A 114168-nucleotide genomic window follows, 5' to 3' on the forward strand; every position below is an offset into this window, starting at 1 on the left:
CGTCGCCACGGCAGCATCTGCTTTTCATTGAGCGTCGTGATGTCCTGCCCGTCGAACACGATGCGTCCGGCGGTGGGGGCGAACAGGCGCAGCAGGGCGCGGCCGGTCGTGGTCTTGCCCGAACCGGATTCGCCGACCAGACCGACGATGGTGTTGCGCGGCACGTCGAAGCTCACGCCGTCCACGGCGCGCACGACCGGGGCGTTGCGCGCCTGCGAGGTCGGGAAGTGGACCTTCAGGTCGTCGATGCGCACCAGCGGCGCGGCGGCGCGGGGAGTAGATGGGCTCGTCATAGCGGATTTACCTTGATGCAGCGCGCGCGGTGTTCAGGCCGCACCGCCACCAGATCGGGGACGCCGGCGCGGCAGTCGTCCGCCGCCAGCGGGCAGCGGGGCGCGAAGGTGCAGCCGGGCGGCAGCGCCAGCACGCTGGGCACGTTGCCGGGAATGGCGCGAAGGCGCTCGCCGGATGCGAGCAGCGCGGAGGTCGGCAGGCAGGACAGCAGGCCGCGCGTGTAGGGATGCGTGGGCTTTTCGAACAGGTCGTAGACGCCGGCGTCCTCGACCACGCGGCCGGCATACATGACGGCCACGCGATGCGCGATCTCGGCGACCACGCCCAGGTTGTGCGTGATGAACAGGATGCTCATGTTCATCTCGGCCTGCAGGCGGCGTAGCAGGTCCAGGATCTGCGCCTGCACGGTCACGTCCAGCGCCGTGGTGGGCTCGTCGGCGATCAGCACGGCGGGATTGCAGGCCAGGGCCAGCGCAATCATCACGCGCTGGCGCATGCCGCCCGACATCTGGTGCGGATACTCGTTCACGCGCCGGTCGGCGGCCGGGATCTCCACACGCTCCAGCATCTCGCGGGCGCGCTTGAGCGCCGCGGCGCGCGAGCCGCCTTCGTGCTGCAGCACCGCCTCGGCGATCTGGTCGCCCACGGTGTACAGCGGGTTCAGGCTGGTCATGGGCTCCTGGAAGATCATCGCGATCTCGGCGCCGCGGATGCGTTGCAGCGTGGCGGGCGTGGCGTGCGCCAGGTCATGCTGCACACCCTGGCGGTCGCGGAACAGGATCTTGCCGGCCTCGATGCGGCCAGCCGGCTTGGGCAAGAGGCCCATGATGGACAGGCTGGTCACGGACTTGCCGGAGCCGGATTCACCGACGATGGCCAGCGTCTCGCCGCGGGCCAGGTCGAAGGTGACGCCGTCCACCGACTTGGCGATGCCGTCGCGGCTGTGGAACCAGGTCTTCAGGCCTTGCACCGACAGCACGATGTCTCGGGTGCTTGCGGTCATGTTTACAGCTCCTTGCGCAGGCGCGGATCGAGGACGTCGCGCAGGCCGTCGCCCACCAGTTGCAGCGACAGCACGGACAGCACGATGGCGATGCCGGGAAAGATCATGATCCAGTCGGCCGACCCCATGTACTGCTGGCCCGCGTTGATCATGGTGCCCCAGGTCGGAATGTCGGGCGACACGCCCACGCCCAGGAACGACAGGCCGGCCTCGGCCAGAATGGCGTACGCGAAGATGAAGGTGCCCTGCACCAGGATGGGCGACACCAGGTTGCGCAGCACGTGCACGGTGACGATGCGCCAGGTGGGCACGCCCAGCGCGCGGGCGGCTTCCACGAAGGGCAGTTCGCGGATCACCAGCGTCGAGGCCCGCACGATGCGCGCCAGCCGCGGCGTGTACACGATGCCCAGCGCGATCACCACGTTGACCAGCGACGGGCCCAGCGCGGCCACCAGCGAAATGGCCAGCAAAATATCGGGGAACGCCATCATCGCGTCGATCAGCCGCGACACGAACTTGTCGGCCGTGCGGAAGAACCCCGCGATCAGCCCCAGCGCAATGCCCAGCACGCTGGACAGGATGACGACGGAAAAGCCCACCATCAGCGACAGCCGTCCGCCGTGGATGACGCGGCTGAAAACGTCGCGGCCGAAGTCGTCGGTGCCGAACCAGTGCGCGGCGCCCGGCGCCTTCAGGCGGTTCATGATGGACAGCTTGAAGGGGTCGTAGGGGCTGATCCACGGCGCCAGCAGCGCGGCGGCCGCCAGCACCACGATCACGATAAGGCTGATCAGCACCGTCTTGCGCGCCACCAGCAGGCGCAGGACCTGCCAGCGGTCCGCGCCGGGATTCATGGAAGTTGCAGTCGTCATGTCGATGGCTCAGTAACGCACGCGGGGGTCGACCACGAGGTACAGCAGGTCGATCAGCAGATTGATCAGCACGTAGATCGCCGCGATGATCAGCAGCGCGCCCTGGATGACCGGATAGTCGCGGCGCAGCACCGCCGACACCACCAGGCTGCCGACACCAGGCAGCCCGAACACGGTCTCGGTCACAACCGCGCCGCTGATGAGCAACGCCGTGGTCAATCCCAGCACCGTCAGAATCGGGATCAACGCGTTGCGCACCGCGTGCTTCAGGATGACCTTGCGTTCCGGCAGGCCCTTGGCCCGCGCCGTGCGCACATAGTCGTCGCGCAGCACGTCCAGCATGCTGGCGCGGATGAAGCGGGTAATCAGAGCCGAATTCACCAGGCCCAGCACAACCGCAGGCAGGATCAGGTGCGACAGGCGCGTGGCCAGCGAGGCGTCCGGGCCGCCATAACCGGCCACCGGCAGCCAGCCCAGCTTCACGGAGAACACCTGCATCAGCAGCAGCCCCAACCAGAAGCTCGGCACGCTGGACGTGAACATCGAGAACGACAGCACCGACTGGTCCAGCGTGGTGCCCCGTTTGACCGCGGAAAGAATGCCGACCGGCAGCGCGATGGCGCTGGCGATCAACAGCGACATCAGCGTCAGCAGGATCGTCGGCTCGGCGCGGTCGGCCAGCGCCGCCAGCACCGGCTTGTTCATGAAGATGGACTGGCCCAGGTCGCCCTGCAGCAGCTTGCCCAGCCACGACACGTACTGCACCGCCACAGGCTGGTCCAGCCCGAGTTGCGCGCGCAGGGCGGCGATGTCCTGCTGGCTGGCCTGCGGACCGAGCATTACGGCGGCCGGGTCGCCGGGCGTCAGGCGGATGATCACGAACACGATCGTCGCGACGATGAACATCACGGCCACCAGCCCGACCAGCCGATTCAAGAGATAACGCAACACGGTGAAATCCTAGAGGTCATTGCGCGGGTGCGAGCGGGTCGCGCGCGGGTGCCTGCGGCGTCGGGCGGCAGCGGCCGCCCGACGGACGTGCGCTTACTTGGACGCCTTCCAGGCGTTCCAGAAGTACGGCCACGGCACGGCCTGCGTGCCTTGCAGCGCGGGCGAGCGCGCGGCCTGGGCGTTGAAGTCGCCAACCTTGATGAACGGCACTTCGTCGTACACGGCCTGCTGCACGTCGGCCCAGCGCTTGACGCGTTCTTCCTGCGAGCCGGCCTGGTTGAAGGCGTCCAGCACCTGGTTGCGGCGCGGCGTGTCCCACCAGCCCGGCGCGTCCTTGGACGGGAAGTCGATCAGCGCCGGTTCAGGCAGGAAGGGGCTGTGCGTGATGAAGATGTCCCACACGGCCGGATCCTGGCGGCGCTGCGTCAGCGTGGCCCAATCGACCACCTGCATGTCCACCGTGAAGCCCGCGGCCTTCAGGTATTCGGCGGCCACCAGCGCCATCTTGTAATGGAACTCGTACTGCTGGCTGGTCAGGATGCGGATCTTGCGGTCCTGCACGTTGGCCCCGTCCACCAGCTTTTTGGCTGCCGCGGCGTCGCCCTTGTTGTAGACCTTGCCGCCCAGCGACGTGGCCCACGGATAGCCTTCCGGGTACAGGTCGCCATTGAGCTTGTAGAAGTTCTTGTCACCGAACGCCGCGAACAGCATGTCTTCTTCGTTCAGGGCAAGCTGCACCGCCTGGCGCACGGCCTGGTTCGACATGATGCCCTGCTTGGTGTTGAGCACCAGGCGCGGCCAGCCGAAGGGCTTAAGCATGACCGGGTCGGAGCGGCCGTTCTTCAGCTTGGGCAGCGATTCCACGGGCAGCGAGTCCACGTAGTCGAACTGGCCGGCCACGGCGCTTTCGACGCGGGTGTTGGCATTGCTGACCGGCACGAAGCGGATTTCGTCCAGATACTGCTTGCGTGCGCCGCCATAGCCGTTGGGCTCGCCTTCGCGCTGCTTGTAGCCCTCGAAGCGGACGAGCTGCACGTATTGGTCGGGCACGCGGGCCTTCAACTGATACGGGCCGGTGCCGATGAATTCGGTCAGAGACGGCGCAATCTTGCCCTTGGGCATGATGACCGCGGCGCTGTTGTTCATGGCCAGCAGCGCGGTCAGCGGCGCATACGGCTGCTTGAGCGTGATGCGGATCGTGTTGGCGTCCGGGGCCTCGATGCCGCTGATGATCTTGGCGGCCATCTTGCCGCGCGTGGCGGTCTCGGTCCAGCGCTTCAGGGACGCCAGCACGTCGGACGAATCCATCTTCGAGCCGTCATGGAACGTGATGCCCTGGCGCAGCGCAATCGTGTAGACCAGCCCGTCCGCCGACACTTCCGGCATCTTGTCGGCCAGGAGCGGCGTCAGGTTCCACTTCGCGTCAAAGGTGTACAGCGTCTCGAAGAAGTGCTGGGTCAGGATGCCCACCAGGTCGGCGGTGCTGGTCATCGGATCCAGCGTCGGCGGCTCGCCGATGGTGGCGACAGAGATCGTGCCTCCCTTGACCGGCGTGGCACAGAGGGCGGGGGTCGACAAAGCGGTCAAGCCAATTGCGCCGGCCGCGAGCAGGCTCTTCAGCCCACCGCCTCGCCGGGAGGTACGGAAGTTCATGATTCTCTCTCCAGAGGGTCAGAAACAGGTTGTCGCGTGATATCGGATGAGCGCCGGGTGCCCGGATGCTGCGGTCCCCTGTGGGCCTGGCGCGGTGCCGCGGGCAGGGGGACTAGAAAAAGGTTTCGGCCACGCCGGTGACGCCGTAGTGCTCGTTCACCAGCAGCACCTGACGCCATTTGTCGAACGTCAGGCAGGGATGCGAAATGTCGAAGGCGATCATGTCGCCCACCTGGATGTCGTCGCCGTCGCCCACCTGCATGAAGGCGTGCTGGTCCATCATGGCCGACAGCTTCCAGTGGGACGGCGCCGCGCCGGGCTGCACCGAACCGGGCCGGTACAGGAGGGCAGGGGTGGGCAGGCCCGCGTCAAAGGCCGCGTCGCGCTTGCCCATCGCGATGATGGCGCGCCCGGGTTCGGGCAGCGACTGCACGTAGGCCCAGACCTGCAAGGCAGGTTGCAGGCCGGGCTCCATCTGGCGGGCGACGGGGTTCTGCGCGTTGATGCGCTCGGCGGCGCTGCGATAGATGCCCACGTCGTGCGACAGGTAGCAACCCGGGCGCAACACCACTTCCAGCGGGCTGCCGATATCCAGTTGCGAGAATTCCTCGGCCACGACGTCGAACCAGGCCGACCCGGCGCCGGAGATGAGGGCGGGCCCGCTCTTGCGCAGCCGGCCCGCGGCGGCCAGGCCCCGCAAGGCGTCGGTGGCACGGCGCAGGAAGGCGCGGATGGCGCCTTCTTCCTGCAGCACGCCTTCATAGACTTCGATGCCGGCCAGCGCCAGGCCGGGCCAGCGGGCGATCTCATCGGCCACGGCCTGCAACTGCGCGTCGTCGCGCACGCCGGTGCGCCCGCCCGTCGGACCCAGTTCGATCAGCACGGGCAGCACCTTGCCCTCGTCGCCGAAGAACTTGCCCAGCTGCGCGGCGTTGGCGGCAGAATCCACGATGCAGAAGAAGGTGAAGGCCGGATCCTCCAGCAAACGGGCGATGATGGCCATGTTGGCGCGGCCCACGAGCTGATTGGCCATCAGCACCCGGCGCACGCCGTGCTGGTAGGCCGCCAGGACTTGCGGTGCGGTCGCCAGGGTGATGCCCCAGGCGCCGTTGTCGATCTGGCGCTTGAACAGGGCCGGACTCATCGTCGTCTTGCCGTGCGGCGCCAGCTTGACGTGATAGGCCTCCATGAACTGCTGCATCCACTGCAGGTTGTGGCGCATGCGGGCTTCGTACAGCACGGCCACCGGCAGGCTCACGTCCTCGTTCAGCAGGTTCCAGTTCAGCGCCGCCACGTCGGCCGTGGTACAGGATTCGGGAAACGCGCCCAGGCCCTTGCCGTTCACGTCCAGGGGAGCTGCGGGAGAGGAGGAGTTGGTCATGGTGGCGGCCCGGTATGGAAAATATTTACGTCAAATCCAGTTTTTTTCATTATCGTGAAAGAAATTTACAAGCGGGAGCTAGGAGTTTCCCGTACGCCATGGCGCCCGGACGATGGGAAAATAGGTCCATGCCGCGCGCCCTTCGAGGCGCGCCTGTGCTTTGACAAAGGAAATGCCATGCTGAAAGTCGCCCTGGGCCAGTTCGCCGTCAGCCGCGTCTGGGAAGAAAACGCGCAGGTCTGCATCGATCTGATGGAACGCGCCCGCGCCGGCGGGGCCGGCCTGCTGGTCCTGCCCGAAGGCATCCTGGCGCGCGACATCACCGATCCGCAGATCGTGCTCAAGGCCGCGCAGCCGCTGGACGGTCCGTTCATCACGCGTCTGCTCGATGCCAGCCGCGGGTCGGACCTGGCCACCATGATGTGCGTGCATGTGCCGACGGGCGAGGGCCGGGTGTGGAACACGCTGGTCACGATCCGCGACGGCCAGATCCTGTCGCAGTACCGCAAGCTGCATCTGTACGACGCCTTCACCATGAAGGAATCGACCAATGTCACCCCGGGCACGGAGATCCCGCCGCTGCTGGACATCGCCGGCCTGCGCGTGGGTCTCATGACCTGCTACGACGTGCGCTTTCCCGAACTGGCCCGCCGGCTGGCGCTGGACGGCGCCGACCTGCTGGTCCTGCCGGCCGCCTGGGTGCGCGGCCCGCTCAAGGAAATGCACTGGGAAGTCCTGGTCACGGCGCGGGCGCTGGAGAACACCTGCTACGTCGCGGCCACCGGCGAATGCGGCGAGCGCAACATCGGTTGCAGCATGGTGGTGGATCCGTTGGGCGTCGTCACTGCGCGCGCCGGCGAAGCGCCCGCGCTGGTCTTTGCCGACATCGACCCGGAGCGCCTCGCCCACGCGCGCAAGGTGCTGCCCGTGCTGGCCAACCGCCGCTTCGCCCCGCCCGAACTGGCGTAGGGCGGCCACGCCGCCGGCTGGTGCAACGGCCGGCGGGCGCCAGGGCGCGGGCATGGTGTAATGCAGACTTGAAATCCTTGCTGCACCCCTTCATCTGCTGCCAATGAGCAACGATCTCTTCGCGGCCGATCCCGCGCATCGGCCTTATGTTCCCCTGGCCGAACGCCTGCGTCCCCGCACCCTGTCCGACGTGGTTGGCCAGTCGCATCTGCTGGGACCCGACAAGCCCCTGCGCGTCGCCTTCGACTCTGGCCGTCCGCACTCCATGATCTTCTGGGGGCCGCCCGGCGTGGGCAAGACCACGCTGGCGCGCCTGATGGCCGACGGCTTCGACGCGCAGTTCATCGCCATCTCAGCCGTGCTGGGCGGCGTGAAGGACATCCGCGACGCCGTGACGGTGGCGCAGGTCGCGCAAGGCCAGGGCCGGCGCACCATCCTCTTCGTCGATGAAGTCCACCGCTTCAACAAGGCGCAGCAGGACGCCTTCCTGCCGTATGTCGAAAGCGGTCTGTTCACGTTCATCGGCGCCACCACCGAAAACCCGTCGTTCGAGGTCAACTCGGCCTTGCTGTCGCGGGCGCGCGTGTATGTGCTGCAATCGTTGACGGCAGAAGAACTGCAGCAGCTCGTTGACCGTGCGGTCGCGGCGCTCAATGAAGGACAGGAACCGGGCGACACCATCCGCATCGAGCCCGACGCACGCGAGCAGCTGGCCGCGTGGGCCGATGGCGACGCGCGCCGGCTGATCAGCGCGGTGGAAGTCGTGGCCGAATCGGCGCAGTCCGCCGGACGCGACACGGTCGACGCCGCCTGGCTGGAAATCTCGCTGTCGCAGAACCTGCGGCGCTTCGACAAGGGCGGCGACGCCTTCTACGACCAGATCAGCGCGCTGCACAAGTCGGTGCGCGGCTCGAACCCGGACGCGGCGCTGTACTGGTTCTGCCGCATGATCGACGGCGGCGCCGATCCCAAGTACCTGTCGCGCCGCCTGGTGCGCATGGCGGTGGAAGACATCGGCCTGGCCGACCCCCGCGCGACCGACCTGGCCGTGAACGGCGCCGACATCTACGAGCGTCTCGGTTCCCCCGAAGGCGAGCTCGCGCTGGCGCAGGCGGTGGTGTACATGGCGTGCGCCGCCAAGTCCAACGCGGTCTACAACGCCTACAACCAGGCGCGCAAGTTCGCGGCGGAACACGGCAGCGCGCCGGTGCCCATCCACCTGCGCAATGCGCCGACCAAGCTGATGAAACAGCTGGGTCATGGCAAGGCCTACCGCTACGCGCACGACGAGCCGCACGGCTACGCCGCGGGCGAGCAATATTTCCCTGACGGACTCAAGCCTTCCTTCTACCGGCCGACCGATCGTGGCCTGGAGGCTAAAATCCAGCAGAAGCTGGCATTCCTGCGCGAGCTGGACGCACAGGAACGCGCCAAGAACCGGTGACGGGCAATCCCCCGCCGCCTTTTTTGCAACCTCACCGACCTCACCATGCTAGACCCGATACTGCTGCGCAAAGACCTGCAAACCGTCGTAGACCGCCTGAAGACCCGCGGCGTCGCCTTCGACACGGAACGGTTCAACGACCTGGAGTCTCGCCGCAAGGCCGTCCAGACCGAAACCGAGTCCCTGCAAGCCCGCCGCAACGCGCTGGCCAAGCAGATCGGCCAATTGAAGGCCAAGGGCGAGGACGCCAGCGCCGTCATGGCGGAATCGCAGGCCGTGCCCGTGCGCCTGAAGCAGCTCGAGGAAGAGCTGGCCGCCCTGCAGCAGCCGCTCAATGACCTGCTCATGTCGGTGCCGAACCTGCCGCACGCCAGCGTGCCGCTGGGCGAGTCTGCCGACGACAACGTCGAAGTGCGCCGCTGGCTGCCCGGCCAGGCCGGCGCCCACGGCAACCCGCCCGCGCTGGGCTTTGAGCCGCGCGACCACGTCGCGCTGGGCGAACCGCTGGGCCTGGACTTCGACATGGCCGCCAAGCTGTCGGGCGCGCGCTTTTCGTTCATGCGCGGCCCCATCGCCCGCCTGCACCGTGCGCTGGCCCAGTTCATGCTCGACCTGCAGACTGGCACGCACGGCTATACCGAGTGCTACACCCCGTACATCGTCAACGCCTCGACGCTGTACGGCACCGGCCAGCTGCCCAAGTTCAAGGACGACATGTTTGCGGTCTCCAAGGGCGGCGGCGACGACGATCCCAAGGTCGACGACCAGGGCAAGCCGTATGTGCGCGAAGACCAGTACCTGATTTCCACCTCGGAAATCACGCTGACCAGCGTGGCCAGCGGCGCGATCCAGGCCGCCGCCGACCTGCCGCTCAAGCTCACCGCCCACACGCCGTGCTTCCGCTCGGAAGCCGGCAGTGGCGGCCGCGACACCCGCGGCATGATCCGCCAGCACCAGTTCGACAAGGTCGAAATGGTGCAGATCACGCAGCCGGACCAGTCGTACGAGGCCCTGGAAGAAATGGTCGGGCACGCCGAGCGCGTGCTGCAATTGCTGAATCTGCCGTACCGCGTCGTGCTGCTGTGCACGGGCGACATGGGCTTCGGGTCGTCCAAGACCTATGACCTGGAAGTCTGGCTGCCGGCACAAAATACCTGGCGCGAGATTTCGTCGGTGTCCAACTGCGAAACCTTCCAGGCCCGCCGCATGCAGGCGCGTTTCCGCAATGCCCAGGGCAAGCCGGAATATGTCCACACCCTGAACGGCTCCGGCCTGGCGGTGGGCCGCGCGCTGGTCGCCGTGCTGGAAAACCACCAGCAGGAAGACGGCAGTGTGTTGATTCCGGAAGCGCTGCAGCCCTACATGGGCGGTATTACGGTACTAAAACCCTGATATTCGCGCGGCGTCCATCGGCCATTTGGCTGATAAAAAGACGGAGCCTGCGGGCTCCGTTTTTTTTTATCATTGCCGACATATTGCTGTCTTTTTGGAACGTTATCGTGCTCACGTGAGTGCTTGATTTTTGATGTGAGCAATTGTGTATTTGGCATAAAAGGGCCGGATAGTTACGGCACAATACACCGGCGTTCTACACGCTTCATTCACTTATATAACAAGGAGTTGTCCATGACTTCAAGAATGATTGGAGATTTTCGTGTGAGATGCTCTGTGGCAAAGGAAGACGAGCAGGGTTATCGGGTGCAAATATGGACTCGCCGAATCGGCGGAACCGCACCCGAAAAATGCTGGACGGTGCCGGGTCAGGCGCCGTTCACTGATTTGCACGAAGCAGAACAGGAAAGCCGTCATCTGTTCCAGGGCATTAATGGTGTGCGTTTTAACGGTGAACCGGAGTTTGCTCATGCGTCCGCATAATGGTTGGTGGCGGGCGTCCAGTGCGCCGCGCCGCTGGATCGATCTGGTCCAGGAATCGCCGCGTTGGGCCGATGACAAGGCCAAACCGGTTGCGCAACAACCGGCCTCGGTGGTTGCAAAGCCTGTGCAGGCGCCCGCCGCCTGACAGGTTGTCACGGGGCACCGGACATTGCCTCGACAAAAGAAAGGCCACTCGCAGGAGTGGCCTTTGCTTTTGGCGCGAGCGATTATCAATCGCGGTCGTGGCCGCGGCCCCGGTAATACCCGTGACCGTGTTTCGGGCCGTGATAGTGGCCGCGATCGTAGTAGCGACCGCCGCGGTAATACACCGGCGCCGGGTATACCACCGGCGGCGGGGGCGCGACGTACACCGGCGGCGGGCGGTAATACACCGGAGGCGGCGGCGCCACGTAGACCGGCTGCGGAGCCACGTAGACCGGTGCCGGGTAGACGATGCCAGGAACGCCGATCGAGATGCCAACGTCCACGCGTGCCAAGGCGACACTGGAGATCATCAGCCCCGCGGCGCCAACACCTGCAATAAGCCATTTTTTCATCTTGCACCTGCCCGCTGCGAGACGCAGCAAAGTTGAGTATTCGTTGGCGCTATTTTCGGTGGTTTGCGCCAGCTATACGTAAGCATCCCGGCCGCAATCGCGACAATCCGCAACCGCCCCCGTTTTCATTCGGCGACGGGTGCTGCACTGCGGCAGCGCGGGTCCGCTCTGGCGAAACGTCACTTGAAGTCGATTGAAATAGGATGGAATTAACTGAAGCCGAGGGCTGGTGTTACACCTCGACACCAACTCCGGGCGGCCGGGGCGAGGGGTGTTGCGCCCGCGCGCCAGCGCCTCAGTAATCCGACTTGTCGAAGGGTGTGGTCTGGCGGTATTCGACCACCCACACCCAGGGATTGGCCGCCCACGCGTGCGCGCCATAGCGTTCGCACCACATCAGCGCGAACGCCGTTTGCAGGGGCACGCCGGGTAGTAGCGCCGAGCTTTGATAAAGCGCGTGCGTGCCCTCCGCACGCGCATCGGCCTCGGTCAGGTTCTGCAGCCGCTGGATGCGCACGCCCACGATGACGGCGCTGGCAAACGGCGCGCCGGCTTCGTCGGCCAGGATGATGGTTTCGCCCGATTTTCCGTAGGGGCACCTGACCCAGCTTGAAGTCTTGCGCATCTCGGACGGGTTATCGGGCGACGGCCCCATGGCCACCCATCTGCCGGAATCGGCGGCGTCCGCGTACCAGACCGTGGTGAACTTGGACGGCTGCGGCTTGAGAATGCGCCGGCTCTGCACTTTTGCCCCATCCAGGATGGCCTGCTTGAGCGGTTCGCTGAACTGGAGTAACTGCCGTTTCATGTGCTAGCTGTATCCCTCGCGATGAACGCTTGCGCGCTTATTGCTGTTATGGCCGGGGCCCGCACGTGCCACCTGCTTGAGACGGACTCAATCTCTGCTTCGGGGAGTATGACGTGTCACGACTTACCTGTCAGGTGGGCGCTGCATATGTGTTGTCTTTTTGAAAATGCCGAGGCGTTGTTTGTATACTCGACGCATGACTACCGACACCCACAATCTCAAGCCCGGTTACTACTGGTACACCATGGCCAACGACCCGCTGGCCGTCATCCATATCCATGAAGACGGCGGGGCCACGCTAATGGGCACGGACTATCGCATCGGCGCCGAAGGCGTCGCCGACATGGTCCGCCAGGGCGAGCGCTTTTTCTGGATCGAACCGCCGCAAGTCTGACATGGCGGATCTGCTCCTGACGAACGTCCGCACGCCGCAAGGCGAGGGTGTGGACGTTCTGGTGCGCGGCGGCCGCATCCTGCAAATCGGCCCTGGCCTTGAGGCCGATCCCGCCGTGAACGTCGAAGAGGGCGGCGGCGCCTTGCTGCTGCCCGCCTTCGTCGAAGGCCACACCCATCTGGACAAGACGACCTGGGGTTCCGCCTGGTATGTGAACAAGGTCGGCCCGTCCCTGACCGATCGCATCGACAACGAACGCAACTGGCGTGCCGCCACCGGGCATGACGCCGCCAGCCATTCGCATGCGCTGGCGCTGGCATTCCTGCGCGCGGGCACGACCCGCATCCGCACGCACGTCGATATCGACACGGACGCCGGACTGAAGCACCTGGAAGGCGTGCATGCCACGCGGCAAGCGCTGGCCGGGCGCGTCGAGATACAAACGGTGGCGTTTCCGCAGTCGGGCCTCCTGGCGCGCGCCGGTACTGCCAACCTGCTGGACCAGGCGCTTGCCGATGGCGCCGACGTGCTGGGCGGACTGGACCCGTCCGCCATCGACCGTGATCCCGTGAAATCCCTGGATGTGCTGTTTGGCCTGGCCGACAAGCACGGCAAACCGGTGGATATCCATCTGCATGAGCCCGGCGAACTGGGCGCCTTTACGCTGGAGCTGATTCTGGACCGCGTCCAGGCGCTGGACATGAAAGGCAGGGTGGTCATCAGCCACGCCTTCTGCCTGGGCGCGCTCGACGCCCGCCGTCTGGAGGGCCTGCTGCGGCGGTTGGCGCTGCTGGACGTGGCCCTGCTGACCACCGCGCCGGCGTCTCGTCCGGTGCCCTCGCTGCGCGCCTGCCGCGAGGCGGCCGTGACGCTTTTTGGCGGCAATGACGGCATCCGGGACACCTGGACGCCCTACGGCAGCCCCGACATGCTGGAGCGCGCGGCGCTGATCGGGCTGCGCAACGATCTGCGCCGCGACGACGAGATCGAGTGGGCATTCGACTGCGTGACCCGCGCCGCCGCCCGCGCCTGCGGATTTGCGGACTACGGCCTGGCGCCCGGCGCGCGCGCCGATCTGGTGCTGGCCGATGCGGGCTGTATCGCCCAAGCCGTGGTGCAGCGTTCGCCGCGGCGCCTGGTGGTGTCCAGCGGCGTGGTCGTGGCGCGCAACGGCGAAGACGCCATCGCCTAGCGCGTGCGCTGGGCGGCCGTGGCGCCCAGGCCCAGCTGGGATTCGGCCAGTTCCGCGAAGGCCCGCATCAATTCCGATCGCACGCCTGACCGCAGCCAGATGGCGCCCACCGTCCGTACCGGACAGGGCTCGGGCAGCGGCCAGCGTTTGACGTGCGCCAGCGGCGCGCCCGTGCTGGCCCAGTCTGGCAGCAGCGCCACGCCCAGCCCCTCGGACACCAGCTTGGCAATCGATTCGATCCCATCCAGTTCAAAACGGACCCGGGGGCGCAGGCTGCGCGCCCGCAGGTAGTCGTCCGCCATCTTGCCGCCCACCACGCTGCGGTCATAGCAGATGTACGGTTCGCGGGCGATGACGGCCAGCGGGTCGTCGACCTTCATCTGCGCAGGCGTGACCAGCACCAGCGGTTCGCGGCGCAGGTCGCGCCACGCGCAGGTCTTGGGGATGGGAAACAGCGGATGCACCAGTAGCGCGCCGTCCAGTTCGCCCGACAGCACCTTGCTGTAGAGCAGCGTGGTCGGCGCCGGTTCGATATAGATCTCGATGCCCGGATGCCGCGCCACCCAGGTGCGCAGCACGGGCGGCATGATGCCGGTCAGGGCGGTGGGTGTGGCGCCCAGCCGCAAGGGCCCTGCAGGCAGATCCGTGTCCGACGCGGCCGAGCGCAGGTCGCGCACGTCGCGCAGGATGGCGCGCGCCCGCTCCAGGATGCGCACGCCGGCAGGCGTGGGTTTGACGGTGCGGCCCGAGCGCGCAATCAATGCGCTGCCCACGTCGGCTTCCAGCGCGCGCAGCCGTTGCTGCACCGTCGCTGGCGTCAGCCCCTGGTGGCGGGCGGCCTGGGCAATGGAACCCAGTTCCACCACATGCACATACGTCTGCAAAAAGCGTGAATCCACAGCGGCCTGTCTATCTGGAAGATGGTTTTTCCGTATTCTAAAGATGCGTGAAGATAATTGTTGTTTTCTTTGAGCAGGGGAAGAATACGTCCAGGCGATCAGGCAGCGCGCGGCGCGCCGATCGGTCCAGCCGATTTCACTGTCATCAAGGAGCTTGCCCGTGCCCATCATTGAATCCATAGACGTATGCGCCGCGGCGGTGCCTCTGGATAAAGTCACCTCGTTCTCCAACCGCACCGTGTCCACCCGCCACTATGGCCTGGTCAAGGTGCGCTCTACCGATGGCGTCGAAGGCATCGGCTTTTGCTACGTTGGCAGTGCCGGCGGCGCCATTTTCGAGGCCGCCGTCCAGAGCCTGTTGGGACCCGTGCTGCTGGGCAAGGATTCGCATGCGGTCGAAGGCCTGTGGCAGGCGATGTATCAGGAAGCTCTGTTGCAGGGCCGGCAGGGCACGGTGATGCGCGCATTGAGCGCGCTGGACATCGCGTTGTGGGACCTGAATGCCAAGACCGCGGGCCTGCCGCTGCACAAATTCCTGGGCGCGATGGAATTGGAATCGGTGCCGGCGTATGCCAGCGGCGGTTATTACCTGGATGGCAAGACCCCGCAGCACCTGGGCGAGGAGATGGCCAGCTATGTGGCCAAGGGCTTTGGCGCCGTCAAGATGAAGACCGGCCGCCTCTCGCCCCGCGAGGAAGAAGCGCGCCTGAAGGCCGCGCGCGAAGCCGTGGGGCCGGATGTCGAGTTGATGATGGACTGCAATAACGCCTGGCAGGACGTGACGCAGGCCATGCAGTACATCCGCCGTTTCGAGCAATACGAACCGTACTTCATCGAGGAGCCGTTCGGCCCGGACGACATCGACAGCCATGCCAAGCTGGCGCGGCTGACGCATCTGCCGATCGCCACGGCCGAAATCGGCTACGGCCGCTGGTATCACAAGGAACTGCTGGACAAGGGTGCGGCCGGCATCCTGCAGACGGACGCGGCGGTCTGCGGCGGCATCACCGAATGGAAGCGCATCGCGGCCACGGCGGCCAGCTACGGCGTGGTGGTGTGCCCGCACTGGTTCCACGACGTGCATGCGCCGCTGGTCGCGGCCACGCCCAACGCGCGCTATGTCGAATTCTTCTGGGACGACCAGGTGCTGAACTTCCGCAAGCTGGTCGACCGCCAACTGACCCACAAGCAGGGCCGCGTGATCCTGCATCAGGAGCCGGGGCTGGGATTCGGCTTTGACGAGCGCATGGTCGAACGCTTCGGCAAGTGGACGCGCGTCGGCCGCTAGGCCTTTCGCGAGGCCCCGCGCAAAACGTCACATGCAGTGCGCATGCGGCAGCGGCGCCGGTTCACGCAGGTGTCGTTCCGAAGGTCCGCATCCAGGCCGCGCCAGATGGCCGGATGCCACGGAGGCAGGCAGTGTCCACATAACCAGTTGCCGGCCTTTGGACCGGCGCGCGAGGAGACAACAATGCAACGTAGGCAATTCATGACCGGCGCCGCGGCGCTGGGAGCGGCGCTGGTGCTGCCCGCGGTAGCGCGGGCGCAGGAGATGCCGTCCGGTCCGGTGAAGATCGTGGTCGGATTTCCCGCGGGCGGCGGCACGGATGTACTGGCCCGTCTGCTGGGACAGAAGCTGGGCGTGCTGTGGAACATGCCCGTCATCATCGAGAACCGCGCGGGCGCGGCCGGCATCATCGCGGCCGAACAGGTCGCGCGCCAGCCGGGCGATGGCAACACGCTTTTGATGGCGCACGTGAACAGCCACGGCATCGCGCCGGGCCTGCAGCCCAAGCTTGCGTATTCGGTGGACAAGGACTTCACGCCGATCGCTCTGGTCGGCAAGACGCCCACCATCCTGATCGGGGGCGCCGGGCAACCGGCCAAGACGCTGCCCGACCTCGTCACGCTGTGCCGCGCGCAGCCGGGCAAGATCGTGTTCGGCTCAGCAGGCAGCGGATCGGCCCAGCACCTGGCCCTGGAAATCTTCAAGGCACGCGCCGGCATTGACGTGCTGCACGTGCCCTACAAGGGATCGGCGCCGCTGATGAACGATCTGCTGGGCGGCCACGTGCAGTATTGCTTCGAAGGCATGACGACGGCCACGCCGCTGATCCAGTCCGGCAAGGTCATCGCGCTGGCGCAGACGCTGCAAAAGCGCTCCAAGAGCCAGCCCAATGTGCCGACGGTCGCGGAGCAGGGCTACCCGGGCTTCGAGGCCAGCATCTGGTTCGGCATGGTCGGGCCGGGCGGCATGCCAGCCGCCATGGTCCAGCGCATGAGCCGCGACATCGACCAGGTGCTGGCGATGCCCGACGTGCAGGAAAAGCTGGCGCAGGTGGGTGCGGAAGACGGCGGCGGGGGCGTGCAGCGCTTTGCCGACTTCATGAAGAGCGAGCAGCAGAAGTACGCGAAGACGATCCAGGACGCGAAGATTGTGGCTGAGGGATAAAGCCAGATACGGGCGGTGTCTGACACCCAGGGCGCACATCCGGCATATGAAGATGTCCTCACTCGGGTGTCAGACACCGCGATTCCGATACGGGCGGTGTCTGACACCCAGGGCGCACATCCGGCATATGAAGATGTTCTCACTCGGGTGTCAGACACCACGTAACTCAGATGGCTGCCGCCTCCGGATCCACCCAGCCCGCCGTCGCCGAGATCGAGCGGGCTTTTTCGCTGAGCAGGCGTGCGGTGGCCGATTCCAGGTCGTCATCCACGGCGCCCACCGGCCCCATCAGCGTGATGGCCGCCTTCATTTCGCCCAGCATGTCGAAGATGGGCGCCGACAGCGACGTGAAGTGCGGCAGCAGCGCGTGGCGGCAACGGCTGATGTGGTGCTTGCGGACCTCGTCGCGAATGGCCTGCACGTCCGCCATCGTGTAGGCATTGCCGGCGGTGCCGCCGTGGCTTTCCGGCACGGACGAGGCCATCTCCTGTTCCAGTAGCTCGCGGGTCAGCGCATCCGGCAGGTGCGCCAGGAAATTGCGGCCCAGGGCGGATGACAGCAGCGGCATCACCGTGCCGACGCGTAATTCCAGCAGGGGCCGGCTGCGGCTGCCCTCGACGCGGTACACGATCGTGGGCCCCTTGTTGCCCCACACCCCCAGGAACACGGTATGGCCGGTGGCCGCGGCCACCTCGGCCATGATCGGGCGCGCCGTGGTGAACACGTCGAACTGCTCCAGGGCGGCCAGCCCCAGCCGAAGCGCGTATGGACCGAGCCCATAGTGGCCGGTGTCGGCGTGCTGCTGCACCACGCCCACCTTCTGGAAGCTCACCAGGTAGTAGTGGACGTTGGGAACGGTCAACGCACAGGCGTCCGCGATTTCCTTGAGCGGCATCGGGCGGCCGGTCTTGCGGATGACGTCCAGGATCCGGAATCCCACCTCGATCGACTGGATGCCCCTGCGCGCCGTGGCAGGCGCCTGTTCCGAATTCTTCTCAGCCTTACCGGCGGGCCTTGCCATTGCTGCCTCCACTGTGTGCGTGGCGGCAGTGTAGCAGCGGCCTTTTTTGCCCCTTGGACCGCCGCGCCGGGTTTCCCCTAGCTTTTGCCAGCGACGCCTTAGCTTTGATAATAGTTAATGCATACAGCAGTATCAATCTAAAACATCAGGGGAAAGCAAGCATGGAAGCGAATGTCGCAATGCCCAGGATCGACGCCGGGCCGACGCTGAGCCGCAAGGAAGAACGCCAGGTCGTGGTGGCCTCCACACTGGGAACGTTGTTCGAGTGGTACGACTTTTTCATCTACGGGACGCTGGCCGTCTTCATGAGCCAGGTCCTGTTCCCGCAGGACAACCCGACTGTCGCGCTGCTGGCCGCCCTGGGCGCGCTGGCCGTGGGCTTCATCATCCGGCCGCTGGGCGCGGTGATGTTCGGCTACTTGGGCGACAAGCTGGGCCGCAAGTACACCTTCCTGATCACCGTCGTCATGATGGGCGGCGCGACTGTGCTGATCGGCTGCCTGCCCACCTACGAATCGGCGGGCCACCTGTCCTGGATCCTGCTGCTGACGCTGCGGGTCGTGCAGGGCCTGGCCGTGGGCGGGGAATACGGCGGCGCGGTGATCTACGTTGCGGAACACTGCGAGCCGCGGCGCCGGGGCCTCTTGACCGGCTGGATCCAGATCACCTCGTCGGCGGGGCTGATCCTGTCGCTGGTCGTGATCCTGTGCGTCCAGGCCTCGATGAGCGCCGAGGACTTCCGCCAGTGGGGATGGCGCCTGCCGTTCATCCTGTCGATCGTGATGCTGGCCATCTCGATCTACGTCCGCGCCAAGCTGCACGAATCGCCGGTCTTCACGCGCATGAAGCAGCAGAACCGCCTGTCCAAGAACCCGGTCAAGGAAACGTTCGGCCAATGGCCCAGCCTGCGGCTCGTGCTGCTGGCGCTGATCGGCGTCACGGCGGGGCAGGGCGCCACGTACTTCACCGGCCAGTTCTACGTCATGATCTTCCTGCAGCAGGCCGTGCAGCTTGATCAGACCACCGTCTACAGGCTGATCCTGATCGGCTTCATCATCGGCGCACCGACCTTCGTGCTGTTCGGCTGGCTGTCGGACAAGGTGGGCCGCAAGTGGATCATGATGGCGGGCCTGTTCATCGGCGCGGTGGGCTACCACGCCATGTTCGACGTCCTGCTCAATGCCGGCAATCCGGCGCTGGCGCAGGCGATGCAGACGACGCCCGTCCGCGTGCATGCCGACACCACCGGCGGCGCCTGCGATTTCGGGCTGCAGGCCGCCATGATCGGCAGCCACGCCGACCACAAGAAGGTATGCGTGCAGGCCAAGAAATTCCTGGTCGGCAAGGGCATCAACTTCGAATACGCCGCGCCGATTCCGGGACAGGAGATCGCGATGAGCGTGGGCGGCGCCACCGTCAACGGCTTTGACCGCTCGGCGTACGCCAAGGCGCTGACCGCGGCCGGCTATCCGGAAAAGGCCGATCCGGCGCGGATCGACCGCGCCACCATCATCCTGATCCTGGTGCTCATGACCGCCGTCGTTGCCATGGTCTATGGTCCGGTCGCGTCCTATCTGGTGGAATTGTTCCCCGCGCGCATCCGGTATACGGCGCTGTCCTTTCCGTATCACATCGGCGCCGGCATATTTGGCGGTATCGTGCCCTTTACCGCCACCTACCTGGCGCAGGCCAGCGGCAATATCTTCGGCGGCCTGATGTATCCGGTGACGGTGATGGTGATCGTGGGCGTGATCGGCAGCTTGCTGCTGCCCAACACGCGCGCCCAGGCCATCGACGAAGACCCGGTCCACTAACAACAACGCGACAAGGAAGCGAGCAGAGACATGTCCGTGCAAACCACCTTCAAGGCCGCCGTCATCCAGGCGGCGTCCATTCCCACCGACAGCGTGGCCTGCGCCCAGAAGGCGGCCGGGCTCATCCGGCAGGCAGCCGAGCAGGGCGCCCGCGTGCAGGTGTTTCCCGAGGCCTTCCTGGGCGGATATCCCAAGGGCAACTCCTTCGGCGCGCCCATCGGCATGCGCAAACCCGAGGGCCGCGACGCGTTCGCCCAATACCATCGGCAGGCCATCCGCCTGGACGGCGAAGAGGTCGCGCTGGTGGCGCAGGCCGCGGCCGATACCGACAGCTTCGTGGTCATGGGCTGCATCGAGGCCGACGGCGGCACGCTGTATTGCACCGTGCTGTACTTCAATGGCCAGGCCGGCCTGGCGGGCAAGCACCGCAAGCTGATGCCCACCGCGGGCGAGCGGCTGATCTGGGGCTTTGGCGACGGGTCCACCCTACCCGTCATCGACACGCCCTACGGCAAGATCGGCGCGGTGATCTGCTGGGAGAACTACATGCCCATGCTGCGCATGTACATGTATAGCCAGGGCGTGTCGCTGTACTGCGCACCCACCGCGGACGACCGCGACACCTGGGTGCCCAGCATGCGCCACATTGCGCTGGAAGGCCGCTGCTATGTGCTGACGGCGTGCCAGCACCTGCGCCGCAGCGCGTACCCCGAAGACTTCGAATGCGCCCTGGGCGATGCGCCGGACACGGTGCTGATGCGCGGCGGCAGCGCCATCATCGGCCCGCTCGGCGAGGTGCTGGCCGGCCCGGATTTCTCGGAAGAGACCATCCTGTACGCCGACATCGAGCCGAACCAGATCCTGCGCGGCAAATACGACTTCGACGTGTCCGGACACTACGCCCGCCCCGACGTCTTCCAGCTGCAGGTGGACACCCGCGAGAAGCGCGCGGTGTCGGCGACCGGCCCCGCCGCGCCGCAGGAGGCTTGATCGATGGAGTTCGATTTCAGCGCCTTGCCGGCGCAGACGGTCTACAACATCCTCACCTCGACCGTCACGCCGCGTCCGATCGCCTGGGTCACCACCGTGTCGGGCAAAGGCGTGGTCAACGCGGCGCCCTTCAGTTTCTTCAACGTGATGGGGCATCAGCCGCCGACGGTCGCGATCGGCCTGATGCGCCATCCCGATGGCGATTTCAAGGACACGGGCGCCAACATCATCGAGAACGGCGAGTTCGTGGTGAACCTGGTGCCGGAGTCGCTGGTCCGCGAAATGAACCAGACCTGCGCCGATTACCCGGCCGACGTGGACGAGATGGCCGCGGCCGGCCTGACGGCGCTCGCGTCCACGCATGTCCGGCCGCCCCGTATCCAGGGCAGCCCGGTGGCGCTGGAATGCGTCAGCCAGGCAACGGTCGTGACCGGCCCGCGCCAGATCGTCGTCATCGGCCGCGTCCTGGGCGCGCACGTCGAGGACGCCTATGTGCGCGACGCCGAGCGCGGCCACGTGGACACGCCGGCGCTCGGGCTGATTGCCCGCATGCATGGCGGCGGCTGGTACGCCCGCAGCACGGACACCTTCCAGCTTGCGCGGCCGACGACGCCGGATTGATCTGACCACGGCCTTCGGGCCGTTTTTTTTGCGCAAAAGTAATACATCCAGCCGGACGCCAACAGCACACCGAATCACAACACCACGCCAGCGCGCAGCGCATACCGCGACGACGCCCCTCTGCCCGAATGCCGATTGCCGCCGCCCGCGCGGCAGCAATTCGGCGGCCCCGCAGATCTCCTGCCCTGTCCACAGGTCTTGTAGCGCGCAAACCAAAGACCCTCTCAGCACGGCGTCGCGGTCACCGTGGGTGCGAGCGCCGTCGATGCGCCCGAGGGAATCTGAAGGGAGCCGAAGGCGGACGAAGATGACGAAGGGGGAGTCCGGAGCGAAGGCTCCGGACCGCAATCGTGGGCGATCGTGCCCACGGTGGCCGCGGCGGCGGGCGACCTACGAAGCCTGCGGCAAAACGCGTCTGGTCCCCACCCGTGCGTTGCGGCCGGAAAGCGGCTTTTTTACAACGCCGCCGGCGATTTGGCGCAATGCGTCGAGGTTGCGTCAATAACGCCTTCATTTCCCCCGATGGCCCCCAAATCCGGACTGCTAGCATCCGTTCGACCGTCGCGAGAACCCTCGACAACTCGACCTCTCCGCCGGCAATTCTCAGACACAACGGACACCATTATTGGGGGCGGATAACCAGGGGCTTGCGAGCATCTGGCCTGTTTTGGAGGCGGCGCAATTCCGCCGCCGAGGCATCCGCCCGAGCCCGCATTCACACTTGCCCTGGAAGCCGCCGGAGGCAGTATGAAAAACATGAAGCTTGGAACCCGCCTGGCGGGTGGTTTCGCCATCTTGCTGGCCATGATCATGGTCATGTGCGTCGTCGGGCTGGTCAGCCTGGCCAACATCAACGATTCGGTCGACACGCTGACGCAACGTTCACTGACCAAGGAGCGGCTGATCAACGACTGGGCGCGCAACATCCAGACCGGGGTCACCCGGACCACCGCGATCGCAAAGAGCGCCGACGCCAGCCTGGCGGGCTTCTTCACCGAGGAAGCGGCGGCCTCGACCCGCAACTCGTCGGCCTTGCAGCAGAAGATCGAGCCGCTGATCGAGACCGACGAGGAAAAGGCGCTGTGGCAGGGAATCGGCAAGGCGCGGGCGGACTACCTGCGCACCCGCGACGGCATCTTCAAGGCCAAGCAGGAAGGCAACGTCGAGGCCGCCAACAAGATCTTCACGCAGGAGTTCCTGCCCGCGACGCGTCAGTTCATCGACAACATCAATCGCCTGTCCGCGCTGCAACGCGCCGACATCGATGCGCGGGCCGCGGAGATCGAAGCGTCCTACGGCAACGCGAATCTGTGGATGATCGTGATCGGCTCCATCGCGGTGGTGTGCGGTCTGTTGATGTCCGTGCTGCTCACGCGCAGCATCACCCGTCCGCTGTCCGACGCCGTGCGCGTGGCGCGCACCGTCGCCGCCAACGACCTCACCAGCACGATCGTCGTGCGATCCCGTGACGAGATCGGCCAGTTGATGATGGCGCTGGAATCCATGAACGCCAACCTGGCCGCCACGGTCGCTCGCATCCGGACCGGTGTGGACAGCATCGCGTCCGCGTCCGGCGAAATCGCGGCAGGCAATACCGATCTGTCTTCCCGCACCGAGCAGCAGGCCGCTTCGCTGGAAGAAACGGCCGCGTCGATGGAACAGCTGTCCTCCACGGTCAAGCAGAACGCCGATAGCGCCAAGCAGGCCAACCAGCTTGCCGCGGCGGCGTCGGAAACTGCCTCGCGCGGCGGCGCCACCGTGTCCGAAGTGGTCAGCACCATGAGCGCGATCTCCGCCAGCTCGGTGAAGATCTCGGACATTGTGTCGGTGATCGACGGCATTGCATTCCAGACCAACATCCTGGCCTTGAACGCCGCCGTGGAGGCCGCGCGGGCTGGCGAGCAGGGCAAGGGCTTCGCGGTCGTGGCCGCCGAGGTGCGGACGCTGGCGCAGCGCAGCGCCCAGGCCGCCAAGGAGATCAAGGTGCTGATCGAAGACACCGTGCAGAAGATCGGCCAGGGCTCGGGCAGCGCCGAACGCGCCGGGGCGACCATGCAGGAGATCGTCAGTTCCGTGCAACGCGTGACCGACATCATGGGCGAAATCGCCGCAGCCTCGGCCGAACAGGCCGACGGCATCGAGCAGGTCAACCGCGCTGTGGCGCAGATGGACGAGGTGACCCAGCAGAACGCCGCGCTGGTCGAAGAGGCGGCCGCGGCGGCGGGATCGATGCAGGATCAGTCGGCGGATTTGACGCGGGCGGTGAGCGCGTTCAGGTTGCCGGGAGGCGCAGAGCGGGTGTTGGCGGTTGAGGCGGTATCGTCCGTCCACGCTGGCGAAACGCCGGCGCCTCGGCGGCTGGCTGCTTATTGATCAGCCCACACCGATAAGCCCACACCGATAATCCCGCACCAAAGACAGCACAAAGAAAAAAGCCCCTGATTTCTCAGGGGCTTCATTCTTTAATACTTGGCGGAGAGGGTGGGATTCGAACCCACGGTACGGGGATACCGTACGCCTGATTTCGAGTCAGGTACATTCGACCACTCTGCCACCTCTCCGTGGCTGGGTTCCGCAGCGGTGAAGTTTCGGTTTAACAAGACTTCACTAAAGATCCCTGGTCGGAAGGATCTTCGTTGTCGGAGCAGCGAAGCCCGCAATTCTACAGGATTTTTTTCTTTTGTGTAAAGGGGCGGATAAAAGGAAGGGTAAAAGGACCACAACGGGTTTCATCCGGCTTTCAGCCGGGGCAATCTTTGGCCAGAATTCTTCCCATTCCGCCCTCTGGCCATCCCATGGACCTCATCCTCATCCTGCTGCTCGCCGCGGTGCTGTGCGTGCCCGTCACACAAATGCTGGGTCTGGGCGCCATTCCCGGCTATCTGATCGCAGGCATCCTGGTCGGCCCATCGTGCTTCAAGCTGGTCACCAATGTGGACACGATGATTGGCGTCTCGCAGTGGGGCGTCGTGATGATGCTGTTCATCATCGGGCTGGAGCTGTCGCCCAAGCGCCTGTGGGCGATGCGCAACGAAGTCTTTGTCCTGGGTTCGCTGCAGATGCTGGTGTGCGGCCTGCTGCTGGGTGTGGTGTTCGGCGCGGCCCTGCGGCATCTGGCCGGCATGGAATGGCAGGCAGCTGTGCTTTGCGGCCTGTCGCTGGCGCTGTCGTCCACGGCGGTGGCGTTGCGCCTGCTCGACGAGCGCCAGTTGACCCGCACACCGTTGGGGCGCTCGGCGCTGGGGGTGCTGCTGTTTCAGGACATGGCCGCAATTCCGATGCTGGTGGCTGCCGGCCTCCTGGGTTCGGATGGCACGTCGGCCCCGTCCTTCAAGGAAGCCCTGGTCGCCGTGGCGGTGGTGGCGCTGGCCTACCGGCTGCGCCTTCTGGGGTGGGCGGCCAAGGCGGAATTGAACGAACTGTTTACCGCCGCCGCGCTGCTGATGGTGGTGGGCGCCGCCCAGTTATTCGACTATGCGGGCCTGTCGGCCGGCCTGGGCGGATTCCTGGTGGGCGTGCTGATGGCCGAATCGCGCTACCGGCACGAACTCGAAAAGGCGATCGACCCGTTCAAGGGATTGCTGCTGGGCCTGTTCTTCGTGGCCATCGGCATGTCCATCAACTTGAAGGTGGTGGCCCATCACTGGATGTTCATCTGCGCCGGCGTGCTGGCCCTGCTGGCGGTCAAGGCCGTCATCCTTTATGGCTTTGCCCGCTTTCTGGGGTTGCCCCGGTACCACCGCCTGCTGTTTGCGCTGGTGCTGGCCCAGGGCGGCGAGTTCAGCTTCGCCATCTTCAACGAGGCCTGGGACAACCATCTGGTCAACCTGGAGCAGCGCGACGTGTTGTCGGTGATCGTCGCCGTGTCGATGGGCGTGGTGCCGGTGCTGATCAAGGTGCTGGAGCGCGTGCCCGAAAAGTACGGCGGCATGGCCGGCCTGCCGGTGGCGGACGCCGCGCCGCCCGCCGACGCCGCGTCATCGTCCCCAGCGGACAAGCCGCCCGCCGCTTGACCCTGCGGCGGGTGAGGGCATGGCATGATGGGCGCCTTGCCGGGCAGCTACACTTGTAGCCCTGTTCGTTTGCCCCCTTTTCGTTTTCCTCACTTATGCGCCCGCTCACAGGAGAAAGCTCATGCTCAAAGGAAAAGTAGCGCTTGTCACCGGTTCCACCAGCGGTATCGGCCTGGGTATTGCCACGGCCTTCGCCCAGCAGGGTGCGGACATCGTGCTGAACGGTTTCGGCGACGCGGCCGACATTGAAAAGCTGCGTTCGGAACTGGCCAGCAAGCATGGCGTGAAGGTCATCTACGACGGCGCAGACCTGTCCAAGGGAGCGGCCGTGCGCGAGCTGGTCGAGAACACCGTTCGCCAGTTGGGCCGCATCGACATCCTGGTCAATAACGCCGGCATCCAGCACACGGCGCTGATCGAAGATTTCCCCGCCGAAAAGTGGGATGCCATCCTGGCGCTGAACCTGTCCGCCGTCTTCCACGGCACCGCCGCCGCCTTGCCGCACATGAAGAAGCAAGGCTCTGGCCGCATCATCAATATCGCGTCGGCGCACGGTCTGGTGGCCTCGGCCAGCAAGTCGGCCTATGTCGCGGCCAAGCACGGCGTGGTGGGATTCACCAAGGTCACGGCGCTGGAAACGGCCGGGCAGGGCATCACCGCCAACGCCATCTGCCCGGGCTGGGTGCGCACCCCGCTCGTCGAAAAGCAGATCACCGCGCTGGCCGAAAAGAATGGCGTGGACCAGGAAGCCGCTGCGCGCGAACTGCTCAGCGAAAAGCAGCCGTCCCTGCAATTCGTGACGCCGGAACAACTGGGCGGCACCGCCGTGTTCCTGGCCTCGGATGCCGCCGCGCAAATCACCGGCACGACCGTCTCCGTCGATGGCGGCTGGACGGCGCGCTAAATCAAGGAAATCCTGAATGCTGTTGTTGCTTTCCCCCGCCAAGAAGCTGGACTACGACTCGCCGCTGCACATCGAGACGCACACCCAGCCGATGTTCGTGGATCAGGCCGCGGGCCTGATCAAGGTTCTTAAGACCAAGACCGCCGAGGACATCTCGGCACTCATGAGCCTGAGCCCGGCCCTGTCCGAGCTGAACGTCCAGCGCTACGCGCACTGGAAGCGCAGCTTCACGCAGGCCAACTCGCGCCAGGCCGTGCTGGCCTTCAATGGCGACGTCTACGAAGGTCTGGACGCCGCCACCCTGTCGGCCAAGCAGCTCGACTGGGCTCAGGAGCACGTCGCCATCCTGAGCGGTCTGTACGGCGTGCTGCGCCCGCTCGACCTGATGCAGCCCTACCGGCTGGAAATGGGCACGCGGCTGGAGACCCCCAAGGGCAAGAACCTGTATGAATACTGGGGCAGCACCATCTCGGACTACCTGAACGAGCGCCAGGCCGGCCAGAAGTCGCCGGTCATCATCAACCTGGCCTCCGAGGAGTATTTCAAGTCGGTGGACCAGAAGGTGTTGAAGGCGCGGGTGGTGCAATGCGTGTTCCAGGACTGGAAGAACGGCGCCTGGAAGATCATCAGCTTCCACGCCAAACGCGCACGCGGGCTGATGGCGCGTTACGCCATCCAGCACAAGGTCGCCAAGCCGGAAGGGCTGCAGGGTTTTGATCTGGAAGGTTACGCGTACGACGCGTCGGCCTCGTCGGCGGACAAGCTGGTGTTTCGCCGCAAGCTGGATTGACGGAGTCGCCGGGCGGGGGATGGTGTCAGACACCCCGGAAGCGGTGCGGTCGCTTGAAGGCTGTCTCGTTGGGGTGTCAGACACCTGGTTGCTGGGGTGTCAGACACCTGGTCGGGACTTCGCCTTTTCACAAAAATGCCGGCCTGGCATCTGCGCCAGGCCGGCATTTTTTTCGCCCGCGGAACCGGCGAACGCCGGCTTACGAGGCCGCCGCCGCCACCGGCGGCGCATGCAGCGGGTCGGCCAGCGCCAGCAGTTCCTGGCGGATCATGTGAGTGGCCTTGAGCATCTGCTTCACGGGATAGACCAGCGCGGCCTGATCCCCGGCGGTGTCGAACTGCGTGGGCAGGTCCAGCGGCACGCGCGGGCTGTTTTCGTCCAGCAGGACGGTCATGCCGTCCAGGGCCTGCCTGATGGGCTCGGGCGTGGCGGGCAGCGCCGCCAGGATGGGAATCGCGGCGGTGATCTGCGAGGCCAGCACGTGGTTCTGGATTAGCAGGTTGTTCAGTTCCGGCACGTCCACCTGATGCGACTTGGGTTCGCTCATCATCCGGTAGAACGCCTCGGCGAAATTGCTGAAGGCGATGTGAACGTTCTTGCGCGCCAATCGCCAGGCCAGGTCGGCGTCGGTGACGGCCGGCGTCTCGGCGGCGGCTTCGCCCACCGGCGCGCCGTGCGCCTGCATGGCTTCGACGTAGCGCAGGCCGGCCAGCAGATACTCGCGGTTGGCGCGGGTCGCGGCCGAGGCCAGCGGCTTCAGGTAACGCGCCTCCCACCACGGCAGGATGTAGCTGCAGACCAGCGCGAGCGCGCAGCCCAGCAGTGTGTCGATGGCGCGTTCGCCGATCACCGACATGGACACGGTGCCTGGCGACACGAAGTGGAACACCAGCACCACGAACAAGGTGTTGAAGATCGCGCTGGCCATGTAATTCAGCTGCACCAGGCTGTTGCCCATGATGCACGCGCCCAGCAGCACGGCGAACAGGATGCTGGGCTCGTCGGTCACGTTAAAGAGCAGCAGCGCGGCGATGCAGCCGATCAGGGTGCCCATCAGGCGCCAGCCATTGCGCTGGCGCGTCAGCGCGAAGCCCGGCTTCATGATGATCACGATGGTCAGCATGATCCAGTAATTGTGCGCCGAGAACTCGGGCGACAGCCAGCGGCTGGCCAGCGTCATCGCGATGGCCGCGGCGGCCGTCACGCGCAGCGCGTAGCGGAAATGCGGAGAATCCAGTCGCAGGTTGCTCGTCAACAGGCCGAACCGGAATTCCTGGCGCGAAATGAACCGCGTCAGCGACTTGTTGATGCGCAGCACATCGGTCGGCTTGGCGTCGGGCGAGGCCGCGGTGTGGTCGGCCAGCCGGTCCACGATGCGCGCCGAATTGCGCAGGCGCCGCAGCACCTGGACGATGAGCGCCAGCATCTCCGGATCGCGCTCGCCCAACCCCTGCTGCTTCAACTGTTCGATCTCGTATTCGATGGCGCGCAGTTCGGCCTTGGCGCTGCTGCGGTACTGCACCTTGCGCCCGCGCGAGACGTCCAGCGCGATGCGGTTCAGCTCCAGCGACATCTTCACCAGCGCGTCGCGCATGAAGATCAGGCAGTCGTTGCCGGCCAGCGTGCGGCGCAGCGCGGCGTAGTCGGTATGCGTGGCGACCAGCGTGTCCAGCAGCTGCAGCATGTCCACGAACATGTTCCAGATCATCACGCGCTGGCGGTCGCCCAATCCCTTGCCGCGGGGCAGGGCGCGCAACACCATGTCGCGCGCGGACTGGTGCTTCTCGGTCATGACCGATTGGCGCTGGATCAGGTTGCGGTAGGCCTCGTCCAGATCGGACGTTTCGTCGTAGAAGTTGGCGCGCGCGGCCACGTAGTCGGCGGTGGCAAACAGCGCCACCGACATGGCCTGCTGCTCTTCGCGCAGCCAGAACAGGCGAGAAAACCCCAAACTGAACACCACATAGAACAGCGCGCCGCCCAGCGTGGCGGCGGCATGGGACAGGACTTCATGCGGCGCCAGCGGCGAATGCATGGTCAGCGTCATCAGCAAGAGGCCCGCAAAGCCAATCAGGCCGCCGCGCTTGCCGAACACGGTGAACATGGAATAGACGAAGCACTGCGCGATGACCACCAGCCAGATCAGCACCGGATGCGTGGACGCCAGCCCCGTGATGATGACGGTGATCGTGCCCAGCGCGGCGCCGCCCAGCATTTCGTTGGTGCGGTGCCGCTGCGGACCGCCCGGCTGGTCGATGATGGCCAGGCACTGGGCGCCGAAGGTCGCCACCAGGCCGGTCGTGTAATTGCCGAAGATGCCGCCCAGCACCAGTACGGGCAACAGCATGCCAACCCCCTGGCGCACCCCTCCGAAGAAGTAGTGGCTATAGAGAAAGCGGCGGATGCTGGCGATGCGTAAATCCATGGGCGGCGGCTCGGTTCTGGACGACGCAACAAGTATAGAGAGGCCATCGCGGGTTTTGGGGCCGGATAGTTACCGAACCCTCCTTGCAACGGTCGGCAAAAGCCGATTTGCCACCTTTGACGCAACGCGGTAAATTGCCACACTTGCTTCGGTCTGCCTATCCGAAACCGGAGCGTTGATGCGAACGGCCAGGGTCACATCCCAGCCGTCCTGCAGCAAGTCACACCTGCCGTTGGCCGCGCCACAAGCGTGTGTTGCCAAGGCTTCCATTTCGACCTCCAGCGTCCCCAAGGGGCGTTTGCACTGCGTTCTGTCGAGCGTGTGCCGGGTCGGCAAGGTGTCCGGGTGGCGTGGCTCCGTGAGCCGCTAAGCGCCGGATCATGTTGTCGTAACCGGTATGGGTTCAGTTGCCGCCGTATCCGGGCGCGCAGCAGTCAGGGTTGCAGGGCCGGTACTGAAAGGAACTACAACATGGAAATGAATGGCGCCGACATCGTCGTGCGCTGCCTGGCCGATGAAGGCGTGGAACACGTTTTCGGCTACCCTGGCGGCGCGGTGCTCTATATCTACGACGCAATCTTCAAGCAAGACAAATTCCAGCATATCCTGGTTCGTCACGAGCAAGCTGCCGTACACGCGGCCGATGCCTATTCGCGCTCGTCGCAAAAGGTCGGCGTCTGCATCGTGACCAGCGGTCCGGGCGTGACCAATGCCGTTACCGGCATTGCCACCGCCTACATGGACTCCATCCCGATGGTCATCATCAGCGGGCAGGTGCCCACTGCGGCCATTGGCGAAGACGCCTTCCAGGAATGCGACACCGTCGGCATCACGCGTCCCTGCGTCAAGCACAACTTCCTGGTGCGTGACGTCAAGGACCTGGCCGAAACCATGCGCCGCGCGTTCTACATTGCGCGCACGGGCCGTCCGGGCCCGGTGCTGGTGGATATCCCCAAGGACATCACCGTCGCGCAGTGCAAGTACGTGCCGCCTAAGGGCGAGATCTCGATGCGTTCCTACGCGCCCGTCAATAAGGGCCATCAGGGACAGATCAAGAAGGCCGTGCAGATGCTGCTGGCCGCCGAACGCCCCATGATTTACACGGGCGGCGGCGTCATCCTCTCGAACGCCGCGCCCGAGCTCAACAAGCTCGTGACGCAGCTGGGCGCGCCCTGCACCAGCACCCTCATGGGTCTGGGCGGCTTCCCGGCCAGCAGCGGCCAGTTCGTGGGCATGCCCGGCATGCACGGCACGTACGAGGCCAACATGGCCATGCAGCACTGCGACGTGCTGCTTGCCATCGGCGCCCGTTTCGATGACCGCGTGATCGGCAATCCCAAGCACTTCGCGCAGAACGCCCGCAAGATCATCCATATCGACATCGATCCCTCGTCGATCTCCAAGCGCGTGCGCGTGGATGTCCCGATCGTGGGCAACGTCAAGGACGTCCTGGCCGATCTCAGCGCGCAGTTCGAGATCGCCGCCGCCGAGCACAAGCCGGCCTCGCTCGCCAAGTGGTGGGACCAGGTCGAGACGTGGCGCGGCAAGGAATGCCTGAAGTTCGCCAACTCGACCGAAGTCATCAAGCCGCAGTACGTGGTGGAAAAGCTCTGGGAAGTGACGGGCGGCGACGCTTTCGTCACCTCGGACGTCGGCCAGCACCAGATGTGGGCCGCGCAGTACTACAAGTTCGACAAGCCGCGCCGCTGGATCAACTCCGGCGGCCTGGGCACCATGGGTGTGGGCCTGCCGTACGCCATGGGCGTGCAGATGGCCAATCCGGGCAAGGACGTTGCCGTCATCACCGGCGAAGCCTCGATCCAGATGAACATCCAGGAACTGTCGACCTGCCACCAGTACCGCCTGACGCCCAAGATCGTCTGCCTGAACAACCGTTTCCTGGGCATGGTGCGCCAGTGGCAGCAGATCGACTACGGCTCGCGCTATTCCGAGTCGTACATGGATTCGCTGCCCGATTTCGTCAAGGTTGCCGAGGCCTATGGCCACGTGGGCCTGCGCATCGAGCGCCCGGCCGACGTCGAACCGGCGCTGCGCGAGGCGTTCGGCAAGCACAAGGAGCGCCTGGTCTTCCTGGACTTCATCACCGACCGCACCGAAAACGTGTGGCCGATGGTCAAGGCCGGCCGTGGGCTGACCGAAATGCTGCTCGGCTCTGAAGACCTGTAAGGAGGCCCCGCAATGAAGCACGTGATTTCCGTCCTCCTCGAAAACGAACCCGGCGCGCTGTCGCGCGTGGTGGGCCTGTTTTCCGCGCGGGGCTACAACATCGAAACCCTGACCGTGGCGCCCACCGAGGATTCCACGCTGTCGCGCATGACCATCGTCACGACCGGTTCGGACGAGGTCATCGAACAGATCACCAAGCATTTGAACCGCCTGGTCGATGTCGTGAAGGTGGTGGACCTGACCGAAGGCGCCCACATCGAGCGCGAGCTGATGCTCGTGAAGGTGCGCGCCGTCGGCAAGGAACGCGAGGAAATGAAGCGCATGGCGGACATCTTCCGCGGCCGCATCATCGACGTCACCGACAAGTCCTACACCATCGAACTGACCGGGGTGCAGGAAAAAGTACAGGCCTTCCTCGAGGCCCTGGACCGCAGTGCCATCCTTGAAACCGTGCGCACCGGCGTGTCCGGCATCGGACGCGGTGAACGGATTTTGAAGATTTGACCGGCCTTCCAGGCCTGCCTCACCCTACATCTGAATCAAACGAATATCCAAATACTGGAATCTGGAGCACAACATGAAAGTTTTCTACGACAAAGACTGCGATCTGTCCCTCATCAAAGGCAAGACCGTCGCCATCATCGGTTACGGCTCGCAAGGCCACGCGCACGCGCTGAACCTGCATGAGTCGGGCGTGAAGGTCATCGTCGGCCTGCGCAAGGGCGGCGCCTCGTGGAACAAGGCCGCCAACGCCGGCCTGGAAGTCAAGGAAGTCGCCGACGCCGTCAAGTCGGCTGACATCGTCATGATGCTGCTGCCCGACGAGAACATCGCTTCGGTCTACAACAACGAAGTCCACGCCAACATCAAGGCGGGCGCCGCCCTGGCGTTTGCTCACGGTTTCAACGTGCACTACGGCCAGGTCGTGCCGCGCGAAGACATTGACGTCATCATGATCGCCCCGAAGGCCCCCGGCCACACGGTGCGCAACACGTACAAGCAAGGTGGCGGCGTGCCCCACCTGGTGGCCGTGTACCAGGACAAGTCGGGCGCCGCGCGTGACGTGGCCCTGTCGTACGCCAGCGCCAACGGCGGCGGCCGTGCCGGCATCATCGAAACCAACTTCCGCGAAGAAACCGAAACCGACCTGTTCGGCGAACAGGCCGTGCTGTGCGGCGGTACCGTCGAACTGATCAAGGCCGGTTTCGACACGCTGGTGGAAGCCGGCTACGCGCCCGAAATGGCCTACTTCGAGTGCCTGCACGAGCTCAAGCTGATCGTCGACCTGATCTACGAAGGCGGCATCGCCAACATGAACTACTCGATTTCGAACAACGCCGAATTCGGCGAATACGAAACGGGTCCGAAGATCGTCACGGACGAAACCCGCAAGGCCATGCGCCAGTGCCTGACGGACATCCAGACCGGCGAATACGCCAAGAAGTTCATCCTGGAAAACGCCGCCGGCGCCCCGACGCTGACCTCGCGCCGCCGCATCAATGCGGAATCGCAGATCGAGCAAGTGGGCGGCAAGCTGCGCGCCATGATGCCCTGGATCGCCGCCAACAAGCTGGTGGACAAGTCCAAGAACTGATCCCCGTGCAGGCGGGGCTTTCAGGCCCCGCCGGTCAGGATCGAAGCGGCATGCCTCGCAAGGGCATGCCGCTTTTTTTGGCCTTTTCCTGCTTATTTACGGCCCCTGGCGCCAATTGGGCCGGGCACGATCCTTGCTGTAGCCCGCAAGCAGGGCCAGATAGGTTAACCTTTCAAAGTTCGTCGTAAGTTATTGAGACCATGCCCAATTTTTCCATGCGCGATTCCGAGAACCGCCACCGGAGCATTTACCTGCTCCCCAACGCGTTCACCACCGCCGCTTTGTTTGCCGGGTTCTATGCCGTTGTGCAGGCCATGAACGACCGCTTCGAAGTCGCCGCCATCGCCATTTTTGTCGCCATGGTGCTGGACGGCATGGACGGCCGGGTGGCCCGCCTGACCAACACCCAGTCCGCATTCGGCGAGCAATACGATTCGCTGTCCGACATGACGTCCTTCGGCGTGGCGCCGGCGCTGGTCATGTACGAATGGATCCTGAACGACCTTGGCCGCTGGGGCTGGCTGGCGGCCTTCGTGTATGTGTCGGGGGCGGCGCTGCGGCTGGCGCGCTTCAACACCAACATCGCCGTGGTCGACAAACGCTACTTCCAAGGCCTGCCCAGCCCGGCCGCGGCCGCGCTGGTGGCCGGTTTCGTGTGGCTGGCCGTGGACAACAAGCTGCCCATCCATGACAGCCTGATGGCCTGGGTGGCGTTCACGCTGACCATGTACGCGGGCATCACCATGGTGTCGAACGCGCCGTTCTTCAGCGGCAAGAGCTTCGCCCTGGGCCGCAGCGTGCCGTTCTGGGGCATCCTGCTCGTCGTCGCGGTGTTCGTGTTCGTGTCCAGCGATCCTCCGGTGGTGCTGTTCGGGCTGTTCGTGCTGTACGGCCTGTCGGGCTGGGTCACGTGGGTCTGGCGCTGGAACAAGGTGCGCCGCCTGCAGCAGGAGCGCCGGGGCCATTCCACCTGAGGGCATTCAAAAAGAAACCCGCCGATTCAAAACCGGCGGGTTTTTTGCATTCTGGCGGGCCTTCAGGTCCGGGGCGCAGACAGCCCGGGCAGGCCATCTACCACCAGTTGAACCGGTCGTCGTCGTACATGGGGTCCGGCCCGGGATGAAAGTGCGTCACCTTGCTGCCGTCGCGGCTCATGTAGACATACATCAGCGAATTCCACACGCCGTTTTCCTTGTAGCGGTACGACCAGACGACTTCGCGCTTTTCGCCCAGCCCGGCCTGATCGATGCGCGCGGGCGGTCCGAATTCGCAGCGCACGCGATCCGGCCCCCAATCTCCCGTCTCCAGCACCTTGAAATGCGCGTCGGTCAGAAGCGGCATTACCCGGTCTATCCGTTCATCGGGACCGACGTTGGCGCCCCACGCATACTGGCCCATCGGCTGCTGCGTCCAGATCACGCGCCGGCCGCCGTTGGCCTGGGGACATTCGAAGTTGGGCGCGCCAAATTGCGCCTGGACTTGCGACAGCGGGGTGCCGGGCGGCACCTCGGTCATGTTGGCGCAGGCGGCCAGACCGGCCAGCGCGATCGATGCGGCGGCCAAGCGGACCATTCGGTATGGGCTGATCATGTCCTTCTCCTGTGGGGTGGGCGTTGCCGCCTCGACCGGCCATTGGCCGGGTCCAGTCTCCTTGCTGGGGTAATTCTAGCGAATCAGCTATAATCGCCGAGCTTTATCAAATGTATTGATTCTGCAAGATCCTTTGCGCCAGCCGCTGGTGGCTTGTCGCAGTACCCGCAAAGCGGCGTCACGCCTTATTTGCCGGTCCTGCCCGATCCCGCCAATGGCAGCAGTGAGAAAGCGAATTCAAGCCTGGCTCGCGCAAATTTTTTCCAAACCACGTCAGGGCGCCTCGGCCCTGTCGCATGTCCGAAGAGGTCATCAATGTCTGTAGCTGACATCAAGAAATCCGATATCGTTGCGCAATTCCAACGCGCTCAGGGCGATACCGGCTCCCCCGAAGTTCAGGTGGCTCTGCTCACCGCCCGTATCAACGAGCTGACCGGTCACTTCAAAGAACACATGAAGGATCATCACTCGCGCCGCGGTCTGCTGCGTATGGTCAGCCGTCGCCGCAAGCTGCTCGACTATCTCAAGGGCCGCAATCCCGATTCGTACCGCGCACTGATCGAAAAACTCGGTCTGCGCAAGTGATCGACGGGGCTGGCTCCCCATGACGCAACCGTGGTCGGTGCGACGCATGTCGCAGCGGCCACGGTTTTTCATTTGTAAGGAATAATCGTCATGTTCAACAAAGTGACTAAATCGTTCCAGTACGGCCAGCATACGGTCGTCCTGGAAACTGGCGAGATCGCTCGCCAGGCCTCCGGCGCCGTTGTGGTGTCGATCGAGGACACCGTCGTCCTGGCCACCGTCGTGGCTGCCAAGAAGGCCAAGCCGGGTCAGACGTTCTTCCCGCTGACCGTCGACTACATCGAAAAGACCTACGCCGCCGGCCGTATCCCGGGCGGGTTCTTCAAGCGCGAAGGCAAGCCCTCCGAAAAGGAAACGCTGACGTCGCGCCTGATCGACCGTCCGCTGCGTCCGCTGTTCCCCGAAGACTTCTACAACGAAGTCCAGGTGGTTCTGCACACGCTATCGGTCAATCCTGAAATCGATCCCGACATCGCCGCCATGATCGGCGCCTCGGCCGCGCTGGCCATCTCGGGCATCCCGTTCAATGGCCCGATCGGCGCCGCGCGCGTGGGTTACATCGATGGTCAATACACCATCAACCCGACCGCATCGGAACTGAAGTCCTCCAAGCTGAACCTGGTTGTCGCCGGTACGGAAAACGCCGTGCTGATGGTCGAATCGGAAGCTGATCAGCTGTCCGAAGAAGTCATGTTGGGCGGCGTGGTCTATGGCCACCAGCAAATGCAGACCGTCATCAACGCCATTCACGACCTCGTGAAGGACGCCGGCAAGCCCGATTGGGATTGGCAAGCTCCCGCCAAGGACGAGGCCCTGATCGCCGCGGTCACCGCCGCCGCCCAGGAAGGCCTGAACGCCGCCTACCAGATCCGCGAAAAGCAGGCCCGCACGGCCAAGCTGCGTGAAGTGTCGGCCGAAGTGTCGGCCAAGCTGGCCGCCGCCGCCGCCGAAAAGGGCGAATCGGCTCCGGACGCCGTCACGGTCGACAACATCATGTTCTCGCTGGAATCGGCCATCGTCCGCGGCCAGATCCTGAACGGCGAACCGCGTATCGACGGCCGCGACACCCGCACCGTGCGTCCGATCAGCGTGCGTCTGGGCGTGCTGCCCCGCGCGCACGGCAGCGCGCTGTTCACCCGTGGCGAAACCCAGGCGCTGGTCGTGGCCACGCTGGGCACCAAGCAAGACGAACAGATCATCGACGCGCTCATGGGCGAGTACCGTGACCGCTTCATGATGCACTACAACATGCCTCCGTTCGCCACCGGCGAAACCGGCCGCATCGGTGTGCCCAAGCGCCGCGAAATCGGCCACGGCCGTCTGGCCAAGCGCTCGCTGGTGCCGCTGCTGCCGGCTCCGGAAGACTTCCAGTACACGATCCGCCTCGTGTCGGAAATCACCGAATCCAACGGCTCCTCGTCGATGGCTTCGGTCTGCGGCGGCTCGCTCGCCATGATGGACGCCGGCGTGCCCATCAAGGATCACGTGGCCGGCGTGGCCATGGGCCTGATCCTGGACGGCGGCAAGTTCGCCGTGCTGACGGACATCCTGGGCGACGAAGATCACCTGGGCGACATGGACTTCAAGGTTGCGGGCACCGAAAACGGCGTCACCGCACTGCAGATGGACATCAAGATCCAGGGCATCACCAAGGAAATCATGCAGGTTGCGCTGGACCAGGCCCGTGAAGGCCGTCTGCACATCCTCGGCAAGATGAAGGAAGCCCTGGACGGTTCGCGCGGCGAGCTGTCGGCTTTCGCGCCGCGCATGCTGACCATCAAGATCAACCCCGAGAAGATCCGCGACGTGATCGGCAAGGGCGGCGCCACCATCCGCGCGCTGACCGAAGAAACCGGCACGCAGATCGACATCTCCGACGACGGCACGATCGTGATCGCCAGCGTCGACGAAGCGCAGGCCAAGGAAGCCCAGCGCCGCATCGTCGAGCTGACCGCCGACGTCGAAGTGGGCCAGATCTACGAAGGCTCGGTCCTGCGTCTGCTGGACTTCGGCGCCATCGTGCAAGTGCTGCCGGGCCGCGACGGCCTGCTGCACATCTCGGAAATCGCCAACTACCGCATCGCGAACATCAACGATGTGCTGAAGGTCGGCCAGCAAGTCCGCGTCAAGGTCATCGAGGCCGACGACAAGGGCCGCCTGCGCCTGTCCATCAAGGCGATCGGCGGCATCGAGCAGCAGCAAGCCGCTGCCGCACCCGAAGCCGCTCCCCAATCGGAACCGCAAGCTGAATAAGCCTGCAGCCTCCTGATTGAAAGACGGCGCCGCAGGCGCCGTTTTTTTTTGCCTGCGCCGTGGCAGCCATGCGGGGCGGCCCGCGGCTCCCCAGTTCGCCCGCCTTCCTGTAAAGTCTTGCGCGAGAGACGCGCCGCCCCGATGCGGCGCGCTTCTCGCTTGATCTAAGGGGGCAGACGGATGAGCAAGGCATGACGGCGTGGCCGATAACCGCAGTCACCACGGCGCTGCTGGCTGCGCTGTTGACGGGCTGCATGACTCCCCCCGGGCCGGGTCAGCGCGGCCCCAAGGGCGAGGACATGACGGCGGACCAGTTCGCGCAGACGGACTTCAACCGCACCGTCACGCTGGAGGTGCGAGACAACCTGACCAGCTTGTACTCGCTGCTCGACAAGCTGTATCGTCGCAATCCCCGAGAGTGGCGCAAGACCGGCGTGCCGGACCTGGCCACGGCGGTCAACCGAGTCAAGCATTCCATCGAAGTGCGCGTGCCTCCTGGCGACCTGGCCGGCTTGCGCGACATCCAGATCCTGGCGGTTGCGCTGGATCCCAACTATCCGGGCGACCGGGTCGGCGCCTTCATCTACGGCCTGGCCGACACCATCATCGCCGCGCACAACGGCAAGACGCGCCTGTACGCCACCGACGCCCTGGATGGTCAGCGGGTCTACAATGCCGCTCGGAACGTCGAGGCCGCGGCCTGGCTGCTGGCCACGCGCCGCAACAACCAGGGCGAACTGCTGCTGCTAGCCAATGAGATTTCCCCGAACGCCACGAATCTCAGCTTCGAGCGCGAGTTCGGCGCCATCATTGGCCGGCTGGACCTGATCGCCAACCTGCTCGGCGAAAACTCCCGGCGCATCGGCATCAACTACGCCCAGGGCCTGTTGCTCTTCAACTTCCTGCCTGTGCGTTAACAGGATTTCCATCGTGATCGATATCGCATCCATCCAGTCCGCCCGCGAGAACCTGCGCGGGCAGGTGCTCAAGACCCCGTTCACCCTGTCCCGCACGCTGTCCGACATCTTCGGCGCCGAGATCTGGCTGAAGTTCGAGAACCTGCAGTTCACCGCGTCCTTCAAGGAGCGCGGCGCGCTGAACCGCATGCTCACGCTGTCGGACGCCGAGCGCGCCAAGGGCGTGATCGCAGTCTCGGCGGGCAATCACGCCCAGGGCGTGGCCTATCATGCGCAGCGCATGGGGGTGCCGGCGGTGATCGTGATGCCGCGGTTCACCCCGACGGTGAAGGTCGCCAATACGCGGCGCTTCGGCGCCGAAGTCGTCCTGGCGGGCGACACCTTCGATGACGCCAAGGCGCGCGGCTACGAACTGGCCCAGGAGCGCGGCCTCATCATGATCCACCCCTATGACGACGAAGCCGTCATGGCCGGGCAGGGCACCGTCGCGCTGGAAATGCTGGAAGACCAGCCCGAGCTCGATACCCTGGTCATCGCCATCGGCGGCGGCGGGCTGATTTCCGGGATTTCCACGGCCGCCAAGGCCGTGAACCCCGCCATCGAGATCGTGGGCGTGCAGACCGAGCGTTTTCCGGCCATGTACGCCGCCGTCCAGGGCGCCACCATGCCGCCGGGGCAGTACACCATTGCCGAGGGCATCGCCGTCAAATCGCCCGGCGATCTGACGCTGCCCGTCGTGCGCCGGCTGGTCGACCGGATCGAGCTGGTCAGCGAGGCGGACATCGAGCATGCCATCGTCGTGCTGCTGGAAATTGAAAAGACCGTCGTCGAAGGCGCCGGCGCCGCTGGCCTGGCCGCACTGCTGCGCGCGCAGGAAGAGGGCAGCGACCGCTACAAGGGCAAACGCATCGGGCTGGTGCTCACCGGCGGCAATATCGATCCGCTGATGCTGGGCGAGTTGATCGAGCGCGGCATGGTCCGCGCCGGACGCCTGGCGCGCATCCGCGTCGACCTGCGCGACCTGCCGGGCGCGCTGGCCCACGCCACCAAGCTCATTGCCGACGCGCAAGCCAACATCACGGAAGTGCATCACCAGCGCGCGTTCACGTCGCTGCCGGTGCGCAATGTCGAGGTGGATTTTGTCCTCCAGACGCGGGGCCCCGAGCATATCCAGGAAGTGATCGACGTCCTGAACGCGGCGGGATTCGCCGCCAGCAACCACGACCACTGATCCGCCGCGCGGCGTTACCGCGCTACCAAATCTTTCAAGTTGCTGTCAGGAAACTGTCGCTCCCGTCGAGCTTTTGGCGGGAGCGATTTTTTATGGCCGAAGCCCATGGCAGTGCGCTTCCGAAGGGTTGATCGGTTGCGATTCACGCACGACGGAATGCCCCGTTTGCGTGCAGACGCACCAAAAAAATGCATCGATATGTTTCATCGCAGAGGCGGTTGAGATTTTTAATGGAACTTTTTGGTGTCGGCCTAACTTCCCCGATATGCGGTCTTTTCAATCGATGTTCCACGATTGGCTGGCCATCACAAGCTGGCTGTTGACCGCCTTGTGTCCACTCCATGTTCGCGGGATATCCCCCGGAAATTCATGGTTGATACCCATAGGGAATGTGTCGTCGCACGATTTACCATCCCGCGTTCATGTCGTTGCCGCCCGTTGAAGCGGCTTCGTCGAAAGAGAAACGTTCGCATTTGAAGCTGTCTTTTGCTGGCTGCGACGAATTAGGGAGAAAGCAGATTGATAAGAAACAGACAGGATTTCTGGTCTGGCGTGATGTTTATCGTGGTGGGAGGAGGCTTCGCGTTGCAGGCGACCACGTATTCCATGGGAACCGCGGCGCGCATGGGCCCCGGCTACTTTCCGTTCTGGCTCGGCATCGTGCTGGCGCTGATGGGCGCGACGGTGCTGATGAGCGCCTTGTCCCCCCGGGCCGAGACCACGACGATCAGCCGCTATGACTTTCGCATCCTCTTTCTCGTCGTCGGGTCCGTGTTCCTGTACGGCTTTTCCCTGCGCTATCTCGGGCTGTACCTCTCGGTATTCCTGCTCGTCGTGATCAGCAGCATTGCCAGCCACGAATTCAACTGGAAGGTCGCCGTCGCCAACGGCCTGTTCCTCGTGGCGTTCTCCTACCTCGCGTTCATTCGCGGGCTGGGTCTCATCTTTCCGCTGTGGCCCAGCGTGCTGACGAACTAAGGGGCCGGACATGGAACTGCTTCAAAACCTGATGCTGGGCTTTTCGGTGGCATTCACCCCCGAAAACCTGACCTACGCATTCATCGGCTGCCTGCTGGGCACGCTGGTGGGGGTGCTGCCGGGACTCGGACCCGTGCCGACCATCGCCATGCTGCTGCCCATCACCTACGTGCTGCCGCCCACCGCGGGCCTCATCATGCTGGCCGGCATCTACTACGGCACGCAGTATGGCGGCTCGACCACGGCCATTCTGGTGAACTTGCCGGGCGAGACCTCGGCGGTGGTGACCGTGCTGGACGGGCACCAGATGGCCCGAAACGGGCGGGCTGGGGCCGCGCTGTCACTGGCAGCCATCGGCTCGTTCTTTGCGGGCAGCATCGCCACCGTGCTGATTGCGGCCTTTGCGCCGCCGCTGGCCGAAGTGGCCTTTGCGTTCGGGCCGGCCGAGTACTTCTCGCTGATGGCACTGGGCCTGATCGGCGCCGTGGTGCTGGCGTCGGGCTCGCTGCCCAAGGCCATCTGCATGATCCTGCTCGGGTTGCTGCTGGGCATGGTCGGCACCGACGTGAACTCGGGCGTTGCGCGCTACGACTTCAGCATTCCTGAACTGCAGGACGGCATCGACTTTGCCATCGTGGCCATGGGCGTGTTCGGCCTGTCGGAAATCATGAGCAACCTGGAACTGAAGGAAAACCGGGTCGAGATCACCGACAAGGTGGGTTCGCTGTATCCCAACCGCCAGGAATTCCGCGAGGCCGCGCCCGCCATCGTGCGCGGCACGGCGCTGGGCTCGGCCCTGGGCATCTTGCCGGGCGGCGGTTCGGTGCTGTCGGCGTTCGCGTCCTACACGCTGGAAAAGAAGCTCTCGAAGGAGCCGGAGCGCTTCGGCAAGGGCCACCCGGCTGGTCTAGCCGGTCCCGAATCGGCCAATAACGCCGGCGCGCAGACCTCGTTCATCCCGCTGCTGACCCTGGGCATCCCGGGCAACGCGGTGATGGCGCTGATGGTCGGTGCGATGACCATCCACAACATCCAGCCCGGTCCGCAGGTCATGTCCAGCCACCCCGAGCTGTTCTGGGGGCTGATCGCCTCGATGTGGATCGGCAACCTGATGCTCGTGGTGCTGAACCTGCCGCTGATCGGCATCTGGGTCAAGCTGCTGCGCGTGCCGTATCGCATGCTGTTCCCCGCGATCCTGGTCTTCTGCACGATCGGGGTGTATTCACTGAACTACAACGCCTTCGACATCTTCATGTTCGCCATCTTCGGCATCATCGGCTACGTGTGGAGCAAGCTGGGGTGTGAAGGCGCGCCGCTGCTGCTTGGCCTGGTGCTGGGGCCCATGATGGAAGAAAACTTCCGCCGGGCGCTGCTCCTGTCGCGTGGCGAGTTCTCCACCTTTGTCACGCGCCCGCTGTCGGCGACGCTGCTCGCGCTTGCCGCGATCCTGCTGGTGCTGGTGGCATTGCCCGCGCTGCGCAAGAAGCGCGAAGAAGCCTTCGTCGAGGTCGACTGACTTTTTTGGATCCGGTTGGCTCCGGGTCTGGTTCGGCGCAAGCCGGCCAGACCCTTTTTTTATTGCCGGGCCACCAGGTTCTTCAGGCCGTACAGGCGTTCCCGATGCAGGGTTGCCGTCAACGGCTCCGGGTCACGGCCCAGCGCGACATAGTCCGCCGGAATCTGCGCGATCGCATCCTGCATGTTTTCGGACCCCGCGTGCCACCACTGCACCAGCATCCGGTCCGGGTTGTAGACGTCCAGACCCTGCCGGCGCAGCTCGGAACGGTTGAAGTCCTTCAGATTCCACGTCAGCACCTGGACGGTCGGCGTCTGCGGCAGCCCGCAGCGCGCGCGCCGCGCCAGCCCGGCCGCGATCACATGGAAATCCTTGGGATCGCTATAGCGCAACGACGCCTCATAGACCTGCGTGTCCGATTCCAGGGCCGCCGGAAACCGCGCGTTCATGTCCGCCCAGAAATCGGCCATTACCTCGGGCGGAATATCCCAGATCCGGCAAGCGTTGCGGCGCCATTCCTCGCCTATGCGCTCGGTCCACACGGGCTGAAACACCCCGGCCTCGGCCAGCCGCAGCAATAGCCGGCGCAGGATGCCAGACATGAGGACGCAGGCGTCCAGGACGATGAACGGGGGAGAAGGAGGGGGCAGGCTCAAGATCGGTACGGCCGCGGGTCCGGAAAACGCGCACACGCTGCGCGCCGCGGACGCCCGGGCGGGCGGAAAAATGGAAGGCGAGGCAGAAGGATAGTGTTTTTTTGGACGCGCTGCCGGGCGGGGCAAGACGTGCGCGCTCAACCCAGCGGCGTGCCCGACAGCTGTTCCGCCGGAAACGGGACCAGCATTTCGCGGCTTCGCTCCGCTGTGGCGGTCAGCCAGTCGCCGTATGCGCCTTCAGGCAGGATCACCACCATGCGCTTTTCCGTGCCGGGCTGGTGGTAGCGGCTGAACAGGGGATCGAGGTCGGCGTTGATGGTCAGCATGGTGTAGGTCTCGTGCCATTGCCCCGCCGCGTCGCGATACCGGTCCCACAGTCCTGCGATGCCCATGGGCTTGCCGTCGGCGCGGGTGAAGCGGGTGGCCACGGCCTTGCCGGAGGTCCAGTCGGGTTCGAAGATCGCGTCGGCGGGAATGATGCAGCGTTGCGCGCGGCGCCAGGCGTTGCCGAAGGTGTAGGACGCGGCGGCCGTCTCGGCGCGGGCGTTGAAGGTCGACAGCTTGCTGGCGCGGTCCAGGCCGCCCGTGCGGGTCATGGCGCTGATCAAGCCCCAGCGGCCGGTGACCGCCTCGCGGTCCGGGACGGCATCGTCGCCCGCGTCATGTTCGGGCGGGCGGCGCACGAACAGCCCTTCGTAACGAGGCCACATGTCGTACTTGCCGATGGCGGCGGGTTTGCGGCGCACGCCGAACTTCTGCAGCAGCAGTTCGGCGTCTTTCAACGTCTGATAGTGCGAACACATGGACGGCTCCCCGGACTATCGGGCGGCGCGCTGGGAGCGCGTCTCGAAGTTTAAGCTTGCCGCGTCGATGCGCGGTTTGTCCAGTGCGGGGGTGATGCGAGGGGTGGTGCCCGAGACCGGAATCGAACCGGTACGGCCGCGAGGCCGAGGGATTTTCTTACCACTTCGGCTTTCGCCGCCAGCACAGGCTTGCTGTTCGTGGTCTGGAGCACGCCTTCACCATAGCCTTGCCGGCCTTAGGTGCCCGCCGTCTGCTCTCTACACCTTCCCCGGTTGGCCACCGGGGCTTGGCTCGGCATTAGCGCGGACGGGGTCCAGGGCCTTCACCGAGTTTGACGGGCTACACCTTTGGAGTTTCCTCCAAAGGGCTCAAATTTGTTCAAGTCCCTTGTGTCTACCAATTTCACCACTCGGGCGATGCGCGGTCCGCGTGGGGCCGGCAGCGGGCGAGACTATACCATCTAGACCGCATGGCCGCGCGCGCGGCGGCGATTTGTTGCCGCGGCCGCGCGCGGGTAAACCCCGATCCCTGCGGGCCCGGACTCCGGACGACACTTTGCGCCATGAAACCCAGCCCGCCCGCCCCGCCGTCCCGCGACATCGATCCCGTTTCCCTGCGCCTGTTCCTGGCCGCCTTGGAAGAGGGCAGCCTGGCGCGCGCCGCCGCCCGTGAAAACATCGTGCCGTCCGCAGTCAGCAAGCGCATGTCGGAAATGGAGGACGCGTTTGGCGTGCCGCTGCTCGAGCGCGGCGTGAAGGGCGTGCAGCCGACGCCGGCGGGCGATGCGCTGGCCGCGCACGTGCGCCGCGTGCTGGAAGACATGGACCGCATGCACCGCGACATGGCGGGATTCGCGACCGGGGTGCGCGGGCATATCCGGCTGGCGGTGAGTTTCGCTGCCCTGTCGGGTGACCTGCCGGCGCAGATCCAGTCTTTTCGCCGCGCGAACCCGCAGATCGACATCTCGTTGGAAGAGGACACCACGCAGACCGCCTTTCGTGCCGTGCTGGAAGGGCAGGCGGACGTGGCGGCGGGATCGGACTTCGGCCACGACGGTCTTCAGGTATTTCCCTTTGGCCATTGCGAACTGGCGGCGGTGGTGCCCGGCCGGCACCTGCTGGCCGACCGCGAGACGCTGGGGTACGCGCAATTGCTGCCGTTCGAATTGATCGAGCTGAACCGGGACAACGGCATCAGCAGCGTGTTCGACCAGGCCGCGCGCGACGCGGGCGTGTCGCGCCGCATCAGCGCGCGGGTCAGTTCGCACGAGACCATCTGCCTGCTGGTGGCGCGCGGCATGGGCGTGGCCGTGGTGCCCCATTACCTGAAGGCGCGGCTGGCGCACCTGGACATCCGATTCATTCCGCTGGAGGGACCCTGGTCCAGCACGCCGCTGTGCGTCGCGGTGCGGGATCCGGACGCCTTGTCGCCGGCCGCCCGTGCGCTGCTGGCGCATCTGGGCGTGCTGGGCAGCTGACGGGCGTCTCAGGGGTAACCCGGACGTTCCCAAACGAGAATGCCCCCGTGCTGAAAGACCGCTACCCGCCCTGGCCGCCCGCCCGCGATCATGCAGGCAGGCGGGCGGCGGCGGGCGCGTTTCCCTGACCGCCGCCGCGCTTCCATCGAACAGGCTGGCAAGAGGAACCCGAGATGACAGCAGCACCGGCTTCACCCTTCATGGACAGCACCGAACTGCCCCTGCGCGGCATCAAGGTCCTGGAACTGTCCCACATGATCATGGGGCCGGCCGCCGGCCTGTCGCTGGCGGACCTGGGCGCCGACGTCATCAAGGTGGAACCCATCGATGGCGACCGCACGCGCCGCCTGAAGGGATCCGGCAGCGGCTACTTTCCTGTCTTCAACCGCAACAAGCAGAGCCTGGCGATCGACTTGAAGTCGCCGGAGGGGCAGGAGGTCGTGCGCAAGCTGGCGCTTCAGACCGACATGATCGTGGAGAACTTCCGTGACGGCAGCCTGGCGCAGTACGGCCTGGATTATGAATCGCTGTCGGCCGAGAACCCAGGGCTCATCTATGTGTCGCTCAAGGGCTTTCTGTCCGGTCCCTACAAGCACCGCACGGCGCTGGACGAGGTGGTGCAGATGATGGGCGGGCTGGCCTACATCAACGGCGGCGCGGACACGCCGCAACGGGTGGCGGCGTCTGTCAACGACATCCTGGGCGGCACGTTCGGGGTGGTGGGCGCACTGGCCGCGCTGCACGACCGCCACGCGACGGGCCGCGGACGCCATGTGCGGTCCGGGCTCTTTGAAAACAATCTTCTTCTCGTTGCGCAGTTCATCGCGCAGTTCCAGCTGACGGGCACGGCGCCCAAACCCATGGGGGCGGAGCGCAAGCCGCCATGGGGTGTGTACGACGTCTTCGAGACCGCGGACGGCCGGGTGTTCGTCGCGGTGGTGGGCGATGCGCAATGGCGCAACTTCGCGCAGAAATTCCTGCCGCCCGAATGGGCCGCGGACCCGCGCCTGGCCACCGCCGTCGATCGCGAAGCCGCGCGGTCGTGGCTGGTGCCTGGCGTGGGCGAGATCCTGAAGACGTGGAAGACCGACGAGCTGTGCGCCGCGCTGGAAGAGGCCAACCTGTCGTATGGCCCGATCCGCCAGCCGCACGATCTGCTCGACGATGCGCACTTGAACGCTGGCGGCGCGCTCTTGAAAACGCGGCTGCCGGACGGCGGCGAAATCTCGGCTGCCGCGCTGCCCATCGAGTTCGACGGCCGCAAGGCGGGCAAGCGGTTCGATCCGCCCACGCAGGGCGCGCAGACCCGCACCATCCTGCAGGGCCTGGGATTGGATGCCGCGCGCATCGACGCGTTGCGCGCTTCGGGAGTGATTGCATGAACGACGGGCAGTAGCGCCCGATCCCTGTCGAGGCGGCGCCAGACCGCCAAGACATCCATCAAAGAGGAGACAACCATGATCCGCAAACTCGTTGCGCTGGCTGCATTGGCCGTGGCATGTGCTGCAAACGCGCAGGACTATCCCAGCAAGCCCATCCGCATCATCATCCCGTCCACGCCAGGCGGCGGCACCGACTACATCGGCCGCCTGATGAGCACCAAGCTGCACGAGCTGAACGGCTGGGCGGTGGTGCCCGAGAACAAGCCTGGCGCAGGCACGGCGCTGGGCCTTGCGGAGGCCGCGCGGTCGCCCGCGCAGGGCTATGACCTGGTGATCGGCCAGTCCGACAACGTCACGCTGATTCCGCTGCTGATGAAAGTGGCCTACGACCCCGTCAAGGACCTGACGCCCGTGGCGCTGGTGGCCACCACGCCGATGGTGCTGCTGGTGGCCGAGGGATCGCCCTACAAGACGCTGCCCGAGGTGATCGAGGCGGCCAGGAAGGAACCGAACAAGATCTCATACGGAACGTCGGGCACGGGCGGCGGCGTGCACATCGCCATGGAGATGCTGCAGCACGCAGCCGGCTTCAAGATGCAGCACGTTCCCTACAAAGGGTCCGCCCCGGCGTTGGCCGACCTGATGGGTGGCCATTTGCAGTTCGCGGGTTCGTCGATTTCCTCGGCGGCCACGCTGATCAAGTCCGGCAAGGTGCGCGCGCTGGCGGTGACTTCACCCAAGCGCAATCCCGCCTTGCCCGACGTGCCGACCGTGGCCGAGCTGGGATACAAGGACTTCAGCGTGGTGACCTACTACGGCGTGCTTGCCCCAGCCAAGACGCCGGACGCCATCGTGGCGCGCTTGAACACCGACTTCAACAAGCTGCTTGCCCGGCAGGACGTGAAGGACGCGCTGGCGGCACAGGGACTGGAAACCGATCCGGTGTCCAGCGCGCAGTTTGCGGCGCTGATCCAGTCGGACATCGGCAAGGCGCGGCAAACCATCAAGAGCGCCGGCATCGTCATTCAGCAATAGGATCACGGGAACGCATATGAACCAGGAAGTCAGGCTTTGCGAGGTCGGGCCGCGCGACGGGTTGCAGATGGCCAATGGCATGATGGCGGGCGCCGACAAGCTGCGCTGGATCGGGCAACTGGCCGACGCCGGCCTGCGAGAGATCGAGGTGGGCAGCTTCGTGTCGCCGCGCCTCGTGCCGCAGATGGCGGACACCGGCGACATCCTGCCCGAGGTCCTGAAGATCGACGGACTGACGGTGTGCGCGCTGGCCTGCAACCTGAAGGGCGCGATCGCGGCATATGAGGCGGGCGCGCATGTGATGGCGTTTCCGGTGTCGGTCAGCGACACGCATAGCCGCGCCAACGTCGGCAAGGGCACCGATGCGCAGGTCGACATGCTGGCCGCCATCGTCGACTGGATCCGCGCGCAGGCGCGGCCCATGCGCATCGACGCGGCCGTTGCCACGGCGTTCGGTTGTTCGATCGAAGGAGAGGTGCCGGTGCGGCGCGTGGCCGACGTCGCGCAAGCGGTGGCGCGCGCCGGCGCCGACGAAATCGCCCTGGCCGATACCGTGGGCTATGCCCACCCGGGACGGGTGCGCGAGGCGGTGCGGGCCACGCAGGACGCGGTGGGGGCGCGGCTGACCAAGCTGCATCTGCACGACACGATGGGGTTGGGCCTGGCCAACGCGCTGGCGGGGTTGGACGAGGGCATCCGCGCCTTCGATTCCTGCCTGGGCGGGCTGGGCGGATGCCCGTTCGCGCCGGGGGCTTCGGGCAACATCGTCACGGAAGATCTGGTGTTCATGCTGGAAAGCATGGGCTTTCGGACCGGTGTCGACCTGTCCCGCCTGCTGGCGGCGCGCCCGCTCCTGGCCGATTCACTGCCGCAGGAAAGACTGCGCAGCGGCGTGGCCGCCGCCGGCATTCCCAAGACCTACGCGGCCGCGTAGCTCAGCGATACACCAGCACCGGAAGCGTGCTGTGCGCCAGCACCTTCTGGGTCTGGCTGCCCAGCAGCAGGGCAGCCATGCCGCCGCGGCCATGCGAGGACATGGCGATCAGGTCGCAATTGCGCGTCATGGCCACGTCCACGATCACCTGGTACGGCGACTCGCTTTCGCGCATTTCCGTGACGCAGGCCACCCCCGCGGTGCTGGCCTTGCCGGCGGCTTCGGACAAATAGGAACTAGCCAGTTCGCGCGCCTGGTTCTCGTAGACGCCGCGCATGCCTTCGAACTGCACGGTTTCCATGGAAGGCATCTCGAAAGGGCTGTACACGGTCAGGACCGTGACGCTGGCGCCCAACTCGCGGGCAAGCGCAAGCGCTTGCTCCAGGCCGGAATTGGCCAGGCTGGATCCGTCGATGGGGATGAGTATGTGCTTGTACATGGCAACCTCCAGGGGGAATCTCCCGTCCATGGTACGCCCGAAGGGGACGGTTGCCGTTGATTCTGGCGGAAGCGGTGAGATTCGAACTCACGAACGGTTGCCCGTTGCCGGTTTTCAAGACCGGTGCAATCGACCACTCTGCCACGCTTCCCGGGGGGCTTGCCTGGGTGGTCACCCAGGTGTCGCGGCCGCCAGGCAAACATTCTGCCCGATCGAAGCCACGATATGCCGCAAAGGGCGCAATAATAATCCATTTGCTGCAAAGGAGGCACGCGATGCACGCTGTTGAAATCACCCGCCCCGGCGGCCCCGAGGTTCTCGTCCCCGTGGAACGCCCCACGCCCGAGGCCGGCGCCGGCGAAGTTCTGATCAAAGTGACCGCTGCGGGCATCAACCGCCCCGACGTGTTCCAGCGCAAGGGCAACTATGCCCCGCCGCGTGGCGCGTCCGATCTGCCTGGCCTGGAAGTGGCCGGCGAGATCGTCGGCGGCGACGTGGCTGGCAGCGGTTTTGCCGTGGGCGACAAGGTCTGCGCCCTGGTGGCCGGCGGTGGCTATGCCGAATACTGTGTTGCGCCCGTGGCGCAGTGCCTGCCGATTCCCAAGGGCTTGTCCGACATCGAGGCCGCGGGCCTGCCCGAGACGTATTTCACGGTGTGGAGCAACGTGTTCGATCGCGGCCGCCTGTCCGAGGGCGAGGCGCTGCTGGTTCACGGTGGCGCCAGCGGCATCGGCACCACGGCCATCCAGCTGGCGCGTGCGATGGGGCATAAGGTGTACGCGACCGTCGGCAGCGATGATCGCGCACGCGCCGTCGAGGCGTTGGGCGCCGACAAGGGCATCAACTACAAGACGCAGGATTTCGTGAAGGAAGTGCTGGACGCCACCGGCGGACGCGGCGTGGACGTGATCCTGGACATGGTGGCAGGCGACTACATCGCCCGCGACATGCAGTGCCTGGCCGATGACGGCCGCATCGTCATCATTGCGCAGCTGGGAGGCTCGCACGCCAATGTGGATACCGCCCAGGTCATGCGCCGCCGCCTGACCATCACCGGCTCGACCTTGCGTCCCCGTCCGGTGGCTTTCAAGGGCGCCATCGCGCGTGCCCTGCGCGAGCACGCCTGGCCGTTGCTGGAAAAAGGGGCCATCAAGCCCATCGTCCATGCCACCTTCCCGCTGGCCGAAGCCTCCAAGGCGCACGCCATGATGGAAGGCGGGGAAAACATCGGCAAAATCATCCTGACCATGTAAGAAACGCGCGGCGTTCGGCGTATCGCCGCGCAACAGGATACAATCTCGGGTTTCGCCTGGAATTTTTTCCAGGCAGGCCCGTGGGCGGTTGCTGCACAAAGCCCCTGTAACAGGTCCTCCCACCTCAGACCCAATCGTCAGACAAACTCGCCATGACTTCAGTCGAAAATCGCGCCCGCCTCGTGCTGGGCAACTGGAAGATGCACGGCAATCTCGCCGAGAACGCCGCGTTGCTGACCGAGCTTCGTGCCGCGGATGCGGCGGGCCACTGCGAAATCGGCATCTGCGTTCCGTTTCCCTACCTGGCGCAGGCCGCGTCGGCCCTGACCGGCAGCAGCGTGTCCTGGGGCGCGCAAGACGTCAGCGCGCACGACAAGGGGGCGTACACGGGTGAAGTCTCCGGTTCGATGCTGAAGGAATTCGGCTGCCGCTGGGCGCTGGTCGGCCATTCTGAGCGCCGCGTCCTGCACGGCGAAACCGACGAGATTGTGGCCGCCAAGGCGCAGGCCGCGCTGGCCGCCGGCCTGACGCCCGTGGTCTGCGTGGGCGAATCCCTGGCTGACCGCGAAGCCGGCAACACGCTGGCCGTGATCGAACGTCAACTCAAGCCCGTGCTGGCGCTGGGCGCCGACGCCGTCTCGCGCATGGTTCTCGCTTACGAACCCGTCTGGGCCATCGGCACCGGCCGCACGGCCTCGCCGGAGCAGGCCCAGGAAGTCCATGGCGCCATCCGCGCCGCCCTGCGCGCGCTCGGCGCTGCGCAGGTTCAGGTGTTGTACGGCGGCAGCGTCAAGGCCGCCAACGCCTCCAGTTTGTTCGCCATGACTGATATCGACGGAGCCCTGGTCGGCGGCGCGTCGCTCGTGGCCGAAGAGTTTTTGCGAATTGCCGCCATCTAAGTTTCCGTTCCGGAGTCTGTAATGCCCCTGATGCTCAAAATTCTGCTGGCCGTCCAAGTGATCTCGGCGCTGGCTATCATTGTCCTGGTCCTGCTTCAGCAGGGCAAAGGCGCCGACATGGGCTCCGCTTTCGGTAGCGGCTCGTCGGGCAGCCTGTTCGGCGCCACTGGCGCGGCGAACTTCCTGTCGCGCGCCACCAAGTGGTCCGCGGTCGTGTTCTTTGCCTCCACCGCTGGCCTGGCTTACTTCAGCCACAAGGGCACCAGCGGTCCCGCCGTGGATTCCGGCGTGATGCAAAGCTTCCCGGCCGACCGTTCGGTTCCGCAGGCCCCGGGCTCCTCGGTGCCCGCCACGCCGGGCGCATCGTCCGTGCCGGGCGCGTCGTCGGTGCCTGCCACCCCGGCTCCCGCCACGCCCGACGCCTCCGTGCCCGCGGCCCCGGCCACGCCGGCTGCGCCTGCCGCTGAAAAGCCGGCGCAAGCGCCCGCCGCTCCGGCAAAGTAAGGGACTGCAGCAGAAAGGCCGGCGCAAGCCGGCTTTTTTTATGCTTGCGATATTGAAGCGATCCGCGTGGGGAAACCATGGAAAAGCGATTGATGCCGTCGATGATGGCGCTCCAGTGTTTCGAGGCGGTGGCGCGGCACATGAGCGTCACGCGTGCCGCCGAAGAGCTGCACATGACGCAAAGCGCGATCAGCAAACAGATTGCGCAGCTTGAGGCGTTGCTGCGCAATCCGCTGTTCCTGCGCGTGCGCCGCCGGCTGCAACTGACGCCGGCCGGCGCGCTGTACCAATCCGAGGTCAGGACGATCCTGAACCAGGTGGACATGTCCTCGCGGTACATCCTGACCTATGGGAGCGAAACGCAGGTGCTGACGATCGGCACCCAGCCCACCTTCGGCTCGCGCTGGCTTATCCCGCGGCTGCAGCGTTTCATGGCCGCGCATCCGGATATCCAGGTCAAGGTGCGCAGCGAAACCCGCCCGTTCGACCTGATGCAGGCCAAGATCGACATCTCGTTCTTCTTTGGCCACGGCACGTTGCCCGGCGCGCAGTGCCTGGAGCTCTTCGAGGCCGACGTCGTGCCGGTGTGCGCGCCCGGGTTCCTGCGCGGCGGCCGGATCGCCAGCCTGGACGACCTGAGCCAACAGACGTTGATCCAGTGCGCGTCGCGTCCCGAAGCGTGGCACGACTATTTCTCGCATCAGCAGTATCAATCGGACAGCAGCTATCACGGTCCGCGGTTCGACACCTTCTACATGTGCGTGAGGGCGGCCGAGGGCGGCTGCGGCATCGCGCTCACGCCGCGTCTGCTGGCCGAGGAAGAGCTGCAAGCCGGCAAGCTGGTCATCCCATGGGGCTACGTGCAGCCCAGTGACGGCGCGTACTTTGTGGCGTATTCCGAACACTCCGCCGAGGTGCCCAAGATCAAGCAGTTCGTCGCGTGGGTGCGCGACGAGGCGCGCCAGCAGGAGGCGCGGGGCGGCACGCGCGGGCAGTCCATGAAAAAACGGACTGATTAAGCCGATTTTTTTCATTTGATCGAGCCCCGGCGGGCGTGATCTCATGCGGGCCATCCTTGTTTACCGATGTGCCGAGCCCGCCATGAGTCAGAATTTCGTCAATCCCGATCAGATCCGCGCCTGGTTTTCGCGCGCCATGTCCGACATGTACAAGCAGGAAGTCCCGCTGTACGACACCCTGCTGGACCTTGTGGCGCAGGTCAATGCGCGGACGATGTCCGAGCAGCCGGAACTGGCCGCGCAACTGGCGCGCACCGGCGAGATCGAACGCCTGGACATCGAACGCCACGGCGCGATCCGCGTCGGTACGCCCGAGGAACTGGCGAACATGCGCCGCGTGTTTGCCGTGATGGGCATGCAGCCGGTCGGCTACTACGATCTGTCGCCTGCGGGCGTGCCCGTGCATTCGACGGCCTTTCGCGCCACGCACGAGGCGGCGCTGCAGGCCAGCCCGTTCCGCGTTTTCACGTCGCTGCTGCGCCTGGAACTGATCGATGACGTGGCGCTGCGCGAGAAGGCCGCCCGCATCCTGGCGGCGCGCCAGATCTTCACGGACCGCGCGCTGGCGCTGACTGCCCGCTTCGAGGCGGAAGGCGGCCTCACCGAGGCCGACGCGCGCGAGTTTGTGGCCGAGGCGCTGCATACCTTCCGCTGGCACAGCGAGTCTACCGTCAGCCTGGACGACTACCGCGAGCTGCACGGCCAGCATCGCCTGATCGCCGACGTGGTGGCGTTCAAGGGGCCGCACATCAACCACCTGACGCCGCGCACGCTGGACATCGACGAAGCGCAGGCCGAGATGCCGCGGCGCGGCGTGTCGGCCAAGGCCGTCATCGAAGGCCCGCCGCCGCGCAAGTGCCCGATCCTGCTGCGTCAGACCAGCTTCAAGGCGCTGGAAGAGCCCGTGCGTTTTGCGGGCGCCGACGGCACCAGTGCGGTGGGCAGCCACACGGCCCGCTTTGGCGAGATCGAGCAGCGTGGCGTGGCGCTGACCCGCAAGGGCCGTGCGCTGTACGACCAGCTGCTGGATCTGGCCCGCAGCCGCATCAGCGGCGCGCCCAACGAAGGCAACGCGGCGGCGTACATGCAGAACCTGCAGGATTGCTTTGCGGCATTTCCCGACAACTACGCGGCGTTGCATGACCAGGGGCTGGCGTACTTCCGCTACTTCCTGACGGGCAAGACTGGCACGCCGGAGACGTCTGAACTGTCTGCTTTGATCGACGCGGGGTTCATCCAATACGAACCGCTGGTGTACGAAGACTTCCTGCCGGTCAGCGCGGCCGGCATCTTCCAGTCGAACCTGGGCGACAAGGCGCAGGCCGAGTACGCGCAGAATGCCAGCCAGACGGCATTTGAAGCCGCGCTGGGCGCCCGCGTGCTGGATGAGCTGGCGCTATACGACGACACGCAGGCGCGCTCGCTCGAGGCCTGCCTGCAGGCGCTCGCCGCGCCCGTGGACGCATGAGCCGGCTGGATCGCTGCCTGTCGGTGGGTGACTTCGAACGCGAGGCGCGGCGCATCATGCCGCGCTGCGTCGAAGGCTACATCTGCGGCGGCACGGAAGACGGCGCGTCGCTGGCCGAGAGCGTGCGCGCCCCGCGCGACATCGGCTTTCGGCCGCGCGGGCTGCGCGTGGTGGACCAGCGCAGCAGCCAGGTCAGCCTGTTCGGCCAGGACTACGCCATGCCGGTGGGTTTCGCGCCGACCGGCTTCTCGGCCATCGTCATGCACGAATGCGATCTGGCGCTGGCGCGCGTGGCCCAGGAGACGCGTATTCCGTTCATCATCAGCGGCGCCTCCAGCGTGCCGCTCGAACGCCTGCAGGAGGCGACCGGCAACCGCTGCTGGTACCAGGCCTATCTGCCGGGCAACATCGATCGCATCGGCAAGCTGCTGGCGCGGCTGCGCGCGGCCAGCATTCCCGTGCTGGTGGTGACCATCGACACCTGCGTGGGCGCTAACCGCGAGAACCTGCAACGGCTGGCCTTCACCGTCCCGTTCAAGATGAGCGGCCGCGTCGTGCTGGACGGCATGCTGCATCCGCGCTGGACGCTGAACGTCTTCATGCGCACGCTGCTGGGCAGCGGGGTGCCCCGGTTTTCGAACCTGTACGAAGAGATCGGCCCGCCCATCACGCAGGACCCGCCCAACGGCTTCCGCGGCGAGCGCGACAAGCTGTCGTGGGAACACATCCGCTGGATCCGCGAGAACTGGCCGGGCAAGCTGGTGCTCAAGGGCGTCATGCACCCCGACGATGCGCGGATGGCGCATGCGGCGGGCGCGGACGGCGTGATCGTGTCGAACCACGGCGGCCGACAGCTCGACGGCTGCATTTCGCCGCTGCAGGCATTGCACGATGTCGTGGCCGCGGTGCCCGAAGGCTATCCCGTGATGGTCGACGGGGGCTTCCGGCGCGGCGCCGACGTGCTCAAGGCCGTGGCCCTGGGCGCGAGAATGGTGTTCACCGGCCGCCCGCAGCTCTTTGGCGCGGCGGTGGCGGGCGCCGCCGGCATCCGCAAGGTCGCGCGGATCTTTCACAGCGAGATCTCGACGAACATGGCGCTGCTGGGCTGCGCCACGCTTGCCGACGTCACCCCGGACCTGATCGCGCCGGTGCAACCTGCCGGACCCTGGCGTTCCCGGCCGGCCGACTGATTCCCACCGGGCCGCCGGGCCCGGACAACAACAAGAAATGGCGCGGCGTACCGTCGCGCCCCACCGCTTTCAACAGGAGGAAACATGAAAAAAATCTATTCCAAGCTGGCTGGCGTTGCCGCGGCGCTCGCGTGTGTCGTGGGCGGCCCCGCCCAGGCCCAGGCAAACGGCTATCCCACCAAGCCCGTGCGGCTGGTCGTGGGCTACGCGCCGGGAGGCACGACCGACATCAGCGCCCGCATGATCGCGGACGTGCTGGGCAAGGAATTCGGCCAGACCTTCGTGGTCGAGAACAAGCCGGGCGCCAACAGCAACATCGGCGCCGAGACCGTCGCCCGCGCGCAGCCGGACGGCTACACGTTCTTCGTGGGGTCTATCTCCACGGCGATCAACCAGTCGCTGTATTCCAAGATGTCCTATGACGCGCTCAAGGACCTGGACGCGGTCGCGCTGCTGAACGTGGTGCCCAACATCCTCGCGGTCAACGCGAACGTGCCGGTCAAGACCGTGCAGGAATACATCGAGTACGCCAAGAAGAATCCCGGCAAGCTGACCTGCGCCTCGCCCGGCAACGGTTCGTCCGCCCACCTGGGCTGCGAGCTCTTCAAGATGAAGACCGGCATCGACATCCTGCACGTTCCGTACCGCGGCAGCGGTCCGGCCGTGGCCGACCTGCTGGGCGGCCAGGTGGACTCCATCTTCGACAACCTGCCGCCGCTCCTGCCACACGTGCGCGCCGGCAAACTGACGGGCCTGGCCGTCACCACCGGCAGCCGCGTGCCGTTCGCGCCCGAGATCCCGACCATCGCCGAATCCGGCGTGCCGGGCTTTGACGTGGCGGCCTGGTTTGGCCTGTTCGCGCCCGCCGGCACGCCGCCGGAGATCGTGCAGAAGGTCAATGCCGCCATCAACAAGGCCCTGACCTCCGATTCGGCGCTGGCCGCCAGCTACCAGACCAACGGCTTTTTGCTTCCCCCGCCGCCCAACACCCCGCAGGCGTTCAAGGCGTTCATGGAAAGCGAAACCCGCAAGTGGGGCGACGTGGTCAAGGCGACGAATCTGCAGATCAACTGATCGGCGGGGCAGGGCGCGAGGGCAGCGATGACCATCGCGTCAGCCGCTTCACGGATAAAGCGGGGCGGCTTTCCCGCTTTCAAAATTACGTGATAGAATGCTCGACTTTCCAGCAAGGTTCGCCTTGTTGGAGTGGTCAAGCCGACGTGGTGAAATTGGTAGACACGCTATCTTGAGGGGGTAGTGGCGAAAGCTGTGCGAGTTCGAGTCTCGCCGTCGGCACCAAGAAATTCCTCGCAATGAACCCGCATCTCTCTTTGAGGATGCGGGTTTTTTGTTGTTCATACGGCGTCAGGCTCGGCGCCGGACTCGTCACCCCATCGGCCGGCTCCGCCTGGCCCGGTTGCATCCCCGGCGTCGCCCTCGCCGACCACCCCGGCGACATCCCCCTCGATCCGCTATCCGCCTGCTCGTCCTGACGGCGCGAGCCCCTTGTGACTCCCCGTCCGTTTCCCGATCTCCTCCGAAAACCGCTCACGCCCTGGGCCTGCGCGCTGAAGACCCCGCCAATGTGTCACAATTTGGATACAAATAACGCTTGAAATGTGGTCAAAAATAACCGTGTGTTACCATCGCACCCGATCTATGTAACCAAGTATTTGAATTAACTACAAGGAGAGCAGGATGCGCCGCATGGGGTGGGTGGGAAAGGGGGTGCTGGTTGCGGCTGTTGCCGTGCTGTCAGGTTGCGCGGGAACGCGGACCGTAAGCGAGAAAGACGCTTCCATCCATCTCGCCGCGTCGGATTACCAGGCTTATGCCGCGCGCTACCTGGACGCGAAGGGCCAACCGACGTATGACCCGGCCAGCCTGCTGGACGCGCTGGAAGCGGGCAAGGCGTTCAACGACGCCGGCATGTGGGCGCTGAGCCGCGACGCCTTCAACGCCGCAGCCACCCAGTTGAACTGGAAGGAAGACACGGTCGAAACGCCGGCCGAAGTCGCCAACCTGATCGGCACGACCCTGACCAGCAGCGCGTTCGGCGCCTATCAGGGCAAGATTTACCAGGGCTCGCTCGTCGACTACTACCAGGCCATCAACCATCTGATGCTGGGCGACGAGAGCAATGCCCGGGTGGACTTCAACCGCTTGCAGGTCCGGCAGGGCAACGCGCAGACCCAGCTCAAGGCCTATTCCGATACCGTCAACGCGTCGGTAAAGACTGGTCTGGCCGACGAGAAGAGCGAGGGCGCCAAGAAAAGCCTGGCCGAGGTGGGCCCGAAGATCGCCGACGGCGTGAAAGATCTGCCTAGTGGATTGAAATCGTCGAAGATCCGCCTGTCGGCCGGCGACGCCATGAGCGCCGTCTTCCGTGCGACGTCCTCGTCCACGTCCGACAAACGCTCGAACGTGTCCCGGGACATGTTGAAAAGCGCTAACGCCGCCAGCGCCACGCGCGGCGGCAATGCGGTCCTTGCCTACCTGAGCCGGGAGCTGCAGCAGGGCAAAGGCGTGTTGAAGAACAAGGTCATCGTGCTGTACGAAGACGGCGTCGGACCCGGGTTCAAGGAGTTTCGCATTGACCTGCCCCTGTTCATCGTCAGCGACAAGGTCACCTATAGCGGCATCGCGCTGCCCCAGTTTGTGCGCGGACAGGCCGCCTACGGCAGCCTGAAGGTGGGTTCGGGCAAGACGCAGCAGGAAACCGCCGTCCTGACCGACCTGAACGAAGTGGCCGGGCTGGAGTTCGATGCCGGCTACAAGGGCGTGGTGGCCAAAGCCGTGGTTTCCACGGTCTTGAAGACCACCGCCCAGGCCGCTGTGAACAACCAGATCGACAAGCAGAAGGCGGATCCGCTGGTGGCGGGGCTGCTGAAGCTGGGAACCGGCGCCGTGCAGTACGCCTTGACCAAGGCGGACGTTCGCGCCTGGGCCAATCTGCCCGACACGCTGCAAATGGTGGTGGTCGACCGCCCGAAAGACGGTCTGCTGACGCTGGCCGCCGCCCAGGGCGAATCCCTTGCACAGATCCCGCTGCAGGAAGATGTCAATACGCTGGTGCTGGTGAAAGCGTCCGGCACGGCCGGCAAGCCGGCTGTGTACGTGCAGCCGCTGCCGGCCCAGGCGCCGGTCACCCAAGCTGCCGCGCCGGTCAAAGTTGCCGGTGGTCTCTGACATGCGGCCGCTTGTTCAAGGATTGGCCATCGTCCTGCTGGCGGGGATTGCTGGCGGGGTGCAGGGGGAAACACGCGTGCCGCTCGCGGCGCCCCGGGTCATCACCTGCGACATGACACTGGCCCCCGAAACGGCCCTTCAGGTCGTGGATGAGGCCAGCCCGCAAGGGGCAGCGGTGGAGGGCGCGGCGTTGATCGACCTGCGCAACGGCATGAAGGCGGTGCAGTTCTCTGTCCGCAACGCGCGCGACCCCCAGCCCTTCGGCGTGATTCTGCGCGTCCGATACGCGGTCCAGTGGTTTGACGATTGCGGGCGCCGCGTCGTCAACGGCGCCCAGGTCGTCGATGGCCTGGCGTTGGACCCCCGGCGTCAGGAAATCATCCAGTCCACGGCCATGGATCCCCTGGCCACGCGCGCCATCGTGCGCATATACGTTGAAAACTGAGCATCAAACATCCATGAAAAAAGCATCTCTCATCGCCCTCCTGGCGCTGTCGCTGGCGGGCTGCCAGAACATGGCAGTGGTTTCCAGCAACCCGAATGGCGATCTCAGCCGCACCGGCCAGCCGGGCATGGTGTCCTTCGGTCTGCAGAACACGGATTTTGAGTACGCGTCGAAGAAGGCCGTGCAGGAGTTCCTGGAATCTCCCTATGCCAAGAAGCCGGGCGGCGGCCGGTGGGTCGTGCAGATGGGCGAAGTGGTCAACGACACGACGTTCCGCATCGACACCGCCAGCATGACCTCGCGCATGAAGATCGCGCTGACGAAGACTGGCCAATTCATCTTTACCGGCGCGACGGGCGCCGAACGCACGGACTTCGTGAAGGACTCGCGTCAACTCAGCAAGTCCAAGATGTTCAACCAGAAGACGGTCGCCCGTAATGGCACCGTGGTCGCGTCCGATCTGGAAATGGGAGGCGCGATCCGTCAGCGCACGGTTGTCGACGGCGCGCAGAAGCAGCAGCAGCTGGAGTACGAATTTGATTTCCGCGTGGTTGAGCGTGATACCGGCCTGGAAATTTTCCAATCCCTGATCCCCATCGAGAAGCTGGGGCCCAATCAGAATTTCGCTTGGTAAGAGGCCGCGTCATGTCCAAATTCACCCCGATCGTCCTGGCGTTGTCCCTGCTTGCCGCAGCCGGCACGCCGATGCAAACCGCGCTGGCGCAAACCCCGGCACAACCCGCAGCACAGCCCGCAGCACAACCCGCAGCGGGCGCGCACGCCGTGACCCCCATTCCCGGCCAGGCGCCGGAGGCGCTGCTTGACAAGGCCACGGGCGCCAATGCCATGGGCGATGAGCCCGTCCAGAGCTATGAAGACTGGGTGGCCGAGTTCGAAGAGCAGTTCGGCCAGGCGATGGGCAAGGCCCAGGATGGGCGAGTCTTCTACGCCGGCTTTGCGCCGCTGTCGGTCGACAGCGCTGCCAATCCGCATTACGGCACGCAGTTGGCCCTGGCCTACGAGCGCGCCGTGTTCGACATGCAGGCCGATTACATCCTGTCGACCTATGGCCGCCTGACCACCCAGACGATCCTGACGCGTTTTGAGGACCAGTCCAGCAACAAGGACGTCTTCGATCCGGTGGAGCTTGAAGCCGCGCTGAAAGCCGGTGGCGGACGCTTGGAAGCCTTGATCGACAAGGCGCTGACGCTGCTCGACAAGAAACTCGATAACGCATTGGTCGAGGAAGGCGTCCCGGCGGAGGACGTCAAGAAGATGACCGTGGAGCAAAAGAAGACGCTGTTCAAGGACAACCTGAGCAAGAGCGTGACCAAGTCGGCCTACCAGAACATGCAAGGCCTGGTGCCGGTGCAGACGCGCATCTTCTCGCAGACGGCAAATGGCAAGAAGGCCATGCTGGTGGCCGTGATTGCGGTGCAGTCCGAAAAGACCCGGCAATTTGCGCAGGACATCGCGCGCAAGCGGCCGACGCTGGTCAAGGGCGACCCCAAGGTGCTCAAGGATCTGCTGCCCGCCAATGAAAAGGGCTATCTGAACGAGGTCGGCCTGCGATTCACTTACGACGAGGCCGGTCGTCCGATGCTGCTTTCCTATGGCCGCGCATCGGTGCCGATGGACCCGAGCTGGAGCGCGTCGCGCGCGATTCGCGCCAAGCAGACGGCCCAGGGTATCGCGCAGGCGATGGCCGAGGCGAACATCGTTGCTTTCATGAACAACAACATCCGGATCTCCGAGAGCACGGAGATGGGCGACGTCAACGAGGATCTGGCCCGCCAGGTTACCGAGATCGAGAACGGCAAGGTTGGCCAGAGCCAGCAGATCAAGGAACAGATCGCCGAAACGATCCAGAAGCGGTCGCGCACCGGCACGGCCTCGGCAAGCGGCGAGTTGCGCGGCACGAGCATCGTCAAGCGCTGGTCCACGCAGGACGCCAACGGCGTCGAACACGTGGGAACCGTGGTGGGTTGGACGTACGGGCAATTGGAGAACGCCAACGCCATCGACGCGCAGATGCGCGGGCGCGGCAACGGCGCGCAGCCGAACGGCGCGTCAGCCACGGCGACCGATCAGAACCGCTCGTCGAAGTCCATCAACAGCAAGCATGACTTTTAACGGCGGTTGACCGCCCCTACAGGATCACTGCATGAAAGCCGTTCTTTCGACCCTGCTGGTTTCGTTGGCAATTTGTCTTGGCCTGATGCCGAGCGCCCAGGCGCAAGTCACGGAGGCTACCGTGACGGCCGATGGCCAGGGCATGAGCCGCGAAGAAGCCATTCAGGCCGCGCTGGTCAGCGCGGCCGGGCAGGCGTTTGGCGTGCGCTTGTCGGCGCAGTTCGTGACGCAGAACGTGTCTGTCGATGCGTCCGTGGACAATCAGGATCATTCCACGGTCGTCAGCGCCATGAACAAGAACATTCGCCAGACGCTCAATACGCCGCAGAATGCGCCGATACTCGGTTACGACGTCAACAACGTGGCTGAGTTTCCGGGCCGCGGCTGGGAAGCCACCGTCACGCTGCGCTACGCCAAGTACGAACGCCTGGGCGCGGATAGCAACCGCCGCAGCGTGGTCGTAGTCAGCAACAGCAGGCAGTTCCGTCCTCAGTTGATCCAGACCGTCGGCGAATCGCTGGTGGGCACGCGGCGCTTCGATGTGCTGAATCGGGAAAACGACAGGCTCTTCCAGGATGAGAAGGAGTTCATCCTGGGCGACGCGGCGGCCAATCCCGAGGTCGCCCGCCTGTCGCAGGCCAGTGGCGCCGATTATCTGGTGGTGGCCCAGTTGCAGAGTCTTGGCGTCAGCAACAACCAGCGCGAAACCATTGCCATGACAGGCGAAGTCCTGGTCAACAGCAGCGCCAGCGGCACGCTGCAATTGCAAGTGATCGAGTTCTCTTCCCGCAAGATCAAATGGTCGGGGTCGCAGAAGTTCGGCGGCAACTATGCGGGCGCCACCAGTGTCGGCGCCGATACCCTGAACAAGCTGATCGGCGGCGCCGCCGACAAGCTGGTTGCCCGCATGGTGGATGCGATCTATCCGATGCAGGTCATCAAGGTGATGGGCGATACGGCCATCATCAATCGCGGAGAAGGCGGCATCGCGGCGGGCGACACCTACGCGGTCTTCCTGGTGGGAGAAGAACTGCGCGATCCGCAGAGCGGCGAATCCCTGGGTGCGATGGAATCCGAAGTAGGGCTGGGGCGCGTCACGGAGGTCAAGCCCAAGTTCTCTTTCCTGAAGATGGCATCGGGCACCCTGAGCGAAGGCGGCAGTTACATCGTGCGCAAGACCGACAAGAAGGTCCAGGCGCCGGCGGCCGCCCGGCCCGCCCCGAAGCGCGCATCGGCCGCTGCCGAGAAGTCCCAGGCTCCGGATCGCGCTAACGTGTTCCTCAATAATTGAGGCGTATCGGCCAGCCAATCCGGAAAATGTTTCCGGATTGGCCTGGAAAACAGATTTCCATGTTGGGAAACAATCGGCCGCCGCCCGGGATCGTCTAGGAAACCGGGCCCGTTCCGGCGAAATCCGCGGGTCGGCCGTGCCAAACGCGCGCTTGTGCGCGGGCAGATGCCCGCATACCATATGGCCACCACGCGCCTGCGCCATCCTGCATCCGTTCGTTTGGATAGAACGGTTCGCCGCGCTACCCCGCAAGTTTTCAACGACACAGTGCAGCAGTCGTCTCCAGAGATTGCCATGCTAAATGCGTCCGTCCGGCGCGATATTGCCGAACTGACCCCGCTGCCGAATGATCTGAGCGTCCTGCCCCGGATGACGTTTCATGCCGCGTGGGCGGCCAGTCCCTTCGACGTCCTGGACTTGAGGCCGCTCTCGATCGCGGCGGCGGGCAGCGAACGGGACGTGTATCTGCACCCGGCCGACAGCTCGCTGCTCATCAAGATCATCAATGGCGCGCGCCGCAGCCAGCCGGACCGCAAGCGGGCCTGGTACAAGCGCTTTCAGCGGGATGACGCGCACCGGGTGTTCATCATGGAGACCGTCGAGTACATCGCCACGTCCGCGCGGCAAGGGGCGCATGTGGGCAATGTGCTCATGGCGCGCATCTTTGGCCTGATGTTGACCTCGAAGGGTTTGGGGCTGGTGGTCGAGCGCATCGTCGACGCTCACGGGAATCTGGCGCCCACGCTGAAAGAGGTGGTGGCGCGGCACGGGTTTTCCCCAGAACTGCGGCATCGCGTGCATGACTTCATCATGGCGCTGATCGATGCGCACGTCATCTTCAACGACGTCAGCGCCAGCAATATCGTCGTGGGCTTCAATGCCGAAGGGCGGGAAGGCCTTTATCTGGTGGACGGCTACGGCTCCAAGCAGCTGATTCCCGTGTATTCGTGGAGCAAGGCGCTCAATGGCCGGCGCATCCTGCGACGCTACGACACGATGACGAAAAAGCTGCTGGCCGCGAGCGCACGGCGCCTTTAGGCGTTTAGGCGCTTAAGCGCTTAGGCGCTCAGCCCTTCAGTCTGTCCGGCACGTCGTCCATGTCGCTGCACACCGCCAGCACCTCGGCCGGCTTTCTGCTCAGCGACAGATACACATGCCCGATGCTGCTGTCGAAGTACGCCGATTCCAGGCGGTTCAGCACGACGCTGTCGCCATTTTCAAACTGGATGCGCACCTTGCCCGACAGGACCACGACGAATTCCTGCCCGGGATGGCGGATGTAGTCCTCAAATTCCACCACCTTGCGGGAGTCGATCATGGCGACCATCGGCAGCATCTTCTTGCCCGGGTATTCGCCCATCAGCAGGCGGTAGTGATAGTTCTCGGTGATGTAGTCGCGGGCGTCGCTGAGCCGGTTCTTGACGAAGGTGGGGGCAACCGCGGCCTGCGCGGCGTCGCGCAGCATGAACATGCGGGTCATGTCGATGTCGAGCGCGCGGGCCAGGGCGGCGAATTTCTCGTAGCTGAGGGCGATCTGGCCGAGTTCGGCCTTCGATAGGGTCGATACCGCGATGCCGCTGGCCTTGGACAGCGCCTGCAAGGTCATTTTCCTGGCCTTGCGCTCGGCGCGCAGGCGGGCGCCCATTTCTTCCTTGCCCACGATCTCGGGCGGGGATGTGTTGCCGGTTGGGGCCATGTAGCGGTCTGGCTGATAGGGTTGAAGGCAGGGGCAGGGCCCGCAAGCCCCGCCGCGTGTAGCCGGATTGTAAGGGGTGGGCCGGATCAGGCGGGCGGTTGGGCGCCGGTGCGTTCGACGATCATCCGGTAATGCTCGGGCCGGCGGTGGGCGGCGAAATTGAAGATGTTGGCGCGGTAGTGATCCGACACCGACAGGTCGCAGACGAAATTGATGACCTCGTCGTCCTCGGAAAAGCTGCGCACCATGATTTCGCCGGTGGGCGCGACGATGCAGGATCCGCCGATCATCGGGTTGCCTTCCTCGACGCCGGCCTTGGCCGCCGCCGCCACCCAGCAGGCGTTCTGGTAGGCGCCGGCCTGCAGCGACAGCAGGTGATGGTGCATGCGCAGGTGGATCGGCTCGTTCCATTGCACGTAGCCCGACGGCGTGTTGTAGCCGGCCATGACGACCTCCACGCCCTGCAGGCCCATGACGCGAAAGGTCTCGGGCCAGCGGCGGTCATTGCAGATGCACATGCCGATGGCGGCGTCCGGGGTCTGCCACACGGGAAATCCCAGGTCGCCGACGGCGAAGTACTTTTTTTCCAGGTGCTGCAAGGGCGCGCCGTCGACAGTCTGCGCGTCGCCGGGGATGTGGATCTTGCGGTACTTGCCCACGATCTGCCCGTCGCGGCCTACCAGGATGCTGGTGTTGTACTGCGCGCCGTCCGCGAGCTCGGCGTAACCCAGGTAAAAACCGATGCCCTTGTCGCGCGCCGCGTCGAACAGGGGGCGGGTCAGCGGGCCCGGCATCTCGGTCTCGAAAAATTCCTGCACTTCGCGGGGATCGTCCAGGGACCAGCGCGGAAAGAACGTGGTCAGGGCCAGTTCCGGAAACGTCACCCAGGCGGCGCCGCGGCTGTGGGCGTCTTCCAGCAGGTCGATCAGACGGCGCACGACTTGCACGCGGGTGTCGCTGCGCTGGACGGGGCCCAGCTGCGCGACGGCAAGGTGCAGCTTGCGGGCGCTCATTCGCCGCTCCCGGCGGCGGTCCGGGCCAGGACGCGGCCGGCGTGCTGGCCGGTGAAGGCCTGCTCCTCCCAGACGGGGGCGCCATTGACGTAGACCGAGTGGATGCCGGCCGCACGTTCGGTGGGGCGTTCGAAGGTGGCGGCGTCCGCCACAGTGGCCGGGTCGAAGACCACGAGGTCGGCAAAGTAGCCTGGCTGCACCTGCCCGCGCTCGGCCAGGCCGAACTTGGCGGCGGTCAGGCCCGTCATCTTCCAGACGGCGGTTTCCAGCGGGAACAGGCCCAGGTCTCGCGAATAATGGCCCAGCACGCGCGGGAAGGTGCCCCACAGCCGGGGATGCGGGCGCTCGTCGTGGGGCAGGCCGTCCGAGCCGATCATGGTCGGGCCGAACTTGAGGATGCGCTGCACGTCGGGCTCGTCCATCATGAAATAGATGGCGCCGGCCGGTTGCAGGTCCGGGACGACGTCGTACTTGGACTTGCCGCGCTCGGCGGCCACTTCGTCCAGGTCGCGGCCGCTGAGTTCCGGGTACGGCTTGCACCAGGTGATGATGGTGCGGCCGGCCAGCAGGACGCGGTCCTGCTTGAGCATCGTGGATCCGGCCACGTAGGGGTAGGCGTCCAGCGAGACATCCTGCTTGGCCATCGCGGCTTCGATCAGCGGAAGGGTTTCGGCGGACCGCCCGAAGTTCGGCTGGCCCATGACCTTGTGATGCGAGATCACGACGGGCACGTCCAGTTCGCGGCCGATGCGGAAGGTCTCTTCCAGCGCTTGCACGATGTGTTCGCCCTCGTCGCGCATGTGCGTGGCGTAGATGCCGCCGTGCGTGTTGAGCGGGCGGCAGACCTCGATGATTTCCTCGGTGGTGGCCTGGGCCGCGGGCGGGTAGAACGTGCCGGTGGAGATGCCGATGGCGCCGCTGGCAAGCGCATCGTCGGCCAGCGATTGCATGGCCTGCACTTCGTCGGGCGTGGCGGCGCGCTGCAGGTCGGACATGACGGCCGCGCGCAGCGTCGAATGGCCGACCATGCAGGCGGCATTGACGGCGGCGGGCGTGGCGCGCAGCGCGTCCAGGTAGTCGGAGAAGCGTTCGAAGCGGTAGGAGCCGCCTTCGTCCAGCAGGTCCAGCGGCGCGGGCGGGCTGGCGTGGGCGTGGGCCAGGGGCGCCAGGCTGATGCCGCAGTTGCCGGTGACGACGGTGGTGACGCCCTGCGAGATCTTGGGCGTCATGTCGCGGCGTTTGAGCAGGTAGTTGTCGTCGTGCGTGTGCGAGTCGATGAACCCGGGGGCCACCACCTTGCCCGATACGTCGATGCGGCGGCGCGCGGCGCTGCCACTGAGGTCGCCCACGGCGGCGATGCGGTCGCCGCGCACGCCCACGTCGGCGCGCTGGCCCGGGGCGTTGGTGCCGTCGATGACGGTACCGCCGGCGAGGATGTAGTCAAACGGGGTGGCGTCGGGCTGGGACATGCGATTCTCCGGCAAGGTGGGATCAGGCAATGGTGGGATCAGGCAAAGTGGCAGGCGACCTGCTGTTCGGCGGCGACCTGGCGCGGCTGGGGCGTTTCTTCGGCGCAGCGCGGCTGCGCCATGGGGCAGCGGGTACGGAACGCGCATCCGGACGGGGGCGACAGCGGGCTGGGGATTTCGCCCTTCAGCACCTCGACGGGGTTGCGCTCCCCGTGACGCGCGGACGGCACGGCCGCCAGCAGCGCCCGGGTGTAGGGGTGGGCCGGACGGTCGAAGATCGCATCGCGGGTGCCGATCTCGACGATCTTGCCCAAATACATCACGGCCACGCGGTGGCTGATGTGGCGCACAACGCTCAGGTCGTGCGAGATGAACACGTAGGTCAGCCCCAGGTCCCGCTGCAGGTCCATCAGCAGATTGATGACCTGCGCCTGCACCGACACGTCAAGCGCCGACACGGGCTCGTCACAGACGATGAGCCCCGGGTCCAGCGCCAGGGCGCGCGCGATCACGATGCGCTGGCGTTGGCCGCCCGAGAACTCATGCGGATACTTGTCGGCGGCGTCGGGCCGCAGGCTGACGCGCGCCAGCAACTGCGACACGCGTGCGCGGATGGCCTCGCGGTCGTGGCCAAAGTTGCGCAGCGGCTCGCCAATGATGTCGCGCACGCGCATGCGCGGATTCATCGACGAAAACGGGTCCTGGAAGATGAACTGCATGCGGCGCCGCATGGCGCGCAGCTGGCTGCTGTTCATCTTGGCGAGGTCTTCGCCCTCCAGCAGGATGCGGCCTTCGGTGGGATCGGTCAGGCGGATCAGGCACTTGCCGGTGGTGGACTTGCCGCAGCCGGATTCGCCGACCAGGCTGAGCGTCTGGCCGCGGGGCACCGACAGCGAGATGCCGTCGACCGCGCGCAGCACCTTGGCGCCGCGCCCGCTGTCCACGGGAAAGTGCTTCTTTAGGCCGATGACTTCCAGCATGGGCACCGCGGTGGCGGCGGGCACGGAAGACGCGAGGGGAATGTCGTGCAGGTTCATGGCGGGTCTCATGCGTCTCAGGCGGTCAGGGCGGCGGGTGCCGGTGCGTCCTGGCGGGCCCAGCACCAGACGCGGTGGCGGGCGCCCGCGTCGGTGGCGCCGGGCGCTTCCTCGGTGCAGCGCGGCAGGGCCTCGGGGCAGCGCGCCGCAAAGGCGCAGCCGCGCGAGGCAGGTGTGCGCACCGGAACGATGCCGGGCAGCTCGGCCAGCCGCGCGGTGTGGTCCTGCCCGTCGACGAAGTCGGGCAGCGAACGGATCAGCGCCTGCGTGTACGGGTGCTGCGGACGGTCCAGCACGTCGTCCACGCTGCCTTCCTCGACCTTGCGGCCGGCGTACATGACGATCACGCGCTGGCACATCTGCGCGACCACGCCCAGGTCGTGCGTGATCAGCACGATGGCCGTGCCCAGGCGCGCCTGGATATCGCGCAACAGGTGCAGGATCTGCGCCTGGATGGTGACGTCCAGCGCCGTGGTGGGCTCGTCGGCGATCAGGACCTTGGGCTGACAGGCCAGCGCCATGGCGATCATGGCGCGCTGGCGCATGCCGCCCGAGAGCTGATAGGGGTACTCGCGCACGCGGCGCGCCGGGTCGGAGATCTGCACCAGGTCCAGCAGCGCCTCGGCCTGCGTCAGCGCTTCGCGCCGCGACAGACCCTGGTGCAGCATTAGCGATTCGCTGATCTGCTTGCCCACCGTGATCACGGGATTCAAGGAGGTCATGGGCTCCTGGAAGATCATCGAGATCTTGTTGCCGCGAATGGCGCGCATCGATTTCTCGGGCAGGGCCAGGAGATCGCTGCCGTCGAATTCGATGCTGCCGCTGGCGACGCGGCCGGGGGCGCGCAGCAGCCGCATGATGGACAGCGACGTGACGCTCTTGCCGCAGCCCGATTCGCCCACCAGGCCCAGGGTTTCGCCGGGCAGTAGGTCGAACGAGAGCTTGTCGACGGCCAGCACGGTCGTGTCGTCGCCGTCGAAACAGGTGGTGAGGTCTTGCACGCGCAGGACGGGATTGGGTTGCATGTGCGCTCCTACAGCTTCTTGGCCAGGCGGGGATCGAGCATGTCGCGCAGCCCGTCGCCGACCAGATTGACGGCCAGGACGGCCACGCCCAGAAAGAGGCCCGGATACAGGATGATGTGGAACGCCACGGCCACGAAGTTGCGGCCTTCGGCCATGATGTTGCCCCAGCTCGGGATGTGCGGCGGAATGCCCACGCCCAGAAAGCTCAGCACGGCTTCGGTCAGGATGGCGGAGGCCGCGATGAACGTGGCCTGCACCATCAGCGGCGCAAACAGGTTGGGCAGGATGTGGCGCATCAGGATCGACGGCACCCGCGTGCCGACCGAGACGGCGGCCTCGATGTAGGGCTGCTCGCGGATGGTCAGGACCAGCGCGCGCACCAGGCGCACGACGCGTGGCACCTCGGGAATGACGATGGCGATGATGACGGTGCCCAGCCCTCCCTTCAGTGTGGCCATCAGCGCAATCGCCAGCAGCACGCCGGGGATGGCCATCAGGCCGTCCATGATGCGCATGATGACGGCGTCGATGCGGCGGAAGTAGCCGGCCATCATGCCCAGCACCACGCCGGCGGCGGTGGAGACGACGGCGACCACGATGCCGACCAGCAGCGAGATACGGGCGCCCCAGACAGTGCGCGAATAGACGTCGCGGCCCAGCGCGTCGGTGCCGAACAGGTGTTCGGCCGAGGGCGGCTTCATGCGCGCCATCGGATTGATTTCCTGCGGGTCGACGGTGGCCAGCCACGGCGCGGCCAGCGCGATGGCCGCGAGGATGATGAGGATCGCGCCGCCGGCGTACAGCATGGGATGGCGGCGCACCGACCGGAACGCGCGCCGCAGGCGCGGCCGCGTGGCGGGAAGGGGCAGGGTGGTCGTGTTCATGCGTGGCCTCTTCTCAATAGCGGATGCGGGGATCGAAGAGCCGGTAGCTCAGGTCGACCAGCAGGTTGATCAGCACGTAGATGCCCGAGGCCACCAGCAGCACGCCCTGGATGACCGGATAGTCGTGGCGCAGCACGGCGTCGATGGTCAGGCGGCCCAGGCCGGGGATCGCAAACACGGTCTCGGTCACGACGACCCCGCCGATCAGGAGCGCCACGCCGACGCCGATGGTCGTGACAATGGGATTGGCGGCGTTCTTGAGCGCATGCCAGACGATGGGACCGGACGACAGGCCCTTGGCGCGCGCGGTGCGGATGTAGTCTTCGGACAGGGCCTCCAGCATGGTGGCGCGCGTCATGCGCGTGAGCAGCGCCATGTACACCAGGCCCAGCGACAGACAGGGCAGCACCAGGTGGCGCAAGTAAGGCACGAGGCCATCGGCCAGGGGTTTGTAGCCCTGTACCGGCAGCCAGCCCAGCTTGATGGAAAAGCCGTACACCAGGCTGTAGCCGATCAGGAACACCGGCACCGAGAACGCGCACACCGCGCCTACCATCACCAGCCTGTCCAGCCACTTGCCGGCGTTCCATGCCGCCAGCACGCCCAGGGGGATTGCCGCCAGCACGGCGAACAGCATCGTGAAGAGCGCGATCGAGATCGTCGGGCCCATGCGCTGGGCGATGAGCTGCGAGACGGGCATCTGCGTGGAGATCGACGTGCCCAGGTCGCCCGTGGCGATATGGCTGACCCAGATGACGAACTGCTGCAACAGCGGCTTGTCCAGGCCCAGGTTCTGGCGGATTTTCTCGACGTCGTCGGCGGTGGCGTTGTCGCCCGCGATCACCGCTGCGGGATCGCCCGGCGACAGGTGTATCAGCAGGAACACCACAACCGCCACGACGGCCATGACGGGTATGACGGCCGCGATGCGGCGCAGGATGAATTTCACGCTGGATTCCCCCCGGCTTGCGGCCGGGCGCGCGCGGCGCCCGGCGTCGGCCTTACGGTTTTTCGATGTTCCACATCACCGGGATGCCGGACTTGACCAGCTCGGTGTGCTTGAGGCCGCGCACGGCAAAGACGGGCTTGAACTCGCCCCACATTACGTAGGGCACCGTCTGGTAGGCGCGCGCCTGGATCTGCGCGGCGATGTCCTTGCGTTTGGCGGCGTCCGTTTCGCGGATCCAGCTGGTGCGCAGGGTGTCCAGTTCCTTGTCGCAGGGCCAGCCCGGCAGGCTGTTGCCGCAGGCGGCGGACAGCCACGGATTGGTCACCGGCGTGCTGGCGTCGAAGTAACCGCCCCAGGTCAGGAAGATGTTCCAGCCGCCTTGCGCGGGCGGATCCTTCTTCAGGCGGCGTCCGGCCAGCGAGGCCCAGTCCATGGACTGCAGGTCCACGTTCACGCCGGCCTTCTTCATGTTCTGCGCCAGCACCATGACGGCGGGAGCGCTCAGGTGATCGGTGGGGTACAGCAGCACGACCTTCTCGCCCTTGTAGCCCGATTCCTGCAGCAGTTGCTTGGCGCGGGCCACGTCCGGCTTGGCGTAGGGCGCGGCGCCCGCGTCCGTGGCCAGGGGCGAACCGCAGATGTACATGGTGGGGCAGTAGTCGACGCGGTACTTGTCCGGGTAGCCCATCGCGGTCAGCATTTCCTTCTGGCTGACCAGGTGATACAGCGCCTGGCGCGCCAGCGGGTTGTTGAACGGCGGATGCAGGGAGTTGAGAATCACCATGCCTTGCGAGGCAACCGACGTGCTCAGCGTGATGTCGGGATTGGTTTCGAGCACCGGCAGGAAGTCGGGCGTGACCTGTTCGATCATGTCGACCTCGCCGTTCATCAGCGCGGCCGTAGACGTGTTGCCGTCGGGGATGTAGACCCACTCCACGCGGTCCACCTTCACGTTCTTGCCGCCCGCCAGGCCGTCCGGCGCTTCGGACCGCGGCACGTAGGCCGGGTTCTTCACGTATACCACCTTGTTGCCGGGCACCCATTCATCCCGCTTGAAAAGGAACGGACCCGACCCGACCATCTCGGTCACCTGGGTGTTCGGATCGGTGGCCGCCAGCCGCTTGGGCATGATGAAGGGCGGCATGCCGGAGGGTTTGGACAGCGCATCCAGCACCAGGCCGAAGGGCTCTTTCAGGGTCAGCGTGAATGTGTTTTCGTTGGTGGCCGCCAGTTCCGCGCCCGCCGCCATCATGGCCTGGCCCAACGTGTCCTTCTTGGCCCAGCGCTGGATCGAGGCAATGCAGTCCTCGGCCGTCACCGGCGTGCCGTCGCTGAACTTCAGGCCCGGGCGCAGCGTGAACGTCCAGGTCTTGCCGTCCTCGGACTTGGTCCAGGTGTCCACCATCTGCGGCTTGACCTGGCCTTGGCTGTCCTGGGCGAACAGGGTGTCGAACACCATGTAGCCGTGGTTGCGCGTGATGTAGGCGGTGTTAAAGAGCGGGTCCAGCGTCTTTAAGTCCGCATGCGGCACGAGGCGCAGGGTTTTGGTCTGGGCGAGCGCGCCGGTCGCGGCGCTCATGGCCAGGAGCGCGGCGGCTCCCAGCAGGCTGAAACGTCTGATCATGGATTTCCCCTTTGTTGATTCTGGTCTGCCCGTCATGGGCGGCTCGGGTGGTTGGTCCTGGGCATCGGGTCTTACTGCTTGAACGGCCACTTGGGCAGCTGGCGCTTCACGAACGGCAGCGTGTTGAGGTCATTCGTGATGGCGCCGGGCGTCTCGACGTAGATGACGTGGCGGCCCACCTTGGAGTACGAGGCGTAGAAGTGCTGCGAGGACTTCACGATGATGAGTTTCATCGCGGCCAGGTCCACGCCGAATTGGGTAAAGAGGTCGGTGCCCATCGCCTGGGTGCGCGAGGTGGTCATCACAAGCGTCACGCCGTGGGTGCGCACGACGGCAACGTCGCCCAGCAGCGCGGGCGTGCCGGCCAGACCGGTCATGACGGCGTCGCGCTTGAGCGCCAGGATCTCGCAGTCCAGGTCCAGCGGCTGGCCAGATACCGGCGCCACCTTGCCGCCCACACGCAGCTTGATCTGCGCGCCTTCACCGGCCTCAAAGCACAGCTGCACTGCAACCGGATCCCAGAACGGGCCGGTGGCGACATCGGTGATGCCGCGCGCCAGCACGCGTTCCAGAATGAACGTGGCATCGCTGGGCGCGCCGCCGCCCGCGTTGTCGGCCGAATCGGCCAGCACCACGGGAAATTCGGTGTGCGCCAGCGCCAGGTCCAGCGCTTCGTCGGCGCCGGGGTAGGGCGGCGCAAGCTGGTCGCGGAACCCGATGATCTCTTCGCCCAGCGTGCGCGCCAGCGCCGCGGCCTGCGCGGGGTTGCCGTCGGTATAGACCAGCACCTTCGAGCCCATGTCCGGCGTGTCGCCCCACGGAAAGCCGTGGGCGATGGACACGGACAGCACGCCTTCCTTGCCCTCCATGGCCAGCAGGCGGTCCACGAAGCTGCGCATCGGCTCGCGGCTGGTGTGCATGATGGAAATCATCTCGCAGTCGAAGACCGCGCGCGCGGGCTTGATGCGGCCCTCGGCGCGCGCCACGCACAGGTCGACCAGGTCGAAGGCGCGCTCCAGAATGTCGGTGTGGGGGTATTCCTTGAAACAGACCAGGAAGTCGGCGCTCTGGACCATCGTGTCCGTCAGGTGGCAGTGCGGGTCGAGCTCCGCGCCGATCACGGTATCGGGGCCCACGATCTCGCGCGCGCGTCGCAGCAGGTCGCCTTCGCAGTCGTCGTAGCCGTCGGCGACCATTGCGCCGTGCAGGCCAAAGAGGGCGATATCGACCTTGCCCGCGCGGCGCAGATCGTTCAGCAGCTCGTCGCGCAGCGTCTCGTAGGCGTGGCGGGTCGTGATGCCGGCCGGCGTCGCGCCTGCCGTCAGCCCTTCGATGAGGGTCCAGTCCTTGCCCGCGGCGCGCTGGCGCGCCGCCCACAGCGGACCCGAGAACATCTGCATGCGGTCCGGATGCTGGCCGGCCGGAAAATAGCCGCGCGCCCGGTAGGACGCCAGGCCGGTCGGGATAGGAGAAAAGGTGTTGGTCTCGGTCGCCAGGGACCCGGAAAAGATCTTCATGAATGACGCTCCGCGCAAAAAGTGGGGCTTTAGGGCGCGGGCATCGGGGCGCGCGCTTGGGGTGTCGCCCCGCCAGGCGCTGCGCCTGGCGGTGTCATGCAATCGAACGGGACAGCGTTCAGGCGGCAGGCGTCTTGGACTGAGCATCGCCCAGCCACGCCTGCACTTCGATCTCGACGTCCACGTCCATGGCCAGCTTGGCCTCGACGGTGGAGCGCGAGGGGAAATCGGAAGAGAAATGGCTGCGATAGGCCTCGTTGAACTGGGCGAAATGCGCCAGGTCGGTCAGCCACACGGTCACGCGCACCACGTCTTTCAGGCTTGCGCCGGCCAGGGCCAGGGTTTCCTTGATGCGCTCGATGGCGGCATGCGTCTGGGTGGCGACATCGCCGCGCACCACCTGGCCGGCGGCATCCATCGGGATCTGGCCGGACAGGAACAGGAAACCGCCCGCCTGGGTGGCGCGCGAGAAAGGCAGGGGCAGGGTGCTGGGGTAGCGGGTAATGGCGGTCATTTGGACAATCTCGGTGTCGTAGGCAATAAGGTCAGCGCAGGCGCTCGGGCCGCACGGCGTCGGCATTGACGCCATGCGCCTGCAGGTGGTCGGGAATGGGCTGGTGCGTCAGCAATGCGGCCGCCAGCTCGGACGTGGCCGCCGCGGTCTGGATGCCGTAGCCGCCTTGCGCCGCCAGCCAGAAGAACGCCGGCGTGGCCGCGTCCCAACCCACCACGAAGTCACCGTCGCGCACGAACGAGCGCAGGCCGGCCCAGGTGTGCTTGGGGCGGCGGATGGTCAGCGACGTGGCGGTTTCGATGCGGTAGATGCCGGTGGCGACATCCAGTTCCTCGGGCACCACGTCGTGCGCATCGACCGGGTCGGCATTGGCGGGCGAGCCTAGCAGCTGCCCCGCGTCGGGCTTGAAGTAGTAGCTTTCGTCCACGCCCACCACGGCGGGCCAGTGCGAGAAATCCATGTCCTCCGGACCGCTGAAGGTGAACGCGGTGCGGCGGCACGGCTGCAGGCCGACGGGGGCGGCGCCGCACAAGCCGGCGGTGTGGTCGGCCCAGGCGCCCGCGGCGTTGACGACGGCCCGCGCGCGGATCTGCCGGCCATCGGCCAGGGTCAGCGTCCAGACATCGTTCTCGAAAGCGGCGCCCACCAGTTCGGCGTTGTTGTGCAGCACGGCGCCCTGGCGGCTCATGCCGCGCAGAAAACCCTGGTGCAGCGCATGCACGTCGATATCGCGCGCATCGGGTTCCTCGATCGCGCCGCACAACTGGTCTTCGCGCAGGCAGGGCACGCGCTTGACGGCCTGGCTGGCGTCGATAAGGGTGACGTTTGGCGACTGGCGGTGGAAGTCTTCGAAGGCGTCCTGCAGCAGATCCTTCTGATCCGGCGTCCCGATGTACAGCACGCCGCGGGGGCTGAGCAGCGGATGCTCGCAGAAGCCTTCCGGCGGATGCTCGTAGAACGCGCGGCTGGCGCGCGTAAGCGCCTTGATCTGCGTGGTGCCGTAGGTCTCCATGAACATGGCCGCCGAACGGCCGGTGGAGTGATAACCGGGTTGGGACTCTCGTTCCAGCACCGCCACGGACGCCGAGGCGCTCAGGCGGTAGGCCACGGAGGCGCCGGCGATGCCCGCGCCGATCACGGCAAAATCGTATAGGGTTTCAGCAATCATTTTGTCGGAAGCGAGAATTCTCTTATTTGATAATTCTCGAATACGATAGTTTTTTGACGCGGCGGGGGTAATAGGGGAATGCCCGCATCGGGGCATGGGGAGCGCGCGGACGCGCGAATCGGGGGGCCGGCGCGCGATGCCGGCGGACGCGTCAGCCCAGCTTGCCCAGCAAGCCAATCAGCTTGCGCCGCTCTGCCGCGCCCAGCTTGGCGCTGATGCGGGCATCGTGCGCCTGCACGGCTTCGGTGATGGCGGCCAGCGCATCGTGGCCGGTCTGCGTCATGGCCAGCGCGTACGCGCGCCGGTCGTGCTCGGCCTCCTGGCGTTCCACGTAGCCCAGGTCCTGCAGCTGGTTCACGATCTGCACCGCGCCCGACCGCGCAATGCCCAGGATGCGGGCCAGGTCGGTGAGCTTGAGGTTTTCGTTCGCGGCGATCAGCGTCAGCGCCGAGTACCGCTGCGGCGTGATGTCCCACGGCGCCAGCGCGGCCAGGAAGTCCTCGTAGATCAGGATCTGCGCGCGCCGGATCGCGTAGCCGACCAGGTCGTCCAGTGCGCCGTACTGAACGCCGGGCACGTGCGGATCGAAGTGTTCGCCACGGGCCGCGGGGCGGCGAGGGCGTTGGACGGATGCTCTGGACATGGGGGCGGATCGCGGACGGGGCCTCAACACTAATGCAGGCATTGTCGCCGCGCCACCGGATTGCGGGAAATCCCTCGTGCGGAACGCGGGGCGATTTTGTTATGTTGCATAACAAATAAGATTAGGAGTAGACATGCAAATCGTCATTGCCGGCGCGGGTATCGGCGGGCTGACTCTCGCGCTGATGCTGCACCGCCGCGGCATCGGCTGCCGCATTTATGAAAGCGCGCAGGAATTGCGCCCGCTCGGCGTCGGCATCAACCTGCTGCCCCACGCCGTTAGCGAGATCGAACAGCTGGGCCTGATGCCCGCGCTGGCCGAACGCGCCATCGAGACCTCGCAGCTGCACTACTACAACAAGCTGGGCCAGCCGATCTGGCGCGAGCCGCGCGGCCGCGAGGCCGGCTATCCGCTGCCGCAGTTCTCGGTGCATCGCGGCGAGTTCCAGATGCTGCTTGCGCAGGCCGTGCGCGAGCGCCTGGGTCCGGATGCCATCGTCCCCGGCATGGTGCTGGAGTCCGCCACCCAGGACGCGGACGGCGTGCAGGCGCAGTTCCGCAGCCGCGCGGACAACACGCTGCACACCGTGCAGGGCGACATCCTGGTCGGCGCCGACGGCATTCATTCCGCGCTGCGGCGCCAGCTCCATCCCGTGGGAGACGAACCCCGGTTCTCCGGCCGCATGCTGTGGCGCGCGGTGACCGAGGCACCGCCGTATCTGGACGGGCGCAGCATGTTCATGGCGGGGCACCAGGATCAGAAGTTCGTGTGCTACCCGATTTCGGAACCGCTGCGCCGGCAAGGCCGCTCGCTCATCAACTGGATCGCCGAGCTGTCCATTCCGGGCGCGGAACTGCCCGCCACCGACTGGAATCGCAAGGTCGACAAGTCCGTCTTCGCGGACCGCTTTGCCGACTGGCGCTGGGACTGGATCGACATCCCGGCCATCATCGACGGCGCCGAGGCGATCTACGAATTTCCGCTGGTCGATCGCGACCCCTTGCCGCGCTGGACGCGCGGGCGCTTCACGCTGCTGGGCGACGCCGCGCATCCGATGTACCCGATCGGCTCCAACGGATCGGCGCAGGCCATCCTGGACGCGCGCTGCCTGGCTGACTGGCTGGATCAGGCCGTGCGCGGCAAGGCGCGCTCGGCCGAGGTCGCGCTGCTGGAGTACGAAGCCGAACGCCTGCCGCGTACCGCGGGCATCGTGCTGCGCAACCGCCTGAACGGCCCCGAGCAGGTGATGCAGATGGCCGAAGAGCGCGCGCCGGCAGGGTTCGCGGATATCAACGACGTGATTTCGGGCGAGGAGCTGGCGGCGGTGTCGCTGCGCTACAAGCAGCTTGCGGGCTTTGACCCGGCGGCGCTGCGCCTTGCCCGCGGAGAGAAACCATGAGCGGCGCCGATGCCATGAACGACACGCAGGCCCCCCGGCTTGAACACGTAGCCACCGTCGTGGTCGACGTGGGCGCGCCGCAGGAAGTGGGCGATACGCCGCAGGGGCGCCGCCGCGTGATCCCGATCACCGGCGGCACGGTCCAGGGACCGCGCCTGTCGGGCAAGGTGCTGCCCGGCGGCGCGGACTTCCAGATCATCCGGTCGGCCACCTTCACGGACATCCACGCGCGCTACGTCATCGAGACGCCCGCGGGCGAACGCGTGTATGTCGAAAACACCGGCATCCGCACCGGCAGCGCCGAGGACATTGCGCGGCTGGCGCGCGGCGAAGCCGTCGATCCGGCGCGCATCTACTTTCGCAGCTATCCCCGTTTCGAGACGTCCTCGCCCACGCTGGGCTGGATGAACGAAAGCCTTTTCATCGGTACCGGCGCGCGCTATCCCGATCGCGTCGAGCTGCGCTTCTATCGCATTTGCTGACCCCGCGGCAGCCGCCGCGGCATTAAAAAAACCAGGAGACAACCATGCAAACGATGCTGCGCCGCCTGCTGGGCGGCTTACTGCTGTCCGTGCCGCTTGCCGCGGCCGCGCAATTTCCCAATGGGCCGGTGCGCCTGAACGTGGGCTTTCCGCCCGGCACCGGGCCCGATATCGTGGCGCGCACCCTGTCCCAGCACATGGGCCCGCTGCTGGGCGAAAGCGTGGTGGTGGAAAACAAGGTGGGCGCGGGCGGGCAGATCGCCGCGCAGACCGTCGCGCGCAGTCCGGCCGACGGCCAGACGTTGCTGCTGGGCGAGGTCGGGTCGATCAGCATTTCGCCCGCCACGTACCGCAATCTGAATTACGATCCGCCGCGCGATTTCGCCCCGATTTCCGAGGTGGTGCGCGCCGACTTCGTGCTGGTCGTGCCGGCCACGTCGCCCTACAAGGACCTGGCGGCGTTCATCGACGCCGCGAAAAAGGCGCCGGACCGCCTGAACTTCGCCACCTTCGGCGCGGGCACGCCGGGCCACTTCGGCGCCGAGCTCTTTGCGCGCGAGGCCGGCCTGAAGATCGAAGCCATCCACTACCGTTCGACCGGAGATGCCGTCTCCGGGCTGGTGTCCGGCGGCGTGCAGGCGGCGTTCGTGACGACCGCGCTGGCCGCGCCCCAGGTGCAGGGCGGCAAGCTGCGCGCGCTGGCCACCACGGGCGCGCAACGCACCCAGGCCCTGGCCGATGTGCCGACTTTTGCCGAGCGCGGCTTGCCAGCGGTCAACTTCGGCGCCTGGTTTGCGCTATTCGCCCCGGCCGGCACGCCCGACGCCGTGCTTACCCGCCTGCAGGCCGACAGTGCAGCCGCGCTGCGCCAGCCCGCCGCCGTGAAGACGCTGGGCGAGGCTGGCTTCGTCGTCGTGGGTTCGGACCGCCAGGCCCTGCAGGCGCTGCTGACCGCCGAATCCAAGCGCTGGACCGAGGTGGTGAAGGCGACGGGGTTCCGCGCCGACTGAGGATCCGGAGGGGCGCAACGTCCGTGTATTTGCCGCCCCGACGCACCGATTTCACCCGTTTGATCTCACCGGTGGAACAGTTTGTTCCAGCCGAAGTGCGGTTGAACGGGTATTCGCGTCATGGTCCAGCCGGTAGAATGCCTCCCATCGTCATCTCTATCTACTGGTCGAAAGGTCAAAACATGAGCAACGCATATCTCGAAGCGCTCAAGCAGCGCCGCACGCAGTATTCGCTGGGCCGCAACCTGTCGGCCTCCAAGGAAGAACTGACCACGCTGATCCAGGAAGCGATCAAGCACAGCCCGTCGTCCTTCAACTCGCAAAGCTCGCGCGCCGTGATCCTGTTTGGCGCCGAAAGCGAAAAGCTCTGGAACCTGACCACGGAAGAAGTGCGCAAGGTTGCGCCGGCCGAAGGTTTCGACAAGACCGAAGCCAAGCTCAAGAGCTTTGCCGCCGGCGTGGGCACGATCCTGTTCTTCGAAGACCAGGACGTGGTGCGCAGCCTGCAGGAAAAGTTTGCGCTGTACGCCGACAACTTCCCCGTGTGGTCCGAGCAGTCGGGCGGCATGGCCCAGCTTTCCGTCTGGACCGCGCTGGCCAACGCCGGCGTCGGCGCCAGCCTGCAGCACTACAACCCGCTGATCGACGCCGCCGTGGCGCGTGAGTGGAACGTCCCCGCCTACTGGAAGCTGCGCGCGCAGATGCCGTTCGGCTCGAACGAAGCCGGTTTCGGCGACAAGCCGTTCATGGACGACGCCGAACGCTTCCGCGTGTTTGGCTGATCGCCTCGGGCGCGCCGCGCGCGCCCGGCATGACCGCGGTCTTCAGGCCCGCATGGCTCGACAGCGCCATGCGGGCTTTGTCATTTTCGGGCGGCGGATGGCGCTATAGTCGACTGAGCCTGTCAACCCGAAAGGAAACGTCATGCAGACCAACGAGATCCATCGCGGCCGCCTGATCGATCACATCCAGCTTGTCGTGCGGGACCTGCCCGCCAGCCAGCGCTTTTACCAGGCAGTGTTCGACGCCCTGGAGGTGCCCATGGGCGGCACGGCGGACGACTACTTCTGGGCCGACGAACTGTTCGTGTCGACGGCCGACAGCCAGGCCGCACTGGGCCAGTTGACGGGTCGCCACCATCTTGCGTTCCAGGCGCGCGATCAGGCGATGGTGGACGCGTTCTACAAGGCGGCGCTGGCCCACGGCGGCCAGGACAACGGCGCGCCGGGATTTCGCGATTACCACCCCGGCTACTACGGCGCATTCGTGCTGGATCCGGACGGCAACAACATCGAAGCCGTGTTCCACGGCGAAGCCCGGCGCAGCGCGCCGTCCGTCACGGTGACGTTCTGAACGGAGCGCGTCCGTGCAACTGCGCCATCTCCGGTATTTCGTGAAGATCGTCGAAGCGGGCAGTTTCTCCCGCGCGGCGGCGCTCATTCCGGTGGCGCAGCCGGCGCTCAGCCAGCAGATCGCGGCGCTCGAAGAAGAGCTGGGCGTGACGCTATTGCACCGCAGTGCGCGGGGCGCGCGTCCCACGGCCGCCGGCGCCGCGCTGTACACGGAAGCCGCTTCCATCCTGAGTCGCATGGAGCGCATCCCGCAGATCGTGCGCTCGCTGGGCGGCGACATCCAGGGCGTGGTGCGGATCGGCATGTCGTCCACGCTGGCGTCGTTCCTGGCGGGCGAATTGATGGAAAAGTGCCGGGCATCGCTGCCCAAGATCAGCCTGCGCTTCAGCAGCGACGCAAGCGGCCAGTTGGGGGCCCGGATCCGCGACAGTTCGCTCGACCTGGCGCTGGTGTTCGAGGACGAGCCGACCACCGGCTTTGCGCGCCAGCCACTCTTCCGGCAACGGCTGTTCGTGGTCAGCCCGCGCAAGCCGGGGCGCCGGCCTTGCGCCATGCGCTTTGAGCAACTGGCCGGCATGCCGCTCATCCTGCCCGCCCATCCCAACATGACGCGCAACCTGCTGGACCGGCTGTTTTCCGAAGCCGGCATCGTGCCGCAGGTGGTCGCGGAAACCGAGGTTTTCTCGGGGATGCTGTCGGCGGTGCAGGCGGGCATCGGCCACACCATCCTGCCGCTTGGCGACTTCTCGCGCGCACCCGGGCATGCCCAGGTGTCGGCGGCGATGATCGAGCCGCCCGTCTATCTGACCGCGGCGGTCATCGCCTCCAGCGACGTGCCGCTGGCGCCGCCAGCCGAGGCGGTGCGCACGCTGCTCAGCGAATTCGTCATGCGCCACGTCGCGGAAAAGGGACTGGCCGGCGCGGAACCGCTGGCGTCCTGACGCGCCGCCGACAGGCCAGACAGCCATATCGGCGGCCGATACCCGCATATCGACATAGTATTTTTCCTGCCGCCGAAGCCGGCGCAAAGTGCACTCCCAGGCAGCAACCGCAATGTCCGCGGCCTGCAAACAGGAGAGTGACGATGGCAAAGCTGGTTTATCGCGTGGTGTCCGCGTGCGGCGCGCTGGGATATGGATTTCCCCGTGAATCGCTGCAGAAGGCGCTGGAAGGGCGTATCGATGCCGTGATCTCGGATGCGGGGTCGATGGACGCCGGCCCGTATTACCTGGACACGGGCACCGAATACTTCGAACGCGAGGCCGTGAAGGCGGACTTTCGCCACATGGTCGAGGCGGGCGAGCGCATCGACGGACCGGTCATCCTGGGCAGCTGCGGCATGGCCGGCGGCAACCGCAACCTGGATTGGATGATCGACGTCGCCAAGGAAGTCTTTGACGAGCTGGGCGTGAAGGACCGCACCGTGGCCGTCATCCGGTCCGAGCTGGACCCGGCCAGCGTGATCCGGGAATTCCGGGCGGGCGCGCTGCGGCCCACGGGCGCGGGCCCCGAGCTGGACGCGGCGGCGCTGGAAGAGAGCACCATCGTGGGACAGATGGGCGTGCATCCCCTCATCACGGCATTGGACAGCGGCGCGAAGTATGTGCTGGCCGGCCGGTCGTGCGACATTGCGCTGTTCGCGTCCGACATGATCCGCCGCGGCATCGACCCGGGGCTGGCCTATCACGTCGGCCACGTGCTGGAATGCGGCGCGCTGGCCTGCGACCCGGGTTCGCCGTCGGATTGTCTGGTCGCGGAAATCTACGACGACGGCACCGCGCTTTTCGTGGCGCCGGATCCGGGTCGGCGCTGCACGCCGTATTCGATTGCCGCGCATTCGCTCTACGAGGAAAGCCATCCCCAGCTCCAGTTCTATCCCGAGGGGATCCTGGCGATGGAGCACACCGAATTCTTCGCGCGCGATGCGCGCACCGCCGGCATCCGCAACAGCCAGTTCGTGCAGGCAGGCAAACCCTGGCCGTGGAGCATCAAGCTGGAAGGCGCGCGGCGGCTGGGCAAGCGCAAGGTGTCGCTGGTTCACCTGGACCCCACGGATCTGCCGCGCGTGCCCGCCGACGTGCTGGTCTACGGCCGCAACGGGGTGCAGGCCGTGCCGCTGCGCGAGGGCGAAGCGGAGTTGGGCCTGATCGTGGAAACCTGCGCGGCCACGCCGCAGGCGGCCGAAACGCTGGCCAGCCTGCTGACCCACTACCTGATCCACTATGGCTATGCCGGCCGCAAGGCCACCGCGGGCAACATTGCCTATCCGCTGTCGCCCAACCTGGTGAGCTTTCAGCGCGAGGACGGCCAGTATGGCGCGGTGGTTCCCAGCGGCACGCGCGATCCGGTGTTCCAGGCCAACTACCCGATGATCAAGGACGCCGTGCTCAAGCTGGTGCAGGCAGAGTTTCCGGACGCATTGCGCGCCGCAACGTGGAAGATCCATGAAGCCGACACCAGCCGGCCGGTGGCGCTGGTTCGCACCATCGACCGCGATGCCGCGCAGCTTGCCGAGAGACATCAGGCCGACCTGAAACGCCTGTTGTCGCTGGCCCCCGCCCGTGACGGCTCGCGCCTGAACATGGACGCGGGCGACGCCTACGAATGGACGCTTTATCACCTCTTGCAGAACGAGGACATCATCAAGAACCGCATGTTCCCGATCACGTACTTCCGCATCAACGGCGCGGCGTGGAGGGAAAGCGGATCCGACCGGCCGCGGTACGCGGACATCGGCATCACGGGCTACGAGGGCAACCTGGACGATCGCACGCTGTCCCTGATCGCCGACGTGCCGCCTGCAGGAACGCCGCAGCGCGAGCAGCCGCTGCTGGACATGGCCGTGGTGGTGCGCAGCAAGGACGCCGGCATCAACCGGCTGACGTTCGACATCGTGTTCAATTCGGCCACCGACTACGAGGCCGCGCTGCGTTCGAACGTGTTCTGCGCGGCCAACGTGGCGCGTGTGCTGGGCGTGGCGCCCGAGCGCGTGGTGGGCACGTTCTTCGTGGATAGCTGCAATGCCATCAAGCTGACGATCGACCGCCCGAACATTTCGGCCTCGCCTGACGAGCGCGACGTGTTCGGGGCGCAGCAGCAGGCCGTCATCGAGCGCCTGTCGATACCGCATTACGCAGAGCGCCTGGCGATGGCCTCGGCGTTGTAGCGCGCATCGCCCGGCCCGCCGCTCGCCCAATACCAGGGCGGACGGCGGGTTTGCCGTTTTTAGGGCGTCCCCGGATTCATGCCAGAATGGCACGCTGTTCACCCGCCATCGAACCCGAGAAGAATCCGATGAGACCTGGAATTCCCGCACTACGGTTGCTGTCCCTGGCCGGCTTGTTCGCGTTGTCCGCGCCTGCGCTGGCCATCGATTGCAAGAAGGCCGCCACCGGCGTCGAGAAACTGATCTGCGCCGACCGCGGCGCCGTTTCGGCCGACGCCGCGTTGAACCGCGACTACAGTGCGCTCTTGAAGGCGGCGCCCGATGCCGAAATTCGCACCATGCTGGTCGACGGCCAGAAGCGTTGGCTGGCGGCGCGCGACAACGCACTGGAAAGATTGATCGAGTCGCCCGACCTGCTGCCCGACGGCAAGACCCCCGCACAGGCGGCGCGCAGCCTGATTCTTGCGCGCAGCGCCCAGTTCAAGGAAAAGGCCAAGGGGTCCGACACCCCGGTCCTGATCGCGCGGGCGCTGGAACAGCGCAAATTCCGCGCGCAGTTCACCGGCGGCCCGTTTGCCGGCTTCGCGTCGTCGTGCGACGTGCTGCCGCCCGACTACAACAACTACGCCTGCTTTGCCACACGCCATTACCAGAACAAGGACCGCGTCTGCACGATCGACGAGTACTGGGCGTCCGGCGGCGTCTACACGAAGCGCTACGTGGCCAACGTCGAGAACGGCAGGCCCAAGGTCATCGCGTCGTGCTCGTTCAGCAGCGCCGACGAGGCGTGCAGCGACGGCAATGGCAAGACCCATTGGAACCGGTCGCCGGCAAAGCCCGATTTCGCTTATGCCGACAAGCCGCTGCCAAAGATCGACGGCGAGATCTTCGATACCGACGACTACGAATGGGCGCAGGCCTGCCTGGCCAGTCCGGCCTATCCCGACGGAAAGTAGCGCGCGCTGACGCCCGCGGCGGCGCGGACGGCAGACGAAAGTGTCAGACTGTAATTCGCGCGCCGCGCTCGCAAGATTTGGAAACGGTATGGCCGGCGCGCTGGCCATTTCGTCCACACCACGGACGTAGAATGCCGCTTTTCTTTCCGGCCAGCGGCTGACAGGAACCAATCATGAAAAAAACCCTCCTTCTTGCATCCGTTTGCGCCGCGCTGCTGTCTGCCTGCGCGCCCGCGACCTCTCCCCATGAAGGATCGTCCGCCATGCCTGATTCCGCCGCCACGTCAGCCGCCACCCAAGCCGGCCTCTCCGCCTACCACTGGCGCCTGACCGCCGCCACCGACCCCGCGGGCAAGGCCATCGCGGCGCTGCAAAAGGGGGTCGAACATCAGGTGCGGCTGACCTTCAAGGACGATGGCGTCAATGTCCGCGGCGGCTGCAACGCGCAGTTCGGCGGGTACACGTACAAGAATGGCGTGCTGACCATCGCGAACCTGGCCTCCACGATGAAGGCGTGCGAACAAAGCCTGATGCAGCTCGACGCGGAAATCGCCCAGCGGCTCAAAGGGCAATTGCGCGTGACGCTGTCGGGCGACAAGGCCGAGCCCGCCCTGGAACTGGCCGCGCAGGACGGCAGCGTCCTGACGTTCATCGGCGAACCGACGCCCGAAACCCTGTATGGCAGCACGGGCCAGATCATGTTCCTGGAAGTGGCGGCCAAGCGTGCCGAGTGCAGCCATCCGATGATTCCGCACTACCAGTGCCTGATGGTGCGCGAGCGTAAATTCAACGAGGCGGGCATCGCCTTGCCCGCGCCGGACAAGTGGCAGCCGCTGTATCAGTCGATCGAGGGATTCGAGCACCAGGACGGCGTGCGCACCGTGCTGCGCGTCAAGCGCTACGACTGGAAGAATCCGCCCGCCGATGCGCCGTCCAAGGTCTACGTGCTGGACATGGTGGTCGAGCAGGACGCGTCGGGCAAGGCAGCGAAGCGATAGCTGCCAGCGCCGGGTCACCAGGTGATGTAGAACATCGCCTTGGCCAGCACGACAATGGCGACCATGTGACAGAACACGCTGGTGTGCAGCCGGCTTTGCAGCGCGCCGGTTAGCTTGCGCCGGCGTGCCATCACCAACGCCGTCACGACGTGAACCAGCACGCTGACGGCCAGCAGGATCTTCACGGTCAGCAGCAGCCCGAACGATGAGGCCAGCGGCGCGGCAAGCGCACCGCGATGCTGCCAGGCCAGCCCCAACCCCGCCAGGTACAGCACCAGCACCGACCAGGGCACCACCGAACGCACCCGGGGCCCAAGCTGGCTGCCCAGCGCCTTGCGCACGTCCGGGGGCAGGCGCCGGTGCACCGGTTCCAGGAACAGCACCTCGAAAGCGACGGTGCCGACGAACAGGAAGGCGGCAAGCAGGTGCAGGATGAGCAGCACGGGATAGAGGGTCATGGCGGTATTCTCCGCCGCCGGATGGCGGCGGGAAATGACAAACATCAAGGGGGCGGGGCCCCGTCTGACACCGTACCCAGCAAGCAGCCCGATCAAAAAGCCGGGATGTCAGCTCACTTGCCCGCAGGCTGCAGCGTCAACGTATCCGAGCGCTGGCTGTCCACCTTGGCGCGGCTGAACGCCATGGGGAAATACTCGCCCGTCGCCCAGCCCTTGAGCAGATCCTGGTAGTGCGGGCTGCGCGGATCCGCCGATTGGCCCGGCACGTTCTGCACGCGCGAGTTGTCCCAGTCGGCCACGTCGATCACCTGGCGGTACGATGCGCCGCTGGTTTGGCGGAAGTCGCTCTTGCGGAACGTCGCGCGGTGCACGGTGTCGTTGTCGCCGCCCACCGGATAGCGCGGCGTGGCCCAAGCCTTGGCCGTGTCGGGCGGCAGGAGGCTGGCCAGGCTGTGATCGAACTGGATGTGGTGCAGCTTGCCCCACTGCCACTGTGTCGAATCCGGCCCCATCTTGGCGGTGAGCTTCGTCAGGCCGTCGGCCAGCGCCTGCAATAGCAGGGCGTCGCGGCCCTGTTCAGGCCGGGGGCCGAAAGCGGTGTCGGGCGTGGCCAGCTTTTCCAGTGTCCGGCGGGTGGAAAGGTCGCCGAAGGCGGCGCGTCCGTTTGCCGGCACGTACAGGTCGGTCACGCGCTTGACGACTTCGGGCAACCAGAACGCGTACACGGTCGCCGCACGGGAGTCGGTCTCCATGCGGTAATCCCAGTCCTTCAAGAGGCTCAGCGCCGCGCCGACGTTCGGGTCCGCCGAGTTCAACGACTTGGCGTAACCGCCCAGCGTGCGGGCCGGGATCGACAGGTTGTCGAACTGCAAGTCCTGGGATTGCTGCACGGTCAGGCCCCGGCCGTCGGCCACCACCTCCCGGATGCGCTGCACGCGGAAGGGTTCGGCCCACGTGCGCGCCGACATGTCCTTGTACGGGTAGTTGGCGGGCAGGTTGTACTCATTGGCCGTGGCGACATAGCCTTCGGGCGGGTTGAAGACGCGCGGCAGGGAACTGCCGGGCAGCACGCCCCGCCATTCGAAGTCGCCGTTGCCGGGCACGGGCAGCATGCCGGACCAGTCATTGCGCGGACGGATCGGCGCGATGCTGCCGCCGAACCAGCCGATGTTGCCGTCCACGTCGGCGTACACCATGTTCTCGCTTGGCGTGTAGTGCTTTTCCATGCCCGCCACGAACTCGTTCCAGTTCTGCGCCTGGTTCAGGCGAAGGCTGGCCAGGTAGGCCGCCGTCCCCGGAAATTCCAGATAGGCGGCGCGCAGGGCGTAGGCCTTGCGCCGCACCGGGTCTTCATGGATGACCGGCCCGTGGCGCGTGAATTTCAGGCTGCGTGTTGCTGGCGAGGCGCCGCGCACGGCAATCGTCTCGTCGATCTGGCGCATCTTTTCCCAGCCGCCCTGGTAGCGGTATTCGCTGGGGTTGGCGGGATTGGTGTCGTAGACGTAGAGGTCTTCCTCGTCGCCGAAGGCGAAGATGGTCAGGCCGAACGCGATGCGGTCGTTGTGTCCCATCGAGACGCCGGGCAACGCCGGTTCGCCCGCGCCGATCACGTTCCAGCCCGGCGCATTCAGGTGAACCATGTAGCGCAGCGACGGCATGGTGATGGACCGGTGCGGGTCGCCCGCCAGAATGGGCTTGCCGGTCGCGGTGCGTTCGCCGCTCAGCGTCCAGTTGTTGCTTTCATAGCGCGGCGCCAGCGGGTCGAAGGCCGGATCCAGCGAGGCAAGCCGGCCCTCGGACAAGGCGCTGGCCAGCTTGGCCCGTTCGTCGGCGGCGAGCGGGCTGCGCGGGAAGTCGCCCGCCTCGAACTTCTGACCGTCGCGCGCCAGCCGGTAGGTGGCGAGCACGGACTTGTTGATCTGGCGCACGTCCAGACCGGCGGGCACCTGCAACGCCAGGGGCGGCTCGAAGGTGGTCAGCCCCTGCACGGCATTGAGCCCCAGTGCGGCGATCTGCTCGGACATCCGCACTTCCTCGCTGACGTTGCGCGTCAGCCCGTAGATGCGGATCAGCGAGGTCTCCGGGCTCCAGTAGCCGGGCTCGGTGCCGGTCAGCTTGAACTCCGGCGGCATCTGGTCGGGATTGGCCTTGACCCAGTTCACGTAGGCGTTGATGCCATTGGCGAACGCCGTCAGGATGGCCTGGCCGTCGGGGTGGTAGCTTGCGAATTCCGCCTGCATGTCGCCCCGGTAGCGGAAAAGCCGCGCCGCGCGGTCTTGCTCGATGAAACGCGGGCCGAACTGTTCGGCCATCTTGCCTTCGCCCTGGCGGCGCCACAGGTCCAGCTGCCACAGGCGGTCGCGCGCCGCGGAAAAGCCCTGGGCAAAGAACAGGTCGGCCTGGTTCTTGGCGTAGATGTGGGACACGCCGTGCTTGTCCCTGACGATTTCCACGGGCTGCGACAGCCCCGCCATGGCGATCGTTTCCTTCTTGCCGCCTGGCGAGGCGCAGCCCGCCAGCACTGCAATCAGGCCGCTCGCCAGCAATGCGGCGGCCCTGCGCTTGAACGTACGCATAGACTTCTCCTCCGGGTTATTGATCTTTTCTATGCCGGCGGTACGCAAGACGCAGGCAGCCGCGCCAAACGCAACACCATGCAACGGCTAGAACTAAAGCAGAAGCGCGGGGAGAAGTGTTTTATTTGATTAATTCTGGCAGGACTTGTAACGCCTTGGCGCACGCCGTTTGCCGGGGACGCACTGCCGGCCGGCTGGCTTGCTTGGACGTGCGCGATGTCATGACATTTTTCGTCACGACATCGCGGGGTGGCCCAACCCGCAGGGTCAGGTCAGGCCACGCGCCGCGGCAATCACCACCGTCGCTGCGAACCCGTCTGGCTGGCGGGCGGTTGGGCCATGTCGCCGCCGCGCACCGAACTGACGTACTTCTGGTAGTCGGTGATATAGGTCGGGCTGTTGATGTTGGGGGTTTCTTCGCCGGCCCATTGGGCTTCGACGCCCGATTCCTTCCACGCCGCCAGATCGCGTTCGACCTCGGCGCGGGTAGGGGTGTAGTTGGACGGCGGCGCGGCCGTGGCGGGGGCGGAGGCCGCAGGTTGCGCACCGGCAGGGCCGGACAGCAGGGCAAAAGCCGCCAGCGCGGCCGGAACAAGGGCGCGTAAGGGAAGTAGGGGCTTCATGTGGGAACTCCTGGTGACGAACAGGGGCGCCGGACCGGGGCTCAGGCTCTCTCGAGCAAAGGCCTTTGGATGAGGCCGGCGCAGGCCGGGGGAAGGCATCCGGCGGACATGGGGCCGCCCGGTACTCATGCCTTCGGATTCATCGTAGGGCCGCATGGGTGCAGACCACATACTCAAGATTGAGTACGCCGCGTCATCCTTGCGCTACAGCAGCGAGGCCAGCCGGACCAGTTCCGATTGCCGGCTGCACTCCATCTTGGTCAGCAGCGACGCCACCTGTTTGCGCACCGTCAGGACGGAGGCATGACGCAGGGTGGCAACCTCCTCGACGCTATGACCCGCCGCCAATCCCGCCAGCACCGCGGCCTCGGCATGCGTGATGGAGAACACCGATTGCAGCTTGGTGACGTCCGGCATTGCAAAGGCGCTCTTCTTGCGCATGCGCATCAGCAGCATCCGGCCGCCGATGAGGCTGAGCGCGGGCGGCGCCGCGCTGATGTCGACCCAGAAGAGTTCCCCCCACCCCGATGCGGTGGCCATCGACCGCATCTGGCCGTCGCGCGCCACCGCGGCGCAGTGCGCGTCGAACAGCCGCTGCACCTTGGCGTCGGCGTGGCGCAGCCTGCGGCCATGCAGGGTCCAGCCATTGACGTCGTCCAGAAACCCCACCGCCAACGGCGACAGCTTGTCGACGATGCAATCCACGCTGATGAGCAGCACCGCTTCGTGGACTTCTGAAAATGCGCTTTCCAGCGACTTCCAGCCGATGGCGCGATTGCGCTCGCGCTGCGACAGTTGATGACGCAGCACGCGAAAGTACCGGCCAAAGTCGCCGGATTGCAGCCGGTCGCCGGCCTTTGCATCCACGGACGAACGTTGAAAGCCGATCGCCGCGTGCAGGACGGTGTTCGATTCGATGATGAGCGACAGCAGTTGCGCCATGCGATGCCGGACCATGAAGTCCGCGTAGAACTCGGTGCGGTGCAACTGGGCGGCGTCGTACATCCGCGCGGTGTCCAGCCACGTGCCGGCCGGGGCATGGCGCCCGTCCTGCTCAAGGATGTCGCAGCTGTAGAAATGCGCTTGGTAGTCCGACGCGCACGCGTCGGAGAAACCGATGGCGGACAGCGTCAACAGCTTGTTCCTGGCGTCGAACACGATGAGCGTTCCGCTGTCGGCCCCGACCAGATCGCGGGCCGTGCCCAGGATGTCGCGCCACGGCGGCTCGGGATCGGTCAGATGGTCCACGGCCTCGACGGCGCGGCGCAAGGCGATTCGATGATCGGGCATGGCGTGCCTCCAACTCTGGTTCAGACGTAAACGCTGCTACGTGTCACAGATGGTTGTAGGTGGCGCCGGCCGGCAAGGGGGCGGCGCACCGCTGCTGCGGATCAAAGCGGCGGGCGCGCCGCGCATATCAGGTTGGCAATGGCGGTGGGCCCAGCGCCGATTATCGTCGCAAACTTGCGCGCAAGGCGCATTTCGCCGCGCATTTTCACGCGGCAAATGCCGCGTTGATGCGGCGATACCGGGCTAATTCAACCGCCTTGCGCAGAGGCGCCCTTGCCGTGCCGTCTACTACGCCAGCAGCCGCAGCAGCCGCGCCTTGTGCGGGCCACGATGGCATCGATGTCGTCGCGCGCTTGCAGCGTGTCGAACCAGCGGTGGATGGCGGCCAGCGTTTCGTCCTGGATCGCTTGGGCGGTCTTGTGATGCAGGCCAATGGGGCGGGATACGTCGGACATCCTGAGGCGTGAAGAGTGCGGCAATTGCGCCGAATGCTACACGATCGGGCGCCGCGCCCGTCTCAATGGCGGGATGCGAAATCTCCGATGGCGGCCGCGGGCGACAGCGCGAACGAGGCCTTCATGTCGCGCACTTCCTCGATGGGCGTGCGGCCGAAAAAGCGCTTGAATTCGCGGCTGAACTGCGAGGCGCTCTCGTAACCCACGCGCGCCGAGGCCGACGCCGCCGTCAGGCCGTCGCGGATCATCATGAGCCGCGCGTGATGCAGGCGCGTGGACTTGATGTACTGGACCGGCGAGGTCTGCGTGACCGCCTTGAAATTGACATGGAAGGCCGGCACGCTCATGCCGGCTTCCTGCGCCAGGTGCGTCACGTCCAGCGGTTGTGAAAAGTCCGTATGGATGCGCCGCAGCGCCCGGGCGACGCGGCCGAAGCGGCCCGGGTGCGCCAGGGCCGCGCGCAAGGCGTCGCCTTGATCGCCGGTGAGGACGCGAAAGCAGATCTCGCGCACGAGCGCCGGGCCCAGGATCTCGGCATCCAGCGGGTTGCACAGCGCGCGCAGCAGGCGCACGGTGGCGTCCGCCAGTTCCATCGACAACGGGGTGGAAGCAATGCCCAGCGGCGCCTCGCCGGATTGGGCATCGCCCGAGCGCGCGCCGGCAAGCGCGTCGATCGCCACCACCAGGTCCGCCACGGTGGTCAGGTCCAGCCGGATGGACACGGCCAGCAAGGGTTCTTCACGGCTGGCCTGCGTTTCGGTGGAAAAGGGCAGGGGAACGGACAGCACCAGATAGTGCTGCGCGTCGTACACGTAGACCTCATCGCCCAGGAAGCCGAGCTTGCGGCCCTGGCAGACGATGACGATGCCGGGTTCGTACAGGACCGGCGTGCGGCCGAGCGGACGGTCCGAGCGCATGAAGCGCACCCCGTCCAGCGCGGACAGGCTGTAGCCCTCGTTGGGCGCCAGGCGTTCGATGAGGGCAATCATTTCGCGCGACTGCGGACTGGACGGTAGCGTCATGGGGGCATCCCGTGTTTCGGTTCCGGTGCGGCACATTCTACCGGCGTCTTCCCGGCCGGAACATGGCGGGCGATAGAAATAGGCAAGGGTGCGATAGACGCGGGTATTCGCGCTGGGTGCCCGGGTCCGTAGCATTTCAGTCACGGAAAACAACCTGGAGAACGACCATGACTTCGATGCAAGAACGGCAATCCAAAGTAGTGCTGATCACCGGCGCCAGCAGCGGGATCGGCGAGGCGGCGGCGCGGTTGCTGGCCGCCCAAGGCCACCGCGTGTATGTGGGCGCGCGGCGCACGGACCGGCTGGAAACGCTGGTGCAAGAGATTCGGGCAAAGGGCGGCACGGCGGCGTTTCGCGCGCTGGACGTCACATCCGCCGAAGACATGCAGGCCTTCGTGCGTGGGGCAGAGGCAGCTTTCGGGCAAGTGGACGTGATCGTCAACAACGCGGGCGTCATGCCGCTGTCGCCCTTGTCTTCGCTGAAGGTGGACGAGTGGGACCGCATGATCGACGTGAACATCCGCGGCGTGCTGCATGGCATCGCCGCGGTGCTGCCGGGCATGGAACGCCAGGGGCACGGCCAGGTGATCAACGTGTCTTCCATCGGCGGCCTGAGCGTGTCGCCCACGGCCGCCGTGTACTGCGCGACCAAATTCGCGGTGCGCGCGATTTCGGACGGCCTGCGCCAGGAGACCAGCAAGATCCGCGTGACAGTGGTCTGCCCCGGCGTCGTCGAATCCGAACTGGCCGATACCATCACCGACGACACCGCGCGCGTGGCAATGCAGTCGTTCCGCCGCGTCGCCCTGCACCCGGACGCCATCGCCCGTGCCATTGCCTACGCCATCGAACAACCGGATGACGTGGACGTCAGCGAAGTGGTGGTGCGCCCGACGGCCAGTCCGCATTGAACCTGCGGCCGCCGCGCGCCATCGAGCCCGGCGTCAGCGCGGCGGGAAGATGGCCGCGCGCCACAGGTCCAGGAAGTGGCGTTTCTTGAGCGGGTCCAGGTACACCAGCAGGCCGACGCCCAGGGCGACAGGCCGCACGCCGGCCGCGGGCACGATCGACGCGCTGACCGGGCGCATGCCGGATTCCCGGGCCAGCGCGTCCTGGCCGCGCGCCGACAGCAGGTAGTCCAGGAACAGCGCGCCCAGGTCGCTGCGTGGCGCCTGGCGCGGAATGATGGCCGAGCGCGACAGCATCAGCGTGTAGTCCTGCGGGTAGATGATCGCAAGCGGCGCGCCGTTGTCGATGCGGTGCCGCGTATAGGATTCCAGCAGGTTGTAGGCCAGCGTGACCTCGCCGCTTTCCAGCTTGTCCAGCGCATGTTCGGTGGACTCGTGGATGGACACGCCATTGCGGCCAAAGGCGGCGAGCAGGGCGCCGGCCATGCTGTCGAGCCGCGTGTCCTGCGTGGCCGCCAGATAGCCGATGCCGCTGCCCTGCACGTCGTAGGTGGAGATGCGGCCGGCCAGCGGCTGGTCGGGCGCCTGCAGCAGCGACAGCAGTTCGCGGCGGGTGTGCGGCACGCGTGCGGCGTCAAGCTTTTGCGTGTTGTAGACCATGACGATGGGGTCGGTGCCGATGCTGAAGACCTCGTCGCGCCAGTTGGCCCAGCCGGGCAGGGCGCGCGTCTGCGGCGATAGGTGCATGCGCGCGTAGCCGTCGTTGACCAGCTTGGTCTGCAGGTCCATGGCGCTGCTGATGACGATGTCGGGCCCGGACGGAACGCCGGGCGACCTCGCCGCGCGGTCCACGGTCTCGCGGTAGAGTTCCTGCGTCGACAGCTCGGTGTACTCCAGCCGCACGGAGGGGTTGAGCCGGCTGAAGTCTTCCAGCACGCCGCGAAACACCTGCACGCTGTTGGACGCATGCACGACCAGCACGTTGCTGCTGTCGGCGGGGCCCAGGGTCAGGCCGCTGCTGCTGACTTCGGCGGCGTGGCCGATCGCGGCGAGCGTCAGCGCGGCGCTTGCGGCCAGGCCGCGCAGGAAGGTCAGGGCGTCACGCATGACCGGGGCCTCCAGGCAATGTGATGACGGCGTCCAGCCCGCCGCCCACGCGGTTGCTCAGGCTGAGCGTGCCGCCGTGGATGTCGACGACGCGCTTGATGATCGACAGGCCCAGGCCCGCGCCGGGCGCGCGCGGATTGGGACCGCGCGCAAAGCGTTCGAAGGCGGTGTTGGCCAGCGCCGGCGGGATGCCCGGGCCCTGGTCGGACACCGTGATGCGACAGCCGCCGTCATGCCGTTCCAGGCGAACGTCGATGTGGCCGTCCTCGTTGGCGCCGTGGCGCAAGGCGTTGTCGATCAGATTCTTGAACGCTTCGCGCAGCATCAGGCTGTCGCCCTGCACGCGGGGCGTTTCGTCGCCAGGGGACGGCAGGTGCAGCCGGACGTCGGGCTGGGGATCGGCCTGCGGAACCGTGTCGTAGACGGCCTGGCTCAGCAGCTCGGCCACGTCGACCGGCTGGAACTGCCTGACGTTGCTGCGATGGATGACGCTGGCGTCGCTGAGCAGCTGGTTGACCAGACGCGACAGCTTTTCGGCATTGCGCAGCACGGCCGCGAGGCTGCGCCGCTGCTCCATCGGGTCGTCCTCGTCCAGCGCGACTTCCATCTGCGCATGCAGCGCGGCCAGCGGCGTGCGCAGCTGGTGCGCGGCCTCGGCAATGAACAGGCGCAGCGTGTCCAGGTTTTCCGACAGCCGGCCCATGAAGCCGTCCAGCGACTGGACCAGCATGTCCAGCTCTTCAGGCACCGGCGCGGCAATGGGATGCAGGTCCGACGCCGAGCGGGCGGCCAGCTCGCGCTCGACCCGCTGGATGGGCGAGAGCGACCGCTGCAATCCCCAATACGCCAGCGCCAGCGCGGCGGCGGTAAAGCCGATCAGCGCCAGCGTGCCTTGCCACAGGATGCGTTCGGCCAGCGCGTTGCGCGCCTCGCGTGTCTGGGCGACCTGGATGATCGCGGTTTCGGTCTCTTGCGGACCCGCCACCTTGCGTTCCATCCACGCGACGCGCACCGGTTCGCCTTGGTATTCGGCCGCGTAAAGCTGCGGCGTGCTGGCGTCGGCGTTGCCGCGCGCGGGCGGCGCGGGCAGGTCGCCGTAACCGGAAATCAGCGCGCCGCGCGCCGAAGCCACCCGGTAGAACACGCGATCGCGCGGCGCCTGCTCCAGCAGGGCAAGCGCAGCGTAGGGCATGTCCATCTGCCACTCGCCCTGCACGAGCTGCAGGCTGTCGGACATGGACAGCACGGACGCGCGCAGCAATTGATCGTAGGTGGTGTCGGCGGTCTGGTGCGCGTAGCCGCGCAGCAGCAGGTAGATCGCAGCCAGCCCGGCCGCGAACAGCATCCCCAGCACGGTCAGCAGCCGGCGGCGGACGGAAATGCGGCGAGGCTGCTCGGGGCGCGGCCGGATCATGGTGGCGCGGGACCGCTACGGTGACGGCGGGGTAGGGGGCTCGTCCTGCGCGCCGCCGGCGGCCGTCAGCAGGTAGCCGGTGCCGCGCTGCGTTTCGATGCGCAGCGGCGAGCCTTCCAGCTTGCGGCGCAGCCGCGCGATGTAGACCTCGATGGCGTTGGGCGCGGCGTCGTCATCGAAGGCGAACAGCTTGTTCGCGATTTCCGATTTGCTGACGGCGCGGTTCATGCCGGCCAGCAGGATTTCCAGCAGGCTGAATTCGCGCTTGGGCAGCTCGATGCGCCGGCCCGCCAGCGTCACCTGCCGCGCGGCGCTGTCGATGACCAGGTCGCCGAATCGCAGGACGCCCGTGGCCTGCGGACTGGGACGGCGCAGCAGCGCGCGGCAGCGGGCTTCCAGTTCGCGGAAATCGAAAGGCTTGGCAAGGTAGTCGTCCGCGCCGGTATCCAGCGCATGAACGCGGTCCTCGATGTCGATGCGCGCGGTCAGCGCAAGCACGGGCGTCTTGCTGCCGCGGTCGCGCAGCCGGTGCAGGATGTCAAAGCCCGACATGCGAGGCAGGCCGATGTCCAGGATGACCAGATCGAAGGTCTCGTACTGCAGGACGCCATCGGCGCTCAGGCCGTCATTCTGGCTGTCGACCGCGTGGCCAAGACGGCGCAGCCGGCGCACGAGTGCGTCGGAAAGATCTTCGTCGTCTTCGATTACCAGAATGCGCATGGCGCGATTGTCGCATAGCAAAAAACGACAGGTTCCAGACAGCTTTTCTTCCTAGTCTTGCGATCCTGCTTCCCCCGCCGGAGGCAGCACATAACAACGACTAGCTGGAGATAACCCTCATGCTTCTGACCCTGCTTGGCTTCGGCATGGTGATCACGTTCATGACGCTGATCATGACCAAGCGCCTTTCGCCGCTCGTCGCCCTCATCCTTGTCCCCATTATCTTTGCGCTGCTGGGCGGCTTTGGCGGCGGCATCGACAAGATGATGCTGGACGGCATCCGCAAGATCGCGCCGACCGGCGTGATGCTGATGTTCGCCATCCTGTACTTCGGCGTGATGATCGACGCGGGCCTGTTCGACCCCATCGTCGGCCGCATCCTGCGCGCGGTGAAGGGCGATCCGCTCAAGATCGTGGTGGGCACGACCGTGCTGGCGCTGGTGATCTCCCTGGACGGGGACGGGTCGACCACCTACATGATCGTGGTGGCATCGATGCTGCCGCTGTACCGGCGCCTGAAGATGAACGCGCTGTCCATGACCTGCCTGGCGATGCTGGCCAGCGGCGTGATGAACCTGACGCCGTGGGGCGGCCCGACGGCGCGGGCGGCCAGCGCCCTGCATGTGGACGCGGGCGACATCTTCGTGCCGCTGGTGCCGGTGATGGGCGTGGCGATCGTGGCGATCCTGATCCTGGCGTTCTTCCTGGGCCTGCGCGAGCGCCGCCGCCTTGGCGTGCTGTCGCTGCCCGCTGGCGCGTCCCTGCATGCCGGTTACGACGAGGACGGCCCCAAGAACCTGCCCGAGATCGAAGTGGATCACGACCTGCGCCGTCCGAAGCTGCTGTGGGTGAACGCGGGCCTGACGCTGGCGCTGATGGTGAGCCTGGTGCTGGGCGTGCTGCCGCTGCCCGTGCTGTTCATGATTGCGTTCGCGGTTGCGCTCATCATCAACTACCCGAACCTGGCCGAGCAGCGCCGCCGCGTGGCGCAGCATGCCGGCAACGTGCTGTCGGTGGTGTCGCTGATCTTCGCGGCAGGCATCTTCACCGGCATCCTGTCGGGCACCGGCATGGTCGAAGCCATGTCGCGCAGCCTGCTCGCCGTGATTCCCGACGCGCTGGGACCGTACCTGGCGGGCATCACCGCGCTGGTCAGCCTGCCGTTCACGTTCTTCATGTCCAACGATGCCTTCTACTTCGGCGTGCTGCCCATCCTGAGCGAAGCGGCGCAGGGCTACGGCATCTCGCCCGTGGAAATGGCGCGCGCCTCGCTGATCGGCCAGCCCGTCCACCTGCTCAGCCCGCTCGTGCCGTCGACCTACCTGCTCGTCGGCCTGGCCGGGGTGGAATTCGGCGATCACCAGCGCTATTCGCTCAAGTGGGCCACGATGGTCTGCCTGGTGATGCTGGCGGCCGCGCTGGCGTTCGGCCTGTTCCCGCTGGTCGGCGCCGCCGCCTGATTCCCGCGGCGCCCGCCGCACGACACTGAGAAGGAAGCACCATGGCTTTGCGCATTGCCTACGTCACCAGCGGCATGGGCCACACCGGCACCGCGATCTGCCAGGCGCTGCACCGCGCCGGCCATCGCGTGGTGGCCGGCTGCGGTCCGCGCTCATCCCGCAAGGACCACTGGCTGAAGGAACAGAAGTCGCTGGGTTACGACTTCATCGCCTCGGAAGGCGACGCCACCGACTGGGCCTCGACCGAGGCCGCGTTCGCCAAGGTCCGCCGCGAGGTCGGCGAGATCGACGTGCTGGTCAACAACGCCGGGTCCATGCTGGACATGCGCTTTCGGCAGATGGGCCACGCCGACTGGTCGGCCGTCCTGCGCAGCAATCTGGACACGCTCTTTAACAGCACCAAGCAGGTCGTCGACAGCATGGCGGACCGAGGCTGGGGGCGGATCATCAACATCGGATCGGTGGCGGCCGAAAAAGGACAGATCGGCCAGATCAACTACGCGACCGCCAAGGGCGCCGTCATCGGCTTCACCCGTTCGCTCGCGCAGGAAGTCGCGGCGCGCGGCGTGACGGTGAACCTGGTGTCGCCGGGTTTCATCGCCGACGACACCGTCCGCGCCTTCCCGCCCGCGCTGCTGGACCGCATCGTCGAAAGCGTACCGGTCGGCAGGTTGGGCACCGCGCAGGATCTGGCCGGGCTGTGCGCGTGGCTGGCCTCGGACGAGGCGGCGTTCGTCACCGGCGCCAATTACGCCATCAACGGCGGCGTGTACATGAGCTGATGCACAGCCCCGCAGTGCGCCAGCCCCTTAGTTTGCCAGCCCCTTAGTTCGCCAGCCCCTTAGTTCGCCAGTTTCACCGCGCCGCTGTCGATCAGGGCCTTCCACTTGGCGTTGTCCGCCTGGATGAACTTCAGCAGGTCTTCCCGCGAGCCGCCGCCGGCCAGCATGCCGGCGTTGTCGACCGCCGCCTTGAACGTAGGCGTGGCGACCGCGGCGCGCAGTGCTGCGTTGATGGGTTCAAGCTGTTCGCTCGTGATGGCATTGCTGGCCGCCACTGAAAACCATTGCGTCGCGGCGTAGCCCTTGAAGCCCGATTCCTCCACCGTGGGCACGTCGGGCAGGCTGTCCAGGCGATAGGGCGTCGTCACGGCGTAAGCCTTCAGTGCGCCGGACTTGATCTGCGGCATGACCGGCGCGGATCCCAGGATGGCCAGCGGAATCTGTCCGCCGGCAACGTCCGCCACCGCCTGCCCGCCGCCCTTGTACGGCACATGCACGATGCGGGTGCCGGCGTATTGGTTCAGCAATTCGCCCGCGAGGTTCTGCGAGGTGCCGTTGCCCGAGCTGCCATAGCTCCAGGCTTCGGGCTGGCGCCGGGCATCGGTCAGCACGTCCTGCAGGCTGTTCTTGGCGTTGCGGGCGGGGCCGACGATGACCATGGGGCCTTGCGCCATCAGCATCACGGGGGCCAGCTCGCGGCCGATGTCGGGTTGCGGCGTCGGGTAAATGAGCGGGCCTGGCACGGTGATCAGATAGCCGTCGGCGGCCTTGCTGCGCGCAACCAGCTGAAGCGCGATCGCCCCCGAGGCGCCGGGACGGTTTTCCACGATGACATTCAGGCCGGTCTGGCGCGCCAGTTCCTGCGCCGCGATCCGGGTCAGCACGTCCGCCGTGCCGCCGGGCACGAAGCCCACCACCCACGTGATCTGTTTGGCAGGCCATTGAGAATTGCTGTCGGCCGCCGTGGCGGCCGCGGCGGGCAGGGCGATGCTCAGGAGCATCGCGCAGCATTGGATAGCGAATTTCATGTTTTCCCCTTGATTTCTGCTATCGGTGATTAGTCTTGCGCTCAGCCGGGATCCCGCTTGCCGGGCGGCGTGTTCGGATGTTCGGCGCACGACTGGTTGAACGCCTGCACCATTTTCAGGATGGGGCCGAGCACCCACGTATTGAAGATGAGAATGTCGCTTTCCTCCTTGGGGTCCTGAATCACATTGAACAGATATGGGGATTCCAGTTTGCCCTTGCCCTCGTTGACCTCGGGCTCCCAGTAGAAGTGCAGCTTCCAGTCGCGCCATTTCACGGCGCGCAGGTCGCCCTTGATGTAGAACAGGAATCCCTCGCGCAGCGATTTCGGGCTGGCGCCGGTAAAGAAGTCGGTCTGGTCGATGCCGTCGATGGGCCGGTCCTGCGGAATGTCGGCGCCGCCGATGCGGGACAGCGTGGTGTACAGATCGGTCACGTGGACCATCTCGTTGGACACCTGACCCGGCTGCACGCGGCCGGGCCAGCGGATGATGAAGGGCACGCGCAGGCTGCCTTCCATCGCGGTATGGTAGGTGCCGCTCCAGGGCCCTGCGGTGCCGCGATAAGGCTTGCGGTATTCAGGGCCGTTGTCGCTGCAGAAGATGAACACGGTGTTCTCGCGCAGGTTCAGCGCGTCCACGGCCTGCACGATCTGGCCGACGCGGTGGTCCATTTCGACCATCGAGTCCGCAAAGTCGCCCGCGCCCGTGCGCCCGGCAAAGTCGGGGTGCGGCAGGGTGGGAAAGTGCAGATGCACCAGCGGCAGATACAGGAAGAACGGGCGCGCCGCCTCGGCGTGCTTGCGCATGAAACCGATGGACCGGTCCACCAGTTCGGCGTCGATGCCGCGCCGCGTATCCAGATCGTAGACCTTGACGTTCTCCGACGGCCCGCCGGCTTCGCCTTGCATGATGTGCGGAATGTCCGCCACCGAGGGATCGAAGCCGATCGACGACGTGAACTGGCTTTCGTCGGTGGTGCGCGGAATGCCGTACCACTCGTCAAAGCCGCGGTCGCTGGGATAGCGGCCGGGGATGTCGCCCAGATGCCATTTGCCGAAATGCGCGGTGGCGTAGCCCTGGCCCGACAGTTGTTGCGCCAGCGTGATCTCGTCGCGCGTAAGCCCTTGCGGCAGGCCGGGCGGCACGGATTGCAGGCAGCCCGTGCGGATGGGGTGACGGCCGCTCATCAGCGCCGAGCGCGTGGGCACGCAGTCGCTTTCCACGTTGAAGTTCTGCAGCAGCAGGCCCTCGGCGGCCAGGCGGTCGATGTTTGGCGTGGGCGCACCGCGCAGGGCGCCGCCGCCGTAGCAGCCAAGTTCGCCCCATCCCAGATTGTCGGCCACGATCAAGACGATGTTCGGCTTGTGTTCCATTGTGCTCTCGCCTCGGTGAATGCTCGGGTTGATCCCAGGATTCTAGGAGGGCAGGGTGGCCGTTATATTCCCGAAAGTACGTAAATGAATGAACTTTGGTTATGAATCTGTCGCTGCGGGATATCGAGTACTTCCTGGCCGCCGTCGAGTACGGCAACCTGGAACGCGCCGCGGCGTCGTTTGGCGTCAGCCAGCCGGCGCTGTCGAAGTCGCTGCAGCGGCTGGAGGCCGATACGGGGTTGGCGTTGCTGGACCGCAGTGGCCGTGGGCTGCGCCTGACGTCGGCCGGACTGGTGTTTCTGGAACATGCCAAGCGGCTTTGGGCCGAATACCTGGACGCCATGCGTCACGCGGCGGAATTGCGCGTGGGGCAGGCGGGATTGCTGCGCGTCGGGGTGACGGGCGCCACCATCGACAGCGTGGCGATGCCCGCGATGCGGCACCTGCTGCCGCGCCGGCCGGCGCTGCGGGTGCAATTGACACAGGGATTATCCGATGACCTGAACGAGCAGGTCGCCAGCGGCAAGCTGGACCTGGCCGTGACGCCTATTTATGCGGACGTGCCTTCGACCCTGCACCATGAACCGATCATGGAAGACCGCCTTTGCGTGGCGGCCAGCCGCGACCATCCGCTGGCCGCGCGCCGCAAGCTGGCGTTGCGCGATCTGGCGGACCTGCGGTGGATTCTTCCCAAGCCTTCCTCGATTGCCCGCAAGGCCCTGGATTCGCGGTACGCGGAAAGCAACTTGCCATTGCCCGCTGCGGCGCTGGAAGTCGAGCACTTTTCCAAGGGCACGCTGGAGTTGCTGGCGCAGACGGACCTGCTGGCGCTGCTGCCGCAAAGCGCGCTGGAGGCTGAGGCGGACGTCGTCGCGCTGCCGGTGGCGCTGGGCCGGCCGCTGCCGCGCGCCATTGCGCTGATTTCGCGGCAGGGGACCGCCTGGTCGCCGTTGATGCACGAGTTCCGGCGCGCCATCCTGGATTGTGCTGCGGGCATGGGCTAAGCGCGGCGACCGGGGCGCAATGGCGGGTTTCGGCTATGCCAAAATGGTCCGCTTTCAATTCATCAGGAGCGGGGCTCATGGCTGGAACGTCATTGCGGGTTGCGGCGGGCGTGGGGCTGATGTCGTTGGCGGCGCTTGCCGCGTGCGGCAAGAAAGAGGCCTATCCGCCCGAGGTCCAGCGCGAGACCTATAGCTCGTGCGTCGCGGGCTTCAAGTCCCGGGTCCAGGCCTCGCCGGAAGTGGACGCCAAGGCCGCCAGTTATTGCAATTGCATGGTCGACGGTTTGCAGAAATCCGTGCCGTACGAAGAATTCAAGCAGCTGGACCAGCTGCTGGCGACCAAAAGCGCCACGCCGGACAGCGAAAGGCTGAGCAAGAACGTGACCGAGGTGGTCAATGCCTGCTTGAAGCGCGAGATGCCCAAGGGCTGATGGATGCTGCCGCGTGCGGGCTTGGCAACCCCCGTTTCAGCCCTTTAACCCCAGCCGCCGCGCCAGCTTGTGCAGGTTGCTTGGGTCAACATCCAGCGCGCGCGCGGCGACGGCCCAATTGCCGTCGTGGGTGTCCAGCGCCCGGCGGATGACCTGCCGCTGACAGGCGTCCACCGCGTCGCGTAGCGACTGTGCCGGCGCATCCGGAACAGGTGTGTCATCCGTGTCGTCTTCCAGCGCGCCGGGCATGTCGCCGTCGGACAGGTCCAGCAGCTTGGCGCCCAGCGTGACGATTTCGTTGCGGCTGGCGCCGTGGCTCACCGCCTTGATGGCCGCCCGGCTGATGACGTGTTCAAGTTCGCGCACGTTGCCGGGCCAGCGGTAGCGGCGCATCATTTCCTCGGCCTCCGGCGACAGCCGCAGACTGCGCAGCCCGAGGCGCGCGCGGTTCAGTTCCAGGTAGCGGCCGGCCAGCAGCAGGATGTCGTTGCCGCGGTCGCGCAGGGGTGGGATGGGAATCGGATAGACCGACAGCCGGTGGTAGAGGTCGGCGCGGAAATCGCCCGCGCGCACCAGGTCGCGCAGGCTGCGGTTGGTGGCCGCCACGATGCGCACGTCCACCGTCCGCGGACGGTCGTCGCCCAGGCGCTGGATCTCGCCGTTCTGCAGGGTGCGCAGCAGCTTGGCCTGCACCAGCAGCGGCAGTTCGCCGACTTCATCCAGGAACAGCGTGCCGCCGTTGGCGGCTTCAAAGCGGCCGGGCCGGTCGGCCACCGCGCCGGAAAACGCGCCCTTCGCGTGGCCGAACAATTCGCTTTCGGCCAGGGACTCGGGCAGCGCGGCGCAGTTCACGTGCACGAGCGGCCGGTCGCGGCGGCGCGACAGCCCGTGCACCCGGCGCGCAAACAATTCCTTGCCCACGCCCGTTTCGCCCAGCAGCAGAATCGGCAATTCCGAATCGGCCACGACTTCGATCTCGTGCAGCAGGCGGGCAATGGACTCGCTCTGGCCCAGGATCTCGCTGGCGGCGGGTGCGGCGCTGTCCGCCGGCGCCTGCCCGCGCGCCACGCGCAGGGCGCGGATCTCGGCCTCCAGGCGGGTGGTGCGCAGCGCGGCTTCGAGCAGCACGATGTAGTCGCGCAGATCGGCCTGCGCCTCCATGTCGAACGTGCCGACCTCCAGCGCGTCCAGCGTCAGCACACCCCAGGTCTTGCCCTCGATGTGCAGGCTGGTGCCCATGCAGTCGTGCACGGGCAGCGGTTCGCCGGCCATGCCGTTGATGAGTCCGTCGTAGGGATCGGGCAGGGTGCTGTCGTGGTGAAAGCAGGTGACGCCGCGCCGCGCCAGGATGGCTGCCAGCCGCGGATGCTGCTGCACGGCGAAGCGGCGGCCCAAGGCGTCCTGCGTCAGGCCGTCCACCGCGATGGGGCGCAGGTGATCTTCTTCGAGCTGCAGCAGCGCGACGGCGCCGCAGCGGAAATGCGTACGAAGGCTGGAGACCAGACGCTGCAGACGAATGGCGGGCGGCAGGTCGGCGACCAGGTCGGCAAGCAGGAGATTTTGCATGGGTGAATTCTACCGTTGCAAGGTGAATAGAACCCTACCGCTGAAGGGTGATATTTACCCTTTAAAACGCAGGTGATTGATAAATCGCAAGTTTTTCCTGGCACGGATTTCGCAAGTAGAGAAGCACCGTCATGATCTATGGAGAGACGCGATGAGCATGGTTGAGCAATCCCTGGGCCAGTTGGCCCGCAGCATTCCCGGCGCCACGCAGGTGTTTCACGAATTCGAACTGGACTTCTGCTGTGGCGGCAAGAAAAGCCTGGCCGAGGCGGCAGCCCAGCGTTCGCTGGATCCCGCGCAGATCGAGGCGCGCCTGGTCGCCCTGGCGCAGAACCCCTCGCAGGAAACGGACTGGGGGCTCGCTTCGCCGGCCGAGCTGGTCGATCACATCCTGGCGCGCTACCACGAGGTCCACCGTCAGCAACTGCCCGAACTCATCCGCCTGGCCTTGAAGGTGGAACAGGTCCACGCCGACAGCCCGGACTGCCCGACGGGCCTGGCCGATCACCTGCGCGCCATGCAGCAGGAGCTGGAAAGCCACATGCAGAAGGAGGAACAGGTGCTGTTCCCGATGCTGGCGCGCGGCCACGGCGCCATGGCCACCATGCCGATCATGGTCATGCGCACGGAACACGACGACCACGGCGTGGCGCTCGAACGCCTGATGGCGCTGACCAACAACGTGACCCTGCCGCGTGCGGCCTGCAATACCTGGCGCGCGCTTTACCTGGGCATTCGCCAGTTCAAGGAAGACCTGATGGCGCACATTCACCTGGAAAACAACATCCTTTTCGAGAACGCAGGAGCGCGCGCGCCGGCCTGACGGCGCGCGGCAAGGAAGGGCGGGGCCTGCCGGCCCCGCGGCATCAGCAGGGAAGGTCCGTATGAACATCGACAAATTCAAGCAGCAACACGTGGATATCCTTGAAGGCATCGCGTCGCTGCGCAAGCTGGCCCTGGCCGGCGTGGCGCGCAACGCGGCCGAGATCGCCCAGGGCATCGTCGCCATGAGCGCCACCATCAAACTGCATCTGGCGGTCGAGGACCGCGCGCTGTATCCCGCAGTGGCGCGCAGCGCGGACGCCGACCTGGCGCGAAAGGGACGCGAATTCCAGGAAGAGATGGACGCCATCGCCGCCGCCTACGAAGGCTTCGCCAAACGCTGGAACAATGCGCGCAGCCTTGAACTGGACGAGCGGGGTTTTCGCGACGACGCCAACACCGTGCTGCGCCGGGTGCACGAGCGCATGCAGCGCGAAAACCGCGATCTCTATCCCCGCATCGAGGCGATGTAGCGGCAGGCCCGCCAGACGCTAAGACGCGGCGGTGCGCACGGCGCACAACCCGCCCCGATCCGGACACAAACGGAATGAAAACCGACAGCTCGGTTGCATGAATCCGCCGGCCGCCGCCTGTACACTCGGAGCACCTTATTAGGCGCCTGGGGATATTGATGGCCGGAAGCAGCTTTTTCGCGTTGTTCGACGATATCGCCACCATCCTGGATGACGTTTCCGTCATGACGAAGGTGGCCGCCAAGAAGACGGCGGGCGTGCTGGGCGACGACCTGGCGCTCAACGCCCAGCAGGTCAGCGGCGTGCCCGTCAACCGCGAGCTTCCCGTCGTCTGGGCGGTGGCCAAGGGCTCCTTCATCAACAAGCTGATCCTGGTGCCCGCGGCGCTGCTCATCAGCGCCTTCGCGCCCTGGGCGATCACGCCGCTCCTGATGCTGGGCGGCGCCTTTCTTTGCTACGAAGGCGTCGAGAAGCTGGCGCACAAGTTCCTGTCGCATGGCGAATCCCCGGAAGGGCATCACGCCGCGCTCTCCGAGGCGCTGCAGAACCGGTCGGTCGACATGGTCGCGTTCGAGAAGACCAAGATCAAAGGCGCGGTGCGCACCGACTTCATCCTGTCGGCGGAAATCATCGTCATCAGCCTGGGCGCGGTGGCGGGCGCCGACTTCACACGGCAGGTCGCGGTGCTGTCCATTATTGCCATTGCGATGACGGTGGGCGTCTACGGCCTGGTCGCGGGCATCGTCAAGCTCGATGACCTGGGCTTGCACCTGAGCCAGAAGTCGTCGCGCGCGGTGGCCTGGCTGGGCGAGCGGATCGTGGGCGCGGCGCCTTACCTGATGAAGACCCTGTCCGTGGTGGGCACGGCTGCGATGTTCATGGTCGGCGGCGCCATCCTGACCCACGGCATTCCCCCCGTGCATGCGGCCATCGAACATGCCGCCGCCGCGGTGGGCGGGGGCGGCGTCGTGCACGCGCTGGTGTCCACGTTGCTCAACGCGCTGTTCGGCATCGTCGCCGGCGCGGTCGTGCTGAGCGCGGTGAGTCTGGTCAAGCGCCTGTTCAAGAAAGGCTGATGCGCCAGCCGGTCCCGGCGCGCCACGAAGACCGGCGCGCGGGATCGCTACCTTTGCTGTGCGGCGGCGACCGGCGACCCCATTGCCTGGAACAGCGCCGCCGTTTCCGTCATGCGGCTGTTGGCGTATTCCAGTTCGCGCAGGCGCGCAGCGACGTAATGCTGTTCGGCGGCGTATTGGGTGTAAGGCGCCAGCGCGCCCAACTTGACCCGGTTGGCCGTGTTCCGATAGGACTGTTCGGCCGCGCGCCGCGAGGCTTCCGCCGACGCCAGCGCCTGTCCGCCCGCATCCAGGCGCGAGAGCGTGTCGGCCACATCACGAAACGCGGTCAGCACGGTCTGCTTGTATTGCAGGACGGCGGCCTCGTACCGTTCTTTCGCGGCGCTGCGTTCGGCCAGCAATTGCCCGCCATGGAAGATCGGCTGCGTCAGCGACGCGCCAATGGCCCAGATCGAACCGCCACCTGACAAGGCGTCGGCCCAAGAGAACCCGCCCTTGCCCATGGACGCCGACAGCGACAGGCTGGGAAACATCTGCGCGGTGGCCAGGCCCACGTCGGCCGCGGCGGCCTCAAGCGCCGCTTCGGCGACCCGGATGTCCGGCCGCGAGGCCAGCAGTTCCGACGGCACCACCACGGGCACCGCCTCGGGCACGGCCAGCGTGTCGAAGGCCAGGTCGGGGGGCGCCTGGTCCGGACTGCGGCCCAGCAGCACGGCCAGCGCGTGACGCGTGGCATGCCACTGCGCGCGCAGTCCGGGCAAGGACGCCTCCAGCGTGGCGGCGTCCTGGTCGGCGGCCAGCGCATCGTTCTGCGAGGCAGAGCCGTATTCATAGCGGCGTTGCGTGTCATGCGCCACCTGCCGCAGCAGCACCGCCTGCTTTTCCGTCAGCGCCACGCGATCGGCCAGCGCGGCCGAGGTGATCGCGCCAGTGACGATGTTGGCCGCGAGCGAGCGCCGGGCAGCTTCAAGCTGATACGCCTGCTGCGCGACCTGCGCCGCCAGCGAGGTGTTGGCAAAGCGCGCCGCGCCAAAGAGGTCCAGGTTGTAGCTGGCCTGCACCTGTCCCGTGAAGACGTTAAAGAGCGCCGTGGGTTCGGGCAGTTCGGGCATCGTCAACGCACGGTTGCGCGTGGCGCTGGCGCCCGCGTCGACCGAAGGCAGCAGCGAGGAATTGACCTGCCCGCGCAATTGCTCGCGCGCGCCGGCCAGGTTGCGTTCGGCGGCGGCCAGGTCCGGGCTGTTGGCCAGGCCTTCCTCGACGAGTGCGTTCAGCGCCTCGGAGCCGTAGCGCTTCCACCACTGCGGCACGGGGTGCGCGCCGCGCTCGAAGCGTTGCGCCACGCCCTGGGCGGTGGCGCCCGCGGGGGGCGCGGCCTCGACGCCATATTGCGCGGGTTGCGCCATGGCGGGCGGCTTGCTGTCCGGCGCGAAGGCGCAGCCGCCCAGTGCCAGCATCAGCGGCAGCGCCGCAAACCGAACGCGTTGGAAAGTGAAGGGGATGCGCATGGTCAGGCTCCTCGTTCCACCGTGTCGCCCGCGTTGGAGCCGGGCGGCACGCCTTCCGGCTCGTCGCGTTCATCGTGCTTCACGCGGAACCACGCCGCGTACAGGGCGGGCAGGAAGAACAGCGTCAACACCGTGGCGATGGTGATGCCGCCCATCAGGGCTGTCGCCATCGGGCCGAAGAAGTTGCTGCGCAGCAGCGGGATCAGCGCCAGCACGGCGGCGGCAGCGGTCAGCGTAATCGGCCGGAAACGCCGCACCGTGGCGCCGACAATGGCGTCCACGCGCTTGTGGCCCGCGCGTATGTCCTGCTCGATCTGGTCCACCAGGATGACCGAGTTGCGCATGATGATGCCGAACATGGCGATCACGCCCAGCATTGCGACAAAGCCGAAAGGCTTGCCAAACAGCAGCAACGCGGCCACGACGCCGATCAGTCCCAGCGGCGCAGTCAGCACCACCATCAGCACCCGGGAAAAGCTCTGCAGCTGCACCATCAGCAGCGTCAGCACAGCCACCGCCATCAGGGGCATCTGCGCGTTGATGGACGTCTGGCCCTTGGCGCTTTCCTCCACGGGGCCGCCGACTTCGATGCGAAAGCCCACGGGCAGCTCGGCGCGCAGGGCGTCCAGCTTCTTGTCGATGGCGTGCGTGACGTCAATGCCTTGCGCATCGCCCGTCACGTCGGCCTGGACAGTGATCGTGGGCTGGCGGTCGCGCTCCCAGATGACGCCGTACTCGAGGTCGTAGCGGACCTGGCCGATACTGCCCAGCGGCACGGGACCGTTCGCCGTGGGCATGGACAGCGTGGCAAGGCGGGCCGGGTCGACCCGTTCTTCGCGCGGGGCGCGCAGGGTGACGTTGATGAGCTTGTCGCGCTCGCGGTACTGCGTCACGGTGTAGCCCGAGAGCGTCATCGCCAGGAAGCTGGAGATGTCGCTGGAAGTGATGCCCAGTTCACGCGCCTTCTGCTGGTTGACCTCGAACCGCACCGATCTTTCCGAAGGCTCGTCCCAGTCGAACTGCACGTTGGCCGAGCGCTTGTCGGCGCGCACCTCGGCCGCCACCTTTTCGGCCACCGCCCGCACCTCGGGGATCTTGTCGCCACTGACGCGGAACTGCACCTGATAGCCGACCGGCGGCCCGTTCTCAAGGCGCGACAGGCGGCTGCGGATCGCGGGGAAGTCGCTGCGCAGCATCGGCGCCATCCACTGCGCGAGCTTTTCGCGGTCTTGCACCGAATGCGTGGTGATGACGAGCTGGGCGAAGTTGGGCGTGGCAAGCTGCTGGTCCAGCGGCAGGTAGAAGCGCGGCGCGCCGGTGCCCACGAAGCTGACCGAATGCGCAATCTCGGGCCGGCCTTCCAGCGCTTTTTCCAGTCGCTCGATCTGGCGCAGCGTGGCGGCAAAGGACGCGCCTTCCTGCAGACGCACGTCCACCAGTAATTCGCTGCGGTCGGAGCTGGGAAAGAACTGCTGCGGCACGAACCTGAAACCCGCCATCGCCACGGCAAACACCAGCACGGTGCCGGCCAGCACCAGATAACGCCGGTCCACGCACCACGCCACCCAGCCGCGCAGGCGCTGGTAGAAGCGGGTGTTGTAGATGTCGTGCTCGTGGTCGTGCGGCAGATGCGCCTCGCGCTTGCGCTCGGGCAGGAGGCGGTAGCCCAGCAGCGGAATCAGCACCACGGCCGCGAACCACGAGGTGATGAGCGCAATGGCCGACACCTGGAAGATCGAGCGCGTGTATTCGCCGGTGCTGGACTTGGCCAGCGCGATGGGCAGAAATCCCGCCACGGTGACCAGGGTGCCGGTCAGCATGGGAAAGGCGGTGCTGGTGTAGGCGAACGCGGCGGCGCGTGTCCGGTTCCAGCCCTGTTCCAGCTTCACCGCCATCATCTCGACCGCGATGATGGCGTCGTCCACCAAAAGGCCCAGCGCCAGCACCAGCGTGCCCAGCGACACCTTGTGCAGGCCGATGCCGAACATCTCCATGAACAGCGCCGTGATGGCCAGCACCACAGGGATGGAGATCACCACCACCATGCCCGTGCGCAACCCCAGCGACACCAGGCTCACGGCCAGCACGATCGCCACGGCTTCGGCCACGGAGCGCAGGAATTCGTCGACCGACTCCGACACGGCCGTCGGCATGCTGGACACTTCCGTCAGCGCGAGGCCCGCGGGCAGCTCGGCCTGCAGTTCCTTGAACTTGGCGTCCAGCGATTTGCCCAGGCGCACCACGTCGTGGCCTGGCTGCATGGTGATTCCGATGCCCAGCACGGTTTCGCCCTGGAACCGCACCTGCTGCGCCGGGGGATCGTCGTAGCCGCGGTGCAGGGTGGCGATGTCGCCCAGCCGGACGGACTTGCCGTTCACGCGGATCAGCGTGTCCGCCAGGGCGCGGCTGTTCGGGAACTGGCCCGTGGGCCGCACGAAGATGCGGTCGTCCGCCGTGGTCAGCGTGCCCGCGCCCTGCACGGCGTTCTGGCTGTTGATCGCCTCGGCGATTTCCTGCGGCGACACGCCCAGCCGGGTGAGTTGCGTGTTCGGGATCTCGAGGTAGATGTGTTCGGGCTGATCCCCGAAATAGTCCACCTTGGCCACGCCCGGCACGCGCAAAAGCACGGTGCGCAGCTTGTCGGCATAGTCGCGCAGCTGCGCGGGCGAAAAGCCGTCGCCTTGCAGCGTGTAGATGTTGGTGTAGACGTCGCCGAACTCGTCATTGAAGAACGGACCCTGCACGCCTTGCGGCAGCGTGGCCCGCATGTCGCCCACCTTCTTGCGCACCTGATACCACTGGTCGGCCACGGTGCTGGCCGGCGCCGAATCCTTCATCGTGTAGAAGATCAGGGATTCGCCGGGCCGCGAGTAGCTGCGCAGGAAATCGGTGTTGGCGGTCTCCTGGAGTTTCTTGGCGATGCGGTCGGTGACCTGCTCCTGGACCTGCTGCGCCGTGGCGCCCGGCCACAGGGTCTGGATGACCATGACGCGGAAGGTGAAAGGCGGGTCTTCGGACTGCGCCAGCCGCGAGTACGACAGCACGCCGAACAGCGTGACGAGCGTGATGATGAAGATCACCAGCGGCTGATGCCGCAGCGCCCAGGCCGACAGGTTGAACCGGCCTTCCTCGTGGCGATGGGCGTCTTGGTCAGCCTGCTGGCCGGGGTCCTGGCCGGGGGCGCTCATGACGCGAAATCCTCGGGATGCAGCGGCGGAACCGGACGCACCTTTTCGCCGGCCGACACGGTGTGCACGCCTTGCCACACCACGCGCTCGCCCGCCGCCAACCCTTGAGACAGCGTGACGGTGCGCGCGTCGTAGCGCAGCACCTGCACGCGGCGAAGTTCCAGCGTGTCGGCCTCGGGCTTGACGATCCACACCGCCGGCTCGCGGCCGTCATGGAACAGGGCCGTGGCCGGCACCGTATAGGTGGTCCGTCCGTTGGCCTGGCGGTTATCGAAACTGATGTTGGCCGTCATGCCTAGCCGGACCTCGGGCGAGGGCGATTCCAATGTGAGCTTGGCGCGGTAGGTGCGGCTTTGCGGATCGGCGGCCGGCGCGATCTCGCGCAGCACGGCCGTAAACGTCTGGCCGGGCAACGGCCCCAGCGCGACGGTGGCGCGCTGGCCGATTTCCAGGCCCGCCAGCACGCTTTCGGGCACGTCGCACAGCGCGTCGATGTCGCCCGCCCAGGCCAACTGATAGACGGGGGTGCCGGCGGCGACGTTCTGTCCCGTGTCGGCCTGTTCGGCGGTGATGACGCCCGCGTGATCGGCGTGCAGCGTCGTGTAGTTGAGCTGGTCGGCCGCCAGCGCCGCCTCCTGCGCGGCCTGGTCCCGCTGCGCAAGGGCCGAGGCATAGGCATTACGGGTCTGCTCGAGCTGGGTGGCGGCGATCAGATTCTCGCGCGCCTGGGCGCGATCGCGATCCAGTTGCTTGCGGGCGTAGTCCAGCTGGTGCTGGGCCGCCGACAGCGCCGCGCGCGCGGCGGCAGCGTTCTTGGTGGCGTCGGCCGGGTCCAGCTTGGCCAGGACCTGGCCGGGGGACACGGAGTCGCCCAGCCGCACCTTGCGTTCCACGATCTTGCCGCCCACGCGGAACGACAGCGGCGTGCTGTAGCGCGCCTGCACCTCACCGGGAAGCGTCCAGGCCGGCAGGGCTTCGTCCGCCTGCGCGGGCATGGCGACGACGGGGCGAGGCGCGGGGGCGGGCGCTTCGTCACGGCCGCAGCCGGCCACGGCGGCGGCCATGGCGATGACAGCGGACAGCGCCAACAGGCGCGTGCCGCGGCGGGGCGAAACGGCGGGAACGATCCGTGCTGCAGCAGCAACGGCATGGCGCGCGATGGGATGCGCGCCCGGGCCAAAACAATTCACGAAACACCTCGCTGCGCGGAAATGGGGCAGGAAAGGGACGAGTCAGACTCGATACGGACTGAATTCTAATACAGTTTTGTATCTGAATACAAAGTTGAATCTGAAATGCGCGCCGGTGCTAAACTCGCGCCATGTCCAAAGTCCGCCTGACCCGAGAGCAAAGCCGAGATCAGACGCGCCAGCGCCTGCTTGACGCCGCGCAGGCGATTTTTCTGTCGAAGGGTTTCGTGGCCGCCAGCGTCGAAGACATTGCCGAGCAGGCGGGCTACACGCGCGGCGCGTTCTATTCCAATTTCAGCAGCAAGTCCGAACTGTTCTTGCAACTGCTCAAGCGCGACCACGAAAACGTCATGGCCGACATGCGCGCCATTTTCGAAGGCGGCGAGAGCCGGTCGCAGATGGAAGCGCGCGTGCTCGACTACTACAGCGCGCACTTCCGAGAAAACGACTGCTTCCTGCTGTGGATGGAAGGCAAGCTGCAGGCGGCGCGCGATCCGGACTTCCGCGTGGGCTTTGTCGCCTGTCTGCGCGAATTGCGCGCGGCCACCACCGAATACATCCGCCAGTTCTCGGCCCAGGTCGGCACGCCGCTGCCGCTGCCGGCCGAGCAGCTTGCGGTGGGCCTCCTGGCCCTGTCCGACGGCATGCAGTTCAGCGTTGCCTTTGACCCCCAGGCCGTCACGCCGGAGATGACCGAGGCCGTGCTGGCCGGGTTCTTTCGCCGCGTGGTGTTCGGCGACGCGAAGCCGAATTGAGGCCGCGGGACCGTCCCTGAACGGTCTGATTTCAAACTCAGGTGATTGTCAGCTTGGGGGCGCCCGTGATAGTAATACCGGCGGCGCACCGGTCGTGCTGAGGGGGCCAACGCCACGTTCCATCACCCTCGGGCACAAGGAGTGCATCCATGACTTCGGAACCCCGACCAAGCACGACCATCCATCGGCCCGTCTTCTATTCCGCGGCCGTCTTTACGTTGCTGCTGGTGGCCTTCGCCATCATTGCGCCCAAGGCCGCGCAGACCCTCTTCGAATCGATGCAGGCCTGGATCATCGGCAATGCAAGCTGGTTCTACATCCTGGTCGTCGCCATCATCCTGATCTCGGTCGCGTTCCTGGCGATCAGCCGGTATGGCGACATCAAGCTCGGCCCGGATCATAGCGAGCCCGATTACCGCAATTTCACCTGGTTCGCCATGCTGTTTTCCGCCGGCATGGGCATCGGGCTGATGTTCTTCGGCGTGGCCGAACCCGTCATGCACTTCGTGTCGCCGCCCTTGGGCGAGGGCGGCACCGTCGAGGCCGCGCGCGAGTCCATGAAGATCACCTTCTTTCATTGGGGGCTGCACGCCTGGGCGATCTACGCGGCGGTGGCGCTCACGCTGGCGTTCTTCAGCTTCCGCCACGGCCTGCCGCTGACCCTGCGCTCGGCGCTGTATCCGCTGATCGGCAATCGCATCCATGGCCCGATCGGCCATGCGGTCGACATCTTCGCCATCATCGGCACCGTGCTGGGGGTGGCCACGTCGCTGGGCCTGGGCGTGGCGCAGATGAACAGCGGCTTGAACCATCTGTTCGGCATTCCGGTTGGCGTCGTGCCCCAGATCGTGCTGATCGTCATCACCTGCGGACTGGCCACGCTGTCGGTGGCCAGCGGGCTGGACAAGGGCATCCGCTTCCTGTCGGAAGCCAACATGGTGCTGGCGGTGGTCCTGCTGTTGTTCGTGCTGACTGTTGGCCCCACCGTGTTCCTTTTCCAGACGTTCGTGCAGAACACCGGCGCCTATCTGTCCGACATCGTCAACAAGACCTTCAACCTGTACGCCTACGAGCCGACCGACTGGCTGGGCGGCTGGACGTTGTTCTACTGGGGGTGGTGGATCGCCTGGTCGCCGTTCGTGGGCTTGTTCATTGCCCGCATTTCGCGGGGCCGCACCATTCGTGAATTCGTCTGCGGCGTGCTGCTGGTGCCCGCCGGGTTCACGCTGTTCTGGATGACGGTGTTCGGCGACACGGCCATCTATTACATCCTGGTTGGCGGCGACCAGGGGTTGGCGAAGGCCGTGGATGCGGACAGTTCGCTGGCCCTGTTCGCATTCCTTGAGTTATTGCCCTGGAGCAGCGTGATCTCGGTGTTCGCCATTGCGATGGTGGCCGTGTTCTTCGTCACCTCCGCCGACTCGGGGGCGCTGGTGGTGGATCTGCTGGCCTCGGGCGGCGCGGACCGTACGCCGGTATGGCAGCGGATCTTCTGGTCGCTGTCCATGGGCGCGGTGGCCATCGCGCTGCTGCTGGCCGATGGCCTGACTGCGTTGCAGACGGCCACCATCGCCAGCGCGCTGCCGTTCTCGATCATCCTGCTGCTGTCGCTCTGGGGCCTATTCAAGGCGCTCAAGCTGGACGCCACCAAGCGCGGCATCCGCTATCAATCGCTGACGCTGTCGCGGCCGGCGCGCGGCGGCCAATCCTGGGAGCGGCGTCTGCGCAACATGGTCATGATGCCGC

General features: G+C 66.1%; 105 protein-coding genes and 3 tRNA genes (2 of these 108 cut by a window edge). 63 read left to right on the top strand and 45 right to left on the bottom strand.

The genetic code is table 11. The features are described from left to right. The 6 genes from LN047_RS05475 to LN047_RS05500 all read right to left on the bottom strand — a co-directional run. Window positions 1–293, bottom strand: partial view of an ABC transporter ATP-binding protein gene (locus LN047_RS05475; protein ID WP_152383591.1) — the 5' end (the start) only. It extends 706 nt beyond the left edge of the window; only the first 293 of its 999 coding nucleotides appear in the window; it begins with the start codon at window positions 291–293; the stop codon falls past the left edge of the window. Further along, window positions 290–1297, bottom strand: coding sequence for an ABC transporter ATP-binding protein (locus LN047_RS05480; protein WP_373981280.1), 1008 nt, complete (start codon window positions 1295–1297; stop codon window positions 290–292). Before LN047_RS05480 ends, LN047_RS05475 begins: the two co-directional genes overlap by 4 nt. A gap of 2 nt (window positions 1298–1299) precedes the next feature. Next, window positions 1300–2169 carry an ABC transporter permease gene (locus LN047_RS05485; protein ID WP_056321381.1) on the bottom strand — a complete coding sequence of 290 codons (870 nt, stop codon included), beginning with the start codon at window positions 2167–2169 and terminating at the stop codon, window positions 1300–1302. Window positions 2170–2178: 9 nt separating this feature from the next. Continuing rightward, complete coding sequence (locus LN047_RS05490) at window positions 2179–3120, bottom strand: ABC transporter permease (protein ID WP_056321384.1); 942 nt, start codon at window positions 3118–3120, stop codon at window positions 2179–2181. Between the two features lie 93 nt (window positions 3121–3213). Then, on the bottom strand, window positions 3214–4773 hold the full coding sequence (locus LN047_RS05495; RefSeq protein ID WP_373981281.1) for an ABC transporter substrate-binding protein: 1560 nt from the start codon (window positions 4771–4773) through the stop codon (window positions 3214–3216). Window positions 4774–4885: 112 nt separating this feature from the next. After that, complete coding sequence (locus tag LN047_RS05500; RefSeq protein ID WP_373981282.1) at window positions 4886–6154, bottom strand: amino acid deaminase; 1269 nt, start codon at window positions 6152–6154, stop codon at window positions 4886–4888. 177 nt (window positions 6155–6331) lie between these two features. On the opposite strand from LN047_RS05500, the gene LN047_RS05505 reads away from it, so the two are divergent. The 5 genes from LN047_RS05505 (at window position 6332) to LN047_RS05525 (ending at window position 10587) form a co-directional block, all read left to right on the top strand. Then, complete coding sequence (locus LN047_RS05505; protein WP_063954862.1) at window positions 6332–7123, top strand: deaminated glutathione amidase; 792 nt, start codon at window positions 6332–6334, stop codon at window positions 7121–7123. Between the two features lie 103 nt (window positions 7124–7226). Continuing rightward, window positions 7227–8567 carry a replication-associated recombination protein A gene (locus tag LN047_RS05510; RefSeq protein ID WP_152383596.1) on the top strand — a complete coding sequence of 447 codons (1341 nt, stop codon included), beginning with the start codon at window positions 7227–7229 and terminating at the stop codon, window positions 8565–8567. Between the two features lie 45 nt (window positions 8568–8612). Further along, the gene (gene serS, locus LN047_RS05515; RefSeq protein ID WP_373981283.1) at window positions 8613–9959 is read left to right on the top strand and encodes a serine--tRNA ligase; all 1347 of its coding nucleotides are present in this window, start codon (window positions 8613–8615) and stop codon (window positions 9957–9959) included. Window positions 9960–10193: 234 nt separating this feature from the next. Then, window positions 10194–10442, top strand: coding sequence for a hypothetical protein (locus LN047_RS05520; RefSeq protein WP_081100999.1), 249 nt, complete (start codon window positions 10194–10196; stop codon window positions 10440–10442). Further along, the gene (locus LN047_RS05525) at window positions 10429–10587 is read left to right on the top strand and encodes a hypothetical protein (protein ID WP_155721871.1); all 159 of its coding nucleotides are present in this window, start codon (window positions 10429–10431) and stop codon (window positions 10585–10587) included. Before LN047_RS05520 ends, LN047_RS05525 begins: the two co-directional genes overlap by 14 nt. Before the next feature lie 85 nt (window positions 10588–10672). Here the strand turns inward: LN047_RS05525 and LN047_RS05530 are convergent, their stop codons facing one another. Together LN047_RS05530 and LN047_RS05535 are read right to left on the bottom strand one after the other, a co-directional pair. Next, complete coding sequence (locus tag LN047_RS05530) at window positions 10673–10999, bottom strand: virulence factor (RefSeq protein WP_373981284.1); 327 nt, start codon at window positions 10997–10999, stop codon at window positions 10673–10675. 295 nt (window positions 11000–11294) lie between these two features. Beyond that, window positions 11295–11807, bottom strand: a complete 513-nt coding sequence (locus LN047_RS05535) for a hypothetical protein (protein ID WP_373981285.1) — start codon at window positions 11805–11807, stop codon at window positions 11295–11297. Window positions 11808–12003: 196 nt separating this feature from the next. On the opposite strand from LN047_RS05535, the gene LN047_RS05540 reads away from it, so the two are divergent. Continuing rightward, window positions 12004–12201: a hypothetical protein gene (locus tag LN047_RS05540; protein WP_056321399.1), complete on the top strand. Its 198-nt coding sequence runs from the start codon at window positions 12004–12006 to the stop codon at window positions 12199–12201. 1 nt (window position 12202) lies between these two features. Next, window positions 12203–13393 (top strand): amidohydrolase family protein, encoded by a 1191-nt coding sequence (locus tag LN047_RS05545; protein ID WP_373981286.1) that lies wholly within the window; start codon window positions 12203–12205, stop codon window positions 13391–13393. Here LN047_RS05545 and LN047_RS05550 read toward each other — a convergent pair. Beyond that, the gene (locus tag LN047_RS05550; protein ID WP_373981287.1) at window positions 13390–14292 is read right to left on the bottom strand and encodes a LysR family transcriptional regulator; all 903 of its coding nucleotides are present in this window, start codon (window positions 14290–14292) and stop codon (window positions 13390–13392) included. The genes LN047_RS05545 and LN047_RS05550 overlap by 4 nt on opposite strands. A gap of 160 nt (window positions 14293–14452) precedes the next feature. Between LN047_RS05550 and LN047_RS05555 the strand changes: the two genes are divergently transcribed. Together LN047_RS05555 and LN047_RS05560 are read left to right on the top strand one after the other, a co-directional pair. Next, on the top strand, window positions 14453–15580 hold the full coding sequence (locus LN047_RS05555; protein WP_062840413.1) for a mandelate racemase/muconate lactonizing enzyme family protein: 1128 nt from the start codon (window positions 14453–14455) through the stop codon (window positions 15578–15580). A 183-nt stretch (window positions 15581–15763) separates the two neighbouring features. Beyond that, window positions 15764–16744 (top strand): Bug family tripartite tricarboxylate transporter substrate binding protein, encoded by a 981-nt coding sequence (locus LN047_RS05560; RefSeq protein WP_373981288.1) that lies wholly within the window; start codon window positions 15764–15766, stop codon window positions 16742–16744. A gap of 166 nt (window positions 16745–16910) precedes the next feature. Here LN047_RS05560 and LN047_RS05565 read toward each other — a convergent pair whose 3' ends face one another. Beyond that, window positions 16911–17765: an IclR family transcriptional regulator gene (locus LN047_RS05565; RefSeq protein WP_062840415.1), complete on the bottom strand. Its 855-nt coding sequence runs from the start codon at window positions 17763–17765 to the stop codon at window positions 16911–16913. Between the two features lie 161 nt (window positions 17766–17926). On the opposite strand from LN047_RS05565, the gene LN047_RS05570 reads away from it, so the two are divergent. The 4 genes from LN047_RS05570 to LN047_RS05585 all read left to right on the top strand — a co-directional run bounded on the left by LN047_RS05570 (window position 17927) and on the right by LN047_RS05585 (window position 23563). Then, window positions 17927–19579 (top strand): MFS transporter, encoded by a 1653-nt coding sequence (locus LN047_RS05570; RefSeq protein ID WP_373981289.1) that lies wholly within the window; start codon window positions 17927–17929, stop codon window positions 19577–19579. Window positions 19580–19609: 30 nt separating this feature from the next. Further along, window positions 19610–20569, top strand: a complete 960-nt coding sequence (locus tag LN047_RS05575) for a carbon-nitrogen hydrolase family protein (protein WP_373981290.1) — start codon at window positions 19610–19612, stop codon at window positions 20567–20569. A gap of 3 nt (window positions 20570–20572) precedes the next feature. Next, window positions 20573–21190: a flavin reductase family protein gene (locus LN047_RS05580; protein ID WP_056321417.1), complete on the top strand. Its 618-nt coding sequence runs from the start codon at window positions 20573–20575 to the stop codon at window positions 21188–21190. Between the two features lie 756 nt (window positions 21191–21946). Further along, window positions 21947–23563, top strand: coding sequence for a methyl-accepting chemotaxis protein (locus LN047_RS05585; RefSeq protein ID WP_279990705.1), 1617 nt, complete (start codon window positions 21947–21949; stop codon window positions 23561–23563). 97 nt (window positions 23564–23660) lie between these two features. Here LN047_RS05585 and LN047_RS05590 read toward each other — a convergent pair. Then, window positions 23661–23751: transfer RNA gene (locus tag LN047_RS05590), tRNA-Ser, on the bottom strand. A 234-nt stretch (window positions 23752–23985) separates the two neighbouring features. Here LN047_RS05590 and LN047_RS05595 point away from each other — a divergent pair. From LN047_RS05595 to yaaA, 3 genes are all read left to right on the top strand, one after another. After that, entirely contained in the window at window positions 23986–25203 is a 1218-nt protein-coding gene (locus tag LN047_RS05595) for a cation:proton antiporter (protein ID WP_373981291.1), read from the top strand. Between the two features lie 121 nt (window positions 25204–25324). Continuing rightward, on the top strand, window positions 25325–26107 hold the full coding sequence (locus LN047_RS05600) for a 3-hydroxybutyrate dehydrogenase (protein ID WP_062840421.1): 783 nt from the start codon (window positions 25325–25327) through the stop codon (window positions 26105–26107). A 16-nt stretch (window positions 26108–26123) separates the two neighbouring features. Beyond that, a complete protein-coding gene (gene yaaA / locus LN047_RS05605; RefSeq protein ID WP_226848329.1) occupies window positions 26124–26897 on the top strand; it encodes a peroxide stress protein YaaA in 774 nt (257 codons plus the stop codon). Between the two features lie 199 nt (window positions 26898–27096). Here the strand turns inward: yaaA and LN047_RS05610 are convergent, their stop codons facing one another. Then, the gene (locus LN047_RS05610; protein WP_373981292.1) at window positions 27097–29322 is read right to left on the bottom strand and encodes an FUSC family membrane protein; all 2226 of its coding nucleotides are present in this window, start codon (window positions 29320–29322) and stop codon (window positions 27097–27099) included. A gap of 417 nt (window positions 29323–29739) precedes the next feature. Here LN047_RS05610 and LN047_RS05615 point away from each other — a divergent pair, with 417 nt between their 5' ends. The 4 genes from LN047_RS05615 to pssA all read left to right on the top strand — a co-directional run bounded on the left by LN047_RS05615 (window position 29740) and on the right by pssA (window position 34077). Further along, window positions 29740–31509: an acetolactate synthase 3 catalytic subunit gene (locus tag LN047_RS05615; protein WP_223576600.1), complete on the top strand. Its 1770-nt coding sequence runs from the start codon at window positions 29740–29742 to the stop codon at window positions 31507–31509. A 12-nt stretch (window positions 31510–31521) separates the two neighbouring features. Then, window positions 31522–32013, top strand: a complete 492-nt coding sequence (ilvN, locus tag LN047_RS05620) for an acetolactate synthase small subunit (RefSeq protein ID WP_006223608.1) — start codon at window positions 31522–31524, stop codon at window positions 32011–32013. A 73-nt stretch (window positions 32014–32086) separates the two neighbouring features. After that, window positions 32087–33103: a ketol-acid reductoisomerase gene (gene ilvC / locus LN047_RS05625; RefSeq protein WP_062840423.1), complete on the top strand. Its 1017-nt coding sequence runs from the start codon at window positions 32087–32089 to the stop codon at window positions 33101–33103. A 200-nt stretch (window positions 33104–33303) separates the two neighbouring features. After that, on the top strand, window positions 33304–34077 hold the full coding sequence (gene pssA, locus LN047_RS05630; RefSeq protein WP_280002228.1) for a CDP-diacylglycerol--serine O-phosphatidyltransferase: 774 nt from the start codon (window positions 33304–33306) through the stop codon (window positions 34075–34077). Between the two features lie 97 nt (window positions 34078–34174). On the opposite strand, the gene LN047_RS05635 is transcribed toward pssA, so the two are convergent. After that, the gene (locus LN047_RS05635) at window positions 34175–34693 is read right to left on the bottom strand and encodes a hypothetical protein (RefSeq protein WP_280002230.1); all 519 of its coding nucleotides are present in this window, start codon (window positions 34691–34693) and stop codon (window positions 34175–34177) included. A gap of 315 nt (window positions 34694–35008) precedes the next feature. Here LN047_RS05635 and rpsO point away from each other — a divergent pair, with 315 nt between their 5' ends. The 6 genes from rpsO (at window position 35009) to LN047_RS05665 (ending at window position 42173) form a co-directional block, all read left to right on the top strand. Then, window positions 35009–35278, top strand: a complete 270-nt coding sequence (rpsO, locus tag LN047_RS05640) for a 30S ribosomal protein S15 (protein WP_006223612.1) — start codon at window positions 35009–35011, stop codon at window positions 35276–35278. Window positions 35279–35368: 90 nt separating this feature from the next. Then, on the top strand, window positions 35369–37531 hold the full coding sequence (pnp, locus tag LN047_RS05645; RefSeq protein ID WP_175156796.1) for a polyribonucleotide nucleotidyltransferase: 2163 nt from the start codon (window positions 35369–35371) through the stop codon (window positions 37529–37531). Between the two features lie 191 nt (window positions 37532–37722). Next, the gene (locus LN047_RS05650; RefSeq protein WP_056321446.1) at window positions 37723–38448 is read left to right on the top strand and encodes a hypothetical protein; all 726 of its coding nucleotides are present in this window, start codon (window positions 37723–37725) and stop codon (window positions 38446–38448) included. Window positions 38449–38461: 13 nt separating this feature from the next. Continuing rightward, window positions 38462–39679: a threonine ammonia-lyase gene (locus LN047_RS05655; protein WP_373981293.1), complete on the top strand. Its 1218-nt coding sequence runs from the start codon at window positions 38462–38464 to the stop codon at window positions 39677–39679. Window positions 39680–40234: 555 nt separating this feature from the next. After that, window positions 40235–40657, top strand: coding sequence for a tripartite tricarboxylate transporter TctB family protein (locus LN047_RS05660; protein ID WP_063954841.1), 423 nt, complete (start codon window positions 40235–40237; stop codon window positions 40655–40657). Window positions 40658–40667: 10 nt separating this feature from the next. Continuing rightward, complete coding sequence (locus tag LN047_RS05665) at window positions 40668–42173, top strand: tripartite tricarboxylate transporter permease (RefSeq protein ID WP_373981294.1); 1506 nt, start codon at window positions 40668–40670, stop codon at window positions 42171–42173. Window positions 42174–42232: 59 nt separating this feature from the next. Here LN047_RS05665 and LN047_RS05670 read toward each other — a convergent pair whose 3' ends face one another. Both LN047_RS05670 and LN047_RS05675 read right to left on the bottom strand, forming a co-directional pair. Further along, window positions 42233–42775, bottom strand: coding sequence for a PIN domain-containing protein (locus tag LN047_RS05670; RefSeq protein WP_056321457.1), 543 nt, complete (start codon window positions 42773–42775; stop codon window positions 42233–42235). Window positions 42776–42966: 191 nt separating this feature from the next. Continuing rightward, entirely contained in the window at window positions 42967–43632 is a 666-nt protein-coding gene (locus tag LN047_RS05675) for an SOS response-associated peptidase (RefSeq protein ID WP_373981295.1), read from the bottom strand. 563 nt (window positions 43633–44195) lie between these two features. Between LN047_RS05675 and LN047_RS05680 the strand changes: the two genes are divergently transcribed. The 4 genes from LN047_RS05680 to LN047_RS05695 all read left to right on the top strand — a co-directional run bounded on the left by LN047_RS05680 (window position 44196) and on the right by LN047_RS05695 (window position 48461). Beyond that, window positions 44196–45110 (top strand): LysR family transcriptional regulator, encoded by a 915-nt coding sequence (locus LN047_RS05680; RefSeq protein WP_056321494.1) that lies wholly within the window; start codon window positions 44196–44198, stop codon window positions 45108–45110. A 173-nt stretch (window positions 45111–45283) separates the two neighbouring features. Continuing rightward, a complete protein-coding gene (locus tag LN047_RS05685) occupies window positions 45284–46492 on the top strand; it encodes a CaiB/BaiF CoA transferase family protein (RefSeq protein ID WP_373981296.1) in 1209 nt (402 codons plus the stop codon). A gap of 75 nt (window positions 46493–46567) precedes the next feature. Beyond that, window positions 46568–47527, top strand: coding sequence for a tripartite tricarboxylate transporter substrate binding protein (locus LN047_RS05690; protein WP_062840444.1), 960 nt, complete (start codon window positions 46568–46570; stop codon window positions 47525–47527). 16 nt (window positions 47528–47543) lie between these two features. Then, window positions 47544–48461, top strand: a complete 918-nt coding sequence (locus LN047_RS05695) for a hydroxymethylglutaryl-CoA lyase (RefSeq protein WP_373981297.1) — start codon at window positions 47544–47546, stop codon at window positions 48459–48461. 1 nt (window position 48462) lies between these two features. Here the strand turns inward: LN047_RS05695 and LN047_RS05700 are convergent, their stop codons facing one another. Continuing rightward, the gene (locus LN047_RS05700) at window positions 48463–48900 is read right to left on the bottom strand and encodes a universal stress protein (RefSeq protein WP_271264392.1); all 438 of its coding nucleotides are present in this window, start codon (window positions 48898–48900) and stop codon (window positions 48463–48465) included. A 63-nt stretch (window positions 48901–48963) separates the two neighbouring features. Beyond that, window positions 48964–49051 (bottom strand) — tRNA-Ser (locus tag LN047_RS05705). A 124-nt stretch (window positions 49052–49175) separates the two neighbouring features. On the opposite strand from LN047_RS05705, the gene LN047_RS05710 reads away from it, so the two are divergent. From LN047_RS05710 to LN047_RS05775, 14 genes are all read left to right on the top strand, one after another. Next, on the top strand, window positions 49176–50153 hold the full coding sequence (locus tag LN047_RS05710) for an NAD(P)H-quinone oxidoreductase (protein ID WP_062840447.1): 978 nt from the start codon (window positions 49176–49178) through the stop codon (window positions 50151–50153). Between the two features lie 152 nt (window positions 50154–50305). Next, entirely contained in the window at window positions 50306–51052 is a 747-nt protein-coding gene (gene tpiA / locus LN047_RS05715) for a triose-phosphate isomerase (protein WP_373981298.1), read from the top strand. A 21-nt stretch (window positions 51053–51073) separates the two neighbouring features. Next, the gene (secG, locus tag LN047_RS05720; protein WP_108006533.1) at window positions 51074–51556 is read left to right on the top strand and encodes a preprotein translocase subunit SecG; all 483 of its coding nucleotides are present in this window, start codon (window positions 51074–51076) and stop codon (window positions 51554–51556) included. Between the two features lie 77 nt (window positions 51557–51633). After that, window positions 51634–52575 (top strand): LysR substrate-binding domain-containing protein, encoded by a 942-nt coding sequence (locus LN047_RS05725; RefSeq protein ID WP_180098966.1) that lies wholly within the window; start codon window positions 51634–51636, stop codon window positions 52573–52575. 82 nt (window positions 52576–52657) lie between these two features. Next, a complete protein-coding gene (locus LN047_RS05730; RefSeq protein ID WP_373981299.1) occupies window positions 52658–54043 on the top strand; it encodes a VOC family protein in 1386 nt (461 codons plus the stop codon). Continuing rightward, window positions 54040–55233: an alpha-hydroxy acid oxidase gene (locus LN047_RS05735; protein ID WP_373981300.1), complete on the top strand. Its 1194-nt coding sequence runs from the start codon at window positions 54040–54042 to the stop codon at window positions 55231–55233. The genes LN047_RS05730 and LN047_RS05735 overlap by 4 nt, the downstream gene beginning before the upstream one ends. An 84-nt stretch (window positions 55234–55317) precedes the next feature. Then, window positions 55318–56307, top strand: coding sequence for a Bug family tripartite tricarboxylate transporter substrate binding protein (locus tag LN047_RS05740; protein ID WP_373981301.1), 990 nt, complete (start codon window positions 55318–55320; stop codon window positions 56305–56307). 140 nt (window positions 56308–56447) lie between these two features. Beyond that, a tRNA-Leu gene (locus tag LN047_RS05745) sits at window positions 56448–56532 on the top strand. Between the two features lie 399 nt (window positions 56533–56931). Further along, complete coding sequence (locus tag LN047_RS05750) at window positions 56932–58422, top strand: hypothetical protein (RefSeq protein WP_373981302.1); 1491 nt, start codon at window positions 56932–56934, stop codon at window positions 58420–58422. A 1-nt stretch (window position 58423) separates the two neighbouring features. Then, window positions 58424–58867, top strand: a complete 444-nt coding sequence (locus tag LN047_RS05755; RefSeq protein WP_180098972.1) for a hypothetical protein — start codon at window positions 58424–58426, stop codon at window positions 58865–58867. Window positions 58868–58880: 13 nt separating this feature from the next. After that, window positions 58881–59501 (top strand): penicillin-binding protein activator LpoB, encoded by a 621-nt coding sequence (locus LN047_RS05760; protein ID WP_056321546.1) that lies wholly within the window; start codon window positions 58881–58883, stop codon window positions 59499–59501. Window positions 59502–59512: 11 nt separating this feature from the next. Next, entirely contained in the window at window positions 59513–61000 is a 1488-nt protein-coding gene (locus LN047_RS05765) for a DUF6844 domain-containing protein (protein ID WP_373981303.1), read from the top strand. Window positions 61001–61031: 31 nt separating this feature from the next. Further along, the gene (locus LN047_RS05770) at window positions 61032–62291 is read left to right on the top strand and encodes a hypothetical protein (protein WP_056321552.1); all 1260 of its coding nucleotides are present in this window, start codon (window positions 61032–61034) and stop codon (window positions 62289–62291) included. A gap of 294 nt (window positions 62292–62585) precedes the next feature. Continuing rightward, window positions 62586–63329, top strand: a complete 744-nt coding sequence (locus tag LN047_RS05775) for a YrbL family protein (protein ID WP_162256767.1) — start codon at window positions 62586–62588, stop codon at window positions 63327–63329. 28 nt (window positions 63330–63357) lie between these two features. Here LN047_RS05775 and LN047_RS05780 read toward each other — a convergent pair whose 3' ends face one another. The 12 genes from LN047_RS05780 to LN047_RS05835 all read right to left on the bottom strand — a co-directional run bounded on the left by LN047_RS05780 (window position 63358) and on the right by LN047_RS05835 (window position 75830). After that, the gene (locus LN047_RS05780; protein WP_056321556.1) at window positions 63358–63987 is read right to left on the bottom strand and encodes a helix-turn-helix domain-containing protein; all 630 of its coding nucleotides are present in this window, start codon (window positions 63985–63987) and stop codon (window positions 63358–63360) included. A gap of 86 nt (window positions 63988–64073) precedes the next feature. Next, complete coding sequence (locus LN047_RS05785; protein WP_175235199.1) at window positions 64074–65000, bottom strand: N-carbamoyl-D-amino-acid hydrolase; 927 nt, start codon at window positions 64998–65000, stop codon at window positions 64074–64076. Beyond that, the gene (locus LN047_RS05790) at window positions 64997–66469 is read right to left on the bottom strand and encodes an amidohydrolase family protein (protein ID WP_056321561.1); all 1473 of its coding nucleotides are present in this window, start codon (window positions 66467–66469) and stop codon (window positions 64997–64999) included. The genes LN047_RS05785 and LN047_RS05790 overlap by 4 nt, the downstream gene beginning before the upstream one ends. A gap of 38 nt (window positions 66470–66507) precedes the next feature. After that, complete coding sequence (locus LN047_RS05795) at window positions 66508–67506, bottom strand: ABC transporter ATP-binding protein (RefSeq protein WP_280021660.1); 999 nt, start codon at window positions 67504–67506, stop codon at window positions 66508–66510. 17 nt (window positions 67507–67523) lie between these two features. Further along, window positions 67524–68531, bottom strand: a complete 1008-nt coding sequence (locus LN047_RS05800) for an ABC transporter ATP-binding protein (protein ID WP_056321568.1) — start codon at window positions 68529–68531, stop codon at window positions 67524–67526. Between the two features lie 8 nt (window positions 68532–68539). Beyond that, window positions 68540–69415: an ABC transporter permease gene (locus LN047_RS05805; RefSeq protein ID WP_175235196.1), complete on the bottom strand. Its 876-nt coding sequence runs from the start codon at window positions 69413–69415 to the stop codon at window positions 68540–68542. Window positions 69416–69428: 13 nt separating this feature from the next. Continuing rightward, window positions 69429–70364, bottom strand: a complete 936-nt coding sequence (locus LN047_RS05810; RefSeq protein ID WP_175156782.1) for an ABC transporter permease — start codon at window positions 70362–70364, stop codon at window positions 69429–69431. Between the two features lie 52 nt (window positions 70365–70416). Then, window positions 70417–71988 (bottom strand): ABC transporter substrate-binding protein, encoded by a 1572-nt coding sequence (locus tag LN047_RS05815; RefSeq protein ID WP_108006514.1) that lies wholly within the window; start codon window positions 71986–71988, stop codon window positions 70417–70419. Between the two features lie 71 nt (window positions 71989–72059). Next, entirely contained in the window at window positions 72060–73505 is a 1446-nt protein-coding gene (locus LN047_RS05820; RefSeq protein ID WP_175235195.1) for a M81 family metallopeptidase, read from the bottom strand. A gap of 118 nt (window positions 73506–73623) precedes the next feature. Beyond that, window positions 73624–74019: a RidA family protein gene (locus LN047_RS05825; protein WP_175235194.1), complete on the bottom strand. Its 396-nt coding sequence runs from the start codon at window positions 74017–74019 to the stop codon at window positions 73624–73626. A 31-nt stretch (window positions 74020–74050) separates the two neighbouring features. Beyond that, on the bottom strand, window positions 74051–75187 hold the full coding sequence (locus LN047_RS05830; protein ID WP_142050479.1) for an FAD-binding oxidoreductase: 1137 nt from the start codon (window positions 75185–75187) through the stop codon (window positions 74051–74053). Window positions 75188–75338: 151 nt separating this feature from the next. Continuing rightward, on the bottom strand, window positions 75339–75830 hold the full coding sequence (locus LN047_RS05835) for a MarR family winged helix-turn-helix transcriptional regulator (protein WP_056321583.1): 492 nt from the start codon (window positions 75828–75830) through the stop codon (window positions 75339–75341). A 133-nt stretch (window positions 75831–75963) separates the two neighbouring features. Here LN047_RS05835 and LN047_RS05840 point away from each other — a divergent pair, with 133 nt between their 5' ends. The 8 genes from LN047_RS05840 (at window position 75964) to LN047_RS05875 (ending at window position 84195) form a co-directional block, all read left to right on the top strand. After that, entirely contained in the window at window positions 75964–77229 is a 1266-nt protein-coding gene (locus LN047_RS05840) for a flavin-dependent oxidoreductase (RefSeq protein WP_280017249.1), read from the top strand. Further along, on the top strand, window positions 77226–77711 hold the full coding sequence (locus tag LN047_RS05845) for a DUF3237 domain-containing protein (RefSeq protein WP_128829209.1): 486 nt from the start codon (window positions 77226–77228) through the stop codon (window positions 77709–77711). The genes LN047_RS05840 and LN047_RS05845 overlap by 4 nt, the downstream gene beginning before the upstream one ends. 44 nt (window positions 77712–77755) lie before the next feature. Next, complete coding sequence (locus tag LN047_RS05850) at window positions 77756–78721, top strand: Bug family tripartite tricarboxylate transporter substrate binding protein (protein WP_373981304.1); 966 nt, start codon at window positions 77756–77758, stop codon at window positions 78719–78721. A gap of 182 nt (window positions 78722–78903) precedes the next feature. Further along, window positions 78904–79503, top strand: a complete 600-nt coding sequence (locus LN047_RS05855; protein WP_056322712.1) for a nitroreductase family protein — start codon at window positions 78904–78906, stop codon at window positions 79501–79503. 142 nt (window positions 79504–79645) lie between these two features. Continuing rightward, the gene (locus LN047_RS05860; protein ID WP_056321595.1) at window positions 79646–80074 is read left to right on the top strand and encodes a VOC family protein; all 429 of its coding nucleotides are present in this window, start codon (window positions 79646–79648) and stop codon (window positions 80072–80074) included. Between the two features lie 13 nt (window positions 80075–80087). Next, window positions 80088–81014, top strand: a complete 927-nt coding sequence (locus tag LN047_RS05865; RefSeq protein WP_373981305.1) for a LysR substrate-binding domain-containing protein — start codon at window positions 80088–80090, stop codon at window positions 81012–81014. 143 nt (window positions 81015–81157) lie between these two features. Continuing rightward, window positions 81158–83239 carry a DUF4387 family protein gene (locus tag LN047_RS05870; RefSeq protein WP_373981306.1) on the top strand — a complete coding sequence of 694 codons (2082 nt, stop codon included), beginning with the start codon at window positions 81158–81160 and terminating at the stop codon, window positions 83237–83239. A gap of 128 nt (window positions 83240–83367) precedes the next feature. Next, window positions 83368–84195 (top strand): lysozyme inhibitor LprI family protein, encoded by an 828-nt coding sequence (locus LN047_RS05875; RefSeq protein ID WP_373981307.1) that lies wholly within the window; start codon window positions 83368–83370, stop codon window positions 84193–84195. Window positions 84196–84238: 43 nt separating this feature from the next. On the opposite strand, the gene LN047_RS05880 is transcribed toward LN047_RS05875, so the two are convergent. Beyond that, window positions 84239–84460 carry a hypothetical protein gene (locus tag LN047_RS05880; protein WP_373981308.1) on the bottom strand — a complete coding sequence of 74 codons (222 nt, stop codon included), beginning with the start codon at window positions 84458–84460 and terminating at the stop codon, window positions 84239–84241. Here LN047_RS05880 and LN047_RS05885 point away from each other — a divergent pair. Further along, window positions 84459–85193, top strand: a complete 735-nt coding sequence (locus tag LN047_RS05885) for a DUF4377 domain-containing protein (protein WP_373981309.1) — start codon at window positions 84459–84461, stop codon at window positions 85191–85193. The genes LN047_RS05880 and LN047_RS05885 overlap by 2 nt on opposite strands. Window positions 85194–85207: 14 nt before the next feature. On the opposite strand, the gene LN047_RS05890 is transcribed toward LN047_RS05885, so the two are convergent. The 6 genes from LN047_RS05890 to LN047_RS05915 form a co-directional block, all read right to left on the bottom strand. Next, on the bottom strand, window positions 85208–85651 hold the full coding sequence (locus LN047_RS05890) for a CopD family copper resistance protein (RefSeq protein WP_373981310.1): 444 nt from the start codon (window positions 85649–85651) through the stop codon (window positions 85208–85210). 113 nt (window positions 85652–85764) lie between these two features. Continuing rightward, a complete protein-coding gene (locus LN047_RS05895; protein ID WP_152383638.1) occupies window positions 85765–88227 on the bottom strand; it encodes a penicillin acylase family protein in 2463 nt (820 codons plus the stop codon). Window positions 88228–88520: 293 nt separating this feature from the next. Continuing rightward, window positions 88521–88850, bottom strand: coding sequence for a DUF4148 domain-containing protein (locus LN047_RS05900; RefSeq protein WP_175156774.1), 330 nt, complete (start codon window positions 88848–88850; stop codon window positions 88521–88523). 204 nt (window positions 88851–89054) lie between these two features. After that, window positions 89055–90140 carry a LuxR C-terminal-related transcriptional regulator gene (locus LN047_RS05905; protein WP_180098989.1) on the bottom strand — a complete coding sequence of 362 codons (1086 nt, stop codon included), beginning with the start codon at window positions 90138–90140 and terminating at the stop codon, window positions 89055–89057. A 248-nt stretch (window positions 90141–90388) separates the two neighbouring features. Then, window positions 90389–90595, bottom strand: a complete 207-nt coding sequence (locus LN047_RS05910) for a hypothetical protein (protein ID WP_373981311.1) — start codon at window positions 90593–90595, stop codon at window positions 90389–90391. Between the two features lie 62 nt (window positions 90596–90657). Beyond that, on the bottom strand, window positions 90658–91617 hold the full coding sequence (locus LN047_RS05915; RefSeq protein WP_373981312.1) for an AraC family transcriptional regulator N-terminal domain-containing protein: 960 nt from the start codon (window positions 91615–91617) through the stop codon (window positions 90658–90660). Between the two features lie 176 nt (window positions 91618–91793). Here LN047_RS05915 and LN047_RS05920 point away from each other — a divergent pair, with 176 nt between their 5' ends. Then, on the top strand, window positions 91794–92528 hold the full coding sequence (locus tag LN047_RS05920) for an SDR family oxidoreductase (protein ID WP_062840600.1): 735 nt from the start codon (window positions 91794–91796) through the stop codon (window positions 92526–92528). 33 nt (window positions 92529–92561) lie between these two features. Here LN047_RS05920 and LN047_RS05925 read toward each other — a convergent pair whose 3' ends face one another. Genes LN047_RS05925 through LN047_RS05935 form a run of 3 tightly spaced genes read right to left on the bottom strand, consistent with a single transcriptional unit; the run spans window position 92562 to window position 95766 of the window. Further along, a complete protein-coding gene (locus LN047_RS05925; RefSeq protein WP_373981313.1) occupies window positions 92562–93632 on the bottom strand; it encodes an ABC transporter substrate-binding protein in 1071 nt (356 codons plus the stop codon). Further along, window positions 93625–95046 carry a sensor histidine kinase gene (locus tag LN047_RS05930; protein WP_373981314.1) on the bottom strand — a complete coding sequence of 474 codons (1422 nt, stop codon included), beginning with the start codon at window positions 95044–95046 and terminating at the stop codon, window positions 93625–93627. Before LN047_RS05930 ends, LN047_RS05925 begins: the two co-directional genes overlap by 8 nt. Before the next feature lie 15 nt (window positions 95047–95061). Then, window positions 95062–95766, bottom strand: coding sequence for a response regulator transcription factor (locus LN047_RS05935; RefSeq protein ID WP_056321624.1), 705 nt, complete (start codon window positions 95764–95766; stop codon window positions 95062–95064). A 119-nt stretch (window positions 95767–95885) separates the two neighbouring features. Between LN047_RS05935 and LN047_RS05940 the strand changes: the two genes are divergently transcribed. Together LN047_RS05940 and LN047_RS05945 are read left to right on the top strand one after the other, a co-directional pair. Next, window positions 95886–97226 carry a CitMHS family transporter gene (locus LN047_RS05940; protein WP_108005373.1) on the top strand — a complete coding sequence of 447 codons (1341 nt, stop codon included), beginning with the start codon at window positions 95886–95888 and terminating at the stop codon, window positions 97224–97226. Window positions 97227–97267: 41 nt separating this feature from the next. Continuing rightward, the gene (locus LN047_RS05945; protein ID WP_056321629.1) at window positions 97268–98008 is read left to right on the top strand and encodes an SDR family oxidoreductase; all 741 of its coding nucleotides are present in this window, start codon (window positions 97268–97270) and stop codon (window positions 98006–98008) included. A gap of 59 nt (window positions 98009–98067) precedes the next feature. Here LN047_RS05945 and LN047_RS05950 read toward each other — a convergent pair whose 3' ends face one another. Both LN047_RS05950 and LN047_RS05955 read right to left on the bottom strand, forming a co-directional pair. Next, complete coding sequence (locus LN047_RS05950) at window positions 98068–99036, bottom strand: tripartite tricarboxylate transporter substrate binding protein (RefSeq protein WP_373981315.1); 969 nt, start codon at window positions 99034–99036, stop codon at window positions 98068–98070. 41 nt (window positions 99037–99077) lie between these two features. Next, window positions 99078–100409 carry an arylsulfatase gene (locus LN047_RS05955; protein WP_063955326.1) on the bottom strand — a complete coding sequence of 444 codons (1332 nt, stop codon included), beginning with the start codon at window positions 100407–100409 and terminating at the stop codon, window positions 99078–99080. Window positions 100410–100510: 101 nt separating this feature from the next. Here LN047_RS05955 and LN047_RS05960 point away from each other — a divergent pair, with 101 nt between their 5' ends. Both LN047_RS05960 and LN047_RS05965 read left to right on the top strand, forming a co-directional pair. Then, window positions 100511–101413, top strand: a complete 903-nt coding sequence (locus LN047_RS05960; RefSeq protein ID WP_373981316.1) for a LysR family transcriptional regulator — start codon at window positions 100511–100513, stop codon at window positions 101411–101413. A gap of 77 nt (window positions 101414–101490) precedes the next feature. After that, complete coding sequence (locus tag LN047_RS05965; protein WP_063955322.1) at window positions 101491–101844, top strand: hypothetical protein; 354 nt, start codon at window positions 101491–101493, stop codon at window positions 101842–101844. 36 nt (window positions 101845–101880) lie between these two features. Here the strand turns inward: LN047_RS05965 and norR are convergent, their stop codons facing one another. Continuing rightward, window positions 101881–103410 (bottom strand): nitric oxide reductase transcriptional regulator NorR, encoded by a 1530-nt coding sequence (norR, locus tag LN047_RS05970; RefSeq protein WP_373981317.1) that lies wholly within the window; start codon window positions 103408–103410, stop codon window positions 101881–101883. A 151-nt stretch (window positions 103411–103561) separates the two neighbouring features. On the opposite strand from norR, the gene ytfE reads away from it, so the two are divergent. The 3 genes from ytfE (at window position 103562) to LN047_RS05985 (ending at window position 105781) form a co-directional block, all read left to right on the top strand. Continuing rightward, window positions 103562–104233 (top strand): iron-sulfur cluster repair protein YtfE, encoded by a 672-nt coding sequence (ytfE, locus tag LN047_RS05975; protein ID WP_373981318.1) that lies wholly within the window; start codon window positions 103562–103564, stop codon window positions 104231–104233. A gap of 61 nt (window positions 104234–104294) precedes the next feature. After that, a complete protein-coding gene (locus LN047_RS05980) occupies window positions 104295–104705 on the top strand; it encodes a hemerythrin domain-containing protein (protein WP_128827625.1) in 411 nt (136 codons plus the stop codon). A gap of 158 nt (window positions 104706–104863) precedes the next feature. Next, a complete protein-coding gene (locus LN047_RS05985) occupies window positions 104864–105781 on the top strand; it encodes a DUF808 domain-containing protein (RefSeq protein WP_373981319.1) in 918 nt (305 codons plus the stop codon). A 47-nt stretch (window positions 105782–105828) separates the two neighbouring features. Here the strand turns inward: LN047_RS05985 and LN047_RS05990 are convergent, their stop codons facing one another. The 3 genes from LN047_RS05990 to LN047_RS06000 are packed head-to-tail and all read right to left on the bottom strand — an operon-like array spanning window position 105829 to window position 111667. Beyond that, entirely contained in the window at window positions 105829–107289 is a 1461-nt protein-coding gene (locus LN047_RS05990; RefSeq protein WP_373981320.1) for an efflux transporter outer membrane subunit, read from the bottom strand. Window positions 107290–107291: 2 nt separating this feature from the next. Next, a complete protein-coding gene (locus LN047_RS05995) occupies window positions 107292–110477 on the bottom strand; it encodes an efflux RND transporter permease subunit (protein ID WP_373981321.1) in 3186 nt (1061 codons plus the stop codon). After that, window positions 110474–111667, bottom strand: coding sequence for an efflux RND transporter periplasmic adaptor subunit (locus LN047_RS06000; protein WP_373981322.1), 1194 nt, complete (start codon window positions 111665–111667; stop codon window positions 110474–110476). Before LN047_RS06000 ends, LN047_RS05995 begins: the two co-directional genes overlap by 4 nt. 131 nt (window positions 111668–111798) lie before the next feature. On the opposite strand from LN047_RS06000, the gene LN047_RS06005 reads away from it, so the two are divergent. Both LN047_RS06005 and LN047_RS06010 read left to right on the top strand, forming a co-directional pair. Further along, window positions 111799–112422: a TetR/AcrR family transcriptional regulator gene (locus LN047_RS06005; protein WP_175156764.1), complete on the top strand. Its 624-nt coding sequence runs from the start codon at window positions 111799–111801 to the stop codon at window positions 112420–112422. Between the two features lie 149 nt (window positions 112423–112571). Further along, window positions 112572–114168: the 5' portion of a BCCT family transporter gene (locus LN047_RS06010; protein ID WP_373981323.1), read on the top strand. 377 nt of this gene lie beyond the right edge of the window; 1597 of the gene's 1974 nt are visible here — the first part of the coding sequence; the start codon lies at window positions 112572–112574; the stop codon falls past the right edge of the window.

Origin of the sequence: Achromobacter sp. JD417 (genome assembly GCF_041879325.1) — a bacterium.
Taxonomy (GTDB): Bacteria; Pseudomonadota; Gammaproteobacteria; order Burkholderiales; family Burkholderiaceae_B; genus Achromobacter; species Achromobacter mucicolens.

Bases quoted from the DNA above. Each gene is read 5' to 3' on its own strand.
- LN047_RS05485 (WP_056321381.1), bottom strand. From the start codon at position 2,169: ATGACGACTGCAACTTCCATGAATCCCGGCGCGGACCGCTGGCAGGTC.
- LN047_RS05740 (WP_373981301.1), top strand. From the start codon at position 55,318: ATGAAAAAAATCTATTCCAAGCTGGCTGGCGTTGCCGCGGCGCTCGCG.
- LN047_RS05795 (WP_280021660.1), bottom strand. From the start codon at position 67,506: ATGAACCTGCACGACATTCCCCTCGCGTCTTCCGTGCCCGCCGCCACC.
- LN047_RS05855 (WP_056322712.1), top strand. From the start codon at position 78,904: ATGAGCAACGCATATCTCGAAGCGCTCAAGCAGCGCCGCACGCAGTAT.
- LN047_RS05690 (WP_062840444.1), top strand. From the start codon at position 46,568: ATGATCCGCAAACTCGTTGCGCTGGCTGCATTGGCCGTGGCATGTGCT.
- LN047_RS05805 (WP_175235196.1), bottom strand. From the start codon at position 69,415: ATGAACACGACCACCCTGCCCCTTCCCGCCACGCGGCCGCGCCTGCGG.
- rpsO (WP_006223612.1), top strand. From the start codon at position 35,009: ATGTCTGTAGCTGACATCAAGAAATCCGATATCGTTGCGCAATTCCAA.
- pnp (WP_175156796.1), top strand. From the start codon at position 35,369: ATGTTCAACAAAGTGACTAAATCGTTCCAGTACGGCCAGCATACGGTC.
- LN047_RS05845 (WP_128829209.1), top strand. From the start codon at position 77,226: ATGAGCGGCGCCGATGCCATGAACGACACGCAGGCCCCCCGGCTTGAA.
- ytfE (WP_373981318.1), top strand. From the start codon at position 103,562: ATGAGCATGGTTGAGCAATCCCTGGGCCAGTTGGCCCGCAGCATTCCC.
- LN047_RS05995 (WP_373981321.1), bottom strand. From the start codon at position 110,477: ATGAGCGCCCCCGGCCAGGACCCCGGCCAGCAGGCTGACCAAGACGCC.
- LN047_RS05895 (WP_152383638.1), bottom strand. From the start codon at position 88,227: ATGCGTACGTTCAAGCGCAGGGCCGCCGCATTGCTGGCGAGCGGCCTG.
- LN047_RS05775 (WP_162256767.1), top strand. From the start codon at position 62,586: ATGCTAAATGCGTCCGTCCGGCGCGATATTGCCGAACTGACCCCGCTG.
- LN047_RS05530 (WP_373981284.1), bottom strand. From the start codon at position 10,999: ATGAAAAAATGGCTTATTGCAGGTGTTGGCGCCGCGGGGCTGATGATC.
- norR (WP_373981317.1), bottom strand. From the start codon at position 103,410: ATGCAAAATCTCCTGCTTGCCGACCTGGTCGCCGACCTGCCGCCCGCC.
- LN047_RS05935 (WP_056321624.1), bottom strand. From the start codon at position 95,766: ATGCGCATTCTGGTAATCGAAGACGACGAAGATCTTTCCGACGCACTC.
- LN047_RS05535 (WP_373981285.1), bottom strand. From the start codon at position 11,807: ATGAAACGGCAGTTACTCCAGTTCAGCGAACCGCTCAAGCAGGCCATC.
- LN047_RS06005 (WP_175156764.1), top strand. From the start codon at position 111,799: ATGTCCAAAGTCCGCCTGACCCGAGAGCAAAGCCGAGATCAGACGCGC.
- LN047_RS05660 (WP_063954841.1), top strand. From the start codon at position 40,235: ATGTTTATCGTGGTGGGAGGAGGCTTCGCGTTGCAGGCGACCACGTAT.
- LN047_RS05870 (WP_373981306.1), top strand. From the start codon at position 81,158: ATGGCAAAGCTGGTTTATCGCGTGGTGTCCGCGTGCGGCGCGCTGGGA.
- LN047_RS05890 (WP_373981310.1), bottom strand. From the start codon at position 85,651: ATGACCCTCTATCCCGTGCTGCTCATCCTGCACCTGCTTGCCGCCTTC.
- LN047_RS05570 (WP_373981289.1), top strand. From the start codon at position 17,927: ATGGAAGCGAATGTCGCAATGCCCAGGATCGACGCCGGGCCGACGCTG.
- LN047_RS05585 (WP_279990705.1), top strand. From the start codon at position 21,947: ATGAAGCTTGGAACCCGCCTGGCGGGTGGTTTCGCCATCTTGCTGGCC.
- LN047_RS05575 (WP_373981290.1), top strand. From the start codon at position 19,610: ATGTCCGTGCAAACCACCTTCAAGGCCGCCGTCATCCAGGCGGCGTCC.
- LN047_RS05860 (WP_056321595.1), top strand. From the start codon at position 79,646: ATGCAGACCAACGAGATCCATCGCGGCCGCCTGATCGATCACATCCAG.
- LN047_RS05560 (WP_373981288.1), top strand. From the start codon at position 15,764: ATGCAACGTAGGCAATTCATGACCGGCGCCGCGGCGCTGGGAGCGGCG.
- ilvC (WP_062840423.1), top strand. From the start codon at position 32,087: ATGAAAGTTTTCTACGACAAAGACTGCGATCTGTCCCTCATCAAAGGC.
- LN047_RS05820 (WP_175235195.1), bottom strand. From the start codon at position 73,505: ATGAAGATCTTTTCCGGGTCCCTGGCGACCGAGACCAACACCTTTTCT.
- LN047_RS05765 (WP_373981303.1), top strand. From the start codon at position 59,513: ATGTCCAAATTCACCCCGATCGTCCTGGCGTTGTCCCTGCTTGCCGCA.
- tpiA (WP_373981298.1), top strand. From the start codon at position 50,306: ATGACTTCAGTCGAAAATCGCGCCCGCCTCGTGCTGGGCAACTGGAAG.
- LN047_RS05835 (WP_056321583.1), bottom strand. From the start codon at position 75,830: ATGTCCAGAGCATCCGTCCAACGCCCTCGCCGCCCCGCGGCCCGTGGC.
- pssA (WP_280002228.1), top strand. From the start codon at position 33,304: ATGCCCAATTTTTCCATGCGCGATTCCGAGAACCGCCACCGGAGCATT.
- LN047_RS05725 (WP_180098966.1), top strand. From the start codon at position 51,634: ATGGAAAAGCGATTGATGCCGTCGATGATGGCGCTCCAGTGTTTCGAG.
- serS (WP_373981283.1), top strand. From the start codon at position 8,613: ATGCTAGACCCGATACTGCTGCGCAAAGACCTGCAAACCGTCGTAGAC.
- LN047_RS05755 (WP_180098972.1), top strand. From the start codon at position 58,424: ATGCGGCCGCTTGTTCAAGGATTGGCCATCGTCCTGCTGGCGGGGATT.
- LN047_RS05480 (WP_373981280.1), bottom strand. From the start codon at position 1,297: ATGACCGCAAGCACCCGAGACATCGTGCTGTCGGTGCAAGGCCTGAAG.
- LN047_RS05830 (WP_142050479.1), bottom strand. From the start codon at position 75,187: ATGATTGCTGAAACCCTATACGATTTTGCCGTGATCGGCGCGGGCATC.
- LN047_RS05955 (WP_063955326.1), bottom strand. From the start codon at position 100,409: ATGGAACACAAGCCGAACATCGTCTTGATCGTGGCCGACAATCTGGGA.
- LN047_RS05600 (WP_062840421.1), top strand. From the start codon at position 25,325: ATGCTCAAAGGAAAAGTAGCGCTTGTCACCGGTTCCACCAGCGGTATC.
- yaaA (WP_226848329.1), top strand. From the start codon at position 26,124: ATGCTGTTGTTGCTTTCCCCCGCCAAGAAGCTGGACTACGACTCGCCG.
- LN047_RS05520 (WP_081100999.1), top strand. From the start codon at position 10,194: ATGACTTCAAGAATGATTGGAGATTTTCGTGTGAGATGCTCTGTGGCA.
- LN047_RS05910 (WP_373981311.1), bottom strand. From the start codon at position 90,595: ATGTCCGACGTATCCCGCCCCATTGGCCTGCATCACAAGACCGCCCAA.
- LN047_RS05965 (WP_063955322.1), top strand. From the start codon at position 101,491: ATGGCTGGAACGTCATTGCGGGTTGCGGCGGGCGTGGGGCTGATGTCG.
- LN047_RS05785 (WP_175235199.1), bottom strand. From the start codon at position 65,000: ATGAGCGCCCGCAAGCTGCACCTTGCCGTCGCGCAGCTGGGCCCCGTC.
- LN047_RS05685 (WP_373981296.1), top strand. From the start codon at position 45,284: ATGACAGCAGCACCGGCTTCACCCTTCATGGACAGCACCGAACTGCCC.
- LN047_RS05730 (WP_373981299.1), top strand. From the start codon at position 52,658: ATGAGTCAGAATTTCGTCAATCCCGATCAGATCCGCGCCTGGTTTTCG.
- LN047_RS05790 (WP_056321561.1), bottom strand. From the start codon at position 66,469: ATGTCCCAGCCCGACGCCACCCCGTTTGACTACATCCTCGCCGGCGGT.
- secG (WP_108006533.1), top strand. From the start codon at position 51,074: ATGCCCCTGATGCTCAAAATTCTGCTGGCCGTCCAAGTGATCTCGGCG.
- LN047_RS05565 (WP_062840415.1), bottom strand. From the start codon at position 17,765: ATGGCAAGGCCCGCCGGTAAGGCTGAGAAGAATTCGGAACAGGCGCCT.
- LN047_RS05900 (WP_175156774.1), bottom strand. From the start codon at position 88,850: ATGAAGCCCCTACTTCCCTTACGCGCCCTTGTTCCGGCCGCGCTGGCG.
- LN047_RS05735 (WP_373981300.1), top strand. From the start codon at position 54,040: ATGAGCCGGCTGGATCGCTGCCTGTCGGTGGGTGACTTCGAACGCGAG.
- LN047_RS05825 (WP_175235194.1), bottom strand. From the start codon at position 74,019: ATGACCGCCATTACCCGCTACCCCAGCACCCTGCCCCTGCCTTTCTCG.
- LN047_RS05905 (WP_180098989.1), bottom strand. From the start codon at position 90,140: ATGCCCGATCATCGAATCGCCTTGCGCCGCGCCGTCGAGGCCGTGGAC.
- LN047_RS05525 (WP_155721871.1), top strand. From the start codon at position 10,429: ATGCGTCCGCATAATGGTTGGTGGCGGGCGTCCAGTGCGCCGCGCCGC.
- LN047_RS05875 (WP_373981307.1), top strand. From the start codon at position 83,368: ATGAGACCTGGAATTCCCGCACTACGGTTGCTGTCCCTGGCCGGCTTG.
- LN047_RS05635 (WP_280002230.1), bottom strand. From the start codon at position 34,693: ATGATCAGCCCATACCGAATGGTCCGCTTGGCCGCCGCATCGATCGCG.
- LN047_RS05510 (WP_152383596.1), top strand. From the start codon at position 7,227: ATGAGCAACGATCTCTTCGCGGCCGATCCCGCGCATCGGCCTTATGTT.
- LN047_RS05665 (WP_373981294.1), top strand. From the start codon at position 40,668: ATGGAACTGCTTCAAAACCTGATGCTGGGCTTTTCGGTGGCATTCACC.
- LN047_RS05940 (WP_108005373.1), top strand. From the start codon at position 95,886: ATGCTTCTGACCCTGCTTGGCTTCGGCATGGTGATCACGTTCATGACG.
- LN047_RS05815 (WP_108006514.1), bottom strand. From the start codon at position 71,988: ATGATCAGACGTTTCAGCCTGCTGGGAGCCGCCGCGCTCCTGGCCATG.
- LN047_RS05780 (WP_056321556.1), bottom strand. From the start codon at position 63,987: ATGGCCCCAACCGGCAACACATCCCCGCCCGAGATCGTGGGCAAGGAA.
- LN047_RS05760 (WP_056321546.1), top strand. From the start codon at position 58,881: ATGAAAAAAGCATCTCTCATCGCCCTCCTGGCGCTGTCGCTGGCGGGC.
- LN047_RS05945 (WP_056321629.1), top strand. From the start codon at position 97,268: ATGGCTTTGCGCATTGCCTACGTCACCAGCGGCATGGGCCACACCGGC.
- LN047_RS05695 (WP_373981297.1), top strand. From the start codon at position 47,544: ATGAACCAGGAAGTCAGGCTTTGCGAGGTCGGGCCGCGCGACGGGTTG.
- LN047_RS05885 (WP_373981309.1), top strand. From the start codon at position 84,459: ATGCCTGATTCCGCCGCCACGTCAGCCGCCACCCAAGCCGGCCTCTCC.
- LN047_RS05675 (WP_373981295.1), bottom strand. From the start codon at position 43,632: ATGTGTTCGCACTATCAGACGTTGAAAGACGCCGAACTGCTGCTGCAG.
- LN047_RS05700 (WP_271264392.1), bottom strand. From the start codon at position 48,900: ATGTACAAGCACATACTCATCCCCATCGACGGATCCAGCCTGGCCAAT.
- LN047_RS05985 (WP_373981319.1), top strand. From the start codon at position 104,864: ATGGCCGGAAGCAGCTTTTTCGCGTTGTTCGACGATATCGCCACCATC.
- LN047_RS05650 (WP_056321446.1), top strand. From the start codon at position 37,723: ATGACGGCGTGGCCGATAACCGCAGTCACCACGGCGCTGCTGGCTGCG.
- LN047_RS05800 (WP_056321568.1), bottom strand. From the start codon at position 68,531: ATGCAACCCAATCCCGTCCTGCGCGTGCAAGACCTCACCACCTGTTTC.
- LN047_RS05960 (WP_373981316.1), top strand. From the start codon at position 100,511: ATGAATCTGTCGCTGCGGGATATCGAGTACTTCCTGGCCGCCGTCGAG.
- LN047_RS05670 (WP_056321457.1), bottom strand. From the start codon at position 42,775: ATGTCTGGCATCCTGCGCCGGCTATTGCTGCGGCTGGCCGAGGCCGGG.
- LN047_RS05500 (WP_373981282.1), bottom strand. From the start codon at position 6,154: ATGACCAACTCCTCCTCTCCCGCAGCTCCCCTGGACGTGAACGGCAAG.
- LN047_RS05840 (WP_280017249.1), top strand. From the start codon at position 75,964: ATGCAAATCGTCATTGCCGGCGCGGGTATCGGCGGGCTGACTCTCGCG.
- LN047_RS05980 (WP_128827625.1), top strand. From the start codon at position 104,295: ATGAACATCGACAAATTCAAGCAGCAACACGTGGATATCCTTGAAGGC.
- ilvN (WP_006223608.1), top strand. From the start codon at position 31,522: ATGAAGCACGTGATTTCCGTCCTCCTCGAAAACGAACCCGGCGCGCTG.
- LN047_RS05925 (WP_373981313.1), bottom strand. From the start codon at position 93,632: ATGCGTGACGCCCTGACCTTCCTGCGCGGCCTGGCCGCAAGCGCCGCG.
- LN047_RS05930 (WP_373981314.1), bottom strand. From the start codon at position 95,046: ATGATCCGGCCGCGCCCCGAGCAGCCTCGCCGCATTTCCGTCCGCCGC.
- LN047_RS05495 (WP_373981281.1), bottom strand. From the start codon at position 4,773: ATGAACTTCCGTACCTCCCGGCGAGGCGGTGGGCTGAAGAGCCTGCTC.
- LN047_RS05595 (WP_373981291.1), top strand. From the start codon at position 23,986: ATGGACCTCATCCTCATCCTGCTGCTCGCCGCGGTGCTGTGCGTGCCC.
- LN047_RS05915 (WP_373981312.1), bottom strand. From the start codon at position 91,617: ATGACGCTACCGTCCAGTCCGCAGTCGCGCGAAATGATTGCCCTCATC.
- LN047_RS05540 (WP_056321399.1), top strand. From the start codon at position 12,004: ATGACTACCGACACCCACAATCTCAAGCCCGGTTACTACTGGTACACC.
- LN047_RS05920 (WP_062840600.1), top strand. From the start codon at position 91,794: ATGCAAGAACGGCAATCCAAAGTAGTGCTGATCACCGGCGCCAGCAGC.
- LN047_RS05505 (WP_063954862.1), top strand. From the start codon at position 6,332: ATGCTGAAAGTCGCCCTGGGCCAGTTCGCCGTCAGCCGCGTCTGGGAA.
- LN047_RS05545 (WP_373981286.1), top strand. From the start codon at position 12,203: ATGGCGGATCTGCTCCTGACGAACGTCCGCACGCCGCAAGGCGAGGGT.
- LN047_RS05770 (WP_056321552.1), top strand. From the start codon at position 61,032: ATGAAAGCCGTTCTTTCGACCCTGCTGGTTTCGTTGGCAATTTGTCTT.
- LN047_RS05950 (WP_373981315.1), bottom strand. From the start codon at position 99,036: ATGAAATTCGCTATCCAATGCTGCGCGATGCTCCTGAGCATCGCCCTG.
- LN047_RS05850 (WP_373981304.1), top strand. From the start codon at position 77,756: ATGCAAACGATGCTGCGCCGCCTGCTGGGCGGCTTACTGCTGTCCGTG.
- LN047_RS05710 (WP_062840447.1), top strand. From the start codon at position 49,176: ATGCACGCTGTTGAAATCACCCGCCCCGGCGGCCCCGAGGTTCTCGTC.
- LN047_RS05990 (WP_373981320.1), bottom strand. From the start codon at position 107,289: ATGCGCATCCCCTTCACTTTCCAACGCGTTCGGTTTGCGGCGCTGCCG.
- LN047_RS05750 (WP_373981302.1), top strand. From the start codon at position 56,932: ATGCGCCGCATGGGGTGGGTGGGAAAGGGGGTGCTGGTTGCGGCTGTT.
- LN047_RS05580 (WP_056321417.1), top strand. From the start codon at position 20,573: ATGGAGTTCGATTTCAGCGCCTTGCCGGCGCAGACGGTCTACAACATC.
- LN047_RS05880 (WP_373981308.1), bottom strand. From the start codon at position 84,460: ATGGCGGACGATCCTTCATGGGGAGAGGTCGCGGGCGCGCAGGCAGAC.
- LN047_RS05680 (WP_056321494.1), top strand. From the start codon at position 44,196: ATGAAACCCAGCCCGCCCGCCCCGCCGTCCCGCGACATCGATCCCGTT.
- LN047_RS05610 (WP_373981292.1), bottom strand. From the start codon at position 29,322: ATGGATTTACGCATCGCCAGCATCCGCCGCTTTCTCTATAGCCACTAC.